The organism is Spiroplasma gladiatoris (assembly GCF_004379335.1).
Lineage (GTDB): Bacteria > Bacillota_I > Bacilli_A > Mycoplasmatales > Mycoplasmataceae > Spiroplasma_A > Spiroplasma_A gladiatoris.
Genome location: NZ_CP038013.1, coordinates 461,370 through 576,712 on the forward strand (window position 1 = coordinate 461,370; position 115,343 = coordinate 576,712).

The 115,343-nt window shown below is 24.0% G+C and carries 100 protein-coding genes and 1 tRNA gene (1 of these 101 only partly in view); 94 read left to right on the plus strand and 7 right to left on the minus strand.

The window, feature by feature from the left end:
* From SGLAD_RS02175 to SGLAD_RS02230, 12 genes are all read left to right on the plus strand, one after another.
* A protein-coding gene (locus SGLAD_RS02175; RefSeq protein ID WP_166739158.1) for an HNH endonuclease crosses the window boundary here: on the plus strand, positions 1-110 show its 3' end. Its footprint begins 1,024 nt before the window's first position; only the last 110 of its 1,134 coding nucleotides appear in the window; its start codon lies off the left edge, out of view; the stop codon is at positions 108-110.
* A 2,464-nt stretch (positions 111-2,574) separates the two neighbouring features.
* Complete coding sequence (locus SGLAD_RS02180) at positions 2,575-3,609, plus strand: protein NO VEIN domain-containing protein (protein ID WP_134297407.1); 1,035 nt, start codon at positions 2,575-2,577, stop codon at positions 3,607-3,609.
* Between the two features lie 121 nt (positions 3,610-3,730).
* The gene (locus SGLAD_RS02185; protein ID WP_134297408.1) at positions 3,731-4,909 is read left to right on the plus strand and encodes an HNH endonuclease signature motif containing protein; all 1,179 of its coding nucleotides are present in this window, start codon (positions 3,731-3,733) and stop codon (positions 4,907-4,909) included.
* Positions 4,910-4,977: 68 nt separating this feature from the next.
* Positions 4,978-6,756, plus strand: coding sequence for a DNA cytosine methyltransferase (locus SGLAD_RS02190; protein WP_134297409.1), 1,779 nt, complete (start codon positions 4,978-4,980; stop codon positions 6,754-6,756).
* Positions 6,757-6,943: 187 nt separating this feature from the next.
* Positions 6,944-7,501 (plus strand): hypothetical protein, encoded by a 558-nt coding sequence (locus SGLAD_RS02195; protein ID WP_134297410.1) that lies wholly within the window; start codon positions 6,944-6,946, stop codon positions 7,499-7,501.
* A 242-nt stretch (positions 7,502-7,743) separates the two neighbouring features.
* Positions 7,744-8,667 (plus strand): tRNA (adenosine(37)-N6)-dimethylallyltransferase MiaA, encoded by a 924-nt coding sequence (gene miaA, locus SGLAD_RS02200; RefSeq protein WP_134297411.1) that lies wholly within the window; start codon positions 7,744-7,746, stop codon positions 8,665-8,667.
* 33 nt (positions 8,668-8,700) lie between these two features.
* On the plus strand, positions 8,701-9,495 hold the full coding sequence (locus tag SGLAD_RS02205) for a MurR/RpiR family transcriptional regulator (protein WP_166739159.1): 795 nt from the start codon (positions 8,701-8,703) through the stop codon (positions 9,493-9,495).
* Between the two features lie 293 nt (positions 9,496-9,788).
* A complete protein-coding gene (locus tag SGLAD_RS02210) occupies positions 9,789-10,313 on the plus strand; it encodes an ABC transporter transmembrane domain-containing protein (RefSeq protein ID WP_134297413.1) in 525 nt (174 codons plus the stop codon).
* A 76-nt stretch (positions 10,314-10,389) separates the two neighbouring features.
* Positions 10,390-10,923, plus strand: coding sequence for an ATP-binding cassette domain-containing protein (locus SGLAD_RS02215; RefSeq protein ID WP_134297414.1), 534 nt, complete (start codon positions 10,390-10,392; stop codon positions 10,921-10,923).
* A gap of 156 nt (positions 10,924-11,079) precedes the next feature.
* Positions 11,080-11,373, plus strand: coding sequence for an ATP-binding cassette domain-containing protein (locus SGLAD_RS02220; protein WP_341785886.1), 294 nt, complete (start codon positions 11,080-11,082; stop codon positions 11,371-11,373).
* Positions 11,374-11,447: 74 nt separating this feature from the next.
* Positions 11,448-11,521 (plus strand) — tRNA-Gly (locus SGLAD_RS02225).
* A 70-nt stretch (positions 11,522-11,591) separates the two neighbouring features.
* Positions 11,592-12,347 (plus strand): DxFTY motif-containing membrane protein, encoded by a 756-nt coding sequence (locus SGLAD_RS02230; protein ID WP_134297416.1) that lies wholly within the window; start codon positions 11,592-11,594, stop codon positions 12,345-12,347.
* Here the strand turns inward: SGLAD_RS02230 and SGLAD_RS02235 are convergent.
* Complete coding sequence (locus SGLAD_RS02235; protein WP_134297417.1) at positions 12,340-13,146, minus strand: phosphotransferase; 807 nt, start codon at positions 13,144-13,146, stop codon at positions 12,340-12,342. The genes SGLAD_RS02230 and SGLAD_RS02235 overlap by 8 nt on opposite strands.
* 63 nt (positions 13,147-13,209) lie before the next feature.
* Between SGLAD_RS02235 and rdgB the strand changes: the two genes are divergently transcribed.
* From rdgB to SGLAD_RS02410, 36 genes are all read left to right on the plus strand, one after another.
* A complete protein-coding gene (rdgB, locus tag SGLAD_RS02240) occupies positions 13,210-13,812 on the plus strand; it encodes an RdgB/HAM1 family non-canonical purine NTP pyrophosphatase (protein WP_134297418.1) in 603 nt (200 codons plus the stop codon).
* Between the two features lie 99 nt (positions 13,813-13,911).
* Entirely contained in the window at positions 13,912-14,229 is a 318-nt protein-coding gene (locus tag SGLAD_RS02245; protein WP_134297419.1) for a hypothetical protein, read from the plus strand.
* A 27-nt stretch (positions 14,230-14,256) separates the two neighbouring features.
* Positions 14,257-14,772, plus strand: coding sequence for a tRNA (cytidine(34)-2'-O)-methyltransferase (locus tag SGLAD_RS02250; protein ID WP_134297420.1), 516 nt, complete (start codon positions 14,257-14,259; stop codon positions 14,770-14,772).
* A gap of 45 nt (positions 14,773-14,817) precedes the next feature.
* Positions 14,818-16,182, plus strand: coding sequence for a DEAD/DEAH box helicase (locus SGLAD_RS02255; RefSeq protein ID WP_134297421.1), 1,365 nt, complete (start codon positions 14,818-14,820; stop codon positions 16,180-16,182).
* Positions 16,183-16,202: 20 nt separating this feature from the next.
* Positions 16,203-17,816 carry a hypothetical protein gene (locus SGLAD_RS02260; RefSeq protein ID WP_134297422.1) on the plus strand — a complete coding sequence of 538 codons (1,614 nt, stop codon included), beginning with the start codon at positions 16,203-16,205 and terminating at the stop codon, positions 17,814-17,816.
* 78 nt (positions 17,817-17,894) lie between these two features.
* On the plus strand, positions 17,895-19,445 hold the full coding sequence (locus SGLAD_RS02265) for an AAA family ATPase (protein WP_134297423.1): 1,551 nt from the start codon (positions 17,895-17,897) through the stop codon (positions 19,443-19,445).
* Between the two features lie 40 nt (positions 19,446-19,485).
* A complete protein-coding gene (locus SGLAD_RS02270; protein ID WP_134297424.1) occupies positions 19,486-21,171 on the plus strand; it encodes a vWA domain-containing protein in 1,686 nt (561 codons plus the stop codon).
* A 1-nt stretch (position 21,172) separates the two neighbouring features.
* Positions 21,173-21,535 (plus strand): DUF296 domain-containing protein, encoded by a 363-nt coding sequence (locus SGLAD_RS02275; protein ID WP_134297425.1) that lies wholly within the window; start codon positions 21,173-21,175, stop codon positions 21,533-21,535.
* Positions 21,536-21,627: 92 nt separating this feature from the next.
* Complete coding sequence (locus SGLAD_RS02280; RefSeq protein ID WP_134297426.1) at positions 21,628-23,238, plus strand: hypothetical protein; 1,611 nt, start codon at positions 21,628-21,630, stop codon at positions 23,236-23,238.
* A gap of 14 nt (positions 23,239-23,252) precedes the next feature.
* Positions 23,253-24,746 (plus strand): SGNH/GDSL hydrolase family protein, encoded by a 1,494-nt coding sequence (locus SGLAD_RS02285; RefSeq protein WP_134297427.1) that lies wholly within the window; start codon positions 23,253-23,255, stop codon positions 24,744-24,746.
* Position 24,747: 1 nt separating this feature from the next.
* Entirely contained in the window at positions 24,748-27,069 is a 2,322-nt protein-coding gene (locus SGLAD_RS02290; RefSeq protein WP_134297428.1) for a Vmc-like lipoprotein signal peptide domain-containing protein, read from the plus strand.
* A gap of 172 nt (positions 27,070-27,241) precedes the next feature.
* Positions 27,242-28,780, plus strand: a complete 1,539-nt coding sequence (fib, locus tag SGLAD_RS02295; protein WP_134297429.1) for a cytoskeletal motor fibril protein Fib — start codon at positions 27,242-27,244, stop codon at positions 28,778-28,780.
* A 76-nt stretch (positions 28,781-28,856) separates the two neighbouring features.
* A complete protein-coding gene (locus tag SGLAD_RS02300; protein WP_134297430.1) occupies positions 28,857-29,303 on the plus strand; it encodes a hypothetical protein in 447 nt (148 codons plus the stop codon).
* 19 nt (positions 29,304-29,322) lie between these two features.
* The gene (locus SGLAD_RS02305) at positions 29,323-30,960 is read left to right on the plus strand and encodes a YitT family ABC transporter (protein WP_166739160.1); all 1,638 of its coding nucleotides are present in this window, start codon (positions 29,323-29,325) and stop codon (positions 30,958-30,960) included.
* A 56-nt stretch (positions 30,961-31,016) separates the two neighbouring features.
* A complete protein-coding gene (locus tag SGLAD_RS02310; RefSeq protein ID WP_134297432.1) occupies positions 31,017-31,292 on the plus strand; it encodes a post-transcriptional regulator in 276 nt (91 codons plus the stop codon).
* 6 nt (positions 31,293-31,298) lie between these two features.
* On the plus strand, positions 31,299-34,994 hold the full coding sequence (locus tag SGLAD_RS02315; protein ID WP_243831626.1) for a protein translocase SecDF, variant type: 3,696 nt from the start codon (positions 31,299-31,301) through the stop codon (positions 34,992-34,994).
* 15 nt (positions 34,995-35,009) lie between these two features.
* Positions 35,010-35,525: an adenine phosphoribosyltransferase gene (locus SGLAD_RS02320; protein ID WP_134298402.1), complete on the plus strand. Its 516-nt coding sequence runs from the start codon at positions 35,010-35,012 to the stop codon at positions 35,523-35,525.
* Between the two features lie 220 nt (positions 35,526-35,745).
* Positions 35,746-37,869, plus strand: coding sequence for an anaerobic ribonucleoside triphosphate reductase (locus SGLAD_RS02325; protein ID WP_166739161.1), 2,124 nt, complete (start codon positions 35,746-35,748; stop codon positions 37,867-37,869).
* Positions 37,870-37,874: 5 nt separating this feature from the next.
* Entirely contained in the window at positions 37,875-38,381 is a 507-nt protein-coding gene (gene nrdG / locus SGLAD_RS02330; RefSeq protein ID WP_134297435.1) for an anaerobic ribonucleoside-triphosphate reductase activating protein, read from the plus strand.
* A gap of 377 nt (positions 38,382-38,758) precedes the next feature.
* Complete coding sequence (locus tag SGLAD_RS02335; RefSeq protein WP_166739162.1) at positions 38,759-40,393, plus strand: amino acid permease; 1,635 nt, start codon at positions 38,759-38,761, stop codon at positions 40,391-40,393.
* A 57-nt stretch (positions 40,394-40,450) separates the two neighbouring features.
* Positions 40,451-42,484: a lipoprotein gene (locus SGLAD_RS02340; protein ID WP_134297437.1), complete on the plus strand. Its 2,034-nt coding sequence runs from the start codon at positions 40,451-40,453 to the stop codon at positions 42,482-42,484.
* A gap of 154 nt (positions 42,485-42,638) precedes the next feature.
* Positions 42,639-44,651: a lipoprotein gene (locus SGLAD_RS02345; RefSeq protein ID WP_134297438.1), complete on the plus strand. Its 2,013-nt coding sequence runs from the start codon at positions 42,639-42,641 to the stop codon at positions 44,649-44,651.
* A gap of 198 nt (positions 44,652-44,849) precedes the next feature.
* Positions 44,850-47,159: a RelA/SpoT family protein gene (locus SGLAD_RS02350; protein WP_134297439.1), complete on the plus strand. Its 2,310-nt coding sequence runs from the start codon at positions 44,850-44,852 to the stop codon at positions 47,157-47,159.
* Complete coding sequence (locus SGLAD_RS02355) at positions 47,149-47,700, plus strand: ECF transporter S component family protein (protein ID WP_134297440.1); 552 nt, start codon at positions 47,149-47,151, stop codon at positions 47,698-47,700. Before SGLAD_RS02350 ends, SGLAD_RS02355 begins: the two co-directional genes overlap by 11 nt.
* Positions 47,701-47,786: 86 nt before the next feature.
* Complete coding sequence (locus SGLAD_RS02360; protein ID WP_134297441.1) at positions 47,787-48,596, plus strand: hypothetical protein; 810 nt, start codon at positions 47,787-47,789, stop codon at positions 48,594-48,596.
* A gap of 91 nt (positions 48,597-48,687) precedes the next feature.
* Complete coding sequence (locus tag SGLAD_RS02365) at positions 48,688-49,524, plus strand: Cof-type HAD-IIB family hydrolase (RefSeq protein ID WP_134297442.1); 837 nt, start codon at positions 48,688-48,690, stop codon at positions 49,522-49,524.
* Between the two features lie 992 nt (positions 49,525-50,516).
* Entirely contained in the window at positions 50,517-50,972 is a 456-nt protein-coding gene (locus SGLAD_RS02370) for a hypothetical protein (RefSeq protein ID WP_134297443.1), read from the plus strand.
* Positions 50,973-51,027: 55 nt separating this feature from the next.
* A complete protein-coding gene (locus SGLAD_RS05405) occupies positions 51,028-51,168 on the plus strand; it encodes a hypothetical protein (RefSeq protein WP_243831621.1) in 141 nt (46 codons plus the stop codon).
* Positions 51,168-51,731 (plus strand): ATP-binding cassette domain-containing protein, encoded by a 564-nt coding sequence (locus SGLAD_RS02375; RefSeq protein WP_243831622.1) that lies wholly within the window; start codon positions 51,168-51,170, stop codon positions 51,729-51,731. The genes SGLAD_RS05405 and SGLAD_RS02375 overlap by 1 nt, the downstream gene beginning before the upstream one ends.
* Positions 51,732-52,658: an ABC transporter permease subunit gene (locus SGLAD_RS02380; RefSeq protein WP_134297444.1), complete on the plus strand. Its 927-nt coding sequence runs from the start codon at positions 51,732-51,734 to the stop codon at positions 52,656-52,658.
* Between the two features lie 171 nt (positions 52,659-52,829).
* A complete protein-coding gene (locus SGLAD_RS02385) occupies positions 52,830-53,534 on the plus strand; it encodes a DeoR/GlpR family DNA-binding transcription regulator (protein WP_134297445.1) in 705 nt (234 codons plus the stop codon).
* 3 nt (positions 53,535-53,537) lie between these two features.
* Positions 53,538-54,476, plus strand: a complete 939-nt coding sequence (locus tag SGLAD_RS02390; RefSeq protein ID WP_134297446.1) for a 1-phosphofructokinase — start codon at positions 53,538-53,540, stop codon at positions 54,474-54,476.
* Positions 54,477-54,487: 11 nt separating this feature from the next.
* Positions 54,488-56,920 carry a PTS fructose transporter subunit IIABC gene (locus SGLAD_RS02395; protein WP_134297447.1) on the plus strand — a complete coding sequence of 811 codons (2,433 nt, stop codon included), beginning with the start codon at positions 54,488-54,490 and terminating at the stop codon, positions 56,918-56,920.
* Positions 56,921-57,004: 84 nt separating this feature from the next.
* Entirely contained in the window at positions 57,005-58,243 is a 1,239-nt protein-coding gene (gene hisS, locus SGLAD_RS02400) for a histidine--tRNA ligase (RefSeq protein ID WP_134297448.1), read from the plus strand.
* A gap of 3 nt (positions 58,244-58,246) precedes the next feature.
* Positions 58,247-59,971, plus strand: a complete 1,725-nt coding sequence (gene aspS, locus SGLAD_RS02405; protein ID WP_134297449.1) for an aspartate--tRNA ligase — start codon at positions 58,247-58,249, stop codon at positions 59,969-59,971.
* A 71-nt stretch (positions 59,972-60,042) separates the two neighbouring features.
* Entirely contained in the window at positions 60,043-60,576 is a 534-nt protein-coding gene (locus tag SGLAD_RS02410) for a hypothetical protein (protein WP_134297450.1), read from the plus strand.
* A gap of 33 nt (positions 60,577-60,609) precedes the next feature.
* Here SGLAD_RS02410 and SGLAD_RS02415 read toward each other — a convergent pair whose 3' ends face one another.
* Entirely contained in the window at positions 60,610-61,416 is an 807-nt protein-coding gene (locus SGLAD_RS02415) for a hypothetical protein (RefSeq protein WP_134297451.1), read from the minus strand.
* Positions 61,417-61,510: 94 nt separating this feature from the next.
* On the opposite strand from SGLAD_RS02415, the gene SGLAD_RS02420 reads away from it, so the two are divergent.
* On the plus strand, positions 61,511-63,313 hold the full coding sequence (locus tag SGLAD_RS02420; RefSeq protein ID WP_134297452.1) for a M3 family metallopeptidase: 1,803 nt from the start codon (positions 61,511-61,513) through the stop codon (positions 63,311-63,313).
* On the opposite strand, the gene SGLAD_RS02425 is transcribed toward SGLAD_RS02420, so the two are convergent.
* The gene (locus tag SGLAD_RS02425; RefSeq protein ID WP_134297453.1) at positions 63,297-63,992 is read right to left on the minus strand and encodes a hypothetical protein; all 696 of its coding nucleotides are present in this window, start codon (positions 63,990-63,992) and stop codon (positions 63,297-63,299) included. The two genes, SGLAD_RS02420 and SGLAD_RS02425, sit on opposite strands and share 17 nt — an antisense overlap.
* Positions 63,993-64,057: 65 nt before the next feature.
* Between SGLAD_RS02425 and SGLAD_RS02430 the strand changes: the two genes are divergently transcribed.
* The 20 genes from SGLAD_RS02430 (at position 64,058) to SGLAD_RS02525 (ending at position 88,283) form a co-directional block, all read left to right on the plus strand.
* Entirely contained in the window at positions 64,058-64,765 is a 708-nt protein-coding gene (locus SGLAD_RS02430) for a hypothetical protein (protein WP_134297454.1), read from the plus strand.
* A 239-nt stretch (positions 64,766-65,004) separates the two neighbouring features.
* Positions 65,005-66,075, plus strand: coding sequence for a hypothetical protein (locus SGLAD_RS02435; protein WP_134297455.1), 1,071 nt, complete (start codon positions 65,005-65,007; stop codon positions 66,073-66,075).
* Between the two features lie 123 nt (positions 66,076-66,198).
* Positions 66,199-68,115 carry a DNA topoisomerase IV subunit B gene (parE, locus tag SGLAD_RS02440; RefSeq protein ID WP_425057121.1) on the plus strand — a complete coding sequence of 639 codons (1,917 nt, stop codon included), beginning with the start codon at positions 66,199-66,201 and terminating at the stop codon, positions 68,113-68,115.
* A 33-nt stretch (positions 68,116-68,148) separates the two neighbouring features.
* Positions 68,149-69,126, plus strand: coding sequence for a hypothetical protein (locus SGLAD_RS02445; RefSeq protein WP_134297457.1), 978 nt, complete (start codon positions 68,149-68,151; stop codon positions 69,124-69,126).
* A 14-nt stretch (positions 69,127-69,140) separates the two neighbouring features.
* Positions 69,141-71,696, plus strand: coding sequence for a DNA topoisomerase IV subunit A (parC, locus tag SGLAD_RS02450; RefSeq protein WP_134297458.1), 2,556 nt, complete (start codon positions 69,141-69,143; stop codon positions 71,694-71,696).
* Positions 71,697-71,760: 64 nt separating this feature from the next.
* Positions 71,761-73,962, plus strand: coding sequence for an SF1B family DNA helicase RecD2 (gene recD2, locus SGLAD_RS02455; protein ID WP_134297459.1), 2,202 nt, complete (start codon positions 71,761-71,763; stop codon positions 73,960-73,962).
* A 42-nt stretch (positions 73,963-74,004) separates the two neighbouring features.
* The gene (gene scm1, locus SGLAD_RS02460; RefSeq protein WP_134297460.1) at positions 74,005-75,234 is read left to right on the plus strand and encodes a motility-associated protein Scm1; all 1,230 of its coding nucleotides are present in this window, start codon (positions 74,005-74,007) and stop codon (positions 75,232-75,234) included.
* A gap of 81 nt (positions 75,235-75,315) precedes the next feature.
* Entirely contained in the window at positions 75,316-76,461 is a 1,146-nt protein-coding gene (nagA, locus tag SGLAD_RS02465) for an N-acetylglucosamine-6-phosphate deacetylase (protein WP_134297461.1), read from the plus strand.
* The gene (locus SGLAD_RS02470) at positions 76,451-77,041 is read left to right on the plus strand and encodes an MFS transporter (RefSeq protein ID WP_134297462.1); all 591 of its coding nucleotides are present in this window, start codon (positions 76,451-76,453) and stop codon (positions 77,039-77,041) included. Before nagA ends, SGLAD_RS02470 begins: the two co-directional genes overlap by 11 nt.
* Positions 77,034-78,014, plus strand: coding sequence for a Gfo/Idh/MocA family protein (locus SGLAD_RS02475; RefSeq protein WP_166739164.1), 981 nt, complete (start codon positions 77,034-77,036; stop codon positions 78,012-78,014). Before SGLAD_RS02470 ends, SGLAD_RS02475 begins: the two co-directional genes overlap by 8 nt.
* Positions 78,015-78,677 (plus strand): deoxyribose-phosphate aldolase, encoded by a 663-nt coding sequence (deoC, locus tag SGLAD_RS02480; RefSeq protein ID WP_134297464.1) that lies wholly within the window; start codon positions 78,015-78,017, stop codon positions 78,675-78,677.
* Positions 78,678-78,773: 96 nt separating this feature from the next.
* Positions 78,774-81,008, plus strand: coding sequence for a hypothetical protein (locus SGLAD_RS02485; protein ID WP_134297465.1), 2,235 nt, complete (start codon positions 78,774-78,776; stop codon positions 81,006-81,008).
* An 8-nt stretch (positions 81,009-81,016) separates the two neighbouring features.
* Positions 81,017-82,966: a PTS transporter subunit EIIC gene (locus SGLAD_RS02490; protein WP_134297466.1), complete on the plus strand. Its 1,950-nt coding sequence runs from the start codon at positions 81,017-81,019 to the stop codon at positions 82,964-82,966.
* Between the two features lie 128 nt (positions 82,967-83,094).
* Positions 83,095-83,259, plus strand: coding sequence for a 30S ribosomal protein S21 (gene rpsU, locus SGLAD_RS02495; protein WP_134297467.1), 165 nt, complete (start codon positions 83,095-83,097; stop codon positions 83,257-83,259).
* Positions 83,260-83,349: 90 nt separating this feature from the next.
* On the plus strand, positions 83,350-83,808 hold the full coding sequence (locus SGLAD_RS02500) for a hypothetical protein (protein WP_134297468.1): 459 nt from the start codon (positions 83,350-83,352) through the stop codon (positions 83,806-83,808).
* A gap of 71 nt (positions 83,809-83,879) precedes the next feature.
* A complete protein-coding gene (locus tag SGLAD_RS02505) occupies positions 83,880-84,437 on the plus strand; it encodes a Holliday junction ATP-dependent DNA helicase RuvA (protein WP_134297469.1) in 558 nt (185 codons plus the stop codon).
* Positions 84,421-85,371 carry a Holliday junction branch migration DNA helicase RuvB gene (gene ruvB / locus SGLAD_RS02510; protein WP_208338089.1) on the plus strand — a complete coding sequence of 317 codons (951 nt, stop codon included), beginning with the start codon at positions 84,421-84,423 and terminating at the stop codon, positions 85,369-85,371. The genes SGLAD_RS02505 and ruvB overlap by 17 nt, the downstream gene beginning before the upstream one ends.
* A gap of 85 nt (positions 85,372-85,456) precedes the next feature.
* On the plus strand, positions 85,457-85,957 hold the full coding sequence (locus SGLAD_RS02515) for a hypothetical protein (protein WP_134297470.1): 501 nt from the start codon (positions 85,457-85,459) through the stop codon (positions 85,955-85,957).
* 57 nt (positions 85,958-86,014) lie between these two features.
* The gene (locus SGLAD_RS02520; protein ID WP_134297471.1) at positions 86,015-87,421 is read left to right on the plus strand and encodes a hypothetical protein; all 1,407 of its coding nucleotides are present in this window, start codon (positions 86,015-86,017) and stop codon (positions 87,419-87,421) included.
* On the plus strand, positions 87,399-88,283 hold the full coding sequence (locus SGLAD_RS02525) for a hypothetical protein (protein ID WP_134297472.1): 885 nt from the start codon (positions 87,399-87,401) through the stop codon (positions 88,281-88,283). Before SGLAD_RS02520 ends, SGLAD_RS02525 begins: the two co-directional genes overlap by 23 nt.
* A gap of 11 nt (positions 88,284-88,294) precedes the next feature.
* Here the strand turns inward: SGLAD_RS02525 and SGLAD_RS02530 are convergent, their stop codons facing one another.
* Entirely contained in the window at positions 88,295-89,113 is an 819-nt protein-coding gene (locus SGLAD_RS02530) for a hypothetical protein (RefSeq protein WP_134297473.1), read from the minus strand.
* Between the two features lie 96 nt (positions 89,114-89,209).
* Here SGLAD_RS02530 and SGLAD_RS02535 point away from each other — a divergent pair, with 96 nt between their 5' ends.
* The 9 genes from SGLAD_RS02535 (at position 89,210) to SGLAD_RS02575 (ending at position 98,475) form a co-directional block, all read left to right on the plus strand.
* Complete coding sequence (locus tag SGLAD_RS02535; protein WP_134297474.1) at positions 89,210-90,145, plus strand: hypothetical protein; 936 nt, start codon at positions 89,210-89,212, stop codon at positions 90,143-90,145.
* A gap of 246 nt (positions 90,146-90,391) precedes the next feature.
* Positions 90,392-92,053, plus strand: coding sequence for an amino acid permease (locus SGLAD_RS02540; protein ID WP_134297475.1), 1,662 nt, complete (start codon positions 90,392-90,394; stop codon positions 92,051-92,053).
* 111 nt (positions 92,054-92,164) lie between these two features.
* A complete protein-coding gene (locus SGLAD_RS02545) occupies positions 92,165-92,743 on the plus strand; it encodes a YqeG family HAD IIIA-type phosphatase (protein ID WP_134297476.1) in 579 nt (192 codons plus the stop codon).
* Positions 92,730-94,031: a ribosome biogenesis GTPase YqeH gene (yqeH, locus tag SGLAD_RS02550; RefSeq protein ID WP_134297477.1), complete on the plus strand. Its 1,302-nt coding sequence runs from the start codon at positions 92,730-92,732 to the stop codon at positions 94,029-94,031. The genes SGLAD_RS02545 and yqeH overlap by 14 nt, the downstream gene beginning before the upstream one ends.
* A gap of 30 nt (positions 94,032-94,061) precedes the next feature.
* Positions 94,062-95,036 (plus strand): ROK family protein, encoded by a 975-nt coding sequence (locus tag SGLAD_RS02555; protein WP_166739165.1) that lies wholly within the window; start codon positions 94,062-94,064, stop codon positions 95,034-95,036.
* Positions 95,037-95,050: 14 nt separating this feature from the next.
* Positions 95,051-95,269 carry a DUF896 domain-containing protein gene (locus SGLAD_RS02560; protein ID WP_134297479.1) on the plus strand — a complete coding sequence of 73 codons (219 nt, stop codon included), beginning with the start codon at positions 95,051-95,053 and terminating at the stop codon, positions 95,267-95,269.
* Positions 95,270-95,355: 86 nt separating this feature from the next.
* Entirely contained in the window at positions 95,356-97,320 is a 1,965-nt protein-coding gene (gene tkt / locus SGLAD_RS02565) for a transketolase (protein WP_134297480.1), read from the plus strand.
* A gap of 54 nt (positions 97,321-97,374) precedes the next feature.
* Positions 97,375-97,590 carry a YneF family protein gene (locus tag SGLAD_RS02570; protein WP_134297481.1) on the plus strand — a complete coding sequence of 72 codons (216 nt, stop codon included), beginning with the start codon at positions 97,375-97,377 and terminating at the stop codon, positions 97,588-97,590.
* Positions 97,591-97,779: 189 nt separating this feature from the next.
* Complete coding sequence (locus SGLAD_RS02575; protein WP_134297482.1) at positions 97,780-98,475, plus strand: MBL fold metallo-hydrolase; 696 nt, start codon at positions 97,780-97,782, stop codon at positions 98,473-98,475.
* On the opposite strand, the gene plsY is transcribed toward SGLAD_RS02575, so the two are convergent.
* Positions 98,472-99,272: a glycerol-3-phosphate 1-O-acyltransferase PlsY gene (gene plsY, locus SGLAD_RS02580; RefSeq protein WP_166739166.1), complete on the minus strand. Its 801-nt coding sequence runs from the start codon at positions 99,270-99,272 to the stop codon at positions 98,472-98,474. The genes SGLAD_RS02575 and plsY overlap by 4 nt on opposite strands.
* A gap of 111 nt (positions 99,273-99,383) precedes the next feature.
* Here plsY and SGLAD_RS02585 point away from each other — a divergent pair, with 111 nt between their 5' ends.
* From SGLAD_RS02585 to SGLAD_RS02605, 5 genes are read left to right on the plus strand one after another with little or no spacing between them, the layout of a single operon-like run.
* Positions 99,384-100,070, plus strand: a complete 687-nt coding sequence (locus SGLAD_RS02585; RefSeq protein ID WP_134297484.1) for a hypothetical protein — start codon at positions 99,384-99,386, stop codon at positions 100,068-100,070.
* A gap of 12 nt (positions 100,071-100,082) precedes the next feature.
* Positions 100,083-100,397, plus strand: a complete 315-nt coding sequence (locus tag SGLAD_RS02590; RefSeq protein WP_134297485.1) for a hypothetical protein — start codon at positions 100,083-100,085, stop codon at positions 100,395-100,397.
* Positions 100,398-100,432: 35 nt separating this feature from the next.
* Positions 100,433-100,777, plus strand: a complete 345-nt coding sequence (locus SGLAD_RS02595) for a hypothetical protein (protein WP_134297486.1) — start codon at positions 100,433-100,435, stop codon at positions 100,775-100,777.
* A 23-nt stretch (positions 100,778-100,800) separates the two neighbouring features.
* Positions 100,801-101,682 (plus strand): riboflavin kinase, encoded by an 882-nt coding sequence (locus tag SGLAD_RS02600; RefSeq protein ID WP_134297487.1) that lies wholly within the window; start codon positions 100,801-100,803, stop codon positions 101,680-101,682.
* A 19-nt stretch (positions 101,683-101,701) separates the two neighbouring features.
* A complete protein-coding gene (locus SGLAD_RS02605) occupies positions 101,702-102,607 on the plus strand; it encodes a deoxyribonuclease IV (protein ID WP_134297488.1) in 906 nt (301 codons plus the stop codon).
* A 26-nt stretch (positions 102,608-102,633) separates the two neighbouring features.
* Here the strand turns inward: SGLAD_RS02605 and SGLAD_RS02610 are convergent, their stop codons facing one another.
* Both SGLAD_RS02610 and SGLAD_RS02615 read right to left on the minus strand, forming a co-directional pair.
* Positions 102,634-103,422 carry a pyrroline-5-carboxylate reductase family protein gene (locus SGLAD_RS02610; RefSeq protein ID WP_134297489.1) on the minus strand — a complete coding sequence of 263 codons (789 nt, stop codon included), beginning with the start codon at positions 103,420-103,422 and terminating at the stop codon, positions 102,634-102,636.
* 24 nt (positions 103,423-103,446) lie between these two features.
* Positions 103,447-103,857 carry a hypothetical protein gene (locus SGLAD_RS02615; RefSeq protein ID WP_134297490.1) on the minus strand — a complete coding sequence of 137 codons (411 nt, stop codon included), beginning with the start codon at positions 103,855-103,857 and terminating at the stop codon, positions 103,447-103,449.
* 104 nt (positions 103,858-103,961) lie between these two features.
* Here SGLAD_RS02615 and SGLAD_RS02620 point away from each other — a divergent pair, with 104 nt between their 5' ends.
* The 11 genes from SGLAD_RS02620 to SGLAD_RS02670 all read left to right on the plus strand — a co-directional run bounded on the left by SGLAD_RS02620 (position 103,962) and on the right by SGLAD_RS02670 (position 115,335).
* Entirely contained in the window at positions 103,962-105,065 is a 1,104-nt protein-coding gene (locus SGLAD_RS02620) for a lipoprotein (protein WP_134297491.1), read from the plus strand.
* Positions 105,066-105,182: 117 nt separating this feature from the next.
* Entirely contained in the window at positions 105,183-105,584 is a 402-nt protein-coding gene (gene nusB, locus SGLAD_RS02625; RefSeq protein ID WP_134297492.1) for a transcription antitermination factor NusB, read from the plus strand.
* 13 nt (positions 105,585-105,597) lie between these two features.
* Positions 105,598-107,043, plus strand: a complete 1,446-nt coding sequence (locus SGLAD_RS02630; RefSeq protein ID WP_134297493.1) for a hypothetical protein — start codon at positions 105,598-105,600, stop codon at positions 107,041-107,043.
* Positions 107,044-107,056: 13 nt separating this feature from the next.
* Positions 107,057-108,313, plus strand: coding sequence for an exodeoxyribonuclease VII large subunit (xseA, locus tag SGLAD_RS02635; protein ID WP_134297494.1), 1,257 nt, complete (start codon positions 107,057-107,059; stop codon positions 108,311-108,313).
* A 15-nt stretch (positions 108,314-108,328) separates the two neighbouring features.
* The gene (gene xseB, locus SGLAD_RS02640) at positions 108,329-108,535 is read left to right on the plus strand and encodes an exodeoxyribonuclease VII small subunit (protein WP_134297495.1); all 207 of its coding nucleotides are present in this window, start codon (positions 108,329-108,331) and stop codon (positions 108,533-108,535) included.
* Between the two features lie 16 nt (positions 108,536-108,551).
* The gene (locus tag SGLAD_RS02645) at positions 108,552-110,180 is read left to right on the plus strand and encodes a 1-deoxy-D-xylulose-5-phosphate synthase N-terminal domain-containing protein (RefSeq protein WP_134297496.1); all 1,629 of its coding nucleotides are present in this window, start codon (positions 108,552-108,554) and stop codon (positions 110,178-110,180) included.
* A gap of 49 nt (positions 110,181-110,229) precedes the next feature.
* Positions 110,230-111,657, plus strand: a complete 1,428-nt coding sequence (locus SGLAD_RS02650) for a hypothetical protein (protein WP_134297497.1) — start codon at positions 110,230-110,232, stop codon at positions 111,655-111,657.
* 7 nt (positions 111,658-111,664) lie between these two features.
* Positions 111,665-112,489, plus strand: a complete 825-nt coding sequence (locus tag SGLAD_RS02655; protein WP_134297498.1) for a TlyA family RNA methyltransferase — start codon at positions 111,665-111,667, stop codon at positions 112,487-112,489.
* A complete protein-coding gene (locus SGLAD_RS02660) occupies positions 112,482-113,798 on the plus strand; it encodes a Y-family DNA polymerase (protein WP_134297499.1) in 1,317 nt (438 codons plus the stop codon). The genes SGLAD_RS02655 and SGLAD_RS02660 overlap by 8 nt, the downstream gene beginning before the upstream one ends.
* A 17-nt stretch (positions 113,799-113,815) precedes the next feature.
* A complete protein-coding gene (locus SGLAD_RS02665; RefSeq protein ID WP_134297500.1) occupies positions 113,816-114,469 on the plus strand; it encodes a SprT-like domain-containing protein in 654 nt (217 codons plus the stop codon).
* A gap of 113 nt (positions 114,470-114,582) precedes the next feature.
* Positions 114,583-115,335: a hypothetical protein gene (locus SGLAD_RS02670; RefSeq protein ID WP_134297501.1), complete on the plus strand. Its 753-nt coding sequence runs from the start codon at positions 114,583-114,585 to the stop codon at positions 115,333-115,335.
* Positions 115,336-115,343 lie beyond the last annotated feature (8 nt).

Consider the following 115,343-nt stretch of genomic DNA (forward strand, 5'->3'; position numbering starts at 1 on the left):
TGATAAATGCTATTTATAACTATAAAAATAACTTTTTATACAAAAATAATATTAATTTAAATGATTTGTTATACATTTATTTAAATAATACTTATTTATATAAAAATTAGTATAATAAAAAATATAATAAGATTGTAATTTTAAATAAATGTCTAAAAATTAATTTTATATAAGTTTTGCAGAAAATTGCTGTTTTACTATTACCCCATATAATTATGTAAGTTTAGAGACTCTATGATTAAAAAAAATATGAATTAATTAATGCATTAACACTGATAGAATCTTTTTAATTATTGCTTATTTTAGCATTTCCACTATCACTTATGTAATTTGATTAGAAAAAATAAATTCTACACATGAAATAGGTGTAGGATTTTTTTATGTAAAAAAACTTAATAATAATACAGTGAATTAAAATTGTTAAAATATAAAAAACAAAAAATAAAAATATTAAAACAAGAGTAAAAAATAATTAAATAAAAATAATTATACATAAAGATTATTTAATAGATAATTATTGTATAAAAGTTTATTAAGAAAAAAATTTATAAAAAATAAAAAGTCAAATAATTCTAATATTTATGGAATTATAAATTATCTTAAAGAAAAACAAATAAAAGAGTTAATTGAAAGGAGAATAAAAAAGAAAAAGATAAAAAAGAAAGAGAACAATCAACAAAATAACATTATTAAATTTAAAAATGAAATTAAGAATTCTATCAATGCATAGAGCTACATTTTATCAAAACAAGCAAAAATAATATATAGGGATATAAACTTATAAATTTATTTGAAGAAATATTATTTAAATCTAGGTATATCTATACAGTAGAAGAATAAGTGTTTTTTCATAAGTACAAGTAATAATTAACATAAAGAAATATAGTATATCAATAAAGATGAAATTTCATAATTAAAACAAAAAAACATTTTTACTAATTTAAAGAACTAGTAAATTGTGATTACAACTCTATTAAAGATAACATTATAGCGACTGATATGTTCCTTGTTTAGTTAAAGAAACAAGCACTCCTTATCTGCTGCTATAAGTCATAAAATTCAAAAAATAAAATTTTATATTTGTCAAAAAAACAAAAACAATGCAGAACAATTTGAAGACTTTAAATATAACAAATAAATAAAATTTTATTTTACATTTAGCATGGTTCTTGATAATCTAGTTATTAAGTTAGAAAAATAGTAAAACAAATAAATCGTCAGACAGGAATGAGTCTAACTGAAACTCATTAGATAATAGAGAAATATAGCTTTTTTTTTTTTTTTTGTTAAATTGTAAGCTGTCAAATCACATAACAAAAAATGAAAATAAATAAACATACAGACCTATAGAGCGGTATATAGATTAATATAACAACAAAAAAATACAAAAAGTTTTAAATTGAAAAATGCTGGCTGTTGTCACTTTTAAAATTTAAACTGTTGAATTTATTTTTTCCGTTTTTTTTTTTTTTTTTAATTTTTTTGCCTAAATAAAATCAATATAAACATATGTTAGAGGACCATTTGCTTAATTATTGTTATTATATAGTTGTAAAATTTTATATAATTATTTATTGCTTTTTTAATTTATTAAAATTGATTTTTTTAGTTTTGTTTTCACTCCCTTTATAAGGGTAAAGAAGTTTTTACACATTGCATTATCAATAGAATTATCAAGCCATGAAAATGATATTGTAATATTATTTTTTAAAATAAGTCATACCAACTATAAATTAGGTATTTGAGTCTTTTATAATACTGACTTACTATAAAACATTTTTTATTCAATATTTTTTTATTCTTGGCAAACCACAAATATTATTATTCTTTAAAAAATATCTTTTATTTCATAAACTAAATTAATGTATATTTTACGTTATATTCTGGTTTGTCTTTATTATGTCAACGATAATAACTCGCTATTGTTATATTTAATAATTCGCATAGAGAAATAAAAGAGTATTTACTCTTATATTTCTCTATGCTTTTATATTAATTAATTATTATTTTTTTAAATCATCTATTAGTTAATTAAACTTTTTTAAAATATCATTATCGATTTCCAAACACTTTATTTTTTGTTAAACTCTGCATTTTTTTATATTTTGAATTTTTTAAATTAGTTCTAATTTTTCCATTGTGTTTATTATGTTTCCCCACTTTTAAAATAAATGACTCGTAACCATAAAACTCTCAATTAACACACATTATTTTAACTGACAAATAATAAATGTTATAAATATTTTATAAATCTCTATAAGATAAATTTTGATTAAAATGGTTACTTACAATCTCCTTTTTGGTATCAAAATATAAAGTATTTTATTTATATCGCTTTAAATTTGTTATATAAAAAATTTTCCTTATATAATTTTATGTTTTTCAACATGATTTATACTTAGAAAATTATATTTAAAGCATATGTTAATATGTTGTATTTTTCTGAAATAATCTCTTACAATTAACATAAAAATTTATAAACATTAAAAAAGCGTTTAAATATAAAACAAGAACTAATAATTTTAAATTGTTGAATGCTATTAATTTATGTAATAAAATATAAATGGTGATTTTATGAAAAATAGTTTTAGAAATTATAATAAAATTTATTTAAAAGTACTCTTAGACGGAAATAAGAAACGTAAAGTAAATGACTTTAACTATTTATTAATAGAATTAAATAAATTAGTAAAATCAATCAGTATTTTATTTCCTGAAAACTCAAACATTAAATCATCAATAGGTAAAGGTTATTTAACTCACACACCTTGAATTTCAATTTTTGAAAAGAATAATTATGGTTTAACAATAATTTTCTATCCACTTTTAAACGGTTATTCAATAAATATTTGTCAAAAAACAGCAGATTTTTTTAATTCTAAAGAAGGAGTATTAGAATTAAAAAATAATAGAATAAAAATGGAAAAATATCTTAAACCATTGATGAAGAAAATAGGTTGAAAAAATAACTACCCGGAATTCTTTTATGATAACAATAAAGGTGTGATTACTAGAGGTGAAAGTTACTTAATCAGTTCTCCTGTGTGTAAATTTGTAAAGAATAATGATAATGCTTTAGATATAGAAAAAACTTTTAATGATATAAAAACTCTTTTTTATTATCTAAGTGAATATCAAGAACTTTCTATTGTTAATCCCACTTTGGGAGACTTAAATTTAATAAAAAAAGACAAACGCAATTATCTAGAAGTGATAAACAAGTATTTTAAGTTTTACCACAATTATTTTTCTAATAATAATATTGTCAAAGACATTATTGTTGGTGATGGGTATTTTAACAATAGAAGTACAGTTGACAGAAATAAAAATAAAAAAATTCAACTAATAAAAACAGAATTAGGTGATGATGCTGAAAAAAAGGTTGTTATTTATGAAAAAAGAAATCTTTTATTAAAAAATAGAGCAGATTTAGCTCAAAAGGTTAAGCAGAAAGATACTGACGGTGATGGGTATGATGTAGAAAGTTATTATCCGAATGGTAAAATAAAAAAAATTGAAGTAAAATCATCTTTAAATGATAATAAAACTATTTATATTTCAAAAAGAGAATGAGAAATGTTTAAAAATAAAGAAACTTTAATATATTAAGTATTTATTGATAATAAAAATATAAATATAACAGAAATACTTTATCCTGACATAAAAGAAGAAAATTTGATACCTATTAATTATTTGATAAAGTTTGATATGAGATAAAAGGAATGATTATATGAAAAAATACATCAATGTTGAAAACATTATAAGAAGCACAGACTTAAGAACATTATGCACTGTTTATTTTAATCTGATCGAAGATGAAGATGAAAATTATTTTGTGGTTAAGTCACATTATAAAAAATCAAAGTTTAAAACTAAATTAAACTATAACGATGACCTTCTTGAAGAAAATAATAAATTACTGATTAACTACACAGAATTACCGTTTTTTTTAAAAAATAGAGTACATTATTGTTATATAAAGAAAAACTTAGAATTTAATAAACTCGAATTATTAACAGCAGCCTTGTATAAAAGAATTCAAAATTTGAGAAGTTTTTATTCAACTAATGATTTTAAAATTTATGTTTTTGTTGGTCTGTTCGGATTAAGAGGAAGTGTAGATTTTTCAAGAAATTTATATGCAGTTGACTTAAAAAAGCAAGTAGCTACAGAAACATATTGTAAAAACATATTTTATCTTTTAACAAGTATTGAAGGTCTTGAACAACTAAACTTTAACTTTAGAGACCTCCAGCCAGAATACATAGGCGGTAAAAAAAGAGATGATCAAATAAGAATAAATTTAAAATATTTTTATGAAAATTTTTATAAAGAAATAAGAAAAATAAACACATATAAAGCAGATATTATTGAATTTAATAGAGATCTTTTCATAAATAAAAGTACAAGTTCTTTATTTAATAACCAGTTTATAGAAAGAATGATGTTTTATATAAAAGCCGCTTTTTCAAAAGAGTACTCTTTTGCGGATGATATTGAAAATCTACGTAAAAAACTAAACCTTGAAATTAAACCTTCACTAAAAAGAAATACCAGTATAGTTGTTTATGCCAAAGCACTTCTTCCCGATATATGTTATGGTTGTTATGAAAAATACAAAGTGATTGACAGAACTTTTTATTACAGAAATAGTGAAAATTTATACTTAGAAATTCATCATGTTATATCTTTTTCTAATGGAGAAGTTGATCAAATTGATAATCTAGTTAAATTGTGTCCCGCTTGTCATAAAGCTCTTACACCTAATAGAGCAGATGAAAAATATCAAAAAGAAATAATTCAATCAATTTTAAAGTTAAATAAAGATGTATGTAGATATGTTGAAAATTTTACAAGTACTTATAATATTTACAAAAATATAGATTATATTTATTCTAAACTAAAATAAATATAATTTTATGTTATCATTCTTTATGAGGGAAAAAAAATAACTACCTCACAAAAGGAGAAATTGTTTTGAAGCAATTTAAAATATTAGATCTTTTTTCAGGTGCGGGTGGATTTTCTTATGGAATGGAAATGAATGAAAATTTTAAAACAGTTTTAGCTGTTGATATTAATAAAAATGCAATTGAAACATTTAAGAAAAATTTTCCTAGTTCAGAAGTTATATTGGGCGACCTAACCATAGAAGAAGTAAAAGAAGAAATCGTTAATATTTGTATTGAAAAAAAAGTAAACATGATAATTGGGGGACCACCATGTCAAGGATTTAGTTTAAAAGGAAAGAAACTTGGCTTAAATGATTCGAGAAATTTTTTGTTTTTAGAATTTTTTCATATAGTAGAAAAATTAAAACCTGAAATTATAGTTATAGAAAATGTTAAAAATATGTCTACAGCTTCAGATGGTTTTTTCATAAAACAGATTGAAAAAATGTTTTCTGATATTGGATATAACATAAATCATGGAATATTAAATTCATATAATTTTGGTGTTCCACAAATAAGAGAGAGAACCATAATAATAGGCTGTTTAAGCAAAAATATTAAATTACCCAAAGATTATATAACAAAAAAAAACACTGTTAGAAATGCGATAAGTGACTTGAATTATTTAAAATCAGGTGAAGGAAGTTTTGAAGAAGTATATAAAAAAGAACCTGATTGTGAATTTCAAAAACAAATGAGAAAGGATTCTAAGCTATTATATAATCATCAATCTAGTAATCACTCAAAATTATCATTACATAAACTATCTTTAATACCACCCGAAAAAGGAAAAGAATATTTACCTAACGACCTAATAGGTAAACAAAAATTTAGCACTACATGAACAAGATTGGAATGAGATAAACCAAGCCCTACAATAGATACGAGATTTGACACCCCATCTAATGGCAAAAACTCGCATCCAATTTTAAATAGAGCTATAACTCCAAGAGAAGCTGCGAGAATTCAAAGTTTTCCAGATAATTTTATTTTTTACGGTAATAAAACAGAGGTATGTAAGCAAATAGGAAATGCTGTTCCACCATTATTGTCTAAAGCTATTGCTGATTCAATAATTAAACAAATTGATTTTGTTAAAGTTAGAGGCAGCGGATTTGAAATTTATAGGGCAGATTCATTTAATCTTATGAAAGATATGTTAAAAAAACATAAAAAATTTAATCATATTTTTACAGATCCACCTTATAACATTTCTCAGTGCAATAATTTTTCTACATTGAAAATACCAAGAAAAGGTTTAGATTTCGGGATGTGAGATAAAGATTTCAATCTCTATGGCTGAATAAAAGATGCATCTTTATTGCTTGATAAAAATGGTTCTATAATTATTTTTTGTTCCTATAGATATATAAGTTTTATAATAAAAGAACTTGAAAAAAATGAAATCGATGTTAAAGATGTAATTAAATGAATTAAAAAAAATCCTATGCCAAGAAACAGAGATAGAAGATATGTTCAAGACACAGAATTTGCAATTTGAGGTGTGAAAAAAGGATCTAAATGGGTATTTAATAGAAACGAATCTTCACCTTATTTAAGAGCTGAAATAAGAACTAATCTAGTAAGTGGTAAAGAAAAAACGAAACATCCTACTCAAAAAAGTTTATCTTTATTAAAAGAGATTATAGAAATTCACACTAACAAAAATGATGTTATTTTTGACCCTTTTATGGGGAGTGGCACAACAGGTGTTGCCGCTTTAAGTCTGAGTAGAAAATTCGTAGGAATCGAGTTAGAAACAGAATATTTTGATATTGCAAGAAAAAGAATAGAAAATATATAAATATTCTTTACATTAATCACAAAGCTTAATAATTTTAAAAATAGGTAAATTAATAAATTTTAGATTAGTAATGAGTAGTAATTTAGTGTATAATTAATTTATGCTTTGGAACTAATTTATAAATTATTTCCAAATCAAATAAAATAAATAAATATTATGTTTTACATTAGAAAGATGGTGCGAAAAGATGGCTACTACAAAAAAAGGACCAGATAATGCAGCGGTAAAACGTGCTGCATCTAACGCAAAAAGATCTGAACACATTCAAACAAGAAAAAAAGCGAGTGACCCAAAACCAAACAAAATTCAAAACAAAGATATTAAATTAACAGAAGGTCAATCAAAATTTATTTGAGAAAAAGCAGATCCAGTTTCAGCAACAAATGCTGCTATTTATAGAAAAGATGTTGCAGGAGCTATTATTAAATTTAATCAATTTGGAATGGAATCAGAATTTGGATGAGTTAATGCTCCAATTGATCCAGAAGGTGAATACGATGATGTTAACAACATCGTAGCATTACACTGAATGAATGCAAAAGTTAAGCGTAAAGCTGATGAACCTTGAGTTGCTCCGGTTTCAGGAATTAGAGACACAAGAGAAATTTATAACTTTATGAAAGAAATTAAAGTTCCAGGTGATGCGTTGGCAAAATCTAAAAAAACTGTTTTATTTAAACCTTCAGTTGTTGAACCTAAAAAAATTAATATTGAAATTCGTAAACAACAACCAAAACTTAAATAAAGAAATATCTCATTTTTAAGAGATATTTTTTTTTTTTTTTTGTTGATGTATAATAAATATGTCCTTCGGGACACCAAGAATATTTGTTATTCTTTAAGTTTGCATGAGTGTTTAAAACCGCTCTATAAATTAGTATTTCCTATCTCATGCATTTTATAGCGGGTGGAAATATTTTTATTTTATTTTTTAAGTTAATTAGTTCATAATCAATTTAAAAAATAAAATAAAACAAGGGGTTTTTTATGAAATCAAAAATAATTGTAATAGTTGGACCTACTGCATCAGGAAAAACAGATTTATCAATCAAATTAGCTAAAGAATTTAATGGAGAGTGCATTAATGCTGATGCCACTCAAATTTTTTGTGGAACAGATATTGCTACTAATAAAATCACAAAAGGTGAAATGGAAGGTATCAAACATCATTTACTATCAATAAAAAAAGTAAATGAATCTTATTCTGTTGCACAATTTCAAACTGATGGAAGAAACGCAATTGATAGTATTATTAAAAAAAATAAAACTCCAATTATAATTGGAGGAACTGGTTTATATATTAATGCTTTAATAAGAAACTATAACTTTAATAGTAATGATCATATTGAAGGATTTATAGAAAGATATAAAAATGATACAAATCAAAAACTTTGAGATAAGTTAAATATTTTAGATCCAATTAGCGCAAGTCAGATTCACCCAAATAATCGCTATCGTATATTAAGAGCTTTAGAAATTTTTAAATTGAATGGAATAAAAAAAAGCGAGTTAATAATTGACAATAAAAACTTTTATTATGATAATATTATAATTATAGGAATAAATCCTGAAAGAAATTTATTACATAATAAAATAAATGAACGAGTATTAAAACTAGTAGATATTGGTCTTTTTGAAGAAATAAAAAATGCATGACTTGATAACAACAAAAATTCAAAAGCTCAAGCACTTAAATGTATTGGGGGACCAGAGATTATTGCTTTTTTAAACAATGAGATTGATTATAATTCAACCATAAGTTTAATGCAAAGAAATAATCGAAGATACGCAAGAAGACAACTAACTTGGTTTAAAAATCAATTAAAAGAAACAAAGTGATTTACTCACAACTATGATGACTATCAATTAATGTGTCTAGAGATAATTAATTATATTAAACAAATTTATTAACATTAATTAGATATGCATAAGGAGAAGATTTGAATGGTTTCAATATATGAAAGAATTGAAAATCTTGTAAAAGATAACAAGAATACGACTTTTAAATTAATAGCAAAACAAATTTTAGAAGATTTTAACAATGGTGTATTTAAAAGTCAAAACGAACTTGCCGATGCTTGTTATGTTTCAATGTCAACAATTACACAATTTTCAAAATCAGCGCTTTGTGAAGGGTATAAAGAACTTGCAATTCGTTTAAAAATTGAATATGAAAATGCAATGATAGCTCCTAAAAAACGAGATGAAATTGATTATAAAGAACTAGATACAAGAAGTTTTGAAATAATCAATGATTGAGTATTATCTTATTCTGACTTTATTTTAAGTTTAGCAAACCAAATTAATACAAAGAAAAAAATTTGACTAGCTCCATCATTTCAAACTATGCCTGTTGCAAGACATTTTGAAAATATTTTAAGAAATCAAGGTGTAGATGTTCATTTAATGGATAGTGCCATTAATTTAGAACTTGTAAGACATGTTGACTTTAAAGATGAACTAATCTTAGTAATAATGACAGGAAGGGATACATTAACTCTTTCTAGAATATTAGAGTATATTGAAAAGATTACAAAAAATGTTTATTTAATAACAACTAACAACCATATTGAAGAGATTCCTGAAGTTGAAGGGTGAAAAAAAATTTTAATAAACTATTCTTTGAGTAATGATTATAAGTATAGAGTTCAAGCTCTTATAACGTTGTTTCTTTTAGTTTCTGAAAAATTAGATAATACTTCTTATTTAAATCGTTTTGGTAATAATAGTGATAGTTAAGAAAGTGAAAAAAAGTGACAAGAGAAGAATTTTTAAATAAATGATCAAATTTAGTGTCTGAAAAAACCTAAAAAACAATTAAAATTATTGATAAAGAAACTAGTAAAAGTGTAATTTGAGTAATAGCACAAACTCACAATATTGCAGCAAATACTAATTTTTGAGTTTTTTCTAGAACTAACGGCAATTTTATACAACTTATTAAAATAAAAATCACAATTTGGTAGGATTTTATTTCTAAAATTCGTTATTTATAAATTAAAAACAAATGAATTATAAAAAGAATTAATATTATGAAAAATTTTACAAAAAAAGTATGACTGAATTACTTTTTTTACACAATAATAACATTTATAAGTAATTGCTTTTATTTAGGTATGTCTTATGCTTTTTCTTATATTTTAGATTATGCAATAAGTAATCAAATGACCAAATTTTATATAACTTCATCAATTGCAATAAGCTTAATTTTATTACATTTATTGTTAGATTACATTTCACAATTAATTTTAAATAGTTCAATAGCTTTATTAAATAGTAATCTAAGAAAAATTGTTGCTAAAAATACATTTGTTGAAAATTATAAGTTAAAAATTGACACTGGTGAGTTTTTAAACTTGAACTTTAATAAAGTAAACCAAGTCGCAGATCAATATTATAAAAATATTTTTGATATAACAAAAACCATTTTAACAGTAGTTTCAGGTTTTGGGTTCTTAACTTATTTGAGTTGAATATCATTTTTAGCAACTTTAGTATTAACATTATTAGTGTTAGTTATGCCTTTAATTATGAATAAAGATAATCAAAAAAAGTAGAAGACTTTAATAAAGAAAATGATATTTTTTTACAAAAATCTAAAGATAGTTTAACTCATATTGAATATTTTGAACTATGAAAGAAGCTAAAACATTAATTAAAAATATTGAAAGTGGATCAAAAAATTTAGAATTAAAAAACAAAAAAATGAACAATTCTTTTAATTTAAGTAACTTATTTAATGAAATAGTAATATTTTTAGGTCAAGTTATTTTATTAATTTTATTCAGTTTTTTATATATAAAAGGATATATTAAATCCATTGGTTTAATAACAACACTAAATATAATATCAGGGATTTATTGTTTCTTTGGAAGTTCATCTGTTAAGTCACTTATTAGTATTTTAGCTCATAAAAATGTTATTAAATTAAATTACTCATTGAACAATGAAGAAGTGGATAATGAACAAAATGAAGTTTCTAAAGTTAATTCAATTGAATACAAAAATCTAAGTTTTAAACATGAAGATAATGAAAAAGAAATTATAAAAAACTTCAGTTTAAAAATTTATAAAGGAGAAAAAATTCTTATAAAAGGTGAAAGTGGAGTTGGTAAAACAACACTTTTAAAAATGTTATATAATCCTAAGTTTAAAATTGATGGTTAAGTAATTATAAATGATAAATTAGTAGATAATGTAGATTTAAGAAATACCTCTACATATATAGGTCAAGATATAATTTTAAGTAAAGGTTCTATATTAGAAAACTTAACATTAAATAAAAAAGATATTAGTGAAGACCAAGTATTTAAATTTTTTGAAATGTTAAATTTAAATAATTTACTAAAAACACTCCCCAACGGATTAAATAGTGAAATCACAGACAATGTAACAAATTTTTCAGGTGGTGAAAAACAAAGACTATCAATAATTAGAGGTTTGTTACAAAACAAAGATTGATATTTTATAGATGAAATTACTTCTGCTTTAGACGAAACTTCTTCAAATAAAATTATTAATTTATTTTTAAATGGTAAAAATAAAACTATAATAATGGTTGCTCATAAATTAAATGAAAGTATTTATTCAAAATTCGATAAAATATTAAACTTATAAAATAAATTTTATTTTTTTTTAATTTTTTATTGTAATTTATTTCTTAATAGTATATTATTCAAATGTACTCAATTGCGGGTGTAGTTTAATGGTAGAACTTCAGCCTTCCAAGCTGACTGTGAGGGTTCGATTCCCTTCACCCGCTCCAATTAAGAGAGCAAAAAACCTGTATAGGTTTTTTTTATATTTATTTGATAAAATACTTAAAAGGAAATAAAATGAAAAATATTGAAAATAATAAAAACATGTGAAAAAACTTTAGCGAACAAAGAACAGATTTTTTTGTTAGTGCTGGTTTTTTATTAATTGAATCAATAATTCCTGGGATTTTAGTTTGATTACTGGTGGGAAATGATTTTTCATTTTCTTTTCTTAATAATTTACCAGATCCAAAAGTAGGTTATATAATTTTGATTTGTATAATTTATCTTATGTTCACTTTTTTATCAACTTTTATCTTTTACATATTAAAATTACACAAAGAAGATAATTTTACTTATGCAACAACAACAACTTTAGTTTTTATAACTTTAATTTTATTAGGATTTGCTTTTAATAAAAATGACACAGTTTTTATAATTATTAAATTAGTTATAGTTTTATTTTCTGCAATCATAGCAGTTACGTTAGGGGTTTTTATAACTTATATTGCTAAAAATAAAAGTTTTAAAAAACTTGAAATTTTTGAAAATTATTTATCTGATTATAAAGAAGGTAAATCTGTTCCATTAAAAATAATTGATAAAATTAAAAAGTATGAAATAAATTTAGAACAACAAAAACAAAAACAAAAAAAGATTGATGATTTAAAAATAGAATTAGAAAATAAAATAGAAGCAGAATATCAACAACAAAAACAAAAAGATTTAGAAAAAAAACAAAAACTAAATGAAAAGTTAGACTCAAAAGAAAAAAAAGCAAGACTTAAAGAACAAAAAAAAGAAGCTAAAAAAAATAAAATTGAATTTAAATAGTTATTAATTTTCGATTTTTTATACGATCATATTTTTCTTTAGCAATTTGTAAATAAATATCTTCATTTAAATTTTCATGCATATAATTTGCTCATAAAGTTCACAATACATCTTGATAAGCAATACAATTATTTAACATATCAAGTTCTTCTTTTTTAAGAAGATTTTTTTTTATAACTAAACTAATAAAATTTTTAATAAGTTCTTCATTATCGTTTAAAGTTTCTGTTATAAAACTTGCTATATCAAAAAATTTATCATTCAACATAACATAATCATAATCTATAAATTTTATTTCAAAATTCTTATTTATTAATATGTTTCCAGGAACAAGGTCGTTATGACTAATAACAAAATCACATTTTTCTAATTGACTAACTTTATTTAAAACTATTTTTATCTCTCTGCTAAGATTGAACATTTTGTTTTTAATATTATTTACAAAAAAAAATAAAAAATTTTTATAATTGAATCTTTTTATTTTTTTAAAATTTAATTTGATATTATGAAACTTATAAATAGAATCTACTATTTTAGAAAGAACAAGTTCATTTATTTCATATTCTTCTAAACTTTTAAAATCTTTTAAAATTTTAAAACTACTTATTAAATTATTATTTTTGTAATTAAATTCAATTGGTTTTATCATAACATCTTGATCTGAATTTAAAAACTCATTTAAGACATTGTATTCATTTTTTTTATCTAAATAAGTTTTACTTAACTCTTTTGCAAATTTTATAATTTGATCATCTTTTATTAAAATATTATTTGTTAACCCTTTAAATTTTTCATTCATATTAATTACTCCAAGTTATTTTTATTATAATATAAATATAAATAAAAACAGATAAGGAATAAAATGAAAAAAACCATTTGAATAGCTACAAATAATAAAAATAAAATAAAAGAGTTTAAGTTTATATTAAAAGAATTTAATATAAATTCTTTAGATGATTTTCAAAAAGATTTAGACATTATTGAAGATGGTGATACTTTTGAAAAAAATGCATTAATAAAAGCACGCTATTTAGCAAAACATGTTCAAGGAATTATAATTGCAGATGACTCAGGATTATGCATTAATAATTTAAACGATTTTCCTGGAGTTAATTCTAAAAGATGAGTTGGAAATGATATTAAAAATTGAGATGAAATCAATAATAAACTTTTAGATATAATCCAACAAAATAATTTAATAACTGTAGAACAAAGAAAAGCTCATTTTAATTGCACATTGGCATTAATAGATACAACTACTCAAAAAGAAAAAATATTTACAGGCATAGTAGAAGGACATATCGCTTTATATCAAGATGGAAATGATGGTTTTGCTTATGATAAAATTTTTATTCCTAATGGTTATAAAGACACATTTGCGAGATTAGGTTTTGAAATAAAACAAAAATTAAGTCATAGAAGCATAGCTTTAAATCAACTTAAAGAGTATTTAGAAAATATTTAGTTAATTAATTTCAAAGTGGTGCGCACCATCATAAGAATAGGAGTCTATTTTTACTAATTAATTTATGGTATAATTAAAAATGTTTAAAGAGGTGCTTATATGGGTTATAAAAAAGGTAAAAATATCTATAACAAATCAAAATTTTATCTTGAAATTGCTTCTAATGGTAAAGCTACTTTTAAAGAATACTATGATTATCTTGTTAAAGTTTTTACTTATGGAGATCAAAGATATAAACAATTCTTTTATGATCACAACTTAGTTAATTTAGATACTGATAAATTAATTAAACGAGATAAAATTGATTTAGATACAACTTATTTAATTATGAATAAAATTAATAATATTGGTGATTTAGATAGACTTGATGAAATTAACTATATTAACAAAGAAGATATTGTTTCAAAAAAGAAATAAATTTCTTTTTTTATTTAAAGGAGATAAATGAGAAAAATTAATATAATTTTATTTGAACCAGAAATTGCTAATAATGTTGGCGCTATTATGAGAACTTGCGCATTAACTGATGCTAAACTTCATTTGATTGAACCATTTGGTTTTATTTTTGATAGAAGAAATTTTACAAGAACTAGTGCAAACAATTTTGAAGGTTGTGAATATGTAAAATATGAAGATTGAAATGATTTTATAATTAAAAATCCTAATGCTAATATATTTTTTATGACTAGATATGGTAAAAAACCAATTAGTGATTTTAATTTTAAAGAAATAAACGATGAAATATTTATTATGTTTGGTAGAGAGTCAACAGGTATTGAAAAAAACATTTTAAAATCAAACTTAGAAAAATGCTTTAGAATTCCAATGATTGATACTGGTAGAAGCTTAAATATTGCAAATTCTGTTGGTATTGCAACATATGAGGTTTTAAGACAATGAGATTATTTAAATTTAAGCAAAGTTGAAGTTGAAAAAGGAGAAGATTATTTAGAAAAATAGTTTTCTTTTTTTATTAATATATAATCATTAATATAGGTGGTAAAAATGAAATTTAGTGACTTAGGATTTAAAAAATTTATTAATGATGGTTTGGCAGAATTGGGATTTGTCAAACCAACAATAATTCAACAAAAGGTAATTCCTTTAATAAAAAAAAATAAAAGTGTTATTGCTCAATCGCATACAGGTACTGGAAAAACTCATTCTTTTTTACTACCAATTTTAAATAATTTAGACTATCAAGCTAATAAAGTTCAAGCTTTAATAATTGCTCCAACTAGAGAACTAGCAAGACAAATTTTTAATAATACAAAAGAGCTTTTAAAATTTAATCCTTTAGCAACATTTGGTCTTTTTATTGGTGGAGATGATATTGAAAAACAATCTATAAACCTAAAAAATAAACAACCAATGATTGTTATAGGAACTCCAACAAGATTAAAAAGTTTATATGAACAAAATTTATTGCAAATAACTACTTCTAATTATGTTGTTATTGATGAATGTGATATGATTTTTGATTTAGGGTTCATCGATGATTTGGATTTTATGTTAGCAAAAATTAACCAACAAGCAAATATAAGCTTATTTTCAGCAACAATCAATAATGGTTTAAAACCTTTCTTAACAAAATATTTAGCAAAAGCACAATTTATTGAAAATATTAATGATAATCCAACCAACTCTAATATCGAACATGTTTTAGTCTGAACTAAAAATAAAGAAAATAAATATGTTTTAAAGTTAATAGTTGAATCAATTAATCCATATGTTGCAATGATATTTGTAAATAAAAAAGATCAAGTAAAACAAGTGATAAGTTGATTAAATGAGTTTGGTATTAAAAACATTGGAGAACTTCATGGCGATTTAGATCCAAGGCAAAGAGCAAATATGCAAAAAAGAATTCAAAATATGGAATTCAAATGAATTGTTGCAAGTGATGTTGCATCAAGAGGTATTGATATTGATGGAGTTAGTCATATTATCTCAATAGATTTACCAAGAGACTTAGAATATTACATTCACAGAAGTGGAAGAACTGGTAGAAAACAATATTCAGGACAAAGTTATGTTTTGTTTAATTCAAATAACCAACATTTAATTGATACTTTAAAGTCTATGAAAATAGAATTTAAAAGCAAAAAACTTGTTGGAGATAAATTGGTAGATATTGAAACTAAAAAGAAAACAAAACTAACTAATAAAAATTCTCCAGTTGCTCTTGAAGAACAAAAAATTATAAGTAAGTATAAAAATAAACCTATAAAACCAGGTTATAAAAAGAAAAGAAAATTAGAAATTGATAAAGTGAAAAAAGATATTAGAAGAAAACATATTAAAGAATCAATTGCCAAAATTAAAAAAGCAAAATATAAAAAACGTAGAGAAGAATTATTTGATAATTAATTTATTTAGGCGGTATAGAAATGAGTATTGTATTTAAAGTATTATTATTATTTAGCTATATTTCAAGTAGTGTTGTTCCTTCAACATTTTTTTTAGATAAACAAATAATTAATACAGTTAATAATATTGAAAATGAAACCCCAACATATAGTTATAAAGATTTTTTAATTGAAGATAAACTGCTTGCAAAAAATATTAATGAAGATTTATTAATGTATTCGGGTAGAGTTTTAAAATATTACTATGCTCATTATGTTACAGATATTGAAAATGATTCTTTACAAATTATTAATCAATCTATTGAATTTATTGATGAGTACAAAACTAATTCAAATGATAATGAACAAACAAAAAAAGAAAAATTAAAATGACAAACATTTTATCAAAATTTATTTTTACAAAATTTAATTGCAAGTACTTTAAATATAAGTGTATATGGTTCAAAAAAAGATAGTGAGTTTTTTGCAGAAGCATTTTCAAAGTGATTACAAACTCCAAAAGAATTAAGAAACAAAAGCTGATATTTTACAAATAGTTTTTTTATTGATATTTTTCCTATCATAATTGAATCAGGACAGCAATTACAAGATAAAACAAAAAAAATAATTAGTATAATTGATAACTCTTCAAATTGAGTAGAAAATTACAATTTAAATTCTCAAAGCATTGAAGACAAAGTTGACTTAAAGTATAAAGATAATAATATTGGTTGAAATTCTGATAGTAACAATGTAAATTATTTCAATTCATCAATAAATAATATTTTAGAACAGTGTAAAATTATACAACTAAAAAAAGATAATAAAGGTTCAGTAGATAATTCAAAAAAACTTTTAAAATCAGTTTTATCAAGATGAATGAATGATTCGTTTTCTAAAGCACCAACTAAATCATCTGATTATTTTGAAAATTTTGATTCAAAACATTTTAGTTCGTTTAAAAATCTCGACGATTTTTTAGCAAAATGATCTTATGACCAAATAGATTACAGTACGATATGGTTTTCAAATATCATTAGTTATTTTAAAAAAGAATATGGATATAATTCAACGCTAGGAGAAGATTATGTTGATTGAACAACTACTATTGAAAGAAATTTACAAAATAAAATTTTACAACTTTTTAACTACTTATTTGCTTTAATAAAAAACGAAAAATATCTCGGTAATTTAATTTCAGCTTTTGTCGTTGCAGGAGATAGTAAATTAGTTGATGATAATAATGGATTATCAATGGGATATACTACATCATCATCTATAAAAATTGATGATAATAAATACAGTATAAAATCAGCGTATATTGTAATTTTGGGAAATTGTTTAACTTTAAAAGAATTTAATAGCCAATACTCAACAGCTTATTGATCATCTCCAGAAATGTTTCACGTACTTGTGCATGAATTTGGCCATGCTTTAGATGGTTTTGGAGCAAAAAACTATACTTATAGAAACACAAATTTTTCAAATGAAACATATTATTCAGAATACTATGAAGGTAGATATGTTGGGGGCTATAACAGTGTTAAAGTAAGTGATTGAGAGTTTTATTTAACTTATACTTTTGCAGCTCTTTCAATAGTTGGTTCATTATGTTTTTTATATGGAATTAGTCGTTTAAAAAAAGCAAGAAGTTAGTTTAATTTAAACTTGATAATGTAATTTTTACTTGTTTTGTTTATAATATTTTTAGTGTTAAAAAGGGGAAGAATCATTATGGATATAACTGAAAGAATAAAAAAGTTAACAGAAGCTATTAGTTATCAAGTTTATGAAAAAGAAGTAATTTTTAGACTTGCTATGTTAGCTTTACTTGGAGAAGAATCAATTTTCTTACTAGGTAAACCAGGAATTGCAAAATCTTTGATTTCACGTAGGATGAAATTTGCAATTAGAGGGGGAACTAATTTTGAGTATTTAATGAGTAAGTTCTCAACACCTGAAGAAATTTATGGTCCAATTGATTTAAGACTTTTAAAAGAAGGGAAATATGTTAGAGTTGTTGATGGATATTTACCTTCTTCAAATATTGGTTTTTTAGATGAAATTTGAAAAGCTGGACCAAGTATTCAAAATACTTTATTAACAATTATTAATGAAAAAATCTTTAGAAATGGTGGAAAAGATATCAAAGTCCCACTAAAACTTTTAATTTCTGCATCAAACGAATTACCAGCAGAAGGTGAAGGATTAGAAGCTTTATTTGACCGTTTTATTATTCGTTATATTGCAGAAGGGTTAAAATCTGAAAACAATTTTGAACAACTTTTAGATGGTGAATCTTCATTAGATGTTGATGTAGATCCTGATTTACAAATTTCACTTGAAGAACTAGAAGTTTGAAAAAAACAATCAAAAGCAGTTAGAGTTAGTCGTAAATGTCTTGATTTTATTCATTACTTTAGAAAAAAAATGACATTAGATACAAATGGTGAAGCTTATATTTCAGACAGACGTTGAAAAAAAATTGCAGGATTAATGAAAACAAGTGCTTTTTATAATGGAAGAGGAGAAACAGATATTCCTGATTTATTTGTTATTCCTTATTGTATTTGAGATGATGAAGAACAAGAAAAAGATTATACAAATATATTTTATAAAGCATTTTTAGAGCAGTTTGGACTAGAATGACGTAATGAAAAACGTAATTTATTAAATCAATTAGACTCAATGAATGCGCAAATTGGACAAATTGAAGCTCAATATTTAAGATTAACTCCTTACGACTCGCCTTTTAGAGCTCAACTTAAAGGAACATTTTATCTAATTAACTTCACAGATGGTGGAGACGAATATCGTATGTGTTTTATTTCTGCAGCTGATTGAAATAAAATTAGTAATTTACCTAGTGAAAGTTTTGAAATTGATTTACATTTTGGACCAAACTTAAATAAATATAAAGGTAGTCAAAAAATGTTGGTAAAAGCATACAAGTCAGATCAAATTTTATTTGTTAGTGAAAATAAAAAATATCAAATTCAAAATGATAATCCTTTAGAATTTAACAATCAAATGATTAGTATAGCTCAACAAGTTTCTAAAATTGAAGAACAAGTAAAAGAAGTTAGTGCAAAAATGTTTAAAGAATATCGTAAATATACAAATATGAACTGTGTATTTTTTGAAGAAATTTATAAAGAAAAAATTGCAGAAGCTTTTGATACAGTTAAAAAGTCAAATCCAAGTAACGAACAAAATTTAGAATTAGATCAAGATATTTCAGAAGTAAATGAAGTACCATATGAAAATTTAGAAATTGCGTACTAGACGCAGTTTTTATTATTAATTTGTAAAAGTAGGTGATAAAATGGACTTTGAAAAATTCGAGCCTGTTAATGAAATTAAAAAAGAGTTAGAAAAATTAAGGCAAAAAGATTTACATAATAGTGATTTTTTATTATTTAAAAAAGAGCATGAATATGCAGCAGAACAATTGGATGATAAAATTAATAATTTTTATAGTGCTTCAAAATTATCTACTATTAAACAAATTAAATTACCTGAACCAATTAGAAAAGAAATAATTTATTACAACTACGTATCTGAAAAATTTGATGAAGTTGATTTTGCTCAAAAATTAAACTTAATTCGTCAAAAACTACTAGAGTTTGATTCTCCTTTTGAAACTTACATTGATACAATGCAATGAAAAATTGAAAACGGTTGAGTTGAGTTAAAAGGAAGAGACTGATTAACTGAGTTTTTCAGAACTTGAACCTTTATGCTTACTAAAAGAATTTTAGATTATCGTATGAAAACTGTTGAAGACTTACGTTACAACTATTTAGTTGAAATTTATTCAATTATTAAAAACTATGGAAAATATGCAAAAATTTATAAAACAATGTATGATGTTTTTGGAAAAATTGCAGAAGTAGATGATGAGTTAAAAAACCAAAATATAGAATCAATATCTAGATTTGCAGAATTTTTATATAAAGATCCAAGTATTTTAAGAATTGCAGAGCTTCTAGGAAGATTGAATGGTGAAGATGACTTGATGGAAGTTAACATTACAGAACAAGTTGTAACTTATCCTACAAAAGTAAAACTTCCTTATAACCCTGAAGAATTGGTTGGTGTAACAATGTCAAAAGACATTGAAAGACTCTTACCAATGGAACTTGCAAACTTATTTGATCCTGAGTTAGAAATTGTGTTTTATAAAAAGTTTGTTGAATCACAATTACAAGCATTTTTATTTGAATCAAATGAAACAATTATCGAACATGAAGTTGAAGAAGTTGAATATGAAGCACCAATTCCTCTAGAACAGGGAAAATTTATTGTATGTATTGATACATCAAGTTCTATGGAAGGGTCTGGAGAATATATAGCCAAAGCGCTTGCAATAGCTGTTGCTAAAGTTGCATTAAAAGAACATAGAGATTTAGTTTTTGTTAATTTTGCCAATCAGCATGTTGATGAATTTGAAATTGATGCAAGACATTTAAACATTCAAAAAATGCTTGATTTTCTTGCAAAATCATTTTATGGTAGAACAAATGCAAAACCTGCATTTCAAAGAGTAGTTCAAAAAATGACTTCTGAAGAATTTAAACGTGCTGATTTATTAATGATTTCAGATTTTATGATGGATGCTATTCCTAATGACACAAGAGTGCAAATTGCAAATTTAAAAGATAATTATAATCGATTTCATTCATTAGTAGTTGGTACAATGCCAAATGTTGATACACAAGATATTTTTGATAACGTTATGTATTATGACCCAAACGATCCATACGCAACAACACAAATTGTAAAATCATTAAATGAAACTTTAAGAGATTTAAGGGAATTAAAAGATGAAGAAGCAGCTTATCGTGATGAACAATTAGCTGAATTAAATTCTGTTAGAGATCGAAAACGTTTTAGAGAAAAACATTTAGATTCTCCTAAAGCAAAAAAATTAGAAAAGAAAAAACAAAAAGCAAAAGAATTACTTGAAAAACGCAGTTCAATGTTGAATCAAGAAAAGAGTGAAAGTTAAGATGCAAGTTAGAGAAAGAGCGGATTTTATTATTTTATATTTTTCAAAAAATGAAGATATAATTGCAGAAATAAATAAAGTAGTTAGAGAATATATGATTACAGAAGCTAAAGTTACTGGAAGCGGTTATTTAAACCGTTTAGAATATGGTATTTTAGCAGAATCAGATCCAATATTTTTTAAAAAATTTTTAGTAGAGAAACTTTTAACTGTAACTAATTTTCAAGGTAGAATTTTAGAGCGAGAACTATCATTAATGATAAATGCTGTTGATAGTGAAAATATTTATCACTCTGGTAAAGTCTTTTCAACAAACACTGAAAATGATTTAATAATGACAATGCAGGTTTTAAGAACTGAGTAATTAGTTCTTAAAACTTTTTTTATTAATTAAAAATTCCTTTTAATGTTAAAAATCCATATTTATTTAAGTTATTATTAGTAAAAGGAGAGACTATGGAGCAAAAAAAAATTGTTAAAAGAAGAAGAAGAGTTGTATTTCGTGGTAAAACTAGACGATTTCTAGCATTTTTCTTTTTCTTTTTAAATATTTTTTATACAGCTGGTTCATTTGGGTTAACTATCCCAGGAATTTCTTCAGAATCTCTAAAATATTTGAATGAAATTGAAAATAAGCTTCCTCAAACTTTTCAAAAGAATAATTTTGTAATAACTGCGTATAAAACTGATGATAATCATACAAAAGAAAACGAAACAGGTTTATACGATATAATTATTGAATCTGCAATCAAACCAGCTTTTATAAATAATGTTATTTCAAAAATTAATTTTAATGATCCATTTGAAGTAAAACTAAATTATCAAAAATATTTAGACTTTGCAAATAAATGATATGAACAATATTGAAGTGAAAAAATTATTAATAAAGAAGACATTGATTTATATGATCTAGCTTTAAATTTGTTATCGTTTGAAAAAAAATTTATAGAAAATTTTAAAAGCAAAATATATTCTAAAAGTGGAATAGGTTGATTATTTTCATCTGATGGATTAAGTAATGTTTTTTCAAAAGAATTATATGAAGAGTTAAAAAAACAACAAACAACAGTTAATCAAAATCTTTATAATCAAAAAATTTCTAGTTTAAGAGATTCTACAACAGGTCAATTGAGCGTTGATAGCTCACCTGGAACATTTCTATTAAATAATACAGTTTGATTTGTAAATGAACAAATTGAAACAATAAATTTGATTATTAACAATAAATTACTTAATAATCAATTAGTTGGATCGAGATTTGGAAGAGTATTTACAAAAACATTTTCAACAAGTGATATTCCAAGGAAATGACAAATTGATGATTTTTCTGATTTATGATTTACAAAAGGATTAACTATGCTTAAATGAGGAACTGGTTTTCTAATTACTTGTTTAATTAACTTTCCAATGCTATTAGCATTTTCTATAGTTTTATTTATTAGAGAAAGAGGTTATATTAAACCTGAAAAAAAACAAAGAGTAAAAGCGAGTAAAGTTAAATTTAGTGTTAGTCAAAAACCACTTAAAACTCCAAGACATTCTACAAAAGAATCACTACTAAATAAATTAAAAAATTCTAATATTGGTACTTTTGATTTTGAAGCAAGCGTGAAACCTATTGAAGTAATTAAAGAAATACCAAAAATAGTAGAACCTAAAAAACAAAATGATAATAAACAATTAAATATTAATTCAAAAATAATTAGTCAAACAAAATTAATTAACAATCAAAACCAATTAGTTCAAAAAAATAATAATATTTCAAAAATTGATTTAGAATTAAAAGTCAATTCAACAAATAATAAAAGTATAAATCCTTTCTATTCGACAAATGACATTTTAAGTAACAACAATTTATCAGAAAAACAAAAAAAGATTTTATTAGCTCAACAAATATCTTGAAAAAAAGCTGGTATAAATATAAAGCCAAAAAAAGTTGAAGAAATTATAAACAAACCAATTCAGATGCGAGTTGAAAATAATAATAGAAATTTATCTGTTAAACAACAAAAAATTTTAGAAGCACAAAGAATTGCAAAAGAAAAAGCTTTAAAAAATAATTCATAAACGGAGGAATCAAAATGAAAAAATTGTTAGTAGCATTTATGTCAATCTCGTTTTTTGCTGTTTCAGTTTCACAATTAATTGGTTGTAAAAAACCAACTAGCAATTTTAATGATGAGGATCCTTTTAAAATTGGTTTAGAGATTGATAAATCTAATGCGATAAAAGATTCTGATATTGCAAAAAATGAATACTCAGTTACAAATTATTTTATTTTAGGAGATAACTTTTCTGATGCAAATGGTACTTCAAAATATTTATCAAATAAATTATCTTTAAAAAATATGAAAGTAAATTTATCATTAGGTGGTAAGTATGGCTATGCTAATAAAAATCAAGATTTAAATAATTATCAAAAAGCTTATGGAAATGATAACTCTTCTTTTACAAATGGTAAAAGTGCTGCATTGCAATTTGGAGAAGAAGTTTTAAAAATGAACGACCCAAAAGCAAGTTATTTAAATTACAAATTAGATAAAGATCAAAGTTATGGTACAAATTATGCAGTTGGTGGAGCTAGTGCTAGTAATATTGAAAACTTAATGGGAAATATTATGAATGACGCAACTATTGATAATCAAGTAAAAGCTTTGGTACAACAACACGTTATAAAAAATAATGATGTTGTTTCAATTTCGATTGGACAAAATGATTTATTATCAATGCTTAAGTTTTATGATCCTTACAAATTAAATGAAACACCAACAAAAATAATGAATGATGCAATTACAAAGATTAGATATTCATTATTTGCTCTTTTAAATAATGGAATTAAACATATTTTATTTATAACACCTCCACCAGTTTCTTTGCTACCAATTAATGCAGAAAAAGTTTATAAGACTTTTTCTTATCAAGATGAAAATTTAAATGAAAGTTGTTTAAGCATTGAAGGAAATCCTTATTCAAATAAAGATGATGATGGTAAAGTTTGTTATTCAAAAACTAACGCAGGACAAGTTCCGATTAATAAAAGAACAAATGAAGCAATTTTTATCTCTGAAACTTCAAAAGAGTTTAATTTAAAAATCGAAAATGTTGTTAAAGAAGTTGTAAAATATTATCCTCAAGGAGTTAGAACAATAAATTTTTATAAAGATTTTAATTACTTTATAAATGAATCTCAAAAAATTAGTAATATTTCTAACATTGCTTTAAACGCTTATAATCAGTATGAAAATTTCACAAACTATGCAACTATTGATGCTAATGAAAATAATAGCGTAATTTATGATTTTGATTTTGATGAAGATAATTTAAAAAAAATAATTAATATAATCGCAAATGCTGCAAATAGTTCAATAGATTTGGTTAACCTAGTCATTTCTATACAAAGAGATAATAATAACAATCAAACAAGTGAAGTTGGTAATAATTCTATTGACAATTTTCTTTTTCTTGATAAAAAAAATTTTACAAATTCTTTACACCAATCGATAAAAAAACAATTAGTTAAAGAATTTAATAAGCAAATTACTAATAACGAAAATAACGGAATAGGAGGCAGTTAAAATGAAAAAATTACTTTCATTTATGGCAATTGTAACATTAATTACAAGTACAAGCACATTAACTGTTTCTTGTGGAAAAGAAGAAATTACAAATCAAATTTCTTCGAAGTCAATTAACATTTTATTAAAAGAAATGGCAAAGAATGCTTATTTAAATAATGTCAAAGATTATGATTTTAATTATGTTTTTAATAGTGTTATAAAAAATCAACAAATTCAAAGATTAAATGGTAACGCTAACTTTGATACAAATGATGAATTTACAAGTTCTTCTAAGTTCTCTGATATTGCTAATAAATATTTTGAATCTAATGTTTATAGTAGTGATGAAACAAATGTTGAAGGAATTAATTTAAAAAAAGGACAAAAACCAGAAGAAAGTTCTGCATTACAACCTTTTATAAAAAACTTACCTTCAATAATCGATTCACTTGGTGATAAGAATACAGCTGGAGTAGGAATATCAATTTTAGAAAAATCTGGTTTATTAAATTTAAAATCTTTTGCAAATAGTCCGTTGTTAAAAATTATAACAAAAGCTATTCCTGCTGATGCTTTTTCAAATTTATCTACAAGTTTTTTTAGATCAGAATATAATGAAATGAGTGTTCAGACTGCATTAAGTTCTTCAATAATTTCTATGATAAATGCAATTAATAAATTTTCTTATCCAGATCAAAATTCTAGACCAAATCATTTAGATGCAAGTACTTCTGAATCAGTTAAAAATAATTATCCAATCGCTATGCAACAACTTTCAAATACTATTAAAGAAATTTTAAATGGGAATGCAAAGTTTACATTTGATATGTTTAATAATACTCAAAGTATTGCAGATATTTTAAATTTCGTAAGAGTTTTAAGTGTATATATTTCAGGTTTTTTTGAAACTTATAAAGATGCTTCTTATAAAGAAGTTAGTACAAATGATTTAAAAAATTATAGAAGCAAATCTTTTGATGACGTTACAAAAAACACATTGAACTTAAAATCTGCTATTAATTATTTTTTAGACATGTTTTATATCAACGATGGTATGGCTGCAAAAAATTTAATGAAACTTTTATTTTATGAAGACTTTAGTTCAATAGAACAGGGCGGGTCAAATGATTATAAAGATTATGCTTATTTAGATATTGAAATTGGATTATCTGATGCTAGTGAAGATGGAGTTATTAAAAAAGCAGAAGAACAAGTTAACAAGTTTAAAGATTTCTTAATGAAAGATTATAATGGCGAATATAATAACACTGGAGGAATTTCTACTTTAGTAAGAACAATATTAAATAGCGTCATTACCGAAAACAAAAGTGTTAAAATTGGAAATGTTTTAACAAAAGGTTTAGGTTTATTGTCAACTGATAGAAATAGAAAATTGGTAACTATTAAAATATTAGGTGACGATCTTGAAAGTCCAAGTACAGTATGAGGGAAACTTATAAAATCTATTTTAGGAACTTTAAAGATGGATACTCCAGAAAATATTTTAAAAAAGTATAGCGATAAAATCGCTGATTCAGTAAATGACTTAATACCTTTAACTCAAAATGGAAAAAGAGCAGTTGTAAATATTTTATCAACAAATGGTATTGTTGATAACACATGAGGTACAATTTGAAATAAACCAATTTTATATTATTTAAGTAAAATTATTGATTTTAAAATTGAACTAAATGAACCAGGTCAGTATGCAAAATCAATTGCAGATATTGTTGAGAATTTTGATTTAATTAAAAAAATAAATTTATATGATTTTATGGGATTAAGTTTTGATAAAAATAGATTAAATAGTTTAAAAAATCTTTCTGAGTATTTTTTGAGTCACAAAAATGGTTATGTAGAATCTTCTGGTCAAACAGAAGATAATGGCGGGGGAGTTAAAAATATCCCAACAAAACTTTTAAAAGATGATACAAAAATAAATTTTAATACATTAAGTAGCTTAGTAAAAAATGCAGGAAGCGTTCTTCCTGAAATTGCTAAAAATCCAGATGATATTTTAGAAAAACTTGGAATAATAAATAATAATATTGAAGAAAATAGTTTTGCAGATAATTTTATTGATATGTTAAATGACATTAAAGGAATAAAAAATATTACTCCAGTAATTGAAACATTTATGGATAGATTTGATTTTTCTCAAAAAGTTAAAGCAAAACAAATTTTAGATGAATACAATAAAATTGGTGATAATGATGTCGATGAAAAAATTATTAATTTATACCAATACCAATATCGAGTTAGAGATAAAATAATAACTTTTGATCTTAAAAAAAATGCAGAATTATTTTTTATTAAAAAAATTAAAATTATAAATAATTAAATTACAACTAGTTGTAATTTTTTGCTTTTAAAAACTTTATAAAAAAATATTTTACCAAAATAGCAAATATTTAATTTTCTAGGCATTTTTTTAGTAAAATATATTTAATCTTTATATATTTATGTGAGCATAGTATATAAAGGTAGAACAGAAAATATGAGGTGACAGAAGAATGATCGGAATGATTTCGACAGCTTACTTTACAGTGAGAGACCGTGAAGGTGTTAAAACTGTTAAAAAATATTGGTGAAGAAACATGGTTATTCAACACGTTAAGTTTAGAGGGAAATTTTTCATAATCGCAACTATCGGATATGGAAAAGCAAATGCTGCTATGGCAATTACATACTTAATGGAAGAATATCCAGCTTTAGAAACAGTGCTAAATATCGATTTAGCTTTATCAACAAATGACAAATTTGACACAACTGACACAGTTATGTCAACAAAATTTATTTACAGAGATGCTGATTTAACAGTATTCAAAGATATTAAATATGGGCAAATAGTTCATGAACCAGAAGCATTTGCTTTCAATACAGAATTTGTTACTCAAGTTAAAAACTTTAAATTAGGAGTTTCAGATGGAATTGTTGGAACTGCAGATATGTTAATCTATAATTCAAAACAATTCAAAGAAATGGTTGACAAATATGGTCAAACTATTGATGTTATTGATACAGAATCTGGAGCATTAGCTCAAGTTGCAAAAAAATCAAGTGTTAACTTTGTTGCATTAAAAATTATTTACAACAACGCTTTATCACCATGAGATAATGATCCATTACATAAATTTAAAATTTATGAAACAGCTAATACTTTAAAATACTTATTAGCAAGATTATTTAACTTATTATCTTCAAGATATATTATTGACTTTTCAAAAAGTTCAAATGATGAATTAGAGGTTATAAACGAATTATTTGAACTAGAACACGATCAATGAGTTAAAAGATTTAAAAAAGATACAGTTTCATTATTCTCAGGAATGGGACCATCATTGATGATGGTTGACAAAAGTGGTTTAAAACCAGAAGCAGTTGACATTGTTGAAGTTATGAAAGCTAAAATCGAAGACGAAGGACCATCAAAAGTTATTTTAGGAGAAGATGAATGAAAAAATGCTCCAAAAAAATGATTACGTAAATTGATGTTCTTAAATAATATCAGCGTAAATGACGATGAATTATTATGAAATAAATCTGCAAAATATGATTTAAAAACTGGAAAAATCTTTACTATGGAAGATGTGGCAAAAAACATTGCTAAAGTAATTGCAGATCGCTCACAAGACAAATCATCATATACTTATGATGGAGCAACAGTTAATAAAAAACACTTATTAATTGCATGTGATGCACCAATTTCATTCTACATTACACATAACCAAACTCATGAGTTTGTTGAAGGTAAGAAAAAAGGATCTCAATTAGTAGCTAATGAATTTATGAAATATTTAAATACAATCTTAGCTGAAGTTGAATCACCTTTTGAGAAAATATTAGTTTATGTAAAAATCCCAGCAATTGGATCAGGTAAATTACCAATCTTTATGACAACAAAAAATAAAGTAAATACTCCAATTGTATTTGGTGGATTCAATGAAAAAGATCAAAATGTCTTTACAGTTGTTGATATCACAAGAAATGATTATGATCCATTAAAAGTTGGTTCATTCAAAGTTACAGTTCGTTTAAAAACTGAAGGATAATTTAATAAAGAAACCACTATTTGTGGTTTTTTTTATATTTGTTTGGTATTATTTTTCTATTATAGTAGGTGATGTTGTGGCTAAGTTAAAAAAAGATAAATCGTTTAAGTCAATTAAAACTAATGAAGCTGACAATTCCGCTATATTGGCATTTGAAGAATTACTTGATTTATCAACAACTAAACTTTCTGACATCAAACTTGAAACAATAACTTTAGAAGATGATGAGATTAATTATGTCAATATCAATGATACAGTTGAATTAGATGAAGATGATTTAACAAAAATAATTAATCGTGCAAAAAAACATGGCGAAGTTGTTAGGGGATCTAGAAAATTAAATCCATTAGAAATTGAAGAAGAAGAAATTATAAACAAAGCTTTAAAAGAAGGTAAATCCAGATATGATTCAGATGTTTTAAGGGAATTAATTTTAAAAAGACAAAAAGAACGACGAAAAGAAATAGGTTTAACAAATATTTTAAAAAACGCAAAAAATAATAAAGATAATTACGATAAATAATATGAGAAAAGGTAAGAAAATGGAAACTATAGATATTGATCCTCAAAAAGTTAATACAATAGAAGGTAATGATTCAAATCAAAAAGTAATAAAAGATTTGGATATGACTCATCTTGAAAATAAAATTATTTCTAAAAGAGAGCAAAGGTTGTTAGTACAATCATATTTTAAAAATAAGTTTTGAAAAGAGTTTTTAAAACTTATTTTAGCTGCATTTATAATTACTATCGCATTTGACTACTTTATTTCTGTTACTGGTAGAAATGGATTATTTCCTGCTGGTCTTGGTGCGTTTGCTAGATTTTTATCAATCTTAACATATGGAAATGATGTATCAAAACAAAGCTCATTTTATTTTATTTATTATTTTGTAATAAATGTACCTTTATTTATATTTGGATATATTAAATTAGGAAAGAAATTTAGTTATACAACAATTCTATTTGTTGCTTTACAAATAACTTTTGACCAAATTATTCAAATTATTCCTTATATTAACCCAACTGAATTTCATTTTATTGTCAATTATAAATTATTACAAGATATTACAAATTCGTGAAATGCAGGAATATGATTATTTGTTTTTGGTGTAATCGGAGGATTAATGCTGGGATTAAGTTATTCAATTGTTTATAAAATGGGTTCTTCTACTGGTGGTGCTGATTTTATTTCTATATATTATTCTAAAAAGAAAAATAAACCAATTGGTGCGATTAATCGTAATGTCAATTTAGTAATTTTAGCTGTTGTTATAACTTTAAATACAATTATTTTGCCAATGAATATGGTAAATCCAGATATTAAAGCAAATGTTTTAAATAATCTTGGTTTAGCAAAAGCGTTTGAAACTTATGATAAAAATAATGTCGATTTAATTAATTCTATTTTAAATTATTTATTTAATAAATCAGGATTAGTTGATGTAAATGGAGTTGTTAATCCTGATTTTGCCCATAACATGGGTTTAACAGATTTAAAAGGAAAAGATCACGCGCAATTAATTCAAGAAATTATTGAAAATTTAAAAGGAAAAAATAATTTTAATACTGATACTGGATGAAAATATTTAGTTGAATATGCCACTAAAAATGGTTATGGTGATGATTTACCAACCTCATTAGTTGCTCAAATTAAATTAGGATTTATATTTGGACCATCTTTATTCGCTTCTATTGGTCTTGTACTTGCTTCTGCAATAACCACTAATGCACTTTATCCAAAATTTACCGTAAGAACTTATTTAATTAAAACTAATAACCCTAAAGAAATTAACAAAACTCTTTTAGATAAAGGATATCAAAATGATATTATTAGTTGAGATGTTACAAATAGAATTAATCGAAATTATTTACACAGAGCTGTAATAATGGTTGCAATGACAGTTTTAAATTGAGATGAAATTGAAAAAGATATATTTATGGCAGATCCAAATGTAAAAATAAATATTTTACAAACTAAAGCCATTAAAGGTATTTTTGATTATGACATTAAGAAGAATGATGAAAGAGATGTTATTTTAAAAAAAATTACTTCAGATGAACAAGAGTTAGAAAAAATTCGTCAAATTGCACTTGTTAAATATAATAAAGAGCAAAAAAAAGCAAAACGAAAAAAAATGTTAAAAAGTCCAATTTCAAAAAATAATAAAAAAAATTAATAATTTAAACTTTAATTACTTTTTTTTGTATAATAAGTAAGTATGGTGATTGACAAATGAAAGACGAAGATATAATTAGCACAATCAAAATGATGCTAGAACTCAAACTTGTAGAGATCAAAACACAAATTAGTAATATTACTATTAAAGACCTTTATAATTATTTGACTAACATTATTTTAAAAAGAAATAAAATTGAGAATATCAATAATGCTGCTTATTATATAATGAACATAAAAGTTAATAAACTATTTGAATATTTAAACTATGAATCAATTAAAGACGATTCAAACACTATAGCTAATGATTTAAAAACCATTTTAGAAGGATAAGTGATTATGGTGAAAAAAAACTCGCCCAAAACTAAACTAAACAAATCTGGAAAATTTAATATATTTAGATTTTGTTCAATCTTTATAATACTTGCATCACTTTTAGTTGGAATCTTTTTTTCAACTGAACGTTTTACAGATAAATTTCGTTTAGGTAGTGATTTTAAAGGTTATTATTCTGCTCTAGTTGCGGTAAATAACGTAAATAAAGAAGCGGCAACTGGAGGTCAACCTAACGGTGATTCAAAAGAAGCAGCAAAAGTTTTAGAAGAACGTTTAAACCCAATGGGAACAAATCAAATTACAATTGAAACTGCTGGATTAAACTATTTGAAAGTTCTTTCTCCAGTTGAAGCGTATGATTCAGAAACTCAATTTAAAAATCAAATCCAAAGAAATGGTGGAGCGATTTTACTTAATGAAAAATATGAGGACTATCAATTAAAAATTGAAGACAAAAAAATAACTCGTTCTGGAATTACAGATTATTTTAGTGAAGCGAAAACAACTGCAATTACTTCTGGTAGTTCAAAAAGTCCTGCTATTCAATTTAAATTAAATGGAACAAAATTTAGTGATATTTTTAGTGAACAAGAAACTTCAGTTAATATGAAACTGATGGTTGATGCTGATGGTTTTTATAACGAAATTAGAAACTATTATAACACTGTAAAAAAAGATAAAACTGAAGATAAAATTGCAAGTTATTTTGATCAAGTAATAACACCAATGAGAAATTTGTATAAAAATTCAGATACTGAAGAGTTACAAAAAAGTACTTTATCTGATTTATTTGCTGGAACTTACGAAGAAATTGATACAGGTGGAAATAAAAGAAATATTTATACAAACTTGTTAGATGAAGAGGTCAGTCAATCTAAATTTTTAGAGTATGTTAATAGTAATTTTAAATTCTTGAGTGAGACTTCAAAATATGTTTATGATCCCAATGCAAAATCAGAGGATTTTAATGGCGAAGAAGCAAAATATGCAAATGATATTGAAGGATATAATAATTTAAACTCTTATACAAAAAATAAATTAGGAAAAATTGCTGATGTATTCAAAGCTATTAATACAATCGTTGGAAAATATTGAGATAATCAAAAATCAACAATGATTAATAACGAAAAAGCAATGTCTGAAAAAATAGGTAGCTATATCTTATATTCAGGAGCTATTACAAAACAACAATCAAATAATTCACTTGCTTATATAGATGGTTCTAATTTAAAAATTATTTTTTATGAACAACCAGAATCAGCTGCTCGTACTGGAGCTGCTGTATTTAACGCATCAACAAAAGGATTTGTATTTACAGTTAATAATATTTTAAAAACTAATCCTTCTGTAACTTCTTTAATGTTGCAACTTGCAATTATATTTTTAGGAGTTGTTGCATTAGCATTGTTAATTTACTCATTATTCTTATATAGAATTTTAGGGCTATTTATGATTGTTGTTATCTTAGCAATAACAACCTTGACATTAATGTCAACAACATGATTCGGACTTACTCTTGGAATTGAAGCAATTATTGCTGTTGCAATTATAGTTTCAATTAACTTAGAAATATTTTCAATGATATTTGAAAATATGAAGTTCAATTTATACGTTAAACAACGAAATATAAAAACCAGTTATAATATTTCAATTAAAGAAAATATTACTTTAGCGATTGACGTTTTAATTGCTTTAATAATTCCTTCAATTTCATTGTTTTGGATTACATCAAATGCAATTCAGTCCTTTGCAATAATTATTTTAATGGGAGTTGTGTTTACATTATTATTTACAGTTTTATTAGCAACAATTTTAAATAAATTATTAATATCAACAAATATTTTTAACAATAAACCAGAATTGTTTGCTTTAAACACTGATTTTGTAAATCAAGGAAAAGTATTTTTACAATATAAAATTAGAAATACAAAAAATAAAATTCAAAAATTAAAACAAAAAAATAGGGATACGAGTGCCTATGAACAAAAACTTGTAAAGCTTGAAGAAAAACTTAACATAAAAATCGAAACAGCAATTACAAAACAAAAAGCTTTACTTGAAAAATATAACCAAAAAATAAATAAAAAAATATCAGAGTATGAAACTAAGTTAAATAAAATCATTGATCCTAAAAAGGCAACTAAAAAAATGAGAATTGAATTCAAAATTAATGAATTAAAATACTTGTTAGAAGAAAAAGTTGATGTTGAAATGGATGAAGAAAGCGATGTTGTTTTAAATACTCAAGATAAAATTAAAATTAAATCTTATGAAAAAACTATTAGACATGGTTCAAAATTTGTTTTATTAGCATTAGCAGTATTTAGTATCGTAACTTCAATTCTTGGAGGGTTAAAAATTCCTAATTTGGACTCATCATTTGGTAATAGAGTTGAATATACTTTATGAGGTACAAAATTAGAGTCAATGTATAATGGGGTAAGATCATTTTCACAAAAATCAAGTGGTAGTGATGAGTTAAAAGAAAAAGTAACTCAAATGCTTGAAGAAAAAGATATAACACCTTCAAATAGTGACGAAAAACCTCCATTTGCAACAGTTGTTTATAGTTTCTTAGATATTGTATTTTCAAACGAAGATTATTTAAATTCAATTACAGATTCAATTGGAAATTCAGAAGCTTATAAATTTCATAACTACGCAATTAACTACGGAAATAATTTCAACTATGTTTCTTCATCAACAAATGATGATATTCAATGAGTTACTCTATCAGTAATTTCTGTAACTTATTCAGATTCATATACAATTAAAAATCTATTTGCAGAAGTTGGTGGATTCAACAAAACTCAAGAAATTGATAGTAATGGTGGTTTTGTTGCAAAACGTATTAGACCTTATACAATTGTTGATATGGCAATTCAAATGGCTTATGGAGTTCTTGCTATTGTATTAGCATTAGCAATCTATATCCTTATTAGATTTAAATGAACATACTATATTGCAATGGTAATTGGAATAATATTAGTACCTGTTTTAACACTTGGGGCAATAGTTTCGTTCTATATACCTTTAGGAATGACTTCATTAATAGCAGTTGCAGTGGCAATATCATTTACTTGTTTGACAATGTTTATGTTGTTTGGAAAAGTAAGAAACTTAATTGCAAATAAAGACGAAAATAGTATGATCAATTTCTTTAAAAAAGAAATAGAATATAGTATTGAAGTTAAAAATATGAAGAAAAAAATTAAAGATGAAATTTTCTTGAAAAAAGCTGATATGAAATTAAAAGCTAAAGAAAAAAAATTATCAAAAGAAGAAAGAAATGACTTGAAACTTGAATTTAAAAAATTCAAACAACAAAAATATATTGAGTATAAAGAAGTTAGAAAAAATAATAAAGTTGAGATTAATAAAGTTTCAAAAAGAAATAACTACTTAAAAGAAATTATGGTTCAATCATTTAAGTATGGAATTAAACGTTCTTTATTAATTGGAGTATTTTACATTATTATTTCATTATTATTATCAATAACTTTAACTTCATTAGCTTCATTTGGTTTAAGTGTAATAATTGGAATTGTTTCTTCGGGAATAATTATGTTATTTATTTGTTTACCAGTTTGAATTTGACTAGAACAAATTAGAATTAGAAATCACTTAACAAGAAAACGTTTTATAAACGGATTAAAAGTAACAGGTGAAGAACAAATTATCGAAGGGGTTAATGACTAATTTATGGACAAAAATTTAAATTTAAAAGATTATATTTTAGATGTAAATGATTTTCCGATTAAAGGAGTGGTTTTTAAAGATATCACTCCTTTATTAAATAATGTTGATGCATTTAAACAAGCTGTTAACCAAATGGTTGAATATGTTAAGTTAAAAAAAGCAAACGTTGTTGTTGCACCAGAAGCAAGGGGATTTTTATTCGCATCAGCTGTAGCTTATGCTGCAGATGTTAGATTTGTTTTGGTTAGAAAACCAGGTAAACTTCCAAGAGAAGTTATTGATATTGAATATGAACTTGAATACAATAAAGGTCATATTCAAATTCACAAAGATGATTTAAATGACCATGATAAAGTTGTTATTGTTGATGATGTTTTAGCAACTGGAGGAACTATGCAAGCAATTATTGATTTAGTTCACCAAAGTAAAGCAACAGTTAATGGTATTGTATTTTTAGCTGATCTTTTGTTTTTGCATGACAAAGATTTATTTAAAGAATACGATTCAAAGTCATTATTGACTTATAAATAAATATTTTATTTTCTTAAAAAGTGCTTTATTATAGGCGCTTTTTATTATCTTTAAACTTGATATTTTTCTTTTTATATGGTTTTATAAGTTTGAAGTAAAAATTAATGGGTTGAAAAAATAATATAAAATTTATCAATTCAAAAGCATAAGCACTGGGCGTATAATGTGCTTTGCTATTTTATTTCACTCAAAGTATAAAAATAGACAGGGTGGTTTTACAATGAGTGCAAAAGAATTAAATTATAGCAATATGATGAATGAATTCAGTCAAGTTATTTCTACAAAAAACAATGATTTAAAAAATGAAAATGCTAATATGAGTGGCGATACTGCAAGTGGAAAAATGATGAAATTTGCTTCAATCGGTGCTAAAGATTTTGCATTAGAAAATTTAGTAAATCCTGTTTATAGTGATTTACATAAAAAAGCATTGATACACATTCATGATTTAGATTACTATCCAACTAAATCAGCTACATGTGTTCAATATAATATTGAAGAGATATTTGAGAATGGATTTAGAACAAGAAATGGATTAATCAGAGAACCTCAGTCAATTGGAGTTTATGCTGAGTTAGCGGCAATTATTTTTCAAACTTGTCAAAATGAAATGCACGGAGGTCAAGCAATTCCTGCATTTGACTATTTTATGGCACCTGGTGTTAATAAAAGTTTTAGAAAAGCTTTGAAAAGAAATATTGAACAATTCTTTCAATTTTTTGATGAAAAAATTAATTTAGAAAAATTACAACTTATTTTAAAAGATGAAGAAATTAAGTTTAAAGAATTAGAATTTGAGCATGTAAAAAGACATGTTTCAAGTGATAAATTTACTTCTCAAATTTATGACAAAATTAGAGAAATGAGTATTAAAAATGTTGAGTATGAAACAGATCAAGCAATGGAAGGTTTTATTTATAATTTAAATACTCAACATTCAAGAGGTGGAAATCAAGTTGTTTTTTCATCAATTAATTTAGGAACAGACACCTCAAAAGAAGGAAGACAAGTTACAAGATCACTTTTAAAAGCGTTAAGAAATGGTTTAGGAAATGGTGAAACTTCAATATTCCCAATCGTAATTTTTAAAGTTAAAACTGGAGTTAATTTTGACGAAGAAAGTTATAATTTCGCAATGAGTATTGGCCAAGATAAATGATTTAGCGAAGAGTTAGTTTGAAAAACTCCAAATTTTGATTTATTTTTAGACTCAATTAGAACAACTAGTAGCAGATTATTTCCTAATTTCATGTTTTTAGATCAATCATATAATCAACACGAATTATGAAAACCAAATGATAAAAAAAATTGATATTATGAACCTGCAACAATGGGTTGTCGTACAAGAGTTTTTGAAAATGTAAACGGACCAAAAACTAGTGTTGGTAGAGGAAATTTAAGCTTTACTTCAATTAATTTACCTTTTATTGCTTTAGAATTATTAAAAAGCGAAGGAATCTTAAACGAAGGAAAAATTAATTATGAAAAAGCAAATTTTGCTGATTTAAAATTAAAGTTTTTACAAAAAATAAACACTTATTCTGCTGATGTTTGTGACCAATTATTTGATCGTTATAAGTATCAAATTAGTGCAATGGCAAAAGAGTTTCCGTTTTTAATGAAAAATAACGTTTTATCTGGAGGGCAAGATTTAGAAGCGGATCAATTTGTCGAATCAGTGTTTAAACAAGGTTCTTTGACAGTTGGTTTTGTTGGTCTTGCTGAAGCATTAAAAGCGTTATTAGGAGTTCATCATGGAGAAAGTGATGAAGCACAAGAGTTTGGATTACAAGTTGTTCAAGAAATTAACAATGTTGCTAATAATTGAAAAACTAAAACAAATTTAAATTTTGGAGTAATTGCAACTCCAGCTGAATCTGTTGCAGGAAGAATGGCAAAAGTAACAAGAAAAGCTTTTGGATCAATTCCCGAAATTACAAATCGTGATTATTTTACTAATTCTAATCATGTACCAGTTTATTACAATATTTCTGCAATTAAAAAAATTCAAAAAGAAGCTGCTTATCATCCAATTACACTTGGAGGAAGTATAAGTTATGTAGAGCTAGATGGAGAAGCTAAAAAAAATCTACATGCAGTTCTTTCGATAATTAATGCTATGAGAATTAGTGGAACAAATTATGGTAGTTTAAACCATCCAGTTGATAGATGTAAAAAATGTCACTACACTTCATTAATTCCTTTAAGTTGTCAAAGTTGTGGAAATACTGATATATCTAGAACTAGAAGAATAACAGGATATTTAGTTGGTGACTTAGATGGTTGAAATCAAGGGAAACAAGCAGAAGAAGCTGATAGAGTAAAACATAAATTTCAAGAGTAATTAATATGAAAATATTAAAAATTTATAAAGAAACAATTAGTGATGGACCTGGAATTAGATATTCAATTTATATAGCAGGGTGTTTACATGCTTGTAAAGGGTGTCACAATATGTTAAGTTGAAGTTTCAAATTAGGAAAAGAGTTCACAAAAGATTATGAAGAAGAAATATTAAAGGATTTAAAAGCAAATCCTTTATTAAACGGAGTCACATTTAGTGGTGGAGATCCAATGTTTAGTTCGATTGAAGTTTTAAAGTTTATTAAGAGAATTAAACTTGAAACTAATTTAAATATTTGACTTTATACCGGGTTTACAATTGAAGAGTTAATCGAACAAAGAAACAATAATAAAGAGTCTTTTGCTAGATTTGAAATATTAAAAGAAATAGATATTTTAGTTGATGGAAGATTTGTTTTGGAGTTATATGATCCTAAAATTTTATATCGAGGAAGTAGTAATCAAAGGTTGATTGACACAAAACAATACCTGAAAAAAAATAATTTATTTTAAACTCATTTAAAATGAGTTTTTTTATTCTTTATTTTATATAACTAGATATGTTAATAATGATATAATATTATTGGTAAATTTTAACTTTAATTTTAAATTGTTAAAATTTTACTAATTAAATTGATACAAAAATTGTAAAGGAATGAAAATATGCAAAATTCAATCAAAACTTTTAAAAAGTTAATAATTTTCAAAACCAATATATATTTACTTTTAAAGTATTTTTTGGATTTTTTTACCTATGCATAAAGTAATTAATTTAAAAAATGTATAATAACAAATGTTAATTATACTTATTGAAAGTAAATATAAATTTATAATTTTAAATTTATATTTTTTTTATGTTTTATCAATTTAGATATGAAAGGAGAATTGAAATGGAAAATAAGAATAATTTAAAAATTGATCCAACTGATGTTTTGCACCCTCAAATTAACAATAAAAACGCAAGAAAATCAGCTGCATTTGATTTTTGAAGAGTATTTTCTATTGTTTTTGGAAACTCAATTGGAGTAGGGATTTATTTAAAAAGTAAACAAGCTTTATTAGCGGCACATAATCCCTATATAGTTCTAATTGTGTTATTTTTAATGTCATTTATTGGTGTATCAATGGTGTTTGTTTTTATTGAACTTGGCACAAGCGCAAAAAACCGATATCATACTCATACTGCATTTGCAGAAACTTTTATAGGAAGAAGAACAGGAAGTTTATTTTCATTATTTTATTGTGTCATATATATTCCTGTTTATGTTGGTTTAATGGCAATTACTGTTTCATATTATGTTTTTAGAGTGATCGATGACTATCATGACAATCAAGCATGAATAAATGCTGATATCGAAGCATTCTTGATAATATTTATAGCAGTTCTAATTATATTTTTTATGTGTATATCAAACGGTTATGCTTCAAACGGGTGATTTAAATATCTACATATATTTTTTAATAACTTAAAATTTTTACCATTATTGTTTGTAATTGGTCTTGGTATTTATGCCAAATTTCAATTAAGTACCACTGCATTTGTTAGTTCAAATACTTCTCAATGAAAGTTTAGCTATTTTATACTAGTAATTCCAATGTTGCTATTTGAACTTGATGGATTTATGTATGGTTCTAGTATAGAAAAACAAATAACTCATAAAAGGATGCTTGTTATTGGTCAAGTTGTTGGAGTTATTTTAGTAGTATTTGTTAATGTTTTATTTGCAGTATCTCTATATTTTGGTACAACTGATGCTGATTCATTTTCGCTTATTAATTTAATTCTTTCAAAAGAAGCTGCACTTGTTTGCAAACTTATAATTGCTGTAGTTGTTTTGGGTTCGGTTGCAGGATTTACAAGTTTTGGAGTAATTAATCTATCTAGTACCACAGATAATGATGGAGTTCAATTGGTGCATTACAAAAATGCAAAAGCAATGATTTCGCATCGACTAAGTGGATTTATAAATGCAATTTTAATATCAATAACTCTAGTTGTAATAACAACAACATCATGGTTAGTTTATCGTGATGGCTTACAAAGAAATGATCAAATGAGTGAATTTTACTATGTAGGTCAAGGTGTCACATATTTAATTGATAAAATTAGTGATTCTGTTGTTGTACTTGCTTTTACTACTTACTTAGTATTAATGTTAGCAGCACTAGTAAATCACAAAACCAATAAAGTTAATGATGTTACAAAAGTAAAAGGTAGTGTTTATTTTAATTCGATTGCTTCAACAATAATGAGTCTATTTTTACTTTATATTTTTTATGATATATTTAGTAAGTTTGGATCAAATGATATTGGACAAATTTTACAACCTGCTTTTGTTTTAATTTTTTTACTTGTATTAATGATTGCTTTTATAGTTAATGAAGCTAAGTTATCAAAAGTTAATATTGATGAAAACGACTTTATTTTAAGACTAAATCCTAAAAATTGAAATAAAAAATATAATCGTCAAGTTGAAACTAATAAATATAAAGAAAAATACAAAAATTTTTATAAAAATTTATAAACTTTAAATTAAATTTTATTATTTTTTGTTTATAATATAAATAAAAAAAGGAGAAATATGAAAAAAATATTAGGTTTATTATCTGCGATCACATTAACAGCTTCAACCGTATCTTATGTTGTTGCATGTCCTAAAAAAGAAGTAGAAGAAGGTGAAGGTGAAGAAAATTCAGATACAAACAAACTTCCAGAAGTACCAGATTACAACTTAACTCTTACAGATTATTTAAAAGAAGTAAATGATATTATTAATGATGAGGTTAAGAGTGCTAGTGAAACATGATTCCAAGAGGTTAAAGATGACTCAAGTTTTTCATTTATTAAACCTGATGTTATAAAAAGTTTAAAAGGTATTAATTTAGATGGAACATCTACATCGTTAAAAACTATTTTTGAAAGTCCTGAAAACAACGGTAAAAAAGAAAGATTTGTAAGTGATATTAAAAGTTTAGTTAACTTTCAAAATATTAATGATAAAGTTATAAAACTAAAAGATGATACAAAATATAGTATTTTATTATCATCAATAAATGAAAATGAACTAATCACTTTAGATGAACAAGCTTTATTGAGTTATGACAGTGGTATAATTAAATTTTCTGAAACAGATCAAATTACTCCTACAAACATTGCAGAAGAAAATAAACCTAAAGATTCATTCATAAATATTGATACAAAATTTGGTTTTACATTAAAATATTATGAAAATGATGAAAATAAAACAGTTAAAGAAGATAAAAGTTTTAAAGATTTTGGTTTTAATTTTACTTCAACATCCAATAATGCATTAACTGAACTAATAAATAAAAAAACTAAGGAGCTTAAATATTCATTTATTGGTGATGTTAATTTTAACACTTTATTAAAAAATGAAAATACTAATAATAATGATGATGATAAATTTATAATTAATGACCAAGATACAATAAAAGAAATGATTAAAAATAAATTTAAAGGTAATAATTTTAAAAAAGCTATTGTAGAAAAAATCAAAGAAGGAACAAATATTTTAAATAATAATGTAAAAATTGAGTTTGAGAACGATGATTCAGAAAATAGTTTTGTTGATTTAACAGATAGAAAATTAAACAGTAACGGAGAAATTTGAGATTATTCATTAAGTGCTACAACAGAAAGTAAATTTAAATGAAAAGATAATGATGATTACACAACAATTGACGGTTTGGCAAAAAATGAAAAATTATACAACTATATTTTTAAAAAAATTGATAATGAAAAAGTATTAGAAAAATATGATGAATCTGTATACAATTATGTTAAAGATAATTATAAAAATTGATTAGCTGATTACTATGCGCATATTACAGATAACAATGAAGCAAAAGCTTCTGAAGGTTTAAAAAAATCAACAAGTTTAGGATTATTTAATATAAAAGGATTAAAACTAAAAATCAACAATTTTTCTGTTGATTTAAGTGAATTCTATATTGCAGCAGGATATCAAGTTAGTGATGAAGAAATTACAAGTTCTGATTTAAATGAAAATTCTGTAATTTTTAAATCAATTGTTGCAAACTTAACAAAAGGAATTAAAGCATATCAAGATACATTTGGTATAGAAAACACAACAGATGACTATAAAATAGCTGCTTTTAATGGTGGTGATATAAATGGTAAAAACTTATGAGATAGCTTTGACCAAAACTATATTTCAGGGCTGTATAGTGGTAATAATAAAGGTGTTGCTATGATGTATTGAGCATCAGTTTTAAGAAGAATGAGCAATGTTTTATCACTTGATATTTCAAATAGAAAAGATAATGGACTTGAAGTTCAAGATGCTGCAAGAAAAGTTTTATTAAATAAAGGAAATCAGACTGTTTATAATTGACAATTTATTAAAGAAACACTTGTAAGTTTCATATTAAAAAATGATATTAATGGAGACCCTAATACAAATGGGTTCTATATGGATGCTATTTATTATTCTGGAGATGATACATCTGATATAAGATTTAAATTAAACTTTATCGATGTTACATTTACTACTGATAGAATTTGAAAGAAATACGGAACAGTTACTGAAATGTATAAAAATAGATCTATTATTGAAAATACAAGAAAAAAATAACATTTAAAAATCTTTAAAAAATTTATTCAAAAATAAATTTTTTAAAGATTTTCTTATTTTATATATTTAAATTAGGACAATAATTAGTTTTTTTTTAAAAATTATTGTTTTTTTTTTTTTTTTTGTTATAGTTGTGTTCATACGGAGGAAAAAAATGAAAAAAATATTAAGTTTATTATCTGCAATCACATTAACAGCTTCAACTGTATCTTATGTTGTTGCATGCCCTAAAAAGACAACAGAAGAAAAAACTGATGATAACGGCCCTATCGCAGAAGAGCCAGATTACAACCTAGCTTTGTCAGATTATTTAAAAGAAGTAAATGAAATTATTAACAATGAAGTTAAAAGTGCTAGTGAAACATGATTTCAAGAAGTTAACGATGACTCAAGCTTCTCGTTTATTAAACCTAATATTATAAAAAGCTTAAAAGGTATTAAAGAGGATGGAGAAACGACTTCTTTAAAAACTATTTTTGATAACTCTGAAAATAGTGATAAAAAAGAAGGATTTATAAGTGACTTTAAAAGCTTAATTAACCTTCAAAATATAAATGAAAAAATTATAAAACTGAAAGAAAATACAAAATATTCTATTTTATTATCATCAATAAATGAAAATGAACTAATTACTTTAGATGAACAGGCTTTATTAGGTTATGATATTGGTGGAATTAAATTTTCTGAAACAGATCAAATTACTCCTACAAACATTGCAGAAGAAAATAAACCTAAAGATTCATTCATAAATATTGATACAAAATTTGGTTTTACATTAAAATATTATGAAAATGATGGAAATAAAACAGTTAAAGAAGATAAAAGTTTTAAAGATTATGGTTTCAATTTTACTTCAACATCCAATGCCGCATTAACTGAACTAATAAATAAAAAAACTAAGGAGCTTAAATATTCATTTATTGGTGCTAATAATTTTAACACTCTTTTAAAAAATGAGAATACTACTAATGATGATGATAAATTTATAATTAATGACCAAGATACAATAAAAAAAATGATTGAAAATAAATTTAAAGGTAATGAGTTTAAAAATGCTATTGCAGATAAAATTAAAGAAGGAACAAATATTTTAAATAGTAATGTAAAAATAGAATTTGAAAGTAATTCTAATGATAGTTTTGTTGATTTAACAGATAGAAAATTAAACAGTAACGGAGAAATTTGAGATTATTCATTAAGTGCTACAACAGAAAGTAAATTTAAATGAAAAGATAATGATGATTACACAACAATTGACGGTTTGGCAAAAAATGAAAAATTATACAACTATATTTTTAAAAAAATTGATAATGAAAAAGTATTAGAAAAATATGATGAATCTGTATACAATTATGTTAAAGATAATTATAAAAATTGATTAGCTGATTACTATGCGCATATTACAGATAACAATGAAGCAAAAGCTTCTGAAGGTTTAAAAAAATCAACAAGTTTAGGATTATTTAATATAAAAGGATTAAAACTAAGAATCAACAATTTTTCAGTTGATTTAAGTGAATTTTATATTGCAGCAGGATATCAAGTTAGTATCGAAGACATAACAGATGATAAATTAGATGAAAACTCTGTAATTTTTAAATCAATTGTTGCAAACTTAACAAAAGGAATTAAAGCATATCAAGATACATTTGGTATAGAAAACACAACAGATGACTATAAAATTGCTGCATTTAGTGGTGGTGAGATAAATGGTCAAAACTTATGAGATAGTTTCGACCAAAATTATATTTCAGGATTAACTGATTCTAATAAAGGAATAGGTATGTTGTATTGAGATTCTGTTTTATCAAGATTCAGTAAAGTCTTATCACTCGATATTTCAGATAGAAAAGATAATGGAATCGAAGTTCAAGATGCGGCAAGAAAAAGTTTATTAAGTAAAGGGAATCAAACATTTTATAATTGAGAATTTATTTCAAAAACTTATATAGGGAGCACTCTTAAAAAAGATGTCAGTTCAGATTATGATAAAAATGGTTTTATTATATCTAATATATATGACAAAGGTAGTTTAACTTCTGATGTAAAGTTTAAATTAAACTTTATTAATGCAATATTTACAACTGATAGAATATGGAATCTATATAAAAATGAATCTGAAAGATATAGATATAGAGCGTTTATTGAAAACACAAGAAAAGAATAATAAATATTATAAATTATGTTTTTAATTATTTTAAAATTAATACTACAAAAAAATACACTTCTGTGTATTTTTTTGTATATTGTTTATTTTTGATTAAAAGATATAATTATATTTAATTGATATATTTAAATTTTTTAAGTTAATTTATTATAAAATTATTATAATTATATCTTATATTTAATAAAAAGGGGCAAAATAATGACAAAAGATATAGGAAATTTTCATTACGTTGAGTGTAGGGATTTAGACACATTAATTACAGAAATGAGAAAATACATTAAAAAAGAAGATGCTATTGAAGAAGTTAAAAAAGCATATTTTTATGCTGAAGAAAAACATAAAGATCAAAAGAGAAAAAATGGTGATCCCTATATTATTCATCCACTTTCAACAGCTTATTATCTTTCTCAATGAAGAATGGGTCCAAAAACTATTATTGCTGGACTTTTACATGATGTTATTGAAGACACACCAGTTACTTTTGAAGAAGTAGAAGAAATGTATGGGACTGATGTTGCAGATATTGTTGAAGCTGTAACTAAAGTAAGTTATTTTACAGAAGAAAATCGTGCTCAAATGAAAGCTCAATATTTACGAAAATTATTTTTATCAATGATTAGAGATATAAGAGTAATTATTGTAAAAATAGCAGATCGCATGCATAATATTCTAACATTAAAATATATGACGCCTGACAAACAAAAACTAATTGCAAAAGAAACATTAGAAATTTATTCTACAATTGCTCATAGAATTGGGATGAAATCTGCAAAGAACTTATTAGAAGATTATTCTTTTGAATATTTAAATCGTGATGAATATAATAAAATCGCAAATTTATTAGAAGAGGATAAAGAAGCGAGATTAGAAATAATAAATGAAATAATTAATGATATTGAAAGAAAAATTTTATTGGACTCAAATTTAAGTGATGTTGATGTATTTGGAAGATCTAAAACAATATATTCAATTTATCGAAAAATGCATTTTTTTGGTAAATCATTTCAAGATATCAACGATATTTTAGCGGTTAGAATTATTACTCAAAATATTGATGATTGTTATCGTATTTTGGGTTGAATTCATCAAATGTATACACCACTTAGTGGTAGATTTAAAGATTATATTGCAACACCAAAAAACAATTTATATCAATCATTACATACAACATTAGCGAACAAAGATGGAATTATTTTTGAAGTTCAAATAAGAACAAGAGAAATGGATGATATAGCAGAACATGGAGCAGCGGCTCATTGAAAATATAAAGAAGATGAAGCAAATATTGATATTGCCGCTAAACAAAGAGAGATTGATGAAAAAGTTGATATGTTTACAAGATTGATGAATCTTGAAAAGTTAGCTTCAAATGGTGAAGAAGTTGAGTATGATAAAACAATTCAAGTTTATGAAGAAGATGATATTGAACAAACTTTTAAAACTGATTATTTAACAGCGATGATTTATGTATTAACTCCAGATGGTCATGTTATTACCTTACCGTTTGGATCATCGGTTTTAGATTTTGCTTACAAAATTCATACTGATGTTGGAAATAAAACAATTGGTGCAAAAATTAATGGAGTGTTTTCTCCATATAATACAACTTTAAACTCAGGAGAAATTATTGAAATTCAAACTTCAAATGACGCTGAACCTCAAGAAAAATGATTGAGATTTGTTATTACAACAACTGCTAGAAAAGCAATTGAACAAAGTTTAGCAAAAAAAGCTGAAATAGAAAAAAAAGAGGAAAAAATAACAAATCAAAAACTAATTAGAAATACTAAACGTGAAGTTGATCGTTATATAATAGCAAATAATTTAAAATGACAAGTAAACTCAGTTGATGAAATTCAAAGAAAGTTAAAAATATTGGATTATAAAAATATTGATGATTTTTTATTATCAGTTGGAAAAGGGGATTTTTCTATTTCTGAAGCTGTAAATTTTGTTTATGTTTCAAAAGAAGAGTTAAAAGATATTGATAAAATAAACGATATGAAAACAAGAAAATACAAATCAGTTGTTGGTCGTGATGATATAAGAATAAATGGTATTGAAAGAATTAGTTGTGTCCTTGCTCAATGTTGTTATCCAGTTCCTTTTGAAAGTATAACAAGTTATATGTCTAAAACAAAAGGGATTCAAGTTCATCGAAGCGAATGTGTAAATATTGTAAATATTAGAAAAACTAAAGATATATTAAAAGCAGAATGAATTAATTCGAAAACAAAAAACAAAAAATACTATGCAAAAGTTAGAATAGAAACTCAAGATCGTCCAGGTATTTTACTAGATATTGTAAATATTCTTACTTCAAGAAGAATTAACATATCGCAAATTAAAACAATTGCAAATGAACTTGATTATCTAGTTAAAGGCAGTTTAATTGTTGAAATTTCTAATTTAGAAGAATTAAATTCATTGTTGAACAATTTAAAAGAATTACCTGGTATTATTAAGGTTAAAAGAGTTCTTTCTATAGGAGAACGTATTGATTTTTAATCAATTTTTTAAGATGAAAAAAATTTTTAATACAAAAAACATAACAATTTGCGCAACGTTAGCAAGTATAATGGTTGTTTTAAGTTTGTTCTCTTATTTTTTATCTAATATTACAGGTAAATCTATTTTTCAAATTAGTGATATTGTTTATTTATCAATGTTTGTCACAACAATTAATCCACTAGTTTTAATATTTAGCTCTTGTATAGCAGGTGTTTTAATAGATTTATATATGGGAGGATTTATTTTTATTCCATTCACAATTATAATTAAAATTTTAATTGGTGTTATTGTTTATTTTTTAAATAAAAAAATAAAAATATTTTTTTCTATTCCAATTGCTTATTTATGTATTTATTTATATGTAATCTATGTATTAGTTTTATACGATAAAAGTTCAGCTGTTGTAGAATTAATTACTGATAGTATCCAATATTTAGTTACTGTAAGTTTTTCGTTATTAATAATTGGTTCTAAAAATTGAAAAGAATATAGTAAATATAAAAAAAATAATATAAAAAAAACTAGAATTAAAAGTTAACTGTTAAAGTTTTAAGATAGGAATAGATTGTTTCAAATGAACTTTTATGCTATACTTAATATATTATATGAGAAAGGGTTACATACATGAAAAAAGAAATGATATACCTACCTATTCTTGAATTTGTGCAAGCTAATTTAGATTTTAATATTGCTTCAAATAGAAAAGACTCAGAATATGATTTTAACTTTACAAGATGAAAAACACTAATATTTTCAAGTCAAAAACTTAAATTTGTTTTAAAATATGCTCAATCAGTTTTACAATGATTAAGCAAAGTTGTTGATGTAAAAAACTTTAATGTATCAATCGATACTACAACAGTTGATCGCTTTAATTTTTCAATTTATGAGTTTGACACACATGTTTTTAACTGTACTTTAGTTACTAACTTTTATCTAATTCCAGAAGAAGATTGATCTTCAAAAATATTTGAAATGCACTTTTCAAAATATGATTTAACAAATGGCGTATTAAACATTAAAGACTTAACAAGTTTTTGAAAAGGCGAAGAAGGTTTTGAAAAGTTTGTAAATATGCTATATGCAATTATAAAAGAACCTTACAAATTTGAAAAGCAAGCACCAATTCAATGACAAGTTGATTTTAAAGATAAAAAATTGTCAAGTTCTCAAATTAGAATGCAAATTTCTTCATTAATTAATACTGGAATAAGACCTGAAGACCCTTATTTAACAATTGAACAAGCTTTAAAAATTGAACAAGGAGCTAATCCTGAAATAGTTGCTCAAGAAGCAAAAGCAGAAAATGAAAAAAGACAAATAATTAATCCGATTTGAGACGAAGCAATTGAACAAGAAGCAAAATATAAAGATTTAAATTTTGCAATGCAAAAGTCTCGTGGAATTGATCCTAAGAAAAAGAAAAGAAGATAATAAAAAATTATATTTAATACACAAATTAAGTATAATTTTTTTTATTTAATTTATTTTTGTTTTAAAATAAACTTGTAAGTGAGGAAGAATAATGATTAAAGCAATTTTATTAGATATTGACGGAACTTTAACTAATAATCAAAAACAAATATTACCAAAAACAAAACAAGCTCTTTTAGAAGCTCAAAATAAAGGAATTAAATTAATTTTAGCTTCTGGGAGACCTACAAAAGGTTTATATAAGTATGCAAAAGAGTTAGAAATGGATAAACACAACGGTTTATTAATTTCTTTTAATGGAGCTGTAATATACAATTTTCAAACAAAACAAAAAATTTATGAACAAAGTATTGATCATAGAGATGTTATTGATGTATTAAATCATATGAAAAACTTTGAAGTGATTCCAATGATTTATGATGACAATTATATTTATGTTAACAACGTTTATAAAAATCAAGTAGCTAGTAAAGTATTTGGAAACATTAATATTATTGAATATGAAGCAAGAAATACAGATTATTTATTATGTGAAAAACCTGATCTTTCACAAGAGTTAAACTTTAATGTTTGTAAGATATTAGTTGCAGGTGATCCAGATTACTTAATTAATAATTATAAAAATATGGCAAAACCTTTTTTAGATAAATTAAACTCAATGTTTACAGCAGAGTTTTATTATGAATTTACAGATAAAGGTGTTGATAAAGCGAATGCTTTAAGTAAAGTTTTGCCATCTTTAAATTTAAAACAAGATGAATTAATAGCATTTGGTGATGGTCATAACGATTTAACTATGATTGAATATTCAGGAATCGGTGTTGCTATGGGTAATGCAGTCGAAGAATTAAAAAGTAGAGCACAATTTATAACTAAAACAAATGAAGAAGATGGTATTGCATTTGCTTTAGAAAAATACTTGCTATAGTATAAACTGTGAAAATAAAAGAACATGTAATGTATTAAAAGGGATTAATAATTTCATTAATTAATTTAAATAAAATAGTTAAATTTATGTTAATAAATAAAGATTAATGAAAAAACTGTATATATTTGAATATAATTGACAAAAATCAAAAAATTAATTTGACATAAATATTATTTTTTAATATTTATACTGAAAATATATAAAAAAACTAAATTAAAAAACATTAAAAATTTTATAAACAATTTTATAAAAAATAAAAAATATATAATAATTTAATAGCTTAAAAGAGTAAATTGTAAAAAGGTATTTGTTAACTTGTTTAAATTTAGAAAAAAAACATAAATTTATTCTAAACCGTTAAATTCTATAAAAAAAGAAATTTTTTATAGAGTAAATAAGTTAGAAAATAACTGATAAAAAATTTAAAATACGTATAATTAAAAAACATTATTATTTATTTATTTTAATTAAACACTCTTTAAATATTTTTTCTTTTTTTAAAAAAGTTATTCAATTACATAAAATAACTAATTATTTAAAAATATAAGAATAAATATTATAGTAACACCTTTTTTAACTCTAATTAATCTTTTAAAACCTTTTGAAAATTATAATTATAATAAAAGTAAATAATATTATTGATTTTTAACGTTATTCTTATACAAACACAAAATATTTATAATATTTATAATATTTAAAAAGAATTTAAAATTTATTTTAATTTTACTGTCTATTGTATAGAATATAAAATTAAAATAATATAATGTTTTTGACTTAGGTCGAAAAGGAAGTAAAAACGAAAAATTACTTATTATAATGTCAGCTTTTATTTTACTGGCATCCCCATCATATTCATTTATAGATAATATTAATAAAAAATATGATTATAAAGATAATGAATATAATAGTAAAAGTGAATTAGAAAGTAAAAATAAATTAGATAACTTTTATCAAAGAGCTTATAAACTGTAAGCATTTCAAAAAGTGTTGGAATGGAGATAGGATCAAATTGAAGCACTAATCATAGATGATCATGAGATAATTATGAAAAATGACAATATGGTGCAGATTTAAAAGATTATTTATCAGACGATGATATTAAAAGTAGTGGATGAAATTTAGAAAAAGCATTTATAAAAAAATATAAAAAAATAGGAATAAATTTTAGTGCAACAGCCTATGACTACTATGGTTCAAGCCACTCAGCTTCAAGTTTTTTATTTGATACTAATAATTTACATGATAAAAATGAATATCAAGAAAGACAAATTAATTATTATCATTCTACTTTCGGTGTTTATAATGAAATTGACTTAACACAAGGAATTCAAATAAAAAATGGTGAGTTAAGGTATAAAATTAATGTATTTTTAGGAGTTAAAGGTTATGGAGCTAAATGACAATATACATCTATAAATGCAAGTTTTAAAAATATCTACTTTTATTAAATTTTAGAAAATCAAATCTTTATTTAATGATTTGATTTTTTTTAGAAAGGACTTTATGATAGAAATTAAAAATTTAACAAAAAAGTATAAAAATGATAAAGGTGTCTTTGATATTAATCTAAATGTAAAAAAAGGAATGTGTTATGGTTTAATTGGACAAACGGTGCAGGAAAAACTACAATTATTAGACAATTAATGGGTTTTATAAAGCCTACAGAGGGTAACATAGATATTAATTCTTTAGATGCATGAGCAAAATCGAGTTTAATAAAAGATTTTACTGGATACTTACCCGGTGAACTAGCATTTAACAATAACAATTCATTAAAAGATTATATAAATTTTTTAAAAATTTTTAAAAATGATTATTATGAAGAAGAATATTTAAATAAATTAGCAACGTTTTTTGAACTAGATACAAATATAAAACTAAAAAGTATGTCAAAAGGAATGAAACAAAAATTAGCTATAATTTGTTCTGTTTTATTTAAACCAAAATTACTAATTTTAGATGAACCAACAACAGGATTAGATCCAATTATGCAAGAAAAATTTAATCAGTTAATTTTAAGATTAAAAAAAGAAGGAGTAACTATAATTTTGTGTTCACATATTTTTAGTGAAGTAAGCAAATTGTGTGATGTAGTAGGATTTATAAAAAATGGAAAGTTATTAGAAGAAAACCAAATAAAAGATTGGGATTTAAAAGAACTTGAAAAACATTTTTTAAGTTTATATGAGACTAAAGGAGAATTTTAGATGAAAAATAATTTTGTTAAAAAAAATTTAAATACAGTTTTATATAATTTAAAAAGTAATTACAAAATAGTTTTGTTATTTATTTTTATATGATTAATAGCTGTTTCTATTTCTTTTATCGTTCCATTAATAGATCAAACCTATAATAGCAAAGGCTTTAAAAAGCCCTTCATGGCATCGGGTGATTTAAAAGAAAAAATAAATAGCGGAACAACTATAAGTAATTATTCAGGTTTAGGAGAAATGATTTCTATTTTAACTTATGGTTGAATTGGTATTGTTATAAATTTAATTTTCACATTAGTTTTTATAAACAAAATTTTAGTGTCTGAATATAAAAACGGACAATTAGCAATATATTTATCTCAACCAATTTCAAGAACTAATGTATTTATTTCAAAAATTTTAAGTTTATTTTTGTTTCAAATATTAATAATAGCTTCAGGATTTATTTTGAATTTAATAATAATGGGTGTAGGAACGGTTTCTGCAAAAGAATTTGGCTATTTCATATTTTATAGTTTAAACTTTATTTTAGTAGTATTTTTATTATCGTTAATATTTATGCTTATCTCAATTAATCTATTAGATAAAACATTTCAATTAAATATATATTGTTGTTTAATTATTGGTTATGTTATATTGAATTTTGGAATATATATGATTTACATTCAATATCGTGATGGTTTAAAAGCATTGCAATATTTTAAATATATTGATTTAAAATCTTTAGTGATTAATGTTTTTGTTTATAATGGCGAAACTCAAACAACTCAATTAAATGAAACAACCCAATTTGAAAATAACAAACTTTCAGACATAAATGCTTTAAGAGTTTCTTTAACAATGATTTTATTATCAGCATTAACTCCATTATTATGATGAGCTAATATAAATACATTTAAAAAACTTGATTTTAATGTATAGTAATTATTAATTTTTAAATTTTATCTAGTGATTTTAATTTAAATAATTAAAAACAAGATGATTTATCTCTTGTTTTTTTTGGTTAAAAATTAACATTTTTTAAACATTTTGGTTGTTTTTGGTTGTATTTTATAAATTTTAGGAATATTATATCAATGAGGTGATAAATCCTTGTTAAGAGAAGAAAGATTAAAAATCATTTTAGAGTTTGTAAATTCAAATGGTTTTTGTTCAAATGAAGATATATCAAAAGCTCTAGGCATACCTTTTAGCACCTTGAGAAGAGATTTGAATGACTTGCAAAGTGAATATAAATTAAAAAGAGTTCATGGTGGTGCACAGTCATTAAAAGAAAAATCTATACTTGAAGAAAGTATTGTATCTAAACTAGAAAGTAACATTGATGCAAAAATAATTATTGCTAAAAAAGCTCTTAATTGTATTAAATCAGGAGAAACTATCTTTTTAGATGCTGGATCAAGTACATATCAATTAGCAAAACTTATTAAACCAGAGTTAAAAATTAGAGTATACACAAACTCAATCATTAACGCTCAAGTATTAGCAAATAATGGTGTAAATGATGTTTATATATTGCCTGGAAAGTTTAAACCAACTACTAATGCAATATGTGGTGTAGAAACAATTTCTGCTATTAAAAAATATTATTTTGATGTTGCATTTATTGGTGTAAATGCAATCGACCATGATTTTAACTTTTATACTACTGATGATGATGAAGCAGAAGTTAAAAAAATTGTCATAGAAAATTCGCAATTTAGTTTTGGACTTGCAGATAAAAGTAAAATGAAATCAAAATCTTTTATTAAATTTAGTGATAAAAAACAAATTGCACTTATAAATGAAGAGGTTTAAAAAATGATTTATACAATAACTTTAAACCCAGCAATTGACCATATAATTTTAACTAATAAGCCAGTTGAGTTAGGAATAACAAATATTTATAGTGATGAATATAAAGTTGTTGGTGGTAAAGGAATAAATGCAGGAGTTATTTTAAATAACTTAGAATCAAATGTACAAGCAATCGGAATTTTAGGAGAAAAAAATAAAGATATTTTTTTAAATAAATTTAAAGAAGTAAATTTAAATAATAAATTTTTTTTAAATCCAGGAAGTACAAGAGTTAATTACAAGATTAAGCATTTAGTTTCTCATCAAGAAACAGAACTTAACGGAATGGGTTTTGAAACTAATCAAAAAGTTGTAGAAGATTTTTTGAACTATTTAGAATCACATTTAGTTGAAGGTGATATTGTAATTGCAACAGGAAGTGTTGCTAGGGGTATATCTAGGCAAATCTACAAAACAATTGGAAACATAGTAAATCAAAAAAAAGCAATACTAGTTTGTGATGCAACTAATGACTTGTTAAAAAATGCATTAGAAGCAAAACCTTTCTTAATTAAACCAAACCTTGAAGAAATTTATTCAACATTAGGGTTAGAATATGAAGAAAATATAAGTTTTGAAAAAGAAAAAGAGTTAATTGAAAAATTACAAAACTTAGGAGCTCAAAATGTTTTATTAAGTAAAGGATCAAATGGAAGCTTGTACTTTACAGCTGATAAAAAAGTTTATCAAGTTGGAATTGCAAAAGGAAAGTTAGTAAACTCAGTTGGAGCTGGAGATAGTATGTTAGCAGGTTTTGTTCATGGTATTGACAAAAATTTAGAAATAGAAAAAACATTAAAATTTGCAGCAGCAAGTGGTGCTGCAACTGCTTTTAATGAATGATTAGCATCAAAAGATGAAATTATTTCATTGGTTGATCAAATCGAAGTAAGTATCAAATAGGAGGAAAATGTATGGAACTTAAAGATTTATTTCATAAACAGATTTCTTTCTTTAATGCAGATTTAAAATCAAAAGACGAAGTTATTGAGTTTTTATCTAAAGCATTATTAAAAGAAAAATTTGTTAAAGATGAAAAAGTATTTAAAGACGCTGTTTACAAACGTGAAAGCGAAGGTTCAACAGGTATGGGTGATGGAATTGCTATTCCTCACGTATTAAATCCAACTGTTGAAAAATCTGCAATTGCATTTTGTAAATTAAAAAATAAAGTTGACTGACAATCACTTGATGATCAACCAGCTGATCTTATCTTTATGATAATGACCAACGGAAAAGATGGAAATGAACACTTAGAAGCATTAGCTAATTTAAGTGGATATTTAATCAAAAAAGAAGTTCAAGATGGACTTAGAAGTGCAAAATCAGTAGATGAAGTTAAAAAATTATTAAGTGCACCAAAAGCTAAAAAAGAAGAACTAAAAAAAGGTGAATCATATGATGTTATTGGGATAACTGCATGTCCAACAGGAATAGCACATACTTATTTAGCAGCAGAAAAAATTCAAGAATATGCAGAAGAATTAGGTTTAAAAGCAAAAGTCGAAACTCAAGGTAGACGTGGAGTTGAAAATGTTTTAACAGCAGAAGATGTTAAAAATGCAAAATATATAATTTTAGCTCACGAAAAAGCAATTAATGGAATGTCAAGATTTAATGGTTATAAAGTTGTAGATACTTCTACAAAAGAAGCGATTTACAAAGGTAAAGAAATAATTCAAAACTATGAATCACATCCAAAATTAATGAAAGTTGAAAACGCACACGATGAATCTAGCGGTGAAGTTGGTCAATTAGATTTAAAACAATTTAAAAAAGTGAAACAAAATCTTCTAGCAGGGGTTTCGAGAATGTTACCATTTGTTGTTGCTGGAGGAATTATTTTAGGATTTGGTTTCTTACTAGACTATATTTATACAACAGCTATGGGTATGAAAGCGTTCTCATCATGAGAACAATACAGAGATTTCTTTAATTTATCAGATGAAATAGCAAAAAGTAAATTTAAGTTATTATCTGATGGTAAAATTATTGATCCAGCAGATGCGGAAAAGTTTTTAACTAATCACTTTTCTCAACTTGGACCTGATGGGGTCACAATGTGTTATGCATCTGGATCATTTGGAACAGTTTGAGAAGTGTCAAGTTACTTCTCTGCAATTGGTAAAATTGGAATGGAATTAATGATACCAATTTTAGGTGGATATGTTTGTTATTCAATAGTAGGTCCTCAAGGATTAATGGTTGGTGCAACAGCGGGATTAATGGCAAATAGTGATGGATTTGCTTATTCAAAAATAAGCGAAATAGCACCATGAACTGGTGCATGAAGTAGATTTTTACCTAGCAGTTTAGAAGGTATGTCATCTGGATTTATTGGTGCACTAGTTGGAGCTTATTTAGGTGCACTAGTTGTATTTGGTTTAACAAAACTAATGAAAAACTTTGGTAAAGGATTACAAGGGGTTAGAGATATAGTATTTATTCCTGTGCTTTCATTGCTTGGTGTAGCAGTTATAATGTTAGCAGTTAATATTCCTTTGGGATATGTAATGTATGGATTACAAAAATTTATTTCATTACTAGCAGATAATAACTTAATGGTAATTGTATGTATATTGGCTGCATTTATGATGTGTGTTGACATGGGTGGACCTATCAATAAAATAGCTTATACAATCGGTACACTATCAGTAGGGTTTAATTTAGTAAGTAAAGAAACTAATGCAATTGCTTACGAACAACAAACTATGATTATGACAGCTGCAATGGTTGGTGGAATGGTTCCTCCAATTGGAATAGCGATAAGTACAGTTTTATTCCCAAAACAATGAACTTTAAAATCAAAAGATGCAGCTAAAACTAATTGATTAATGGGAATGTGTTTTGTTTCAGAAGGAGCAATACCATTTATGATTGAAGATCCAAAAAGAATTTCAGTGTCAGCAATGATTGGTGGAATTGTTGCAGGATTAATAGTAGGAGTATTTAAAATCACAATCGCAGCACCACATGGTGGAATATTTGTAGCACCATTAACAAACTCATTATTATTTGATGGTGATGGGTTGCAAAAAGGAATGGGTGTAGTATTATATATAGTTGCATTCATGTCAGGTTCACTAGTAATGGGAGTTGTATTAGGATTCTGAAGATTAGCAGATATTAAAAATGGTAAATTAACTTTATCTTCAACAAATGGAGTTAAAGAAAGTTTACAAGATAGATTAGCAAAAGCTAATCAATCAAACAATACTAAAAAAGTTGAACAATTTAATAAAAAATTAAACGATTATGCAACATTTGAACAAAATTTAAAAGCAAAACAACTTGCTTATGCATCAAAAGTTGCTGAAAAAAACAAAGCAAAAAAACAAAAAGCTTAATTATTAAAAAAGCACCTAATTTAGGTGCTTTTTTTATCTTGTTTTTAGTGTAAAATATAAAAGTTAGAAATTAGGAGTAAGACAATGATCCAAAAACCTAGAGGAACTGAAGATTTAATTGCAAATCAAGTAAAAGAATTTTTTGCATTAGAATTGATTTTAAGAAATATAGCTGATTTATATAATTATCAAGAAATTAGAACACCTTTTTTTGAATTAGCAGAACTATTTTTAAGAGGTGTTGGCGAACAAACAGATGTAGTTTCAAAAGAAATGTATATTTTTAATGATAAAAAAAATCGTCAACTTGCTTTAAGACCAGAAGGTACAGCTCCTACTGTTCGTTCTGTTATTGAAAATAAACTATATATTAATGAAAATTTGCCATTAAAATTATTTTATTTTGGAAGTATGTTTCGTTATGAAAGACCTCAAAACGGTAGACAGAGACAATTTAATACATTCGGAGTTGAAGTATTTGGACCTAAAAATCCAGAAATTGATTGTGAAATAATTTGTCTAGCAGTACATATGTTAAAAACAATTGGGATTGATGATTTTAAAATCCATTTAAATTATTTAGTAGATGATAATAATCGTCAAATCTATATTGATGATTTAAAAAAACAATTAAAAGATGTTAAATTATGTGATGATTGTCAATCTCGCTTAATAAAAAATCCTTTAAGAGTTTTAGATTGTAAAGTTGATCAAGATAAGTTTAAAAATATTAAAGATATGAAAGAATATTTATCAGTTGAAGATAAAAATTATTACAATGATTTAAAAAGAAATTTAAAAAATTTAGACATTAAAATAATTGAAGATAAAAATTTAGTTAGAGGATTAGATTATTACACAGGATTTGTTTTTGAAATAAAAGATAAAGACCAAAGCACTTTAATTGGTGGGGGAAGATATGATAAACTTGTTAAACAACTTGGTGATATTGACTTGCCAGCAGCTGGTTGAGGAATGGGAATTGAAAGAATTATTTTGAATTTACAAAAACAAAATGTTTCTTTATCAGAACAAAGCAGTCTAGACGCTTATATAATTGGATTAAGTTTAAAAGCAAAAGAATTTGCAAATATTTTAATGTTTATGTTAAGAAGTGCTGGATTAAAAGTTGATTGTGATTTTATGAATAGAAGTATGAAATCAGCTTTTAAACAATCTGAAAAAAATAATGCTAAAAATATTATTTTAATTGGGGATAAAGAATTAAAAGAAAATAATATTATAATCAAAAATCAAAATACAAAAGAAGAACATATTGTTGCTTTTGAAAATATAATTGATTTTATGACAAAAGGAGAATAAATAATGGTAAGAACTCATACATGTGGTCAATTAACATTAGACAATATTAATCAAGAAGTTATTTTGCAAGGATGAGTTGCAAAGGTTAGAAAAATGGGTGGATTAACTTTTGTCGATTTAAGAGATCGTTACGGAATTACTCAACTTTTAATTGGAGAACAATTAAGTTCAAAACTTGAATTACTAAAAAATGAATATGTAATTCAAGTAAGTGGAAAAGTTATTGAAAGAAAAAGTAAAAATAAAGATATCTTAACTGGAGAAATCGAAATAGAGGTTAAAGATATAGTTTTAATTAATAAATCTGAATTAACTCCTTTTGAAATTAAAGACAATATCGAATCAAGCGAAGAAACAAGATTGACTTTTCGATATTTAGATCTAAGAAGAAAAGAAGTTCAAAATAAATTGATAATGAGAAGCAAAATGAACTACTCAATTAGAAATTACTTTAATGATTTAGATTTTATTGAAATTGAAACTCCAGTGTTTGGTAAATCTACTCCTGAAGGTGCAAGAGACTTTTTAGTGCCTTCAAGATTAAATCCACAAAAATTTTATGCTTTACCCCAATCGCCTCAACTTTATAAACAATTATTTATGATTGCGGGGTTTGATAAGTATTTTCAAATAGTAAAGTGTTTTAGAGATGAAGATTTAAGAATTGATAGACAACCAGAATTTACACAATTAGATATGGAAATGGGTTTTGCAACATCACAAGATGTTATGGAAACTATTGAAAAATTAGTTAAAAAAGTAATTTTTGATCTTAAAGGCGTAAATATCAACGAACCTATTAAAGTAATGTCGTGACAAGAATCTTTTGAAAAATATGGTAATGATAAACCAGATTTACGTTTTGGTTATGAAATTCATTGCTTAGATGAAATTTTTAAAAACTCGCAAGTTCCACTATTTATGAATTTAGAAAATAAAACTATTCGCTCAATTTGTGTAAATAATTTATTAAGTAAAAAAGAACTTGAAAATTTATTAGAAACTGCAAAACAAAATAGTGTTAATATTCTTGGTTTTGCAAAATACGATAACAGCGAATGAAGTGGATCAATTGGTTCTAAATTAAATGTTCAAGAAAAACTATCACTTATTAAAAACTTTGACATTAAAAATGAATCAACAATACTTTTTGTTGTTGATGAATATCAAAAAGCTTTGAAAGCATTAGGGGCTATAAGAAGTCACGTTGGAAAAATGCAAAATTTATGTGATCCTAATGACTATAAATTACTTTGAGTTGTTGATTTTCCTTTATTCGAATGATCTGAAGAAGAAAATCGCTATGTAGCAGCACATCATCCATTTACAATGCCAAGTGATGACACACTTGATAATTTTGATACAGATAAAGCAAATGCAAAAGCAAAAGCATATGATATAGTGTTAAATGGATTTGAAATTGGGGGGGGAAGTCAAAGAATTACAGACCCTTCAATTCAAAAGCGTATGTTTGACGCTATTGAACTAAGTGAAAATCAAATTGAACAAAATTTTGGTTGATTTGTTAATGCATATAAGTATGGAGCTCCTTATCATTCGGGATGCGCTTTAGGTTTAGATAGAATTATTATGATTTTAACAGGAGCAGAAAACATTAGAGAAGTTATTGCTTTTCCTAAAAACTCTTCTGGAATTGATCCGATGACTAATGCTCCTGATTTAGTTACAAATGCTCAACTAGATGAATTAAAAATTAAAATTAAATAGATTAAAAATGTAGTTATTGTTAATGATATATATATTTGATAAAATATTTTTATAGACATGAGGATTAAATTATGAGTATAAATGAAAGTATAAAAAATTTAATCGGTAATTTATTCAGATTAGATGTTAATTTAGAATACTTTGCGCCAGGTTATATTGGAGCAAAAAAAATAAGTGAAGAAAATATTCCTTGATTAGGTTTGAAAAATTTAAATAGAGTTGTTTATTTAGCAACAACTTTCAATTATTATTTCTTCGAAAACATGATTGCAGATGTATCTTTAGCGATTGATGCAAAAGGAAAAGAACCAATCATCGTGGAAGTTAAAGATAGTTTTTTAGAGCTAATTGAATTAGAGAAATTAGGATTTTTACAATCAAGAGTAAAATCTTTAGGAACAACACAAATGTTTATTTTAAAAGATATTTATAAGTTCATGACTGAAAAATATTCTAAGTTTAATAATTTTTTTGAAAACGACCCAAACATTAAAAAATTAGCTAAGCATAATGGTCATTTATCAGCACCTTTATTTTTAGAATCAAGTGAAGTTAATGCTTATTATGAAAAAGGTGCTAAACTAATATTTACAAATGGAAAATAAAAAATCTTAAATTAATTAATTTAAGATTTTTTATTATTCTGGTATAGATGGGTCTTTATATGTTAAAACACAATAACCTTTATATTTAGTTGATTCAAAAATTGAGCTTAAAATAACTTTATTACCTTTTACATGTGTCATAACTTCTGCAGTATCAATTTTTAAACTTTCATCATTAGTGCTACTATTAATCCTATTTAAAATTTTTCCTTCATCAATTTTTGTTATTTCACCTAAATATTTATCAGGTAATATTTTTATTATTGCATCTTCTAAACTTTCACGACTATCATCTTCAATTTCAACATAATCAACTCAAGTGCTTCCATAATAGTAATTTGAATCATTAATAGCTACAACTTTCGCTTTGCTTTTAGTAATTGTATCAATTTCAACTTCTTCTACTTGTATATCCGGGTTTAAAGCAATTATTCAATCTAATATATCTTTTTTGTTTAACCTAAGTTTGCCAAGCGATTTTGTGGTTAATGCATCCTCTAAATTTGTCAAAGCAACTCATTTAACTTCAATACTTCCGTATAAATCAGAGCCTATGTTTTCATTGGAAATAATTGTAATAAAACCATCATTATCTACAACCTCAGCAGGATCTACTCCTTCGATTATAACTTGACTGCTAGAAATTAAACCATCTTTGTCTATTGCATTTAATACACCTTGCATTGACTTTTCTTCGATATTTAAAATACGATCTTTATATATTTCTTCTAAATTTCCGCTACCTAACTTGCTAATATTATCGCCAAAACAACTTGTGGTTAAACCAGAAGGAACAGAAATTATATTAAAAACCATTAATAGCGAAAGTATTTTTTTCATAATTATTCTCCAAATATATATTATTATAAACTTTTTTGAGATTAATTTCTAGTTTGAGAATTTGTTATAATATTTTTAACTATAAAGGAAATTTATGAAAAGAAAACAAGTAGATTCAATATACAAATGAAATTTAAATAATATATATAAAACAAAAAAGAAGTTTAAAAAAGATTTAGATATTGTTATTAAAAAAAATAAAGAGTTATTAAAATATAAAAATAAATTAGGTGATTTTAAAGTCTTTAAAGATTTTTTTTTAGAAAATGAAAAAATTAATAAATTAGAAGAAAAAATGCAATTCTTTTTATGTATTTTACAAGTTGAACAAAATAATCAATTTGCATTAGATTTAGAATCTCTATATAGTCAAAAAATGATGGAACTTGATGGTAAGTTTACTTGGATTAGTGAAGAAGTTAGTAAATTTAATCAAAAAGATTTTTTAAACTTTATTCAAAATGATATAGAACTAAAATATTATTATAAGTATTACCAAGATTTTTTTAAAGAGTTAAAATATATGCTTCCATATAAACAAAGAAAAATTTTATCAAGAGTTACAAATTCTTCATCAATAATTTATGAAATGTATGAAACACTATTATTTAAAGATAATAAGCATCGAAAAGTAGAAATCAATAATAAAATTTATGAATTAAATTCATCAACTTATTCTGATTTATTATTAAATTCTAGACCGATTGAAGATCAAATGGTAAGAGTAAAATTCAGTTTAGAATTTAAAAAAGAATTAAAAGAAAAAAAACATACTTTAATTAAACTTTACGACAACATTGTAAGATCGAATATTGAACATTTAAAATTAATTAAAAAAGAAAATTTTTATGATTATTTCTTTGATAAAGAAGATTTTTACAAATTACACTTAGAAGTTTTACTAAATGCTGCAAAAGAATCGTCAAATTTAAATAATAAGTATCTAAAATTATACAAAGATTTTTTCAAGTTTGATAATAAATTTTACTCTACAGATACTTCTTTAAAGTTTTATCAAGCTGATAAGAATAAAATTAGTGTCGATAATGCCAAAGAAATTATAAAAAAACATTTAAGTTGTTTAGGACAAGAATATATGAATTTTTTAGATATTGCTTTTGAAAATCATAAAATAGATTATTATGAAGATGAAAATAAAGCAACTGGCGCTTTTACAATTCCTTCTTATGATTTTGATAATTTAATATCTATGAATTGAACAGATGATTTTGAATCTGTTTATACTTTAATTCATGAACTTGGTCATTCTGTTCATTCTTTGTTTGCTAATAAGTACCAACCAAAACCTTTAAACACTTTTGGAAATTTGATAGCAGAAATCGCATCAACTTTTAATGAACATTTATTAAGTGATAAACTTTTAAAAAATAGTGATCATAAACAAAAAATAAATATTTTACAAAATAATATAGACTTTATTGCTTCTAACTTTTTCTCATCTGCTCGTTGAACTAAATTTGAAATTGAAACATTTAAATTAGTTGAAAATAATCAAATAATTAATTACAACTCGATAAAAAATATAATTGACAATACTTTTAAAAAATCAGATTTATTAGACGAATATGATGAAGAGTGTAAATATTATGATTGAACTCAAATAAGTCATTTATATGAAGAACCATTTTACTTATATAAATATGCAGTATCAATTGCTTTTTCTTATCATTTATATAATGATTTTGTTATCAATAATGATTACAATAAATTTATTAGCTTTTTAAAAGAAGGCGGTTCTTTAGAACCATTAGAATTATTTAAAAAATATGGTTTTGATTGTACAAAAAGTGATTCATATTTACCATTAATTAAACATTTTGAAAATTTAATTACACAATTAGAAAATTTATTAAAAAAAATTAATACAAATAACTAATAAAAATAGAAATTAATTTCTTATAAGATAATAAAAAATTATAAGTTTCAATCGTGCTTACTGTAATTTTTAAATACTCATTATTAGTTATTTTTTTCTTTTTTGCTAATTTTTTTGCATAATTAATTGTTAAAACTATATTTTTTTCAATCGCAACAACACTAGATTTAGGAATAATATAATCATCTCAAATTATTTTAAGATACTCATCTGTTTTGAAAATTGTTTTAATTTCATTTTTATAATGTTCAAATACGTTTAAAATTTCTTTATTTGCCAAATCAATCGCAAAAAAACTTGGTTTTGCGATATCTAACTTATTAGAAAGTACAAAATAATTACACATTGTCTCAATAAATCTAATTAATCCTAATATTTGACAATAATCTCTAATCATTTTTTCAAATTTTTTTAATAATTTTAAATCAGTTATAATTAATTTATATTTTTGATTAAAAAAGTTTTTATAGTTATCAATTTCTTTAAAAAGTTTTTCATAATTATTTAAACTATGATCATTTGTTATTTCGAATCCAACATTTGTTTTATTAAACTTAAATAATCATTTTTCAAGTTTTTTAATATTTTTATTAAGCTCTTTTTCTCAAAAAAGATTTATATTTTTTAAATCTTCAATGTTTATCGAATTAATATTAAAAGATTTAAATTTTTCTATCATATTATTACCATCTTTCTTAAATACATTTAATATTATATATTATAAGAAGATTAAGTGAGGTTTTTATGCTTGGAAAATATGAGTTTTTAGACAGTGAAATAAATTATGTTTTGAAATATTTTGAACCAACTGTTTCATCAATTTTTATATGGATTGATTATATTAATGAAGCCTTTTTTGATAATAATTTAATTATAAAAAAACTAAAACAAGTAAAAAAACAATTAATGAATATGAACTATTTAGATGAATTTCAAGATATAAAAAATCATTTTTTAAACATTTATGATGAAGTGCTATATTTAATGATTAGTTATGAGTTAAAAGAAATTGATTACAATTACTATGCTATCGCACCAAAACTTAGAGTTATAAAAGAATTATTTATTCAAGCAGATAATATTGTTAAGTTTTGTTATGATGGTTTAAAAAAATATAAAAAAGTGCCTAGTATAAAACAATTAAAAAACTTTTTTTTACAAGAACTACAAAATAAATTAACTTTAGTAGAGCGTTTTAATAAATTTTCGACAATTGAGTTTGATAATCAACAAAACGAGATAATAATTTTATTAAAAAATGAACAAAATATTGATAAGTGATTATCAGGAATTAGTTTAATTTTAGCAATATATGAAGATATATTAGATAATTTGTACAATATTGACAAAACTGAACTAAGTTATTTTTGAAAAATAATTTATAGGTTAAATGAGATGCAATCAATTTGTGAAATATATCAAAATATTTGTTATTATATTAACGATAAATAATCTTTAGTATTTTTTACTCTATTTACAAAAATAGAGTAAATGTTATAATTAAAATGTTATAAATATTTATTTTATAACGCTACACATACCTTTATAAGGACTTTCAAACTACATTTTAATTAGTAATAAATTAAAGTTAAGTTTGTAAAAAAAACAAATGCCTGTTCCTTTCAAACGGCATTTGTTTTTTTATTACAATTTCTATTAAAAAACATAGAATTTATTGGTGTAAAATAAAAATGAAAAAAGGTGATTGAATGGAATGGATTATAAAAATAAATGATAATAAATACAATTTTATTAAATATTTTAATTCTATATTAAAAAGAAGAGATTTATATAATCAAATTAATAAAAAAGGTTTGGAAATAAGATGTGGTAGAGTTATAAATAATTTAGAATGCAATGCAAAATTAATATTAAATTATAATCCTAGTGTTAGAATTCAGTATTTTTTAACCACTAAATTTGATTCAAAACATCAAGAATGATGCATTAATAATATTAAAGAAGAAATCAACTTAAAATGAATAAGAGAAATTATTTCTAGTGATCTTATTAAAAATTTTTATGACGATAATTTAGTTCAAATAATTACTTTAAATAATGGTGTTATTAAAAATAACGTATTAAACTATAAAAACTCAAATTTAGAAGAGTTCAAAAAATTAATTAACTCAAAAGATACAAAAAGCATAACTATTGAAACTGTTAGAAACTATATCTTTGACACAGTTAGAAAAGATAGTGTTAAAAAAGGTTACTCAGCTTTTGATGAAGACTTTAAAAATCATCATTTTGAAACATTTAATGATGGTAAAAAATACATAGATATTAATATAAAAACAGAGCACTTTATTAACGCAATTTTAAAATTTACTTTAAACGATTTTACAAATACAAATTATGAAATAATTCAAAGTGATGGAACTTTGCTTATCGAAATACCAAATATTGATGTTTTTCATCTAGAAAAAGCAGATACTTCAACTAATTTAAAGATAAAAAAAGTAAAGGATTTAACAATTAAAAAGAAACTTCAATTTATATTTAAAAATAAAAATATAATTAACAATATCATAAAATTAAAAAAAATTGCTAATAATCAATATAGCGAAAGTAAAGTTGATATCAAAACTGTTTATGGATTAAGTTTTATAGTTGATAAAAATCGTCATATTTTTCAAAATAAGGATGAGTTAATTATTAAAATGGATGTTTTAGAGTTTGAAGAATTTATATGTGTTAAAAAAAATTACAAATTTTACGAATTAGATGAATTTGTAGAAAACAAGTTAAATCAAGGATAATTTAAAAATATTTGACTTTATTTAAAAACAATATAATATAAAATTTGATTATGTTTAAATTATCAAACATATTTTAATATTTATAGGGTTAAAATAAATTGAAAGGATAAAAAAATGGCAGATTTAAAAAATGAACTTAATTACAATGAAGATAGTATTCAAGTTCTCGAAGGTCTAGAAGCGGTTAGAAAAAGACCTGGAATGTATATTGGTTCTACTGATGTAAGAGGTTTACATCATTTAGTGTGAGAAATAGTTGACAATTCAATTGATGAAGCATTAGCTGGATTTTGTGATGAAATTAATGTTGTTATAGAAAAAGATGGATCAATTACAGTTAAAGATAATGGTCGTGGAGTTCCGATTGGAATGTATAAGGGTACTAACAAATCAACACCAGAAATAATATTTTCAGTATTACATGCTGGAGGAAAATTTGGTGGTGATGGTTATAAAACTAGTGGTGGACTTCATGGAGTTGGGTCTTCAGTTGTGAATGCGCTTTCTTCTAAATTTAAGGTAACAATTTATCGTGATGGAATAATATCAAAAATTGGATTTTCAAAAGGTGGTAATTTAGTAACACCTTTAAAAAATGCAGGAAATTCAAAATTAACAGGAACAGTTGTAAATTTTTTACCAGATGAAACAATATTTAGCACTACTAAGTTTTCGTTTTCCACAATCAGCGAAAGACTAAAAGAGTCTGCATTATTAAATTCAGGTTTAAAAATCACTTTAAAAGATGAAAGAAGTGATAAATTTGTTGAATATAAATATGATAATGGATTGATTGAGTTTGTAAATGAACTTAAAGGTAACCAAAAAGAAATGTGTAACCCAATTTTAATTAAGGGTCAAGATTCTGAAATTGATGTAGAAATTGCACTTACTTATACTGATGATTTTTCAGAAAACTTAATGGGATTTGCTAACAATGTTAAAACTAGTGATGGTGGAACTCATATTTCAGGTTTTAAAACAGGTCTTTTGAAATCTTTAAATGAATATGGTAGAGAGCAAGGGATATTAAAAGATAAGAAACTTGAAGCAAATGACGTAAAAGAAGGTTTAATTGCTGTAGTTACTGTAAAAATCCCTGAAAATTTAATCCAATATGAAGGTCAAACAAAAGGAAAATTAGGAACTAGTGAAGCAAAAAGCGCTTGTGAAAAAATCACTGAAGAAATTTTTGGATTTTGATTACAAGAAAATAAAGCAATTGCACTATCGATAATTGAAAAAGCACTTTTAGCAAGAAAAGCTAGAGATGAAGCTAGAAAAGCAAGACAAGCAATAAGAGATCAAAAAACAAAAACAAGAGGGAAAACAATGTTGGGGAAATTAACCCCAGCTCAAGGTAAAGATAAATCTATAAATGAGTTATTTTTAGTCGAAGGTGACTCTGCTGGAGGAAGTGCAAAATCTGGTAGAGATAGAAAATTTCAAGCAATTTTACCATTAAGAGGTAAAGTGATTAATGCAGAAAAAACTAAAATTTTAGATTTATTAAAAAATGAAGAAATAACTTCAATCATCAATGCTATTGGGGCAGGTATGGGTAGTGATTTTGACATTTCAGATATCAATTATGGAAAAATCATTATTATGACAGATGCAGATACTGATGGTGCTCACATACAAACATTATTATTAACTTTCTTCTATCGTTATATGAAAGAATTAATTACTAATAAAAATATTTACATAGCAATGCCTCCGCTTTTTAAAGTTACTCAAAGTAATAAAAAAGATTTTATATATTTGTGAACAGAAGACGAACTGGCACAATATATGAAAAAAACAAAAAATAAAATTGAAATTCAAAGATACAAAGGTCTTGGGGAGATGAATGCAATTCAATTGTGAGAAACAACAATGGATCCTGAGAAAAGAAAGTTAATATGTGTTTCAATTGAAGATGCACTTAGTGCTGAAAATACATTCCGTACTTTAATGGGTGATAATGCTGAAAAAAGAAAAGAATGAATTGAAGAAAATGTTAAATTTACATTAGAAGATAATGCGGAATTTATTTAAACAAAAATAAATTAATATAGGAGAGTGTTGCGTATGGAAAGTATTGACTTTGATAAAAAAGTTAATATGGTCATTTCAAAATTTGAAGAATACAATAGAATTAATAAAGATATTAAAAGATTCAGTATCTTTAATAGTTTTAACATCACTTATGAGTTAGATGGGGCTCATTTGTACTTTGAAATGCGCAATACTGATGACGAAAATATAGACTTATTAACTTCTGTTGCGAGTGAGCAGTCGTTATTTGTTAATTTAACAAAAGATGCTGAGTTCTTTTGGGCTATAAAAACCTTAAATCGTTTTATTGAAAAGTCAAAAGAGTCAATGAAAAAAGCCAGAGAACTTTCTAAACCACAAGTTGGTATATTAATATATGATGAATTTACAGATAGTTACTATTTGAATCCAGCAACCGGACCTGTTTTATTAAAATCTAAAGAAATCGCAAAAGAAATTGCTTCAACAAGATTAGATATTTTTGCAATATTTATTCATTTAAGAAACACTGTTGTTGGAAGGGATCGAACAATGGAGCTTGTTGGACTTAATGGTGAAATGATTCTAAAAAAAATACTAATTATAATTGAAGAATTAAATCAATATGAAGTAAAACTTAGAAAAATAGAAGGAATTCCAAGGTTTATATGTTTAATCCAAGAGATTGATAGTACAAATTATTACTTTGAAGGATTTTTGACTAATGATTTTGGAGAAGAAATTGAAATAAAAACTAAACAAAACGAATTACAACAAAAAATGAATTTATTCACTCAAGAAGGACTTGAAGTTGTCTACTCAATGTTAAGGTTAGCACAAGACTTTTCAAAACAAATGTTAGATTTAGCAAGAACATTAATTTCTAAAAATGAACCAAAATTATATAAACAAGACACTGTCTCTAAGTTATGAATTTTAACTTCAGAGGGTAAAAAAACAATGCAAAACCTAAGTATCATGGATTTTTTAAATGAAGACATTTCAGAAATTAATTTTGATATTAATCAATAGAAAGGCAAAAGATAATGGCTCAAGATAATAAAGAAAAAGGAATTTTAAATCATTCATTAGAAGAACTTATGGGAGATAGATTTGGAAGATATGCCAAATATATTATCCAAGAAAGAGCTCTTCCTGATGTTAGAGATGGTTTAAAACCAGTTCAACGTAGAGTATTGTACGCAATGAATGATATTAATTTAACTTTTGATAAACCTTATAAAAAATCAGCGCGTATAGTTGGAGATGTTATTGGTAAGTACCATCCACACGGAGATACTTCGGTTTACGACGCTTTAGTAAGGATGAGTCAAACTTGAAAGCTTCATGCACCACTTGTTGATATGCATGGTAATAACGGTTCAATTGATGGTGATAGTGCAGCTGCTATGCGTTATACAGAAGCTAGACTATCTAAAATTAGTAGTTTATTATTAAAAGATTTACAAAAAAACACCGTTTTATTTGCACCTAACTTTGATGATTCAGAAAAAGAACCAACAGTTTTACCTGGATATTTTCCTAATATTTTGGTTAATGGATCAACTGGTATTGCAGCTGGTTATGCTACAAATATGCCTCCACACAATTTAGGTGAAGTAATTGATGCTATTATTGCAACAATTAAAAATCCTAATATTAAATTAAAAGATATTTTAAAAATTGTTAAAGGTCCTGATTTTCCAACAGGAGCAATTGTTATGAGTCAAGATGGAATCAATTCTGCTTTTGAAACAGGAAAGGGAAGGGTTATTATTCAATCAAAAATCCATCGCGAAGATAATAATATTGTTATTGATGAAATACCTTATGAAATAGTAAAACAAGATTTAGTTAGAAAAATTGGCGAAGTAGCTGATGCAAATTCAGCTATTGAAATTAAAGAAGTTAGAGACGAGACTGATCGTACAGGACTTAGAATTGTAATTGAACTTTCTGAAAAAGCAGATTATGAAATAACTAGAAAATTTTTATTAAAAAATACTCCGTTACAAATTTCATATAACTACAATAATGTTGTTATTGTTGATAAACAACCAAAACAACTAGGTATATTAAATATTATTCAAGCTTATGTAAAACATTATCAAGAAGTTTATCTTAAAAAAACAAAATTTGATTTAGATAAAGCTGTAAAACGCCAAGAAATAATCGAAGGATTGATTAAAGCTATATCAATATTGGATGAAATTATTGCAATTATTAGAAACTCTAAAAATAGAATTGATGCTATTGAAAATTTGATAAAAACTTATGAGTTTAGTGAAAATCAGGCTATTGCAATTGTTGATTTAAGACTATATCGTTTAACTTCAACAGATATTCTAAAATTAGAAGAAGAAAAAAATGAATTAATGGAGTTAATTAAAAAATTAAATGCAATTATTGGTGATGGTAATGTTTTAAATAACGAGATAATCAATGAACTTCAAGAAACTAAAAAAGAATTTAATGTTCCAAGAAGATCTGAAATTGTTCAAGAAATAGAAAACATTGAAGTAGAAATTAAAGAAACTATTGTTGAAAAAGATTATGCTATATGAATTTCTCAAGATGGATATATAAAAGCAATTGAAACAGCACAACTTGGAAAAAACACAAGCGAAACATTTAAGCGTAAACCTAATGACATTTGAATCGCAAATGTTCCTGCTTCAAGTTTAGACTTTTTGTTACTAGTTTCAAGTTCAGGAACTTATTATTCAATTCCTGTTTATAAAATTAAACCAAGTAAATGAAAAGAAAATGGTATGCATTTAAATACAGTTGCACAAATGACTGCGCAAAATGAAAGATTGCTTGCTGCATTTGTTGTTAGAAAATTTAAAAATGCTAAACAAGAAATTTTATTAGCTTCAAAACAAGGTTTAATTAAAAGAACTCCAATTGAAGATTTAGAAACAAAAATGTTTTCAAAATCATTTAGAATAATGAAGTTGGCAGAAGGAGATGAGTTAGTATCCGCATCTCTTGTAACTTCAAAAACAAAAACAGTAACTATGTTAACACAAACTGGTTTTTCAGTTAGATATGATATTTCAGAAATCCCAAGTGCAGGTCCTAATGCTAAAGGGGTCAAATCAACTGTTGTTAAAGATGAAGCGATTGTTGCTGGTAAAGCATTTGATTCAGGAGATATTCTAGTATTAACAAATAAAGGAAATATTAAAAAAGTTAAACAAGATTTAGTTCCAATTATGGCAAGGCCTAAAAGAGGTGTTAGACTTTATCCGATGAATAAAAAAAGAGATGAGTTTGCAACATTCTTATACAATGTAACAGATAAAGATATTTTAAATATACTTGATGTTGAAGATGAGTTAAAACAAATTAAAGTAAACTCATTTAAATATTTAGATCTTGAAAGTGTACCAACTGATTTAGATATGAACGAGATTTTAACAACAACATTAGAAAAATCTTATATCATAAAAAATGGTGATATACCACCATCTCCAAAATCTTCTGATGATAACGAAGAGTCAAGTTCAACAGTTGTTGCAAAAACAAAACAACAAAATAAAGATGTTGAAACTGAAAAAACTGAAGAATTAAAAGTTAATATAGATGATTTAATATAAATACCACTTTGGTATTTTTTTTGTGTAACATAATTAATGAAAAGAAATATAGAAAGAAATTATCATGACAGAAATAAAAGGTAAAATTAAAAATTTTATATATAACAATGAAGGTTTTGGAATAGCTGTTTTTACATTAATTGACAATGAAACTAGATCAATAGTTATAAGAGGCGAAATTTCTTCGCTAAGAATGAACATTTTTTATGTTTTATCTGGAGAAAGTGTGATTGATAGAAGAACAAATAAAACTATTTTTGAAGTAAGCAAGTTTAAAAAATTAGAAAGTAGTTCAAAAGAATCGTGTTTTAAATATTTAATTTCACCATTGTTTCCCACAATAGGAAAACAATTAGCTACAAGAATTGTAAATTATTATGAAGATCATGTGTTTCAAAAAATTTTAAAAGATCCAAATAGTTTATATCAAATTGAAAAAATTACAGAAGCACAAGTCAATATAATTATTCAACAAGTTGAATATCACTTTAAAGAAAATAAATTATTAGAAACTTTTGAAGCATATGATTTAAAAATAGATTTTTATACTAAACTAGAAAAGTTATGTAAAGATAAAGAAGAAGTATTAGATATTTTAAAGAATGATTTTTATAAATTTGCATTCGAAAATAATCTTAAACCTTTCAGTGAAGTTGATAAAGTAGCAATAGTTTTTAACCAAGATATAAATTCAGAAGTAAGAGTGAGTTGATGAGCGTTACATATTGTTAACGATATTTTAATTAAAACAGGAAATACTTTTACAGACTTGACAACACTAAGAAAAGAAATATTTAAAATATTCACACAATTAAATCAAAACGAATTGTCAAATAAATTACTTTATGCTAAAAAAAACAATATTCTATATTTCGAAAATAAAAAAATTTATTCTAAAGAAAGTTACGAAGATGAAAAAATAATTGCATCTAGTTTAAATGAAATTGAAAATAAAAAAACTAAAAATAATGATTATGATTTTGAAAATCTTTTAATTGAAGTTGAAATTTATATAGAAGAAACTTTGCAAATAAAAAATTTTAAATATAATAATGAACAAATTTTAGCACTAAAAAATTTTTTAGAAAATAATGTAAGTATTATAACGGGTGGACCTGGTACAGGAAAAACTACTGTTATAAATGGAATTATTAAATTATATGAGTTAGTTTATAAAGATAAAGATTTTTCTATTGTAGCACCAACTGGTAGAGCAGCGAGTAGAATAACAGAGTCCTCAGATTATAATGCTTCAACCATTCATAGATTACTAAAGTTTCTAGGAAATAATAGTTTTGAGCATAATTCTAAAAATCCGCTTATAAAAAAAATGTTAATAATTGATGAGTCTTCAATGATTGATAATCATTTATTTGCTTCTATGTTTTTAGGAATTGAAGGAATTGAGAAATTAGTTTTAGTTGGTGATGTTGATCAATTACCGAGTGTAAGTTATGGTAATGCTTTTGAAGATATTATTAAAAGCGAAAAATTCTCAATAACAAAATTACTAATTAATAATAGACAAGTTATTACTGATCAAAGTAATTCAATTATTGACTTGGCAACAGCTATAAAAAACAATTCTATTCAAAAATTTAATTTTAATAATTTAAATAATGTAGTCACTTATTTTAGTAATGACACTAAAGAAAGTTTAGAATACATAAAAAAAATTTATTTACAAAACAGACCCTCAAACATATTAGATGAACTAGTTCACTTACAAATTATTGCACCAATGTATAAAGAAGATCTAGGAATCGATGAATTAAATAATTTTATTCAAGCAATTGTTAATCCAAAAACATCAACAGAGTATAAAAAAGCTAATTCAATTTATAGACCAAATGATAAAGTGATGTATACAGAAAATGATTCATTTTTAAAAATTTTTAATGGTGATGTAGGTTATATTGATAAAATATTTTTAGATAACAAGAAATATAAAAACTCAAAAGTTTTTTTTAACGAAGAAGAAAAGGAATTAAGTTCTGCACAGTTTTCAAAACTTAAGTTAAGCTATGCATGTAGTATACACAAAACTCAAGGAAGTGAATACAATACTGTTATTTTAGTTTTGGATAATTCAAATCGTTTCTCCTCATGAATCATAAACAAAAAAATGATATACACAGCTATTACAAGAGCTAAAAAACATTTATATATTGTTGGAGATAAACAACTTTTTTTAAATGCATGTTCAAAAGAAATGAAACCAAGATTAACAACATTAATAGAAAGAATATTTAACTTAAATAAATAAAAAAAGTATAATAAATATATAGAAATAACTATGGAGTTTTAAATGAAAAATAAAGTTTTTATAATTTCGTTTATAAGTTTTGGAGCAGCTTTGCTTTCTTTGTTTATACTATCAATGTCTTTGCTTACAAGTATTAATATTGATGAAGAACTTAAAAAAATTGCAAATGTTGATAATAATGATCAAGGCTTACAAAATTTTTTACAAACATTAAGACCACAAATTAATAACAAGTTAGATTTAGCTTATTTAATTATGGGAATTGAAAGTTTAGGGGCAATGTTAAAAATACATTCGCTAGTTGTTGTTATATTTGTATTAGTAAACGCATTTTTGTTACCAATGGTTGGTGTTATATTTGGAACATTTTCAATTATTTTTATTGCTATGATAATTTTGTCAAGAATAAGAAGAGAGTTTAAATTTAATTATGTAAGAATATCTTCAAAAATTTCTTTTCTAGCTATTTCAGGAATATTTTTAGTTTTAACAATTGTTGGAGTTACTTTGTTGTCAATTATAGAATCTAGTTATAATGGTGGTAATGGAGAAGTTTCAAAATATTTAGATAAGATAAACAATAATACTTTACATAATTGTTTTGATTATGTAACAGCTTATAAATTTGCAACACCAGGTAAAATGTTCTCGTTAATGTTGAATGGAATAAGTGATACAAAATTAGATTTTGGATCAAATATCATCAATAATAATACTTTTAAAAGTGCAATTTCTATTTGCATTGTTGTTTTACCAATTATAGGTATATTAATGGTTTTATCTGGATCGTTTTGAACAGCTACATTTATTACTTCAACTAGAAATCAACATTCAAAATTTTATTATTGATTAAAAAATGTAAGAATTGATTCAAAACGAGAGTTTGTTAGAAGTTTATTAAAAGATTATTGATTTTGAATTTCACTTATAGTATTTATTTCAACTATTATTTTTCCAGGGTTCATTCACCCTTACAAAACAAAAATTCAAATTTTAATTACTGTAATTAATGCTATATTAATTCCTGTTTGTTTTATTCCATTGATATATGCATGATCGAGAATATTAAAGATCAGAAGATTTAATTATAATAAAATGATGTTTATTCAAATATTATTATTTACAATTTTGATTATTTTTAATCAATTAATTTTATGGATTTTGTTTAGAGAAGAAATGCACAAACCAATTTGAGTTAGTTTATCATGACCTTTTATTACAATTACTTTATCTGTAATTTGCTTAATTGGTTTTGTTCAAAAAAAACAATAATATTAATTATTGTTTTTTTAAAATTATTAATAAACTTAACAAACAAATTAGAATAAAATATACTTGTTAGGAGCAATTATAATGATACTAAAAAATGCAAAAATTATTTTAGAAAATAAAACAATTGAAAATGGATGAGTTTTAATAGAAGATAAAAAAATAATGTCTATTAACGAAGGGGTTACACAACTTGAAGGAATTGATTTGCAAGGCAATTTTTTATTGCCGGGTTTTATTGACTGTCATGTCCATGGAGGTTATGGAGTTGATTTTGAATCAGGAACTGTTGATGCTTATCAAAAGTTTGCTAAATTAGTTGTTAAAGAAGGTATTACTAGTTATGTGCAAGGAAGTGTTACAAACTCAAAAGAAGATAATATAAAATTTATGAGTGCGTTTAAAGTTTTTATGAGTGATTACCAAAGTAAAAGTGCAAAATGCTTAGGGATTCATATGGAAGGACCTTTTATTTCTCCAGAAAAAAAAGGTGCTCATGAATTAAAATTATTGGAAAAACCAAACCTTAAAACTCTTAAAGAATTAATTGAATTAAGTGGGAATAATATTAGAATTATTACTTACGCACCAGATTTACAAAATGGTGAGTTTACAAATTACTTATTAGAAAATGACATTTTACCTTCTGCGGGTCATACAAACACAAGTGTTCAAAACTTTTTAAAAGATTACAAACTTGGTGTAAAACATCTTACACATTTATTTAATGGAATGAGTGGAGTTAATCAACAAGAACCAGGACTTGCAACAGCTGGTCTTTATTTTGATGACATTTTGTGCGAAGTTATAACTGATTCAATTCATATTCAACCTGATACTTTGAGACTTATTTATAAAATAAAAGGTCATAAAGGAATTTGTATAATAACTGATGCTATGAACGCCAAAGGTTTAGATGATGGTGAATATAAACTTGGTAACTTAGAAGTTATTAAAGAAGGAATGAAAGTATATTTAAAAGAAGGAAAAGCACTAGCTGGAGCAGGAGCGACTTATGATCATAATATAAGAGTAATGTTAAAAGAAATTCCTAATCTAACATTAAACGAACTAATTTATATGACTTCGATTAATATTGCAAAACAATTAAATATTTTTGATAAAACTGGAAATATAGAAGTTAATAAGTTTGCTGATTTAGTTGTATTAAATAAAAATTATGAAGTTGAAAAAACAATAGTAAATGGAGAAATTGCTTATGAAAAGTAAAATTTTAAACCCTAAATCATATACGATTGCAAAATATTTACTAACAATATCAATGTTATTTTTTTACATTTTATGTTTTATTATTTTAATTGTAGCTATAAAACAAAAAGATAATACTTTAAGCGATTGATTAAAGAATAATTATTTAAAATTATCAATAATTATGATACTTGCAGGAATAGTTTTTGGATCTGTATATTTTGGTTTAAGACTTTTTTTCCATATTAAATCTGAATATAAATATAATAAAAAAGAATTAATTTATGTAATAGTCTACTTATTTTGCTTTTCATTGTTAATAATATTTGGATTCTTACTAACATTTTCATATAGATATGATCCGCTTAACGCTTATGTTTTAAATTTCGTTTTTATCGTCTTTATCTTTGTATTAGGAATTACAATTTCTATTTTAGAAACTTTGTCAAGAATTAAAGAACAAGCAGTTGTAAACAGAACTTGATTTGAAGCAAATCAAAACTTAAAAGTAGATAACCTAGAAAAAAAAGAACAAATAATAAAAACACAAAAATTATTAAATAAAGATAAAAATCCATTCATGGAGGATGAAAATGATTAAAATCGGTACAATAGGTACTAGTAATATAACAAAAAAGTTTGTTAAAAGTGCAGTTAATTCTGAAAGCATAAAAATTGTTTGTTGTTATTCAAGAAACAAACAAAAAGCAAAAGACTTTATTTTGGAAAACAATTTAAATGCTAAAGCTGTTGATTCATTTAATGTTTTAGTTGATGAAGTAGATGCGCTTTATATAGCAAGTCCAAACGGACTACATTATGAACAAGCAAAATATTTTTTAAGTCAACAAAAACATGTTTTATTAGAAAAACCTTTAGCTTTAAATTATGAGCAAGCTTGTGAACTTGCAAGTGTTGCAGAAGTAAATAAAGTTATATTAATGGAAGCTTTTAGAACCGCACATTTACCACAATTCAAAAAGTTATTTGAATTGTGTAGTGACACTCAACCATTTTTAGCAAATTTTAGTATTACACAATATTCTTCAAGAATGCCAAACGTAAAAAAAGGAATTTATGATTCAGTATTTGATGAATATTTAGGAAAAGGTTCTACTTATGATTTATTAATTTATCCTGTCGAATTATCAATTGCTTTATTTGGTCCTGTAAAAGAAGTTAAATCTATGAGATTAACTTTACCTAATAATAGCGGATTAAATGATTTGGTAATCATAAGACATAAAAATAACGTTTTGGTTAACATAACTTGTTCAAAAGCTTCAAAGGGATCTAATTATAATGAAATATTATCTGATAATGGAACAATTGATTTTATAGATAATTCCCACCTTAAAGAGATTAACTTTACAAGTTTAAATAATAGCAAAAAAACAAATATTTATACTCAAAATGAAGAAGTAGATTTTTTTGATTATGAATTAAAACTATTTATAAAAATGATTGAAAATAATGATTATAATGTTAGAAATTATTTATTAGATATAAGTTGTGAAGCTGTAAAAGTTTTAAATTGAGTTGAAAAAAACAGTGAAAAATGAGGAGAGTATTAAATGAATTTAAATAGATATATAGATCATACTTTATTAAAGCCAGATGCAAAAAAAAGTGATATTGAAAAGATTTGCAAAGAAGCTATTGATAATGAATTTGCAACAGTTTGTATAAATCCGTGCAATATTGAAAATGCAAAAGAGTTTTTAAAAAACTCAAACGTAGGAATAACAACTGTTATAGGTTTTCCTTTAGGAGCATCAACTACTCAAACAAAAGTTTTTGAAACTCAAGATGCAATTCAAAAAGGAGCAACAGAAATTGATATGGTTATAAACATTGGAAATGTTAAAAATCAAGAATGGAATAAAATATTAAACGAAATGATTGAAATAAAAAATGCAGCAAAAAATAATATTGTTAAAGTTATTTTAGAAAATTGCTTACTTACAAAAGAAGAAATAGTTAAATGTTGTAATTTAGCGATTGAAGCAAAACTTGATTTTGTAAAAACTTCAACTGGTTTTTCAACCGGAGGTGCTACTTTTGGTGACGTAGAACTTATGAAAAAAACTGTAGAGAATAAAATTTTAATTAAAGCAGCAGGTGGTGTAAGAACTTATGATGATGCTATTAAAATGATTGAACTAGGAGCTTTAAGACTCGGAACAAGTGGAGGAGTTTCAATTGTTAATGGACAAAAAAATGATAAAGAATACTAAATAAATATCTTAGATATTTATTTTTTTTGTTAGGTTAAGTATAAAGACAAAAATAATGAATAATGTTATAATATAAAGTAAATATGGAGGTATTGTATGGCAAAAAGATATGGTTATGAATTAGGAGAATATAATTTACCTTCAAGTATACGTAAAAGAATTGATGATTTAGTAGGTTTAAGTTTAAATCCTTCTACTATAAATTTGTTAACTAGTGAGTTTTCTCATCTTTCTGAAGATATGAAAGAAAATATTGGAAGATATATAGCTAATCTTTTAGAAATTGAAAATGCAATCTTAGAAATTCATTTTAAAAAAATTAAAGAAGAAAACGCATTCGGAAATTCTAAACAAGAACTTATTATGAAACAAAGACAAAGTAATCTTTTAAGAATTCAACAAATTTTTGCCAATAAAGATTTAGAAAACTTAAGAGCTATTAAATATGATAATAATTTTCAACCACAAGAAGATTTGAGTTTAAATAAAAATGATTTAAAAAGATTTATGGTAACGAATAACTCAAATAGTCTTTCAAATGATGATAAACAAAAACAAAAACTAAAGTTTTTATCTGAGAAAAAAAGAAGATTAGAGTTAGTAATAGTTGAAGAACAAAATAAGATTAATGAAGCAAAAAAAATTTTTGAAGAAGCTAAAAAAAATAATGATATTTTAAAACAAAAAAATACTCTAAAAATAATTAAAGAAGCTAATGAAAAATTATTAACTATTGATATTGCAATTAAAAAATTTAAATCAGTTGAATTAATTCCTTGAGAAGTATTTTTAAGTGAAGAGGAATTAAATAATTCTGAAGTACAAGAAATTAGAATTAGAGAAACATTAAATCAAAATATATATAGTCCAAACAAAGAAAATAAAAATTATATAAAAGATGTGAATAAAAAAACAAATAAAACTATCGATGTAACTCAAGAAATAGAATTAAATAATTTTTTTGATGTAGATGATTTTGAAGAAGAAGATACAATAAAAAAAAAGATTATAAATAAAAATCAAGAAAAAAAAGATAATAACTTCAAACTTGTAGATAGTAAAAATAAGTTGTTAAAGTTTTCAAAAATAATAATACCTAATGGCGAAAATGAAACTAAAGAAGTTTTGGTGAATGAAAACAAATTTCAAAATAGATTTGATAAAAAAAAATCTAAACTAGTTAATGAAAAAATAAATGAAAAAATTTATAAAGAAGAGTTTGCAATGAAAAAAAAGTTTAAAGAAAAACAAAGCGACTTAAACGAAATTAAAGAAAAAAATATTGATGATTTAAATAAAAATAATTTTTTAGAATCAGAAGAAAAAATGTTAGTTAATAAAAAAAGTGAAAATAAATCTATAAATAATGAAAAAGAACTAAATGAAAAAATTAAAAATGCAAAAAAATTTACTAGATTATACGAAGAAAAAAGAATCTCATTAGAAAGAGAAGCTGAAAGAAGAAGATTTGAAAGAGATCAAAAAATTATAGATTCTCAAATAAAAGAAAACATAAGTAAAGAAAAAATAATTAAAAAAATTAAAAAAAATTATAAATCAAAAGACAAATATTTTGAAAAACTTAAAAAAGAAAAAGAACACTTAGAAAAAGAATTAGCAAATTTAAAGCAAAAACAAAAAGTAGAAGAGTTACGTAACATTGAAATTGCAAAAAGAAAAGCGATGAGTTCTATTGAACAAACTTTAAAAAAAGATAAATTTAAAGGAAAAAACCTTCATACTATTTTAGAAAAAAAATGAATTGCTCATAATGTTAAAGCAACTTTATTCACAAAAGAAAAAGCAATTTCTGTAATAAAAATTATAAAAGATAGAGAACTTTTTTTAAAAAACAAAACTAGTGAAGAGATTTCAGAATGAGAAAATTGAAAAAAAGAGTTTAAAGATAATATTGAATTAATTTTGAAAAATGATAGATATAAAGGAAAAAACCTTCATACTATTTTAGAAAGAAAATGATTAGCATACAATATTAAAAATACATTATTTTCAAAAGAAAGAGCTAATAAAATTATAAATCAAATAAAATCAAATCATATAAATCAAAAAGTACCACTATTAAACGATACTAACAAACTAAAAATGAAAAAATATTTAAAGTTTAAAAATGATGAATTAAAAAACAATTTAGCAATTGATATTAATGATTTAAATAAAAAATATGATTTTTTAAAAAGAAAAGAAAAACTTAACTTATTAAATAAGAATGAAAAATCTGAATTAAAAGAAATAAAAACTAATAAAAAAGATTACAGCAATAATAAAATAAATTTAAAAAAATTTATACTAATAAAAAAAACGATTAATTAGGAGTTTAAATGAATAATAAATTAAGAAAAAAAATAAATAAAGAAATGAAGTATTCATCAGTTTTTAAAAGTTTTGAATTGTCTTGATATACAAAAAATAGTTTGAAAACTTTTATGAGAAAGTTAGGATCTACTTTTGGTTTTGTAATTATATTGATGCCTGTTTTTGGTGTAATTTTATCAATTGGAAATTTATTAAACACCTATAACGCACCTAAAGTTTTAAGCAATTTGTTTACAAATATTGGAACTTTATTATTTACAAATATAGGACTTTGATTCGCAATAGCCTTAACAATTGGTTTTACAAATAATAAAGGGGTTGCTGTTTATTCTAGCATTATTTTTTATTTTGCTTTTACATTAACAATGGCGGCATTTATACAAACTAAAAACACCAATAACAACACTTTTGACATTTTATTTTGAAAAAATTTAGAGCAAAAAATATATTTAACTTCAATCTTTGGATTTTTAACTTTTAACACTGGAGTAATTGGTGGTTTTTTATCTGGAGCGATTACAACTTTGATTTATAATCGGTTTAAAGAAACTAAATTAATTGTTGGTCTTGAATTTTTTTCTAAAGAAAAATTTGTATTAGTATTAATCCCATTTGTAGCAATTTTATTTGCTATTTTATGACTAATATTTTGACCTTCTATTGGATATTCTTTAAGGTTTTTAGGAATGGGTCTTGCAAATTCGCCAACCGGTTTAGACTCATTTATATTCGCAACTGTTTCTAGATTTTTAACACCGTTTGGAGCAGGAATGTTGATTCACTCACCACTATGATATACAGAATTAGGAGGAAGTTTAAGAAACTATGAGGGACAACTATTTGCCCAATATTTACTTAGAACACAACCGGGTAATATTTCATGACTTTCTGAATTTGTAGACATGTTGATGAGTCAAAAACCTGGTAGTTGAGCACAAACTAGTGTTGAAGATTTTATTAATGCTTCTAATTTGACTAGTGATGCTAAAAAAGAAATTATAAGTCTTTTGAGTAATTGGCATTATAATGTTGGTGATTATCAAGGATCTGCTATTAATTTATTAGATTTAAGAGGTGATCAAGTAATTGCTGCAAATGTTATTAATAATAATTACATAACTATGCAAGATTGTTGGAATGTTGGACTAAGAGTTTCAAGGTTTATTGCTGCAGGTTTTGCAAACTCAATTTTTGTACTTCCTGCTATTGGACTAGCTATATTTCTACAAATTGATAAAAAAGATCGAAAAAAATACATAGGGTCTTTTATAATTGCGTTTGCATCGTCTGCGCTTCTAGGGATCACTGAACCACTAGAATACATGTTTTGTTATATTTGTCCAATATTTTACTTTGGAGTATATTCTCCAATGTTAGGAATAATTGGTGCTATTAGTTCAATTGCACAACTGAAATTGGGCACAACATTTTCAACCGGTTTATTTGATTTAATTTTTAATGGTGCAATTCCTACTATAGCTGGTCAAAACACAAGGATATGATTGGTACCAATTTTAGGGGTTATTTTTGGTGTAATAGAGTTTACAATGGCCTATTTTTATTTTAAATATACAAAATTTGATCCATTTGAAAAGTATTTATCAAAAAAAGATACTATAAAAGCAAATATCAATGAATTAAAATTGAATTTGTATAGTTATAAAAATATTAAAAATATTAAAGTTGAAGATAATAAATTGATTTTAATTACAAATAAACCGATTAATATAGAATTTATTGAAAAGTGATTTTCAAATGTTAAATTTAATAGTGATTGTGAGTACAAAATGACTATTAAAAAAGAGTTTCAAGAAACAATAGAGGTTTTATTTGAATCTTTAAAAGAATCAAATAATTTATCTAAATTTAAAAAAGAAGATAAAAAAGCTTTTTTAACATGTAAAAAAGATTATAAAAGATACAAAAAATCTCTAAAAAAAATTCCAATAAATTAATAATTCATAATATTTTTAAAAAACTAAAATATTGTCAAAAAATATGATATAAATATATTGAAAAGTATATATGTATGTAACTTTTTTATACGAAATATATATTTTTAAACTAGGAGTTGAAAATAAACATGGCAAGTGTCATAGTACGTGAAGGTGAACCAATAGAAAAAGCTTTGAAAAGATTTCAAAAAGTGGCTGCTTCTTCAAAAGCTGAAGCAAGAAAACGTGAATATCACCTAAGTAAAAAAGAAAAACGTATTTATAAACAAAAACAAAACAGAAAATTTGGATAGTCCAAATTTTTTTTATATCATTTTATAATTTGTGTTTTTTTTAAAAATCCTAAAAAAGCAATATATAATAATACTAATAGGAGAATTAAAATGACATCTAAAACAACTAAAAGTACAATATCAAAAAAAGGAGCACCAAAATCAAGTTTATATCAAAAACCTTTAAAAGCATCTGCTGGAAAAGTTGTTAAAAAACCTGAAATTTTGGAAGGTAAAAGTTCAAAAATCGCTTTAGTAATGCAATCAAGAGTTATGGTATCTGCTAAAAAAGGGAAAGGTGATTATTCAAATCTACCTCCAGGGGTTGTCGCTTCTATTAAAAATAAAGAAAGAATCGCAAAAGCTTTAAATATAGACGGCACTAATACAGTTGATGCAATAAAACAAAAATACGAAATTGATGGTAAACCATTAACCCGTAAAAGAGCTCAAGGTATTATTGAAGAAAGAAAAGATTTTTTTGAAAAAAATAGAAAAAAATCAATTAAAGCAGCAAATGAATTATCTCCTAAAGCTGAAAAGAAAACTTCAGTAAAAAAAGTTAAATAATTTTAAAAAACTAACTAGTTATGTAAAATAACTAGTTTTTTTTTCGATTTAAATAAGGGAGGTATATTACTATGTACTATTTAAATGCTAAAGTTATTGAAGTTTATAACAATGAAGTCTTAGTAGAAGTTAATAATATTGGTTATAAAGGAATTATTGTTAGTAAAAATATAAAAGACATTAAAGTTGGTAAAAATCAAAAAATTTATTTTTATAATTATAGAAATGAATATACTGATGAATATTTATTTTTTATAAATGAACAAATCTTGAATCTTGCAAAAACATTGTTACAAATAAAATTTTTTGGAATAAAAACATTACTCGCATTATTTTATAGCTTAGATTATGAAGAATTAATTGAAGCTGTTAAATCTAAACATTATGATTTAATTAAAGAAAAAACTAGCATAAAAGAAAGTTTAGTTAAAGAAATTTTTGTAATAGTTGGTTCCAAAGTTTTAAATATAAAATACAATAAAAAACAAATGGAAGTAATAAACTCTTTACATAAATTGGGATATAAATTTAGTAGTATTTATCAAGCAATATCTCAAGTTGATGATAAGCTAGATGAAGAATTATTATTTAAAAATACACTGGTGAAATTAAATGAAATTAAATGTTAATTTAAATAGACCAAGTAATTTTGATAGTTATATCGGTCAAGAGAATATAATTAGAAATTTAAAAGTTTATATAAATTCTTCATTGCAGCGTAAATGTAGTCTTGATCACATGCTTTTTTATGGATGTAGTGGTTTAGGAAAAACCAGCCTAGCATACTTAATATCTTATGAATTAAATAAGAAAATTTATGTTTTAAATGGAACAGCATTACAAAAACCTAGTGATATTATTTCACCACTTACTTCTTTAAAAGAAGGAGAAATATTATTTATAGATGAAATACATGCTATCTCAAAAGAAGTTTTTGAAGTTTTATATCCAGTTTTAGAAGACAATAGTTTAAGCGTAATAATAGGAAAAGATTATAATTCTAAGATTGTTAATATAAACTTGCCCAACTTTACTTTAATTTGTGCAACAACTGAGTTAAATAAATTATCTGATCCTTTTGTAAATAGATTTCCTATTAGTTTTTATTTTGAAGGTTATAAAGTCCATGAAATCGCAAAAATATTAGAAATAAATTCTAAAAAGTATAATTTAAATATTAATTATGAAATTTTAGAGTTTATTGCTAACTTTTGTAAAAATAATCCAAGAATCGCAATTAATATTTTAAAAAGAATTAATGATTATATTGTGATTGAAAAACCTACTAAAATAACAAAAGAATACATTACTAGTATCTTAAATACTTTAAATATTTATAAATATGGATTAAACAATCAAGATTTGTTTTACTTAAAGATACTAAAAGAAAATAAAGTAATTGGTATTGAATCCATAAAACAAATTATGAATACTCAAATATCAATTATAACTAATAATATAGAACCAAATTTATTATTACATGGTATTATAAGAAAAACTTCAAAAGGAAGAGTGTTAACCGATAAAGGATTTGATTTCTTAAACGAATTAATTAAAATATAACTTTCAATTTCATTAGCATACGATTTTATAGTCTTTATTGGGTTTTTTAGTGTATAATAATACTAAGATTATTGAGAGGTTAGTTATGGATAAAAAAATTTATAATTTGAAAGAATCTAGTCTAGGTAAAATAAACTTTGCAGATGGAACTGTATTTATGTCAATTTCATTTAATGCAGATAGTGGTGAAAAAGTTAATGAAGTAATTATTTTATCATCACTTGATGAAGCTGTTAGAAAATTGCCTTCATTTGTAACAGAATTAACTTTCAAGCATGTTCAAGATAAATTAAAATTTCATAATGACATAGTTGAGTGATTGATTGAAAATTGATTAGATCCTGGTATTGTTACTTGTCAAAAATATATCGCACAACAATATGGTTTTCCAGAATTTTCTGAAATGGACCCAATTAAGTGAATCAAATCTGAACCTGAAATGGTTGCGCTAACTTTATCTCATATTGCAGGAAGATACACTAATGGTTATTTAAAACTACCAGAAAAAATTAGAAATTTAGAGTTTTGTTGTAGATTTGTAAAAAATGTTTTAGCAATTAACTTTTGAGAAGAAAATGAAAAATAAACAAGAATAAATATTCTTGTTTTTTTATTGATATAATAAAATGAATAGGTGATACAAATGTTTTTTAAAAGTTTAATTAAAGTAAATTTAAGTATTATTAGTATTTTGCCAAGTGTTTTTGTTTTTGGTTGTTTTGAACCTAATAATGTTATTGCTCATTATGAAATGAATAATAATTATGCATACTCAAATATTTTCAAAACCAAAAGTGGAACAAATTACAGTATATTACCAATTTTAGAACAAAAAGAGTCTGAAACTGAGACAATAAACAATAACGATCGCTTAATGCAATTGGTTATTGACTATAATAACGGCGAACTAATAATAGATGAAAAAAATTTTAACATGATTTATGAGATAAATTATATCGGTGGTAAATTAGAAAAAGAAGTTTATAATGATTTATTATCTAAAAATTACGATGAAGCTTCTAAAGTTAAATTTGCATACGATTATTTAGCAAGTGAGTTTAAAATAAATATTTTTGACAATAAAGATTACGAATTTATTTACGACTATACAGACTTAACTTTGAAAAATAATGTTAAAGATAATAGTTATTATTTAGAACAAATTTATGAAGATCAAGAATTATATCTATGTTCAGATCAATACATAGAAATAACTAATGGTAAAAAAATGCTTAATTCAAAATCTAAACTTTATGATATTAATACAGTATTAAATTCAAACAATTTAGCTCATTTATTAAATTCTAATCAAATTGATATTAAAGAGTATCAAGATTTAGAAGGAAAAATTAAATATGAAATTGTTACTTCAACTACAAATTTAGATGCAATTATTGATGAAAATAAATACTTGGAATTCAAAGAAGAAAGTGAAAGTGAAAATAAGCAGACCAAAAAATTTGATCCTAAAAATGTTGATAAAAAAGCGATTTTTAAAGAACTTCAAAATAAAAACAAATTTCAAAGTTTAACTTTTGATGATGTTGATATTAGTGATCCTGAAAAAATACCAAAACCTAAAGAACAAAAAAATACACAAGAATCAGAAGTTAAAAAATATGACTATTATAAAGTTACTATAAATTCTAAAAGTAACTCAGCAAAATTTAATGGTGAAGCTAATGTTATTTTAGAAGTAGAAATAATACCAGAAATACCAGTTGATCCAGAAATACCAGTTGATCCAGAAGCATCACAACCTAAAAAAACTACTAAAGTAAATCGAGTTAATAATAACAATGTAAACGGTAATTTGGTTAATAACTTTTCTAAAGTATTTTTAAAAATGTTTGATAAACAGAGTTTAAATTTAAATTTCGTAGTTAAACAAAAAGAAGAAAAAAACAAAATCAAAACAGATGTTAATGAATTTAATTCAGAAGTGAATAAAAAATTTATTTTAGATGGAAAATTAATATCCAGAATAACTGTTTTAAATACAATAAAAAAAGAAGAGGATGAACAAAATGCTCAAAAAAATTCTTTATAGTTTGACAATCATATCGCTTTTTGCAACTAGCTCTTTAACTGTAATGTCATGTGAACCAGTAAAATCTTTTCCATCAGTTAGCGCTACAACAACAATATCTAATTTAAATAATTTATTTATAGGGAAAGAAATTCAACCAGTATATTTTGATTATTTAAAATATATTAATGGATTTTTTGAACATAGTAATTTTTCTGATGTTTTATCTACAAATAAAGTTACTACTAATAAGATTGAAACTAGTAAATTAAGCGAAGCTAACGTTATTTATTACAATGCTTTAAAAAATATTTATAAACCAATCGAGATTGGAACAGAATTAGATTTTAGTGGAATGACATTTATAATTGAAAATATTTTTATAGATGATTTTGCATTTGTAAAAAATAATTCTACAAATCAATCTCCAAAAAAAATAAATGAAAATGAAAATGAAAGTCAAGAAGAAGAGCTATTGTCTTATGCAAATACAACAATGGCTATTACAATTTTAAAAGGTTGAGAGACAGTTGGAAAAATTCTTTTACAAGTAAAAATGGAAGAAAATGACTATTTTAAAAAAAATATTTCAATGATGTTTATAAATAAATGACTAGAAAGTTTATTTTCTAATTTAACTATTAATAAACTAAATAAATATGGTTGATATGAATATAGTGGTTATGAAATAAATAAGGACAATATTGATAGTTTTAGAACGAGTATAGTATCTAAAACTAATAAATTAAAAAACCTAGAAATAACAAATGAAGACATTAGTTTGTGAAACGAAACTAAAATAGAAATAGATAAAAATGGTAAAGAAATCGAGAAAAAATATTTTGGTTACGAATTAAAAGGTCAAAAATATATTTATGTATAAAAAAACTTCAATTATGAAGTTTTTTTGTTATTTAAGATTTTTTTGAAAATACTACTTAATCTAATTTTTGCACTAACTTCTTCTGCTATCATTACACCATCATTAAAAATTATTACCTTTGACTTTTCATCCATATCATCTGGATTTAGTTTTTGCAAATCTTCTTCTTCAATTTCATTTCCAATAATTGTTTCGAAATAGTGTTCAATTATTTCGCAAGCTTCTTCTTTTTTTTCCGAATTATCACTTGATAATAAAATTTTAAGTTCTTCTTCATAATTTTCAGCTTGTTCAGGATTTTGCGAAGATCAATTTTTTAATTTTTCCACACTTTTTGAAATTTCTGTATCAAGAATATAAGTAATGTCTTCTCGATCTATTTCGCTAAAACTAGTATCATTTCCCAATTTATTTAATAAAATAGCATTAATTTCTAAAGCTTTTGATCCACTTTTTACAATGTTACCAATCTGCATTTTTATGATTAATTCTGTAATTTTTTCTTGAATATTTGTTGGGTTTTCTTTAATTGTGTTCAATAGTTCGCTTTGAATTTCACTATTAAAACCACCATCAACTTTAAGTTGTAATGAATTTTTTTTAATAAAATTATCAATCTGATCATGTGTTTTTAATTCGCTAACTTGTTTTTTGATATTAGCTAATAATTGATTTGTAACATTAACATCAGGAATAAAATCACCAATAAAATCTTGTTGAGCTTCTAAAAGTCCATTTTTTAATAAATCCAGTTTATCTATAAAAAACTTTTTAAATCATTCTTGTGAAACATTGTTAACAAAATCTTGTAATAAATTATAGTCGCCCATAAAAATCCCCTTTACATATATATTGTATATAATATAACATTAAATACCAAAAATTAAAAAAATTGATATAATGAGAGAGTAAGTGTAGGAACAACTATGAAAAAAAGAACTATAAATATCGTTGATGATGGTTATTTTCTTTTAAATGAACATCAAAATTTTAGATTTGATAAAAATATAGCAAAAAAATTTTTAGAAAAAATTCAATTTCCAATCATTATTTTAGATACTGAATTTTTTAATCACTCGCATGATTCGGGAGATTTAAAAAATAAGTTATATAGTGACAAACAAAAAGATATTGTTTATGTTATTCAATATAGTTTTGCAAAATCATTTAAAGAGATTGCGTATCGTGATAATTCAAAAGCAATTAAATCAATTTTTATCAAAAGAGGACTTAACGATAAAACTTATAATTTTCATGAACAATATTCTAGAATGATTACAAGTTTTTTAAGTATGTGTCGTAATAAAGAAATTAAAACAATCATTTGTGCTGGTGCAAGTAATGATATAAAAATAATTAATCAATGAATTAATGATTATAAGCATTTATTTGCAAGAAGGTCATTAAACATGGCATTTTTAAATAAGGAAAAAAATGAGCTAAATGCTAATTATTTTGATATTTATGAAATATTAGAAAATGCTTTTAGTTTTTCTAATACAAATGCTATTGGTGAAGAATTTTATAACCCAAAAAATTTACCAGTAGGAAAACAATCTGATCAAATGATAGCGTTAACAAGTTGTAAGAAATTTTTTGATTGATTTGAAAGCATTGATAATAAAATTTTAAAAAATGAAGATGATGAAATAAGAAGTTTATGCACGATGGCATATAGTTTCTTTTCTTTTCCTAATAATGAAAAAATGAGTTATGACATTTATAAAAACATGATTGAAGTATTAAGAAAAGTTGTAGTTCATTGTTACAATGATGTATTAAAAATATTAACTTTTTTAGGATTTGTGTATGAGTTTGTTTATTTGCCTTATTCTAAAAACACATTTATAAAAAAAGATTAATTAATTTATAGATTTTTTGCAATAATTATTTTTTTTATGTATAATAAAAATTAAGAAAAGAAAGATAGGAATTAAAAATGTATAACTTAGCAATGTTTTGAAGAGAGGTACAACGAAAACTTAAGCACTAAATATTTTGGTGCTGTTTTTCAAAATATTGGAGTGCGATATCATAATTAAAATTTAGCTAATAACTAAATTTTTTACTTTGAAAAAACAGATAGACAAATAATAGGAGAAAAAAATATGTCAGAAAGAGCAAAAACTTTAACGAAATTATCGATATTGTTTATGAGTTTTGCGATAATTTTTGGTTTTAGAAATATAATTAATAACCAAGTCCAATTTGGACTGTTAGCTTGTGTACTATTTCTAGTTGGAGGAGCAATTTATGCAATACCAATGGTACTACTAACTTCAGAATTTGGAAGTATACATAAATTAAAAAATCAAGAAGCAGGTTTAGGATCGTTTTGTGCATTTGCACTTGGAAAAAAAGGAGGTTTCTTAGCAAGTTGAGCTAGCTACTTTGGAAATTTATTTTTCTTTGCTACTATGGCTCCGTTTACAGTAATTGCGTTAAGCTTTTTCTTTTATGGAAAAAATGGTTTTGATGAATTAGCCATAGTATTATCAGCTAAAATTAGTGATGCAAACGCAACAAGGTTAAGTACTTGTACATTGGCATTATTTGCAATTTTGATTTTTTGAGCAGGAACATATGTTTCTTCAAAAGGTCCAAAATGAATTGGAAAAATCACAAACATTGGAGGAACTGCTAGTCTTTGTTTAGGATTATTATTCATTTTAATAGCACTTTGTTACGCACTACCAGTAAATGGTGTTGAAGAAACTTTTGGATGAAATTCATTTAACGCACTAGAAAATCAATTTAACGGAGATTGATGAAGTTTTATATCAATGTTGCCGTGGTTAATATTTGCATATAATGGAATTGAAACAATTAGTGTTTTTATAAAAGATACAAAAGGTGGATCAAGAGCATTTAGAATTGGATCAACTATTGGAATGGTTTGTGTAATATTTTTAATGGTTATAGGAACATTATTATTAAGTATGACAATTTCACAATCAGATATTGAAAAATGAGGAATATCTAATTCTTACTTTATGGTTTATCCAAAGATTTTAGGAATAAGTGAATCTAGTGGTTGGCACCGTGCAATAGTTCATATTGTAGGATTTGTTACTGCCTTAAATGGAATGGGGTCGTTATTCTTTTGAACAGCTGCACCAGCAAAAGTATTTTTATCAGAAGTTCCACATAATACAATGGGAAAATATTTATCAAAAACAGATAAAAATGGAATACCATTAAATGCTTTATGAATTCAAGCAATTGTTGTCAGTGCTATTTTAATTATAGTTGGTACAACTACTTCAGGAGAAGTTGAAGTTGGAGATGATGGTGTAAAAGCTGTTACTAGTTCAAGTGACTTCTTATCAAGAATTCTTCAAGCAACAACCTCGCTAGCAACTGTTCAAATGTTTTATTACTTTTGAGCTTATATTTGGTTTAGGTGAAAAAACGATGATGAACCAAGAGATACGAAATTTTTTAAAAATAAAATACCAGCCATAATATTAACATCATTAGCATTAGGGTTAGTAGTTATTGCTTTCTTTTTTGGAACAGTTCCAAGTCCAACTCTTTGAAAAAAAGATTGAGTTGATGCATTAATTACTTTTATATTAGTATTTGGAGGATTTATATTCTTTATGGGGATTGGATATTTAGTTTGATATCTTCAAGTTACAAGAAAAGGAATTCAAGAAGATGGCTCAATTGATCAATCAGCAATTATGAGTTCAAAAAATAGAAAAACTAAAGTTTTAAATTCTACAAATGAAAATACAAATATTGTGGAATCTAAAAAAGTAGAGTAGATGTTTAAATAAAAATCTTATAGCAATATAAGATTTTTTATACTTTATTATTTACCTTATTATTTAAAGGTTTATTTATTGTATAATTATATAAATATAAGGAGAGAGAATATGGCTAGCAAAAAAAGTTTTCTACTTTTAAACTACTTTAAACCCTCAATTTATTTAGAAAGTTATAAGAAAATAAATCTTGACTCTTTAAAAAATAGTGGAATTAAATTAGTTATGTGTGATATGGACAACACTTTAATAAGTTGAAATGAAAGAATTCCTAATGCAGATGTAATTAAATTTGTAAAAAGTGTTTATGCTCATAACATGGAATTTGTTTTATTCTCAAATAACATTAGAAGTAGAGTTGAAAATTTTGCAAAAAAAGCTGGTATAAGAAATTATTTCTGAGATTGTAAAAAACCTTTAATGGGTAAATTTAAGTTAGTTAAAAAATTAATGCCATATAAAGAAAATGAAATTGTTTTAATTGGAGATCAATTAATAACTGATGTTTTAGTAGCTAATCGTGGTCATATAAAAAGCATCTTAGTTTCTCCGCTAGGTAGAACTAATGGAGAGAAAAAAATTGTGCAATTTTTAGAAGGTTTTATATTAAACAGGTTAACTCAAAAAAATATTTTACATGAAGGATTTTATAACGAAGGAGAACTAGGTGGTAACTATGAAATACTCTAAAAATAATGAACAAATTGAAGAGATAGAAAAACAACTTGAAGAACTTGAAGATAAAACTTTATTAGCTCACATAAATGGAGAAAAAAAACCTAACATAAAGCAAAGAAGTAAAGTTAGTTTAACAGAAGCAAACATTGGTTTAGGAAATACTACAAATATTGACAATGATGGTCCAAAAAAATGTGTTGGTTGCGGGGTTGAGATGCACAATCTCGACCAAAGAAAACCTGGGTATGTCATCGATGCCCAAAAGCAAGACTACTGTTTAAGATGTTTTAAAATTAAAAATTATAACAGCTTAGTAGAACAAGATATTTTTGATGAAGATTTTATTGCAATTTTGGATGAAATAAATAAAAATAATGAAAAAATTCGTTATTATTACGTAATTGATATTTTCGATTTACCAGGTAGTAGATTAGAATGATTAGAAAAAATGATTTCTTCAAAAGAAGTTGTTGTTCTAGTTAATAAAATAGATTTATTACCAAAAGCAGTTAATAAAGTAAAAATTATGAAGTATGTTAAAAAGTTTTTTGCAGACTCTCCATTAAAAGATTCAAAATTCATTTTAACTAGCTCAATTAAAAGTGATTATGTATATGCATTAATTAGTGAATTAAAATCTATTGATTATGATCAATATATTATTGGAATATCAAATACAGGTAAATCAAGTTTAATTAATGCTTGTTTATTTGCAAATCAACAAGTTCCTTCAATTGTTACAAGTAAATATGTTAATACAACTTTAAATAAAATAAAAATTAATTTTACTAAGAAAAATTACATTTATGACACTCCAGGATTGGTTAAACAAAATCATATAGCAACTGCAACTGCATCATCTTATTGAGATTTTTTCTTCTTTAAAAAAGAAATAAAACAAGTTACATATCAATTATTAAAAGGTCAAACAATTTTTTATGGGGGTCTTGCTTGATTTACATTTGAAGATGGACAGGAAAGATATACAGAAAAAAATAAAATTAAAAAAACAAGTTTTCATTTTTATATAAATAAATTAATGCCATTACATAGAACTAAAGCGAATAATATAGAAAATTATTTTAGAAAAAATCGTCACTCTTTATCACCACGGCTTAAAGACAAAGATGCTAAATTTAAAACAATAAATTATGAGTTTGATAAAAGTGCCGATTTTGATTTACATATTTCAGGATTGGGATGAATTAATTTTAAATCATTTATAGGTATGAAACTATCAATAACTGTGCCTGCAACTGAATCAGAGATTAAAGTAAATTTACTTTCTGCAATGATATAATTTTTTATTTAATGAATGAGGTGAGTGCTTATGAAATTAATTTTAACTGTAGAAATAAACAATTTAATGTCTAATGTTGCATTATTAAATCAATATGGAGAAATCCAACTTAACTTTTTTGTAAATCACGATTTTAAAAATGGTTTAATAGAAAATTTGTATGAAAAAATAAATACAAATTTAAAAAAAGTAGGTTATGAGCTAAATGATCTTTATGAAAAAATGGGAATAGCAGCTGCTGGTTATATCGATCATAATGAGGGAATTGTTAGATATGCTGGATTATTAAATTTTAACAACTTCAATTTAAAACAAAAAGCTCAAGAACTTTTTAAAAAAGAAGTTCTTGTCTTGAATGATGCAAATGCATCAGCATTAGGAGAATTTTGAATAGGTTCTGCCAAACATTCTGACTCATTAATTTTTTATAAAATTAATTGCGGGATTGGTGGAGCGATTATTTTAGAAGGAAAATTAGTGTCTGGTTCTAGAGGTTTTGCTGGTGAGTTTGGTCACGGTGGAGGTATATATGATGGCAAAGAAACGAATTACATTTGTTTTTGTGGTGCTAAAGGTTGTATTGAAGCTATTTCAGGAACAAAAAATATTCAAGATAAGTTTTCTCATTACATAAATCAAAATCCAAATAGTAAGTTAGCAATTTTTTTTAATGATAAAGAATTAGTAACTTTAGAAGATATAAACTTAGCATATGAACTAAAAATTGACAATGAGGAGATAGAAAAAATTTTTTGTCATTTATTAAACCCATTAATTAAACATATGGCAACAATGATAAATGCATTAGATCCAGAATCAATAATTATTTCAGGTGAAATTATTGTTGTAAAACAAATAGTCTTTAGAATTATTAAAAAAGAAATTTATACATATATAATTGATAAGGTAGCGGATGAAATAAATATTAAAGAAGCTACTTTAGGGAAAGACGCTCCACTTATTGGTGCGGGTTATTATGTAATTAATGATTGAAAATTTTCATAAAAGAAGGAGAAAAAATGGAAACTTTAATTAAAAGAATAAATGAATTAGCAACTTTACAAAAAGAAGATAAATTAACTCCAGAATTAAAAAAAGAACAAGAAGTTTTAAGGAAAAAATATATTGAACTTTACAAAAATGGTTTATTAGAACAATTAAAAACAATAAAATTAGTAGATGAAAATGGTAACGACATTACTAATGAAAAATTAAAAAGACTTAAAGAACAAAAATAAGTATTCAAATTAAATTGATACTTATTTTTTTTAGAATTATTAAATAAATAAATTTATAGTTATATAATTTATTCGTAAGGAGAAATATGAATAAACAAAATAAGAACTTAAACGCTTTAAGAATTTTAGGAATTGAAGCTATTAATAAAGCAAATTCTGGTCATCCGGGTATAGTTTTAGGGGCAGCTCCAATTTTATACACTTTATTAACAAAAATAATGAATATAAATCCAAAAAATCCAACTTGATTCAACAGAGACCGATTTGTATTAAGTGCAGGTCATGGAAGTGCATTACTATACTCTGGTTTGCATTTATCTGGTTTTAATTTATCAATAAATGATTTGAAAGGATTTAGACAAATAGATTCATTAACACCAGGCCATCCTGAGTTTGGGCATACTGATGGAATTGATGCAACAACAGGACCACTGGGACAAGGATTCGCAATGGCTGTCGGGATGGCTTTAGCAGAAACGCATTTAGCAAAAAAATATAATAAACCAAATTTTGAAATTATTAATCATTATACTTATGTGCTTTGTGGTGATGGAGATTTACAAGAAGGTGTTTGTCAAGAAGCAATTAGTTTTGCAGGAAGATATCAGCTAAATAAATTAATAGTTTTTCATGACTCAAACAATATCCAATTAGATGCACCAGTTGAAGTCGCTCAATCAGAAGATATTCAAGCAAAATTTAAAGCAGCAAATTGAAATTGTATTAAAATTAATGATGGTGAAGATTTAAAAGCAATTGAATTAGCAATTGAAAATGCTAAAAACTCAAATAAACCAACATATATTGAAGTAAAAACTGTTATTGGGTTAGGTGCCACAAACCAAGGAACTCAAAAAGTACACGGAGCTCCTTTAGGAAATGATATTAATAAAGTTAAAGAATATTTTAATTGACAAAGTGAAGACTTTGTTATTCCTAAAGATATTTATGAATTTTATCAAAAAAATGTAGAATTTAGAGGAAAACAAGTTAATGATAATTGAGATAAACTGTTTAAAGAATATCAAAATCAGTTCTCAGATTTAGCTGATACTTTATTAAACTCAATAACTCAAAATTATCAAATTTGCAAAGAAGATCTTTTAAAATTAAATAATAATATAGAACAAGCAACAAGAGTTAGTTCTGGTAATGTACTTGATTATTTAAGTAAAAAAATACCAGCTTTAATCGGAGGTAGTGCTGATTTAACTGAATCTACAAAAGCAAAAGGTGCTGATGGAAACTATGATTATAATCATTTAGAAGGTAGAAACATAATGTATGGGGTTAGAGAGTTTGCAATGGCTGCTATAAATAATGGTATCGCACTTCATAAAGGACTTTTACCATTTTGTGGAGGATTCTTTGTATTTTCAGATTATATGAAACCTGCGATTAGACTTGGTGCTTTAATGGGATTGCAAACTTTATCAATATTCACTCATGATTCAATTGCTGTTGGAGAAGATGGACCAACTCATCAACCTATTGAACAACTTTCAATGATTAGAAGCTTACCTAACATTAATGTTTTTAGACCGTGTGATATGCAAGAAACAATTGCTAGCTACTATAATGCTTTACAAGTAAAAAATCAGCCAAGTGTAATAATTGCAACTCGACAAAACTTAAAAGAGTTAAATCATCCTGGTGATATTTTTGAAAATGTTAAAAAAGGTGCTTATCTAATTAGTGTACAAGATAATCCAGATATTACTTTAATTGCAACCGGAAGTGAAGTTTCACTTGCTTTAGAAGTAAAAACTATTTTAGAATCAAATAATCATAAAGTTAATGTTGTTTCGATGGTAAATCAAAATGCTTTTGAAAAACAAACACTAGATTATAAAAATCAAATTATTAATAAAAATACAAAAAGATTTTCTATAGAATTAGGTTCAACTTATGGTTGACATAAATACTTAGGAGATGAAGGAAAAGCGTTTGGTATAGATCATTTTGGATATTCTGCACCAGCTAATGACGTTATTAAAAAAATAGGATTTGAAGCAAATAAAATTGCAAAAGAAATTTTAAATACTCTATAAACCATTTTTATGTTATATTTATATTGTGTTAAATTATACCAAAGGAGTAAAATTATGGAATGATGAATAGTCTTAATAATAGCAATTGTTTGTGCTATTGTTGGTGGAGTGTTGGGTTTTATTATTACAAGAAAAGTAATTCAAAAACAATTAAAAGATAATCCTCCAATTAACGAAAATCAAATCAGAGCAATGTATAGAAGTATGGGTCGAAAGCCTTCAGAAGCTGATATTAAAAAAACAATGAATGCAGTTAAAAAAGGTAAATAGTATAGGGTTATCAGTATTTTAATAATAATTAAAAATCACAAGTTATAATGCTTGTGATTTTTAATTATAAAAATTGTTTTATAATTAGACTAAAATATAAAATTTTTTTTATTTTTTTAAGTTTTTTTTAAAAAAATAAATATTAATGTATAATCTTTTAGGAATTCTTAGAGAAAGAGAGGTGAGAAGATGATTAAAGCTTTTACAGATAAAAATTTTAAAGATGCAAATGCTTATTTAATTTACAATGAAAAAAATCAAGGAATACTAATAGACACTGCGAATAATAGTTATAAAGAAATAATAAGTTTTTGTAAGAAAAAAAGAATTACTTTAACAGATGTTTTTATAACTCATGGTCATTTTGCTCACTTTTATGGAATTAATGAAATTAGTAAGAAACTAAATGTTCAAAACGTATATGTTAGTAGAGAAGATTTAACAATGCTTTTTGATCCTCATAAAAATGCTAGTACTTTTTTCAATAGCTTAAATGGAGCATGAAGTGCAAAACCTCTTAAAAATCTTAAAGTAATTGTTGAAGATTGTGAATGAGTAATCAACGAATATTTGTTAAATATTAAAATAAAAAGTGGTCATACAAGCGGTTCTTTAATAATTGAGGTACCAGAATTAAAAGCAATTTTTAATGGAGATAGTTTATTTTTACATCATGATGTAATTAGTGTTACAAATTCGCCAGTTGAAGAACAAAAAATCTTAGAAAACATTAAATGAATTTTTCAAACATACACTAAGGAACATACATTTTATCCAGGGCACTATGATTATGGTTTTACAATTGAAGATGTTTTAGAAAGAGATAATTATATTAAGAAAAAATATATTAGATTATTTAATGAAATAAAAAAATCAAACATTTAACTTTTTAAAATGTTTGATTTTTCATTATCTTCTTTTTTATAATTGAATATTGTTACTTCTGTTTTATTAATCAATTTCTTAATATTATCTTTATGTCTATAAATTAATAAAATTGTAGAAAATGTTACTATTAAACATATCACTAAATAACTTTCTGCATAATTAATTTGAGATGAGTGAGTATGTAATAAATTCATTCAAACTAAGGTTGATTTAAAAGTACCTGCTAAAGGACCAAAAAACTCATATCCATTTATCCACTCATCATTTGTGAGTGTAATTGATTCTGATCCTGATAAAATTGGTATTCAAATCATAATCATAGCAATTATTGATCCAAAAATTGATGAAACACTTACAATTCTAAAGATTAATATCAATATAACTCAAACCAAGAAAAAAATTAAACAAATTGTTCAATTAATCAAGGCAGTTAATCCTAAAAAACAACTAACAGCTTTTCCGCCTTTAAATTTATAATATACTGGAAAACAGTGGCCAACCAGAGCGAAAAAAGCAGGAATATAAAAACTTGTATATTTAAAAGCGTCGCTTGGAATATAAGTAAATCCCAATGCAATAAATGCAACAATAAATATTTTAGAAGCATCTAATAACATTATTACGATACCTCATTTTTTTCCTAATTTTCTACTTGCGTTTGTAGCTCCTGCATTTTTACTTCCAAATTCTCTAATATCTTCTTTTGTTTTCAATTTAACAATAGTTATTGAAAAACTGAAACTACCTATTAAATAACCAATAACCGACACTAGAATAGTTCCAATGATAAACATATTAAATAGTCCACCTTTCATAAATGCAATCTAATTCATTTTACTACATTTAAATATATATATGCAACTTTTAATGTAAAATATTATATGTATATTTTATAAGGAGTTTTTATGGATTTAAATGAAAAAGTTAATTTAAAAACTATTATTTTTGATTTATATAAAAAAGATAGTGATGGTTTGATTAAATCTGATCAAATAAATTTATTAGATCAAGATAAAAAAGAATTAAAAACCTTATCTTTAACAGATAATTTAAAAAAATTGTACGAAGGTTTGACTAATTTATTTGAAAAAAATGTACACTCAAATAACTTTAATTTAAGTTTAATGTTAACATTGTTTTTGCAAAGATATAATTACTTTTATTTAACAGAAATCGAATGAATTAAACATTGTAAAACAATAAATAAACTAAATTTTAAAGACCCAGGAACATTTTTTATTGAATATATCTCATCTTTTTTTGAAAATCAAATAATAAGTTATAACTTAAATTACATCAACATTCTTAATAGATATAAAGTTCAACAATGAAATGCAAACTTTTATACAAAGTTAATTTCATTGACTAGTGATATTAAGCATGGAATTGATTTTCAACAAAAATTACTAGCAACTGAAGAAATGGTTAAATTTTTACAAAATACAAAAAATATTTATTCTTCATTAGAAGGGGTGGGAGTTGAAAGTGAAAAACGAGAATTTTTAGCTCATTCAAATGAAATAAAAATAGTATTTCAATCAATGAATCAATTAATAAACGAAATAATAAATTTAATTTTAAAACAATCATAGAAGAGGTATAAAATGTTTGAAAAATATAATGATATGAATATTGATGATTTAAATAAAAATAAACTTGATTTAGAAAACAAATTAGATGAGTTAAAAATTGCTGAAAAAAAATCAGAAAAAATTATTAAAAAGAATTTAGCTTGATGATTCTTATTACCTATTTTTGGTTTATTTATTTACAACTCAATTTATGTTAAAAGAAAACAAAATAGTCAAGAAGGACAAAATCTTTTAAAAATAAAATCAGAAATGGCAATGTTAGAATTAGAAATAAAAATAATAGAAAATAAGATTGAGATACAAAACTCAAATCAAAAAGAAGAATAGTTATTTATGTTATAATTTTTTTATAGAGGTAAATCATGAGTAAGAAAAAAATATTTGAATATGATGAAAATTTAAAAATGAATATTGATAGAATATATTTTTCAAATAGGTTTGTTAATTGCAATCATGAAAGTATTGCCATTGATAAAAGAAGTAATATTTTTAAATGTATAAATGAAGGTTGTTGATTTCAACTATGATTTAAATCAAATGCTGATTTTTTAAAATTCTCTCATAGAGTTGTTTTAGAGTTTGATTTTGAAAAATCTGAAAAAAGCTACATAAAAAAATTAAGAGATAACAAAAAAAGAATTAAAAAAGAAAAAGAATTAAAAGAAAAAGCTCTTAAAGGAAAAAGTTTAATAAATATATCTTTTTAAGGGATTTAAAAAGAGGTTATAAAATGGTTGATGTAATTAATTATAATGGGTTGATGAGAATTATGTATAATTTAAAAGATTCAGTTGCATTTATCAGTGATTTTAAAAATTGATCTGAATATGAGTTTGATCAAATAAATCATTTAAAAGAATATGCTAATAAATATAATTTAAAATCAACATTAATAATACCAATCTATAATAATGAGTATGAAGGAATTTGAAATAATAAAAATATAATAAATTTAGCTAATAAATCAAATATAGATCAAATCGTTTTTTTATATGTTAACCATTTTTTAAAAGAATTAGATGAAGAGCAACTTTTTTTAAGATTATCAAAAGAACTTAGTATAAAAAAAATATTATCTAGTAAAAACTACGAATTCAAATATTGAAAAACATTAAATGTAGATTTTTTTAAAAAACATTGACAGAATAATTTTTTAGAATGTAAAAATTTAAAAAGTTTTAAAAAAGTAGAGGAGCTTTTTACATTAATTAGTCATAATGATTTTAAAACATTCAAAATGCAAACTGGATTAGACTATCAATTATCAGGAATTGTTGCTGATGGAAAAAAATACGGAAGAACAATTGGTTATCCAACTATAAATATCATTGTTGACTCAAAAATACCTTTAAAATTTGGTGTTTATGCTGTTAAAGTGTATGTTGAAGCATTAGATAAAACTTACTTAGGATCGTGTATGTATTGAAAAAACTCTTTAAATCAGATACTTTTAGAAACTTATATTTTAGATTTTGATAAAGATATTTATGGTTGAAAGGTAGATCTAATTTTTTTAAAAAAAATTAGAAACGGAATTAAAGTAGATTCAGTTGATCATTTAAAAAACTTAATTAAAAATGATGTAGAAGAAACAAAAAAAATAAAATTATAACTACAGAAAAGGAATATTGATGAAAAATAAATTTTACTTAGGAAGTCATGTTGGTATGAATTCAAAAAACAATTACTTAATAGGAACTGCAAAAGAAGCGATCGAAAATGGTGCTAATACTTTAATGTTTTTTACAGGAGCACCTCAAAATACTATAAGAACTGCTACTGAAAAATTAAACATTGAAGAGTTTAAAAAAATACTAATAGAAAATGATATTGATATTACAAAAACTTTATGTCACGGACCTTACACTATTAACCTCGCAAACACTGTTAAACCTGAAATATTTGAACTAGGTGTAAGATTATTAAAAGAAGAACTTAATAGACTTGAAGAAATTGGTGTTCATTTAGTTGTTTTACATCCAGGAGCAGCTGTTGGAGCTGAAAGAAAAATAGCTTTAGATAGTGTTATTAAAGGTCTTAATATGGTTTATAAAGATTTGCCAAATACTCCAGTAAAAATTGCACTTGAAACAATGAGTGGTAAAGGAACTGAGGTTTGTATAAATTTTGATGAAATAAAATATGTTTTAGATAACGTTGAAAGAAAAGATATGATTGGTGTATGTTTTGATACATGCCATATGCATGATGCTGGTTATGATGTTAAAAATAATTTTGATGGAGTTGTTGAAGAGTTTAATAATTTAATTGGTTTAGATAAATTATTGGCAATTCATTTAAATGATTCAAAAAATTTTATTAATGCACATAAAGATCGTCATGAAAACATTGGTTATGGTTATATCGGTTTTAAAGCTTTATCAAACATTGTACATAATCCTTTGTTTAAAAATATTCCAATAGTTTTAGAAACTCCTTATATTGACGGTAAAATCAGTCCTTATAAATTAGAAATTGAAATGTTAAAAAACAATAAGTTTGTAAATAATTTTGACTTAGACATAAAAACTGAATAACAAAACCCTTTTAATAGAGGGTTTTGTTATGCTTTACTTTTTGTATTTTCAAAACATTTTATTAATATTTCTTTAAAATTATTTTCAATCAAAGTATTATGACCGAATTCTGTTGGTCCATTTGGTACAATTATTTTTTTTATCATTTCATCTAAACTAATGCTATTTTCAAGAGCAGCCATTGTTGATCCAATTATTGTTTCTTTAATAAAATCATTTGATATTTCTTCTTTATAGTTGTTTAAAAAAGCATATTCTTTAAAAGCTTTTATAAACTCATAAATAAAAGCAGGTGCAGAACCCGTTAAGGCTACAAAGCTTGCAAATTGTTCTTCTTCAATAAGATAAGTTTTTCCAAAGACATTAAGAATTTTGATTGCTTCATTTAAAAGATGTATATTTTTTGCTTTAAAACAATAACTTGTAGTTGATTTATCAATATTTGCATTCATATTTGGCATAATTCTTAATACATTTATATCTTTTTCAAAGTATTTTTCAATTTCACTTATTTTAAAAGCATTTAACATAGAAATAATTATTGTATTACTATGATTTTGCAAGTTAATTTTATTTAAAACACCATCTGCATCAACCGGACGAAAACCTAAAAATATAAAATGATAATCTGAATAATTTATTTCTTCTAAGTTTTTTATGTAATTACATTTATATTTGTTTGAAAACTCAATTGACTTGCTTAAAGTTCTATTTAAGATAGTTATTTCATAAAAATCTTTATTTAAATTTTTAGATAAGGACTTTAATATTGCTTCACCCATATGCCCTGTTCCAATTATTAATATTTTTTTCATTGTATATTCCTTACTATTATATTTTTAATAATATAAGTTTATTCTTAATTTTAATGATTTATCTAGCAATTTAATATTTTTTATTATATTTTTTGCAACATTTTCATATTCTAAAAGTTCTTTATTTTCGTATAAATTATTGATTGCTAAAAAAATAATAGTTAACAATTCGACCCATACAGCTTGATTATCACTATATTGTTCGATTTCATCTAAATCAATGTTTGCATCAATTAAAACTTGTTTAAATTCGATTTTATATAATTGCAAACATAGTGCATTAATTTTTAAAGCAATTTTAGGGTCAATTAAAATCGTTTTAAAATCATTTAATATATTTATACATATTTCATTTATTTTAGATTTTGATAAAGTTTCTGTTTTATTTTCACCCAATAAATGAAATAAAGTCTTCATTTCATGTTCTTTTGCCATATCTTTTCTCCTTAACTAATAGATTAATTATAAAATAAGTAATTTAAATGTTAAAAAAATATTAAATAATGTAAAATTATATAAGAAATATAGGTGAAATTTAAATGAAAAAACTTTTATCTTTTTTAGCGGTTTTTGGTATTACTTCAACAACAATTGCTCCAACAATTGTTGCTTGTCAAGCTGTACCAATTGATAGAACTTTTACAAATGTTAATTCTGTAGAAAAATTATGAGATACAAAGAATGTAAAATCAATTTCTTTATCAAATGTGATTGAAATTAAAGAAGAAAATCAAACAAAAGAAGAAAATCAAACAAAAAAGTATAACTATTGATTAGAATTGAATAAACTAGCTAAAAGGTTAAATGAATTAGTTCAATACAGAATTAGTTCTGATACTAAACAAAATTTTATCGATTCAAAACCTAAGTATGATATTTATTATTTTGGAGAAAAACTTAATACATTTGATGCTGATCCTAATGGAAATGAAAAGTCTAATGAATTAAATATTAATAATATTATTGAACCATTAGTAGAAAACCAGAATAATAAAAAAATATTTGAAATACCAATGAGTTTTGTTTTAAAAATTGAGGGAGATAGTTCAAGTACACATAAGGATAAAGTTGGACCAAATAAAGGTTTGGACTTTTATTTGACTAGTAAAGCTTCATTTGAATATGATAAAAAGGAAAGCAAATATAATTTTAACCCTTTATTTAATTTAATTGATTATAAAGATTATAAAAATAAGGGTTTTGTAGAACTTGAAAAGAATACTTTATATCTTGATGATGACCAATATTATAGAGATAGCAAAGAATTTAATAAAACACTGTATAATGACAAAGCATATGTTACTAGTTGAGTTTATGTTAGTTTAATGAGAAAATTATTACAAGAAAACTACAATAATTATATTTATGAAATTTATAGTCAAAAAAACTTAAATGATGTAAATAATGACGAATGACAAACATTAACTATTTATAATTTATTAAGATATGAATATAGTTATTGAATTAAGACAAGTAGTGATCAACCTAATTACACATTTGTAAATAGAACTTTTGGAATAGGCAAAAATGGTGGATTAGATGATAATGAATCAAATGAATTTATCAGTTTTACAACTACTGGAAAAGCTACTTTTAAAATATTAGATCAAGATATAACAATTAAAACTAGTGTAATCAAATAAATCCTAAATTAGGATTTTTTCTTTATAAAGCCATTTTACAATAAAATACACAATAGTTAATAATACTTTAAATGCTAAATTTTTGTTATAATAAAAGAGTATAACAAAAGGAATAATATGGAAAAATCAATAACATACTTAAAAAAACAAAGAAGAAGCTCTGTGCAAATACTATATAAATTATCTATTTTAAATGAAGATATTGATAAAATTAAACAAGAAGTTTTAGATAACAGTCAATTTGATAAATTAGACGATGATTTAATAAATTATATTTTAAAAATTTTAGATCAATACGAAACTATAAAACAAAGCATTTTAAAATTAATTCCTAACAATTGATCATGAGAAAGATTACCTAATATCATAAAAGCAATTTTAAGTGTAAGTGCTTTTGAAATTATAAATAATATTAATCCAAAAGCTGTTGTTATAAACGAAGCTATTGAAATGGTTAGAGAATTTTTGCCTAGCTGAGATACAAACTTTATTAATGGTTTATTAGATAAAATTAATTAGAAGGGATATTATAATGAGTTTTAAAAGTTATAATGAGTTTAAAGATTCTTTATTAAAATATAAAAACAATTTTTATAAAAAAATTAAAATTAATTTATATAAAGAATTTAATTTTTTTTTAACAAAAGATAATGATGAATCATTTAATTTTAACAATCAAAGTAGTATTAAAAATGATTTTAGTAACTATTTAACTTTTACTCATAATGAATCTGTTTTTAATGAGTTTACAAAAGACAATTTTAATCTAATTACAGACTATATAAATAATTCTATAAAAAAAATTAAAAATAACTACATAAATAAAATTATAATTGTAACTGCAAAAACAGTTTACAAAGATGATCAAACTATTAACGAACTAATAAATGAGTTAACAAACTTAAATTTTAATATAAAAATAAAAAATTTATCATGATATAAAGAAGATTTTTTTTATGAAAACATTTTTAAGAATGTTAATTTAAAAAATAACATATCAAAGTTTGAAAATGTTTTTAGTGAAATTGATGAAAAACTTTTTGAAGATTCGCAAAATATAAAGCTTAATAAAAACTTTATTGATGTATGAGAAAAAGTTTTTTTAAATAAAGTATTAATGTCTTTTGAAAAATTTACTTTCACTCTTAAAAATTTTGATACAAATTTTTTTCAAGAAAAAACAAAAAACTTTATAGAAGAACTTAATTCAAATACTATGATTATTTATTTAAATAATCATAGTATAAGTAATTTATTTAAAACTTCTTTCTTATCTAATCAAGAAACTTTTCAAAAAATTATTGCAAATGATATTCCTATATTTGAAATAGGAGAAGAAGTTGAATATAGTTTAATAAATCCACTAGTAATTAAAAGATGTGAGAACGTTTTTTTATTCAATAATTATATTAATGATTTTTTAAAAAATAAAAATAATAATGACAATAAACAATTAGATACTTTAAACATGTATTGAGAAGATATTTTATCTGAAAAAAATTTAGACTTTGTTAATTTTAATGAAGAAAATAATAACGAAGATTTATTAAAGACAGAAGTTTATGAAAAAAATTTTGATTTATTAAAATTAGTAAATAAAAAAAAGTTTAAATTAAGTGAGCATATTAATAAATTTTATGACGATTATATTAATGAAGATAAAATTAAATTATTAGAAAAAACTAAGGAGATGAAAAACATTTTTGAAAATTACAATAGTTTATTTATTGATTCAATCAAAAATATCTCATTAACAGATGAAAATGTAAACAAGAATAATATAAAAATATTTAGTAATAAATTAAATGAAAAAAGTATTGTTGAGTTTTTTAATTTCTTTATAAATAATAAAAATTCTTTTATAAATAAATTAGCAAATAAGTCTTTATCAATGCAAGAATTATTGGAATTATATCAAGTGTATTTAAAAATAAACAGTGTGTTAAAAGAAATTGAATTTATAAATATGTTCTTTTAGAAAGAGGTTGAATATGTCAATACCTGTGTTAAAAATATCTGAGTTAAATAAAAATATTAAATATTATTTAGAAACAAATCATGCTTTTAAAAACGTATCTGTAAAAGGTGAGGTTGCAAATTTAACTTATAACAAGTCTGGACATATTTATTTTTCACTTAAAGATAGTGATGCAAAAATAGATTGTGCTATTTGAAAATCAAATGCTCAAAAGTTTATAGATCTTAATCCTAGTGAAGGTGACGAAATAATTGCACTAGGTTCTCTAAGTTATTATCCACCTTCAGGTAAAATAACTTTTACAATTGTTGATGTTAAACTTGATGGAGTTGGAGAACTTGCAATTATATATAAGAAAAGAAAAGAAGAGATAGAAAATTTAGGTTGAACACTTTTAGAAAATAAAAAACAAATACCTACTAAACCAGAAAATATTGGAATAGTAACAGCTCCAACCGGAGCTGCAATAGAAGATTTAATTTCTACAATGAAAAGAAGATATCCGCTTGTAAACATTTATTTATTTCCAGCAATGGTTCAAGGTGAACAAGCTGCTAAAGATATTGCTAATAAAATAAGATTAGCAAATAATTTTAGTATTAAACTTGATGTCTTAATTGTTGGTAGAGGTGGAGGAAGTTATGAAGACTTGTGAAGCTTTAATGAAATGGAAGTTTTAAAAGAAATTTATAACTCTAAAATACCTATCATTTCTGCTGTAGGTCATGAACCTGATAATACATTAGCAGATCTTGTTGCAGATAAACGAGCATCTACTCCAACTGGTGCAGGAGAAATCGCTACACCTGATAGAGCAAATCTTTTAAAAATATTAGAAAATAAAAGAAAAGAATTTAGTGATATTATTTCTTACAAACTTTCTTTAACTAAAAATAATTTAAGTAATCAAAAAGAACATCTAAATAATAATATTAAGAATAAATTTAAGCAAGTTAAAGATATTTTAAATAATTTTCATCTAGGTATAAATAAAAGTATGAGTACACTAATTAAAATATCTAAAAATGATATTGATCAAAAACAAAAAAGTTTAAGAAATTCATTAGAAAATAGATTAGAATTTACAAAGAATGATTTAAAAAACTTAAAAGAAAAAATATTATTTTTAAGTCCTCTAAAGCCATTAGAGAAAGGTTTTGTAATTTTAAAACAAAATGAAAAAGTTATTTTTTCTGTTAAGAGTGTAAAAAATAACAATGATATAACAGCTATTTTTAAAGATGGAGAGTTAATTTTAAATATAAAATAATTTAAAGGAGAAAATATGGAAAACAAAAGTTTTAAAGAGACATTAGAAACTATAAGAAACATTTCAAATAAATTAAACGAACCTTCAACAAGTATGGAAGAAGCAATAGTCCTTTATAAACAAGGAACCGAAATGATTAAACAAGCAGAAGAACAATTAACAAAAATTGAAGGTGAAGTAAAAAAAGTTTTAGAAAATAATCAGTTAGAAGATTTTAAATAAAGAATTTGAGGAATATATGAGATTATCTGAATTAAAAAATTTTAAAAGCTTATTTAATAATTTTAATATAAATGAATTAAATGAACTATGTGAAGAAATAAGAACATTTTTAAATAACACCTTAAATAAAAAAGGTGGTCATATAGCAAGTAACTTAGGAGTAGTTGAACTAACAGTCGCTCTTTTAAGTTTTTTTAATTTAGATGAATCAATTATATTATTTGATACAGGTCATCAATCTTATGTTTATAAAATGCTAACTAATCGATTGAAGTTATTTGATAAATTATATGAATTTAAAGGTTTATCTAATTTTCAAGAAATCAGTGAAAGTCAATATGATTGAATTTCAAATGGTCATAGTGGAACAGCTTTAGCATATGCTTCTGCATATTCTTTTTTAAATGCTAAAAAAAATATTATTTCAATTATTGGTGATGCTGCATTTTGTGGATCTTATACAACTTCAAGTCTATTAAACTTAATTAAATCACCAAACAAAACAATAACTATTATTAATGATAATGATCAATCTATTGGAAATTATGATATTAAAATTAAAGATTTAAAAAGTTATAGTGAATCATTGGGATACAATTATTTATATTGTGATAATGGTAATGATTTATTAAAAATATTTAAAATTTTAAAACATGCATCAAGTATCGATAATCACGTAATAATTCATATTAAAACAATTAAAGGTTTAAATTATGATAAAAAATTTGAATTAAGTTTTAATCATACCATTAAAGAAGATGTTAGTAAAAGTTATCAAATATTAGTAGCTAATCAAATTGAGCAAGTATTTGATAAAGATTCTATTTTAATTTGTCCTGCTATGTTAAACTCAAGTTGTTTTTCTAATCTAAAGACAAACTGACCAAAAAATGTATTTGATTGTGGAATTAACGAAGAAGTTTGTGCGTTAATGGCATCTGGATTTGCTAAACTTAATAAAAAAGTGTACATATCAGTTTATTCAACTTTTTTTCAGAGAATGTTTGATCAACTAATACATGACATTGTAAGAAATAATTGAAATATAACTTTTCTTATCGATAGGGCAGGTTTAAATTACAGTGGGGGAGTTAGTCACCATGGAATTTATGATGTAGGGGTAGCAAATCTGTTTAATAATAGTTTAATATATCAACCTTTTTTAAAAAAAGATATTTTAAAGATAAAAGATTTAGTATCAAATAACAATAATTTACTTTTTATTCGTTATGAAAAAGCAAATGTTTGTGATATTGACTTAGATTTTGATAATAATGAAATGTGAATAGAATTAATTTATAATAAAAATAATAAAAAAACTTTAATTACATATGGAACTCAGTTAGAAGAATTTTATTACGCCATAAAAAACAATAATTTAAATATAAATCTTGTTAATGCTAGGTATGTAAATCATATTGATAAAATTATAATTGCAAAACATCAAAAGAATAATTTATTTATATATGAGCAAATAATTAATGACAATAATTTAGCTTATAAAATAAAAAGAGAATTTAAAGACATTAATGTTAAAAATTTTTATATAAAAAATCCAATAATTGGACATGGAAAAAAAAATGATGTGCTTCAAGAGTTGGGATTGGACACAAAATTTGTATTGAATTTTATAAATAAAAACTAAAAATAAATGCAATTAAATGCATTTATTTTTAAAAAAAGAAAGGAATCTTATGCAACAAATCAAAGAAAAAAATTATTTTTTAGAAAAGCTATTAAAAGACAGAGAAATAAATGATTTGTTAAATAAGCAAACTTCTAAAGAAGACAAAGATTTTTTAGAAAATTTAAATGAAATTAGAAAAATTCTACATATCAAAGAAAAAGCTGATAAAAAAATATATGAAGAATATAATAGATTAATAATAATTCCAACTGGAAGTGAAGAAACACTTGTAAGAGAATTACATCAATTCAATAAAGCTATGTATAAAAGTTATCCAGAACATTATACTCTAGATATTCCAACTCCAGAAGGAAAGCAACCTTTTGTTGTTAAAAAGAAACCTAATAAAATTGAAATACCAAAAAATATTTTAAACTTATCTAATCCTTATAAACAAGAATCAAGTTTAGAGTTAACAAATACAGAACAACAATTGGATAATGATATTGATTTACTAAAAGAAATTTTTAATAAAAATTTTTATTATGCAAATAAAAATTTAAATGTTGCTTTAAGTAATTTAGATGTAGTCACAGGATTTTTAAATTCATTTATAAATATAAAAAAGATAATAGAAGAAAAAAATATTTTGACCATTAATGAATTATTAGATCAAGAAAATTATTTACAAATAAAAACTACTATTAAAAAATTTATTTATATTTTAAAAAATAATCTCGATAATACAATAATCTTAAAAAAAGAATTAAATAATACAAAAAAAATATTTGAAACAATTAATATTAAAAATATTAAAGAGAAAACATTTTATAATAACAATAAAGAAATATTAATTGCAAATGAAAATAATAACGAAGATAATAAAATTATTATAAAAAAAATATTACAGATAATTAGTAATTATGAAAATTCTTTAATAGAAGATAATAGCATAGAAAATGTTAATACAAATATCGAAAGAGCAAATACTGTTTTAGATAATTGTTACAAAGTTATTAATTTTATAGAAAGTATGCAAAACAAAAACTTTAATAATAAAGTTGTTGAAAATAATAAATGATCTTTATGGGCGAATGATTTAGATGAAAAAATAAATGAAAAAAAATTACAAGAAAATATTTTAAAAGATAGTAATGAAATATTTGTAAAAGATGAAGAAGAAAGAATAAGTCAACTAAATGAAATAAAAAAAGAATTAATAAATGGTAATTACTCAAAATTAAAATTATCAAAAACAATGAATATAACGTGTTCGAAATACATGAAAAAACTAGAAATTTTAAAAAAGGGATTTGAAAAAACTTATGGATCTGAACTTTTCAAAAAAATAAGAGACTTAGTTGTTCGAGAAGGAACAATTTATAAAAATATAGATTCTAATAACGAAATAAAAAGACTTAACAATAAGAAACTAAAACTTAAAAAAGCTATTATCAAAAAACAAAAAATTAAAGATTGATTTAGTTTAAAATAGGAGAATTATGAAAGAAAGATTAGATCAAATATTGCTTAATAAAAACTTATTTGAGAATAGAAATAAAGCTAGAAGTTATATAATCGATGGAAAAGTTCTTGTTAATAATGAAAAAATAACTAAACCCGGAACCATGTATGATCATGAAAAAATAGTTTTAAAAATTCTTAGAGAAGAAAAAGAATATGTCAGTAGAGCTGGTAAAAAATTAGAAAAAGCAATCACAAAATGAAACATAGATTTAAAAGATAAAGTTTGTTTAGATATAGGCAGTTCTACTGGTGGTTTTACTGACTGTTGTTTAAACTTTAATGCATCTTTCGTTTATGCAGTTGATGTTGGAACAAATCAATTAGATTGAAAATTAAGGTCTAATAAAAATGTTAAAGCTATGGAAAAAACTAATTTTAGAAATGTTGATAAAAGTTTTTTTGATAAGAAAATTGATTTTTTTTGTTGTGATGTAAGTTTCATCTCTGTTGAAAAAATTCTAAAACCTTTAGAAACTATTGTTGAAGAAAACGTTAAGGGAGTAATTTTAATTAAACCACAATTTGAGTCAGATAAAGAAGACGTAAAAAATGGAAAAATAAATTCAAAGTTAGTTCATAAAAAAAGCATTAATAGAGTTATAGAATATTGTAATAAGTATAATTTTTTTATTAATGATATTAGTTATTCACCAATATTAGGAAATAAGAAAAAAAATATCGAATATCTTTGCTATATAAAAAAATTAAATAATAATATAAATAATAATATAAATCAAAATTATATAAGTAATTTAGTTGATGAATGTTGAGGATATTTTAAGGATTTAGAAAATGAATAAAAGTAAAGTAATTTTTTTATTAGATATGGATGCTTTTTATGCAAGTTGTCATATTGCACAAAATCCAAATTTAAAAGATAAAGTTGTTGTTGTTGCTTCACCAAATAGAAGAGCTATAATTACTACAGCTAGTTACAAGGCAAGAAGTTTTGGAATAAAAGCTGGTATGCCACTTTTTAAAGCAGAAGAACTTTGTAAAGATGTTTATCAAATTGATAGTGATTTTGCATTATATATTAAGTACTCACAAATGGTTTTTGATATAATTTACAAAAACTTTTCTAAAAAAATTGAGGTTGCTTCGATTGATGAATGTTACATTGATGTTACACATGTTTGAAAAAAATATAAAACTGTAAAAAATTGTGCAACTGTTTTAAAAGATTTGATTTATAAAGAAACAGGATTAACTTGTTCTATAGGAATAAGTGTTAATAAATTTTTAGCTAAATCTTGTGTTGATTTTAATAAACCAAATGGAGTTTCAATACTACTTCCTGATAAAATTAAAGAAGTTTTATGACCCATGCCTGTAAAAGAAATGTTTATGGTAGGTAGTGCTACTGAAGAAATTTTGAATAATAATGAAATTTATACTATTCAAGACTTAGCAAAAAGTGATGTAAACAAAATTTATAAAATTTTAGGAAAAAGAGGTTTAACACTATTCTTATGAGCTAATGGTGGTGGAGATAATAATGTTGAAAGTGATGAAAATGAATTTAGATCAATCGGAAATGAATTTACTTTAAACTACACTACAGCAGATATTGATGAAATTGAAGAAATGATTTATGAATTAAGTTTAAAAGTTTGTGATCGTGCAAAAAAAAGATTTTTAAAAGGTAAAACAATAAGTATTGTTTTAAAATATGAAAAAAATAAAGATACAACTTTTAATAAAAAAGAACATAAAAAACATAGAAATCATCAATCTAGTTTAGAAATTCCTACTAACGAACACGAAGTAGTATATTCTGTTGCTAAAAAATGTTTTTATGATGTATGAACAGGTGATCCTATTTTATTAATTGGTGTGAGATTAGCTAATATGATTGATGATATAAACGATAAAAAGCAATTAAAAATTGAAGATATTAATTTATATGAAAGAGTGAATCTTAATGATATTCAAAAAATAATTTATGATCTTGAGTTAAAATTTGGAAATAAAAATATTTTTACTGGTGATAAACTAATAAAGTATAATCAAAAAAATAGAGGGCAAAGCAAGTATTTAGAAGATGATGATGTCCATCTATCTAACAAACAAGTCATTGAAAAGTGAAAAACAAAAAAGAAAGACTAAATAGGGGAGGTTATAATTTGAATAGTCCACAAATAGATGACATTATTTTAGAGTTAAGTTCAATTCATCATCAACTCAATATATTATTATTTAACAACACATTAAAAAAAATCAAAATTAATGTTGCTGACAATATTAGAGCTAAAAATAAATTAACAAAAGGGCATTTTGAAGCTTTTAGTAACTGAGAAGATAGTGGGATGCAAATTACAATATGAACTTTATCTTTAAACGGAGACCCCTACTCTGTTATTGAAGTATTAATTCACGAAATGATACATCAATGAAATTTTCAAAATAGTATTAAAGATGTAGAAAATAATGGTAGACATAATAAAAATTTCAGAGATACAGCTTTAAAATATGGTTTAGAACTGCCAAAAACTATTAGAGGAAAAGGTACCAATGATCATGGAAAAGGTTTTAATCGTACTACTTTATCTAATTATTTAAGAGATATCATTAAAAACAAACTTGATTTTAATTGAAAAGTTTTAGAATTTAAACATAAATATGCAATAAATTACTCACCTACAAATTATAAAAAAAGATATCGATATAATTGTTTATGTAATAGTAGGGATAAAAATACTTACATGGTTAAATTCACAAGTAGTATTCTTCTAAATATTAAATGTTTAGACTGTAATAATATTTTTAAAGTAGATTAAATAATAAAGTGTATATCACAATATACACTTTATTAAATGCTTTACTTATTAAAGATTTTAATGTATTATAATCTCAATAAATACTATAATTGAACACTAGAATGGAGAATTTTATGCCCCAATTTTCACCTAAGTTTTGCCCTATTCACTTGAAAATACATGTATGTGATAATCAAGATATTTCAAAAAAAATTATAGAAATTGAAGGTGATTTAGGTGCTAAAGTTAGAAGATTACACGGAACTCAAACAGAAGAAGAAATTGCTTTGGAAGCTAAGAAACGTAAAAAACATCAAAACGCACCAGGTAGTTTGGGAGATATATTAGCTAAAGCAAAAGCTAAAGTTGCTGCTGAAAAGGCAAAATTTGCACAAGATAATAAAGATGATATAAATGAAGATAACACTATTAGCGAAGCAGAAATCGGTGATAGAATGGCTGCTTTAAGAGCAAAAGCAATGTCTGGAGGAACACAAACAACAAGTGAGTTAAACGAACACATACCCCCTATCGATCAATCTGAGACCAGTGGAATATCTAAAATTATAGATAAAGCAAAACAACACCAAAAAGAGAATTTTTCGTGTGAATATAAGGTGCCAGAGCGCTCTAAAACGGGAGAAAAAAAAGATAATTCTACTAAAGAAGTTAAAAAATATGATGATTTTTTTGAAGTTAATGAAGATACAGAATTGAATCAAAGCAATAATGATCTATTAGAATCAAAAAATCAAGGCGAAAAATTGTTTACATATGAAGAAACTCATGAGTTAATTCAATCAGCTGTTGAAAAAGCTTTAGAACAAGTTGGTATTGTTAAACCTAAATCTTCACCTAAACCAAGAAAAAAAACCACTAAAGAATAAAAAACATA